Source organism: Enterobacter sp. kpr-6 (assembly GCF_900116015.1).
Classification (GTDB): Bacteria; Pseudomonadota; Gammaproteobacteria; order Enterobacterales; family Enterobacteriaceae; genus Enterobacter_D.
In genome coordinates this window covers 402170-517512 of sequence record NZ_FOYH01000003.1, presented here as the reverse complement: position 1 = coordinate 517512, position 115343 = coordinate 402170, and the positions used below count along the sequence as shown (strand labels likewise).

The 115343-nt window shown below is 54.7% G+C and carries 112 protein-coding genes, 2 pseudogenes and 2 riboswitches (2 of these 116 running past the window's edge); of the genes and pseudogenes, 67 read left to right on the top strand and 47 right to left on the bottom strand.

Translation table 11 applies throughout. The features are described from left to right. Nucleotides 1–553, bottom strand: partial view of a hydrolase gene (locus tag BM373_RS11415; RefSeq protein ID WP_090461551.1) — the 5' portion only. 14 nt of this gene lie to the left of the window's left edge; the window shows 553 of its 567 coding nt (coding positions 1–553); the start codon lies at nt 551–553; its stop codon lies beyond the left edge, outside the window. A 253-nt stretch (nt 554–806) separates the two neighbouring features. On the opposite strand from BM373_RS11415, the gene aspS reads away from it, so the two are divergent. The 4 genes from aspS to ruvC are packed head-to-tail and all read left to right on the top strand — an operon-like array spanning nt 807 to nt 4354. Then, nucleotides 807–2585 carry an aspartate--tRNA ligase gene (aspS, locus tag BM373_RS11410; protein WP_090461550.1) on the top strand — a complete coding sequence of 593 codons (1779 nt, stop codon included), beginning with the start codon at nt 807–809 and terminating at the stop codon, nt 2583–2585. Nucleotide 2586: 1 nt separating this feature from the next. Further along, the gene (nudB, locus tag BM373_RS11405; RefSeq protein WP_090461549.1) at nt 2587–3030 is read left to right on the top strand and encodes a dihydroneopterin triphosphate diphosphatase; all 444 of its coding nucleotides are present in this window, start codon (nt 2587–2589) and stop codon (nt 3028–3030) included. Between the two features lie 25 nt (nt 3031–3055). Next, nucleotides 3056–3799 (top strand): YebC/PmpR family DNA-binding transcriptional regulator, encoded by a 744-nt coding sequence (locus BM373_RS11400; protein ID WP_090461548.1) that lies wholly within the window; start codon nt 3056–3058, stop codon nt 3797–3799. Between the two features lie 33 nt (nt 3800–3832). Then, entirely contained in the window at nt 3833–4354 is a 522-nt protein-coding gene (ruvC, locus tag BM373_RS11395; protein ID WP_090461547.1) for a crossover junction endodeoxyribonuclease RuvC, read from the top strand. Nucleotides 4355–4356: 2 nt separating this feature from the next. Here the strand turns inward: ruvC and BM373_RS11390 are convergent, their stop codons facing one another. Further along, entirely contained in the window at nt 4357–4971 is a 615-nt protein-coding gene (locus BM373_RS11390; protein ID WP_090461620.1) for a YebB family permuted papain-like enzyme, read from the bottom strand. A 314-nt stretch (nt 4972–5285) separates the two neighbouring features. On the opposite strand from BM373_RS11390, the gene ruvA reads away from it, so the two are divergent. Both ruvA and ruvB read left to right on the top strand, forming a co-directional pair. Continuing rightward, nucleotides 5286–5897 carry a Holliday junction branch migration protein RuvA gene (ruvA, locus tag BM373_RS11385; protein WP_090461546.1) on the top strand — a complete coding sequence of 204 codons (612 nt, stop codon included), beginning with the start codon at nt 5286–5288 and terminating at the stop codon, nt 5895–5897. An 8-nt stretch (nt 5898–5905) separates the two neighbouring features. After that, nucleotides 5906–6916 (top strand): Holliday junction branch migration DNA helicase RuvB, encoded by a 1011-nt coding sequence (ruvB, locus tag BM373_RS11380; RefSeq protein WP_090461545.1) that lies wholly within the window; start codon nt 5906–5908, stop codon nt 6914–6916. A gap of 106 nt (nt 6917–7022) precedes the next feature. On the opposite strand, the gene znuB is transcribed toward ruvB, so the two are convergent. Together znuB and znuC are read right to left on the bottom strand one after the other, a co-directional pair. Further along, nucleotides 7023–7808 carry a zinc ABC transporter permease subunit ZnuB gene (znuB, locus tag BM373_RS11375; RefSeq protein ID WP_090461544.1) on the bottom strand — a complete coding sequence of 262 codons (786 nt, stop codon included), beginning with the start codon at nt 7806–7808 and terminating at the stop codon, nt 7023–7025. Beyond that, nucleotides 7805–8560 carry a zinc ABC transporter ATP-binding protein ZnuC gene (znuC, locus tag BM373_RS11370; protein WP_090461543.1) on the bottom strand — a complete coding sequence of 252 codons (756 nt, stop codon included), beginning with the start codon at nt 8558–8560 and terminating at the stop codon, nt 7805–7807. The genes znuB and znuC overlap by 4 nt, the downstream gene beginning before the upstream one ends. 78 nt (nt 8561–8638) lie before the next feature. Between znuC and znuA the strand changes: the two genes are divergently transcribed. The 3 genes from znuA (at nt 8639) to lpxM (ending at nt 12003) form a co-directional block, all read left to right on the top strand. Next, a complete protein-coding gene (gene znuA / locus BM373_RS11365) occupies nt 8639–9583 on the top strand; it encodes a zinc ABC transporter substrate-binding protein ZnuA (protein WP_143102649.1) in 945 nt (314 codons plus the stop codon). 15 nt (nt 9584–9598) lie between these two features. After that, on the top strand, nt 9599–10921 hold the full coding sequence (gene mepM, locus BM373_RS11360) for a murein DD-endopeptidase MepM (protein WP_090461542.1): 1323 nt from the start codon (nt 9599–9601) through the stop codon (nt 10919–10921). 110 nt (nt 10922–11031) lie between these two features. Beyond that, nucleotides 11032–12003: a lauroyl-Kdo(2)-lipid IV(A) myristoyltransferase gene (gene lpxM / locus BM373_RS11355; protein ID WP_090461541.1), complete on the top strand. Its 972-nt coding sequence runs from the start codon at nt 11032–11034 to the stop codon at nt 12001–12003. A 51-nt stretch (nt 12004–12054) separates the two neighbouring features. Here lpxM and pyk read toward each other — a convergent pair whose 3' ends face one another. Further along, nucleotides 12055–13497, bottom strand: a complete 1443-nt coding sequence (pyk, locus tag BM373_RS11350; protein WP_090461540.1) for a pyruvate kinase — start codon at nt 13495–13497, stop codon at nt 12055–12057. Between the two features lie 119 nt (nt 13498–13616). Continuing rightward, entirely contained in the window at nt 13617–14492 is an 876-nt protein-coding gene (locus tag BM373_RS11345) for a MurR/RpiR family transcriptional regulator (protein WP_090461618.1), read from the bottom strand. A gap of 342 nt (nt 14493–14834) precedes the next feature. On the opposite strand from BM373_RS11345, the gene zwf reads away from it, so the two are divergent. The 3 genes from zwf to kdgA all read left to right on the top strand — a co-directional run bounded on the left by zwf (nt 14835) and on the right by kdgA (nt 19026). Continuing rightward, nucleotides 14835–16310, top strand: a complete 1476-nt coding sequence (gene zwf, locus BM373_RS11340) for a glucose-6-phosphate dehydrogenase (RefSeq protein WP_090461539.1) — start codon at nt 14835–14837, stop codon at nt 16308–16310. A gap of 224 nt (nt 16311–16534) precedes the next feature. Further along, the gene (gene edd / locus BM373_RS11335; protein WP_090461538.1) at nt 16535–18346 is read left to right on the top strand and encodes a phosphogluconate dehydratase; all 1812 of its coding nucleotides are present in this window, start codon (nt 16535–16537) and stop codon (nt 18344–18346) included. Nucleotides 18347–18384: 38 nt separating this feature from the next. Beyond that, nucleotides 18385–19026 (top strand): bifunctional 4-hydroxy-2-oxoglutarate aldolase/2-dehydro-3-deoxy-phosphogluconate aldolase, encoded by a 642-nt coding sequence (gene kdgA, locus BM373_RS11330; protein ID WP_090461537.1) that lies wholly within the window; start codon nt 18385–18387, stop codon nt 19024–19026. A gap of 54 nt (nt 19027–19080) precedes the next feature. Here kdgA and purT read toward each other — a convergent pair whose 3' ends face one another. Continuing rightward, nucleotides 19081–20259, bottom strand: coding sequence for a formate-dependent phosphoribosylglycinamide formyltransferase (gene purT / locus BM373_RS11325; RefSeq protein WP_090461536.1), 1179 nt, complete (start codon nt 20257–20259; stop codon nt 19081–19083). A 131-nt stretch (nt 20260–20390) separates the two neighbouring features. Here purT and BM373_RS11320 point away from each other — a divergent pair, with 131 nt between their 5' ends. The 4 genes from BM373_RS11320 to ptrB all read left to right on the top strand — a co-directional run bounded on the left by BM373_RS11320 (nt 20391) and on the right by ptrB (nt 24005). Continuing rightward, nucleotides 20391–20693: a YebG family protein gene (locus tag BM373_RS11320; RefSeq protein WP_090461535.1), complete on the top strand. Its 303-nt coding sequence runs from the start codon at nt 20391–20393 to the stop codon at nt 20691–20693. 64 nt (nt 20694–20757) lie between these two features. Continuing rightward, nucleotides 20758–21105: a protein YebF gene (yebF, locus tag BM373_RS11315; protein ID WP_090461534.1), complete on the top strand. Its 348-nt coding sequence runs from the start codon at nt 20758–20760 to the stop codon at nt 21103–21105. 95 nt (nt 21106–21200) lie between these two features. Beyond that, nucleotides 21201–21860: a tellurite resistance TerB family protein gene (locus BM373_RS11310; RefSeq protein ID WP_090461533.1), complete on the top strand. Its 660-nt coding sequence runs from the start codon at nt 21201–21203 to the stop codon at nt 21858–21860. An 87-nt stretch (nt 21861–21947) separates the two neighbouring features. After that, on the top strand, nt 21948–24005 hold the full coding sequence (gene ptrB, locus BM373_RS11305; protein WP_090461532.1) for an oligopeptidase B: 2058 nt from the start codon (nt 21948–21950) through the stop codon (nt 24003–24005). Here ptrB and exoX read toward each other — a convergent pair. Continuing rightward, nucleotides 24002–24664, bottom strand: coding sequence for an exodeoxyribonuclease X (exoX, locus tag BM373_RS11300; RefSeq protein ID WP_090461531.1), 663 nt, complete (start codon nt 24662–24664; stop codon nt 24002–24004). The two genes, ptrB and exoX, sit on opposite strands and share 4 nt — an antisense overlap. Nucleotides 24665–24690: 26 nt before the next feature. Continuing rightward, nucleotides 24691–24921, bottom strand: coding sequence for a DNA polymerase III subunit theta (locus BM373_RS11295; protein WP_090461530.1), 231 nt, complete (start codon nt 24919–24921; stop codon nt 24691–24693). 136 nt (nt 24922–25057) lie between these two features. Between BM373_RS11295 and yobA the strand changes: the two genes are divergently transcribed. The 3 genes from yobA to BM373_RS11280 are packed head-to-tail and all read left to right on the top strand — an operon-like array spanning nt 25058 to nt 26660. Further along, complete coding sequence (gene yobA / locus BM373_RS11290) at nt 25058–25432, top strand: CopC domain-containing protein YobA (RefSeq protein ID WP_090461529.1); 375 nt, start codon at nt 25058–25060, stop codon at nt 25430–25432. 3 nt (nt 25433–25435) lie between these two features. After that, a complete protein-coding gene (copD, locus tag BM373_RS11285) occupies nt 25436–26305 on the top strand; it encodes a copper homeostasis membrane protein CopD (protein WP_090461528.1) in 870 nt (289 codons plus the stop codon). Between the two features lie 16 nt (nt 26306–26321). Further along, a complete protein-coding gene (locus BM373_RS11280; RefSeq protein ID WP_090461527.1) occupies nt 26322–26660 on the top strand; it encodes a YebY family protein in 339 nt (112 codons plus the stop codon). A 415-nt stretch (nt 26661–27075) separates the two neighbouring features. Here BM373_RS11280 and BM373_RS11275 read toward each other — a convergent pair whose 3' ends face one another. Together BM373_RS11275 and BM373_RS11270 are read right to left on the bottom strand one after the other, a co-directional pair. Then, nucleotides 27076–27516, bottom strand: coding sequence for an ECs1072 family phage-associated protein (locus tag BM373_RS11275; protein WP_090461526.1), 441 nt, complete (start codon nt 27514–27516; stop codon nt 27076–27078). 90 nt (nt 27517–27606) lie between these two features. Further along, nucleotides 27607–28590, bottom strand: a complete 984-nt coding sequence (locus BM373_RS11270; protein ID WP_090461525.1) for a VirK/YbjX family protein — start codon at nt 28588–28590, stop codon at nt 27607–27609. 105 nt (nt 28591–28695) lie between these two features. Between BM373_RS11270 and pphA the strand changes: the two genes are divergently transcribed. Continuing rightward, nucleotides 28696–29358: a protein-serine/threonine phosphatase gene (gene pphA / locus BM373_RS11265; RefSeq protein ID WP_305728279.1), complete on the top strand. Its 663-nt coding sequence runs from the start codon at nt 28696–28698 to the stop codon at nt 29356–29358. Here the strand turns inward: pphA and BM373_RS11260 are convergent, their stop codons facing one another. The 5 genes from BM373_RS11260 to yebS all read right to left on the bottom strand — a co-directional run bounded on the left by BM373_RS11260 (nt 29359) and on the right by yebS (nt 35413). Then, nucleotides 29359–29550, bottom strand: a complete 192-nt coding sequence (locus BM373_RS11260; protein ID WP_090461523.1) for a YdfD/YebW family protein — start codon at nt 29548–29550, stop codon at nt 29359–29361. A gap of 104 nt (nt 29551–29654) precedes the next feature. Beyond that, complete coding sequence (locus tag BM373_RS11255; RefSeq protein ID WP_090461522.1) at nt 29655–29894, bottom strand: DUF1480 family protein; 240 nt, start codon at nt 29892–29894, stop codon at nt 29655–29657. 113 nt (nt 29895–30007) lie between these two features. Then, nucleotides 30008–31447, bottom strand: a complete 1440-nt coding sequence (gene rsmF, locus BM373_RS11250) for a 16S rRNA (cytosine(1407)-C(5))-methyltransferase RsmF (RefSeq protein ID WP_177220145.1) — start codon at nt 31445–31447, stop codon at nt 30008–30010. Nucleotides 31448–31527: 80 nt separating this feature from the next. Continuing rightward, nucleotides 31528–34161: a PqiB family protein gene (locus BM373_RS11245; RefSeq protein ID WP_177220144.1), complete on the bottom strand. Its 2634-nt coding sequence runs from the start codon at nt 34159–34161 to the stop codon at nt 31528–31530. After that, the gene (yebS, locus tag BM373_RS11240) at nt 34130–35413 is read right to left on the bottom strand and encodes a membrane integrity lipid transport subunit YebS (RefSeq protein WP_090461519.1); all 1284 of its coding nucleotides are present in this window, start codon (nt 35411–35413) and stop codon (nt 34130–34132) included. The genes BM373_RS11245 and yebS overlap by 32 nt, the downstream gene beginning before the upstream one ends. Nucleotides 35414–35543: 130 nt before the next feature. On the opposite strand from yebS, the gene BM373_RS11235 reads away from it, so the two are divergent. From BM373_RS11235 to kdgR, 5 genes are all read left to right on the top strand, one after another. Further along, nucleotides 35544–36041, top strand: coding sequence for a GAF domain-containing protein (locus BM373_RS11235; RefSeq protein ID WP_090461518.1), 498 nt, complete (start codon nt 35544–35546; stop codon nt 36039–36041). A gap of 97 nt (nt 36042–36138) precedes the next feature. Next, nucleotides 36139–36831 carry an RNA chaperone ProQ gene (proQ, locus tag BM373_RS11230; protein WP_090461517.1) on the top strand — a complete coding sequence of 231 codons (693 nt, stop codon included), beginning with the start codon at nt 36139–36141 and terminating at the stop codon, nt 36829–36831. 19 nt (nt 36832–36850) lie between these two features. After that, nucleotides 36851–38899 carry a carboxy terminal-processing peptidase gene (gene prc, locus BM373_RS11225; RefSeq protein ID WP_090461516.1) on the top strand — a complete coding sequence of 683 codons (2049 nt, stop codon included), beginning with the start codon at nt 36851–36853 and terminating at the stop codon, nt 38897–38899. Nucleotides 38900–39090: 191 nt separating this feature from the next. Then, complete coding sequence (htpX, locus tag BM373_RS11220) at nt 39091–39972, top strand: protease HtpX (RefSeq protein ID WP_090461515.1); 882 nt, start codon at nt 39091–39093, stop codon at nt 39970–39972. Between the two features lie 173 nt (nt 39973–40145). Then, nucleotides 40146–40937, top strand: coding sequence for a DNA-binding transcriptional regulator KdgR (kdgR, locus tag BM373_RS11215; RefSeq protein WP_090461514.1), 792 nt, complete (start codon nt 40146–40148; stop codon nt 40935–40937). A gap of 51 nt (nt 40938–40988) precedes the next feature. On the opposite strand, the gene BM373_RS11210 is transcribed toward kdgR, so the two are convergent. Continuing rightward, nucleotides 40989–41228, bottom strand: a complete 240-nt coding sequence (locus BM373_RS11210) for a YobH family protein (RefSeq protein WP_090461513.1) — start codon at nt 41226–41228, stop codon at nt 40989–40991. A 161-nt stretch (nt 41229–41389) separates the two neighbouring features. On the opposite strand from BM373_RS11210, the gene mgrB reads away from it, so the two are divergent. From mgrB to rlmA, 6 genes and pseudogenes are all read left to right on the top strand, one after another. Continuing rightward, nucleotides 41390–41533, top strand: coding sequence for a PhoP/PhoQ regulatory lipoprotein MgrB (gene mgrB / locus BM373_RS11205; protein ID WP_090461512.1), 144 nt, complete (start codon nt 41390–41392; stop codon nt 41531–41533). 74 nt (nt 41534–41607) lie between these two features. Further along, nucleotides 41608–41892 (top strand): YebO family protein, encoded by a 285-nt coding sequence (locus BM373_RS11200; RefSeq protein WP_090461511.1) that lies wholly within the window; start codon nt 41608–41610, stop codon nt 41890–41892. Nucleotides 41893–41912: 20 nt separating this feature from the next. Continuing rightward, nucleotides 41913–42917, top strand: coding sequence for an MBL fold metallo-hydrolase (locus BM373_RS11195; RefSeq protein WP_090461510.1), 1005 nt, complete (start codon nt 41913–41915; stop codon nt 42915–42917). A 514-nt stretch (nt 42918–43431) separates the two neighbouring features. Further along, nucleotides 43432–43576, top strand: a pseudogene (locus tag BM373_RS11190) (DUF2627 domain-containing protein). A 12-nt stretch (nt 43577–43588) separates the two neighbouring features. Further along, on the top strand, nt 43589–43798 hold the full coding sequence (gene cspE / locus BM373_RS11185) for a transcription antiterminator/RNA stability regulator CspE (RefSeq protein WP_001062678.1): 210 nt from the start codon (nt 43589–43591) through the stop codon (nt 43796–43798). A gap of 179 nt (nt 43799–43977) precedes the next feature. Next, on the top strand, nt 43978–44793 hold the full coding sequence (rlmA, locus tag BM373_RS11180; RefSeq protein ID WP_090461508.1) for a 23S rRNA (guanine(745)-N(1))-methyltransferase: 816 nt from the start codon (nt 43978–43980) through the stop codon (nt 44791–44793). Here rlmA and mntP read toward each other — a convergent pair. The 5 genes from mntP to manX all read right to left on the bottom strand — a co-directional run bounded on the left by mntP (nt 44790) and on the right by manX (nt 48927). Further along, nucleotides 44790–45353 (bottom strand): manganese efflux pump MntP, encoded by a 564-nt coding sequence (gene mntP, locus BM373_RS11175; RefSeq protein WP_143102648.1) that lies wholly within the window; start codon nt 45351–45353, stop codon nt 44790–44792. The genes rlmA and mntP overlap by 4 nt on opposite strands. Before the next feature lies 1 nt (nt 45354). Continuing rightward, nucleotides 45355–45536: riboswitch (yybP-ykoY riboswitch) on the bottom strand. Nucleotides 45537–45721: 185 nt separating this feature from the next. Beyond that, complete coding sequence (locus BM373_RS11165) at nt 45722–46192, bottom strand: DUF986 family protein (protein WP_090461507.1); 471 nt, start codon at nt 46190–46192, stop codon at nt 45722–45724. A 56-nt stretch (nt 46193–46248) separates the two neighbouring features. After that, complete coding sequence (locus BM373_RS11160; RefSeq protein ID WP_177220143.1) at nt 46249–47100, bottom strand: PTS mannose transporter subunit IID; 852 nt, start codon at nt 47098–47100, stop codon at nt 46249–46251. 12 nt (nt 47101–47112) lie between these two features. Continuing rightward, nucleotides 47113–47913 (bottom strand): PTS mannose/fructose/sorbose transporter subunit IIC, encoded by an 801-nt coding sequence (locus BM373_RS11155; RefSeq protein WP_090461505.1) that lies wholly within the window; start codon nt 47911–47913, stop codon nt 47113–47115. 54 nt (nt 47914–47967) lie between these two features. After that, a complete protein-coding gene (gene manX, locus BM373_RS11150; RefSeq protein WP_090461504.1) occupies nt 47968–48927 on the bottom strand; it encodes a PTS mannose transporter subunit IIAB in 960 nt (319 codons plus the stop codon). Nucleotides 48928–49374: 447 nt separating this feature from the next. Between manX and yoaE the strand changes: the two genes are divergently transcribed. Next, nucleotides 49375–50934: a CNNM family cation transport protein YoaE gene (gene yoaE, locus BM373_RS11140; RefSeq protein WP_090461503.1), complete on the top strand. Its 1560-nt coding sequence runs from the start codon at nt 49375–49377 to the stop codon at nt 50932–50934. Between the two features lie 2 nt (nt 50935–50936). On the opposite strand, the gene BM373_RS11135 is transcribed toward yoaE, so the two are convergent. Next, nucleotides 50937–52538: an EAL domain-containing protein gene (locus BM373_RS11135; protein ID WP_090461502.1), complete on the bottom strand. Its 1602-nt coding sequence runs from the start codon at nt 52536–52538 to the stop codon at nt 50937–50939. 137 nt (nt 52539–52675) lie between these two features. Then, nucleotides 52676–54040, bottom strand: coding sequence for an L-serine ammonia-lyase (gene sdaA, locus BM373_RS11130; protein WP_090461501.1), 1365 nt, complete (start codon nt 54038–54040; stop codon nt 52676–52678). Nucleotides 54041–54285: 245 nt separating this feature from the next. Between sdaA and BM373_RS11125 the strand changes: the two genes are divergently transcribed. Further along, a complete protein-coding gene (locus tag BM373_RS11125; protein ID WP_090461500.1) occupies nt 54286–54855 on the top strand; it encodes a hypothetical protein in 570 nt (189 codons plus the stop codon). Nucleotides 54856–54857: 2 nt separating this feature from the next. Beyond that, nucleotides 54858–55520 (top strand): annotated as a pseudogene (locus BM373_RS11120) (efflux RND transporter permease subunit); the annotation flags it as partial. A gap of 117 nt (nt 55521–55637) precedes the next feature. On the opposite strand, the gene BM373_RS11115 reads toward BM373_RS11120, so the two are convergent. From BM373_RS11115 to BM373_RS11095, 5 genes are all read right to left on the bottom strand, one after another. Continuing rightward, nucleotides 55638–57734: a pyrroloquinoline quinone-dependent dehydrogenase gene (locus tag BM373_RS11115; RefSeq protein ID WP_090461499.1), complete on the bottom strand. Its 2097-nt coding sequence runs from the start codon at nt 57732–57734 to the stop codon at nt 55638–55640. A 10-nt stretch (nt 57735–57744) separates the two neighbouring features. Next, nucleotides 57745–58110, bottom strand: a complete 366-nt coding sequence (locus tag BM373_RS11110) for a hypothetical protein (protein WP_090461498.1) — start codon at nt 58108–58110, stop codon at nt 57745–57747. A gap of 265 nt (nt 58111–58375) precedes the next feature. Further along, nucleotides 58376–58852 carry a nuclear transport factor 2 family protein gene (locus BM373_RS11105; protein WP_090461497.1) on the bottom strand — a complete coding sequence of 159 codons (477 nt, stop codon included), beginning with the start codon at nt 58850–58852 and terminating at the stop codon, nt 58376–58378. Nucleotides 58853–58909: 57 nt separating this feature from the next. Continuing rightward, nucleotides 58910–59479 carry a TetR/AcrR family transcriptional regulator gene (locus tag BM373_RS11100; protein WP_090461496.1) on the bottom strand — a complete coding sequence of 190 codons (570 nt, stop codon included), beginning with the start codon at nt 59477–59479 and terminating at the stop codon, nt 58910–58912. 271 nt (nt 59480–59750) lie between these two features. Continuing rightward, a complete protein-coding gene (locus BM373_RS11095) occupies nt 59751–60326 on the bottom strand; it encodes a CGNR zinc finger domain-containing protein (protein ID WP_090461495.1) in 576 nt (191 codons plus the stop codon). A gap of 92 nt (nt 60327–60418) precedes the next feature. Here BM373_RS11095 and BM373_RS11090 point away from each other — a divergent pair, with 92 nt between their 5' ends. The 3 genes from BM373_RS11090 (at nt 60419) to BM373_RS11080 (ending at nt 62439) form a co-directional block, all read left to right on the top strand. Next, nucleotides 60419–61339, top strand: coding sequence for an alpha/beta fold hydrolase (locus BM373_RS11090; protein WP_090461494.1), 921 nt, complete (start codon nt 60419–60421; stop codon nt 61337–61339). Nucleotides 61340–61342: 3 nt separating this feature from the next. Next, complete coding sequence (locus BM373_RS11085) at nt 61343–61735, top strand: VOC family protein (protein ID WP_090461493.1); 393 nt, start codon at nt 61343–61345, stop codon at nt 61733–61735. Between the two features lie 197 nt (nt 61736–61932). After that, nucleotides 61933–62439 carry a P-loop nucleotide/nucleoside kinase family protein gene (locus tag BM373_RS11080; RefSeq protein WP_090461492.1) on the top strand — a complete coding sequence of 169 codons (507 nt, stop codon included), beginning with the start codon at nt 61933–61935 and terminating at the stop codon, nt 62437–62439. 346 nt (nt 62440–62785) lie between these two features. On the opposite strand, the gene BM373_RS11075 is transcribed toward BM373_RS11080, so the two are convergent. Both BM373_RS11075 and BM373_RS11070 read right to left on the bottom strand, forming a co-directional pair. Next, complete coding sequence (locus BM373_RS11075) at nt 62786–63400, bottom strand: helix-turn-helix domain-containing protein (protein WP_090461491.1); 615 nt, start codon at nt 63398–63400, stop codon at nt 62786–62788. 506 nt (nt 63401–63906) lie between these two features. After that, nucleotides 63907–64683, bottom strand: a complete 777-nt coding sequence (locus BM373_RS11070) for an alpha/beta fold hydrolase (protein ID WP_090461490.1) — start codon at nt 64681–64683, stop codon at nt 63907–63909. 311 nt (nt 64684–64994) lie between these two features. Here BM373_RS11070 and BM373_RS11065 point away from each other — a divergent pair, with 311 nt between their 5' ends. The 7 genes from BM373_RS11065 to BM373_RS11035 all read left to right on the top strand — a co-directional run bounded on the left by BM373_RS11065 (nt 64995) and on the right by BM373_RS11035 (nt 70484). Next, a complete protein-coding gene (locus BM373_RS11065; RefSeq protein WP_090461489.1) occupies nt 64995–65771 on the top strand; it encodes an MBL fold metallo-hydrolase in 777 nt (258 codons plus the stop codon). Nucleotides 65772–65870: 99 nt separating this feature from the next. After that, the gene (locus tag BM373_RS11060) at nt 65871–66830 is read left to right on the top strand and encodes a GlxA family transcriptional regulator (RefSeq protein ID WP_090461488.1); all 960 of its coding nucleotides are present in this window, start codon (nt 65871–65873) and stop codon (nt 66828–66830) included. A 201-nt stretch (nt 66831–67031) separates the two neighbouring features. Then, complete coding sequence (locus BM373_RS11055; RefSeq protein ID WP_090461487.1) at nt 67032–67646, top strand: hypothetical protein; 615 nt, start codon at nt 67032–67034, stop codon at nt 67644–67646. Between the two features lie 300 nt (nt 67647–67946). Next, on the top strand, nt 67947–68510 hold the full coding sequence (locus BM373_RS11050; RefSeq protein WP_143102647.1) for a histidine phosphatase family protein: 564 nt from the start codon (nt 67947–67949) through the stop codon (nt 68508–68510). Nucleotides 68511–68619: 109 nt separating this feature from the next. Further along, nucleotides 68620–69381 (top strand): class I SAM-dependent methyltransferase, encoded by a 762-nt coding sequence (locus BM373_RS11045; RefSeq protein WP_090461485.1) that lies wholly within the window; start codon nt 68620–68622, stop codon nt 69379–69381. A 69-nt stretch (nt 69382–69450) separates the two neighbouring features. Beyond that, complete coding sequence (locus BM373_RS11040; RefSeq protein ID WP_090461484.1) at nt 69451–69957, top strand: GNAT family N-acetyltransferase; 507 nt, start codon at nt 69451–69453, stop codon at nt 69955–69957. Between the two features lie 182 nt (nt 69958–70139). Then, nucleotides 70140–70484 carry a cupin domain-containing protein gene (locus tag BM373_RS11035; RefSeq protein ID WP_090461483.1) on the top strand — a complete coding sequence of 115 codons (345 nt, stop codon included), beginning with the start codon at nt 70140–70142 and terminating at the stop codon, nt 70482–70484. A 139-nt stretch (nt 70485–70623) separates the two neighbouring features. Here the strand turns inward: BM373_RS11035 and BM373_RS11030 are convergent, their stop codons facing one another. Both BM373_RS11030 and pabB read right to left on the bottom strand, forming a co-directional pair. Then, nucleotides 70624–71202 (bottom strand): CoA pyrophosphatase, encoded by a 579-nt coding sequence (locus BM373_RS11030; RefSeq protein WP_090461482.1) that lies wholly within the window; start codon nt 71200–71202, stop codon nt 70624–70626. Then, nucleotides 71189–72568: an aminodeoxychorismate synthase component 1 gene (gene pabB / locus BM373_RS11025; RefSeq protein WP_090461481.1), complete on the bottom strand. Its 1380-nt coding sequence runs from the start codon at nt 72566–72568 to the stop codon at nt 71189–71191. Before pabB ends, BM373_RS11030 begins: the two co-directional genes overlap by 14 nt. A gap of 79 nt (nt 72569–72647) precedes the next feature. Here pabB and BM373_RS11020 point away from each other — a divergent pair, with 79 nt between their 5' ends. Continuing rightward, nucleotides 72648–72830 (top strand): YoaH family protein, encoded by a 183-nt coding sequence (locus tag BM373_RS11020; protein WP_090461480.1) that lies wholly within the window; start codon nt 72648–72650, stop codon nt 72828–72830. A gap of 5 nt (nt 72831–72835) precedes the next feature. On the opposite strand, the gene BM373_RS11015 is transcribed toward BM373_RS11020, so the two are convergent. Further along, nucleotides 72836–73180: a RidA family protein gene (locus BM373_RS11015; protein ID WP_090461479.1), complete on the bottom strand. Its 345-nt coding sequence runs from the start codon at nt 73178–73180 to the stop codon at nt 72836–72838. A 123-nt stretch (nt 73181–73303) separates the two neighbouring features. Between BM373_RS11015 and BM373_RS11010 the strand changes: the two genes are divergently transcribed. From BM373_RS11010 to rnd, 5 genes are all read left to right on the top strand, one after another. Then, on the top strand, nt 73304–75229 hold the full coding sequence (locus tag BM373_RS11010) for a DNA repair helicase YoaA (protein ID WP_090461478.1): 1926 nt from the start codon (nt 73304–73306) through the stop codon (nt 75227–75229). A gap of 67 nt (nt 75230–75296) precedes the next feature. After that, nucleotides 75297–75992, top strand: a complete 696-nt coding sequence (gene tsaB / locus BM373_RS11005) for a tRNA (adenosine(37)-N6)-threonylcarbamoyltransferase complex dimerization subunit type 1 TsaB (RefSeq protein ID WP_090461477.1) — start codon at nt 75297–75299, stop codon at nt 75990–75992. Between the two features lie 36 nt (nt 75993–76028). Then, complete coding sequence (locus BM373_RS11000) at nt 76029–76619, top strand: Slp family lipoprotein (protein ID WP_090461476.1); 591 nt, start codon at nt 76029–76031, stop codon at nt 76617–76619. Nucleotides 76620–76824: 205 nt separating this feature from the next. Next, the gene (gene fadD, locus BM373_RS10990; RefSeq protein ID WP_143102654.1) at nt 76825–78510 is read left to right on the top strand and encodes a long-chain-fatty-acid--CoA ligase FadD; all 1686 of its coding nucleotides are present in this window, start codon (nt 76825–76827) and stop codon (nt 78508–78510) included. A 69-nt stretch (nt 78511–78579) separates the two neighbouring features. Then, complete coding sequence (gene rnd / locus BM373_RS10985) at nt 78580–79707, top strand: ribonuclease D (RefSeq protein ID WP_090461616.1); 1128 nt, start codon at nt 78580–78582, stop codon at nt 79705–79707. Nucleotides 79708–79818: 111 nt separating this feature from the next. Here rnd and minE read toward each other — a convergent pair whose 3' ends face one another. Genes minE through minC form a run of 3 tightly spaced genes read right to left on the bottom strand, consistent with a single transcriptional unit; the run spans nt 79819 to nt 81625 of the window. Beyond that, nucleotides 79819–80085: a cell division topological specificity factor MinE gene (gene minE / locus BM373_RS10980; RefSeq protein WP_090461474.1), complete on the bottom strand. Its 267-nt coding sequence runs from the start codon at nt 80083–80085 to the stop codon at nt 79819–79821. Between the two features lie 3 nt (nt 80086–80088). Next, nucleotides 80089–80901 (bottom strand): septum site-determining protein MinD, encoded by an 813-nt coding sequence (gene minD, locus BM373_RS10975; RefSeq protein WP_090461473.1) that lies wholly within the window; start codon nt 80899–80901, stop codon nt 80089–80091. Nucleotides 80902–80923: 22 nt separating this feature from the next. Then, a complete protein-coding gene (gene minC / locus BM373_RS10970) occupies nt 80924–81625 on the bottom strand; it encodes a septum site-determining protein MinC (RefSeq protein WP_090461472.1) in 702 nt (233 codons plus the stop codon). A 121-nt stretch (nt 81626–81746) separates the two neighbouring features. Here minC and BM373_RS10965 point away from each other — a divergent pair, with 121 nt between their 5' ends. The 4 genes from BM373_RS10965 (at nt 81747) to BM373_RS10950 (ending at nt 84012) form a co-directional block, all read left to right on the top strand. Further along, nucleotides 81747–82022, top strand: a complete 276-nt coding sequence (locus tag BM373_RS10965; RefSeq protein ID WP_143102653.1) for a YcgL domain-containing protein — start codon at nt 81747–81749, stop codon at nt 82020–82022. 120 nt (nt 82023–82142) lie between these two features. Beyond that, a complete protein-coding gene (locus tag BM373_RS10960) occupies nt 82143–82802 on the top strand; it encodes a fumarylacetoacetate hydrolase family protein (RefSeq protein WP_090461470.1) in 660 nt (219 codons plus the stop codon). A 94-nt stretch (nt 82803–82896) separates the two neighbouring features. Next, nucleotides 82897–83343, top strand: a complete 447-nt coding sequence (locus BM373_RS10955; RefSeq protein ID WP_090461469.1) for a YcgN family cysteine cluster protein — start codon at nt 82897–82899, stop codon at nt 83341–83343. A 222-nt stretch (nt 83344–83565) separates the two neighbouring features. Continuing rightward, on the top strand, nt 83566–84012 hold the full coding sequence (locus tag BM373_RS10950; protein WP_090461468.1) for a hypothetical protein: 447 nt from the start codon (nt 83566–83568) through the stop codon (nt 84010–84012). 77 nt (nt 84013–84089) lie between these two features. Here the strand turns inward: BM373_RS10950 and dsbB are convergent, their stop codons facing one another. Next, on the bottom strand, nt 84090–84620 hold the full coding sequence (gene dsbB / locus BM373_RS10945) for a disulfide bond formation protein DsbB (protein ID WP_090461467.1): 531 nt from the start codon (nt 84618–84620) through the stop codon (nt 84090–84092). A 399-nt stretch (nt 84621–85019) separates the two neighbouring features. On the opposite strand from dsbB, the gene fadR reads away from it, so the two are divergent. Further along, complete coding sequence (gene fadR, locus BM373_RS10940; protein WP_090461466.1) at nt 85020–85739, top strand: fatty acid metabolism transcriptional regulator FadR; 720 nt, start codon at nt 85020–85022, stop codon at nt 85737–85739. 186 nt (nt 85740–85925) lie between these two features. Here fadR and BM373_RS10935 read toward each other — a convergent pair whose 3' ends face one another. Beyond that, nucleotides 85926–87458, bottom strand: coding sequence for a SpoVR family protein (locus BM373_RS10935; protein WP_090461465.1), 1533 nt, complete (start codon nt 87456–87458; stop codon nt 85926–85928). A gap of 321 nt (nt 87459–87779) precedes the next feature. On the opposite strand from BM373_RS10935, the gene BM373_RS10930 reads away from it, so the two are divergent. Beyond that, nucleotides 87780–89078, top strand: coding sequence for a D-amino acid dehydrogenase (locus BM373_RS10930; protein ID WP_090461464.1), 1299 nt, complete (start codon nt 87780–87782; stop codon nt 89076–89078). Between the two features lie 12 nt (nt 89079–89090). After that, entirely contained in the window at nt 89091–90164 is a 1074-nt protein-coding gene (gene dadX, locus BM373_RS10925) for a catabolic alanine racemase DadX (RefSeq protein WP_090461463.1), read from the top strand. A 25-nt stretch (nt 90165–90189) separates the two neighbouring features. On the opposite strand, the gene BM373_RS10920 is transcribed toward dadX, so the two are convergent. Further along, nucleotides 90190–91923 carry a potassium/proton antiporter gene (locus tag BM373_RS10920; RefSeq protein ID WP_090461462.1) on the bottom strand — a complete coding sequence of 578 codons (1734 nt, stop codon included), beginning with the start codon at nt 91921–91923 and terminating at the stop codon, nt 90190–90192. Nucleotides 91924–92054: 131 nt separating this feature from the next. Next, a complete protein-coding gene (gene ldcA, locus BM373_RS10915) occupies nt 92055–92963 on the bottom strand; it encodes a muramoyltetrapeptide carboxypeptidase (protein WP_090461461.1) in 909 nt (302 codons plus the stop codon). Nucleotides 92964–93062: 99 nt separating this feature from the next. Here ldcA and emtA point away from each other — a divergent pair, with 99 nt between their 5' ends. Beyond that, nucleotides 93063–93677, top strand: coding sequence for a membrane-bound lytic murein transglycosylase EmtA (gene emtA, locus BM373_RS10910; protein ID WP_090461460.1), 615 nt, complete (start codon nt 93063–93065; stop codon nt 93675–93677). Between the two features lie 6 nt (nt 93678–93683). Here emtA and BM373_RS10905 read toward each other — a convergent pair whose 3' ends face one another. Beyond that, nucleotides 93684–94415 carry a flagellar brake protein YcgR gene (locus BM373_RS10905; RefSeq protein WP_090461459.1) on the bottom strand — a complete coding sequence of 244 codons (732 nt, stop codon included), beginning with the start codon at nt 94413–94415 and terminating at the stop codon, nt 93684–93686. A 210-nt stretch (nt 94416–94625) separates the two neighbouring features. On the opposite strand from BM373_RS10905, the gene BM373_RS10900 reads away from it, so the two are divergent. Beyond that, nucleotides 94626–94880 carry a GlsB/YeaQ/YmgE family stress response membrane protein gene (locus BM373_RS10900; protein ID WP_090461458.1) on the top strand — a complete coding sequence of 85 codons (255 nt, stop codon included), beginning with the start codon at nt 94626–94628 and terminating at the stop codon, nt 94878–94880. Nucleotides 94881–95015: 135 nt separating this feature from the next. On the opposite strand, the gene BM373_RS10895 is transcribed toward BM373_RS10900, so the two are convergent. From BM373_RS10895 to BM373_RS10875, 5 genes are all read right to left on the bottom strand, one after another. Next, nucleotides 95016–97124 (bottom strand): TonB-dependent siderophore receptor, encoded by a 2109-nt coding sequence (locus BM373_RS10895; RefSeq protein WP_090461457.1) that lies wholly within the window; start codon nt 97122–97124, stop codon nt 95016–95018. A 234-nt stretch (nt 97125–97358) separates the two neighbouring features. After that, nucleotides 97359–99056, bottom strand: a complete 1698-nt coding sequence (locus tag BM373_RS10890; protein WP_090461456.1) for an alpha,alpha-trehalase — start codon at nt 99054–99056, stop codon at nt 97359–97361. A gap of 193 nt (nt 99057–99249) precedes the next feature. Then, the gene (locus BM373_RS10885; RefSeq protein WP_090461455.1) at nt 99250–100623 is read right to left on the bottom strand and encodes a protein kinase domain-containing protein; all 1374 of its coding nucleotides are present in this window, start codon (nt 100621–100623) and stop codon (nt 99250–99252) included. A 40-nt stretch (nt 100624–100663) separates the two neighbouring features. After that, nucleotides 100664–101623 (bottom strand): hypothetical protein, encoded by a 960-nt coding sequence (locus BM373_RS10880; RefSeq protein ID WP_090461454.1) that lies wholly within the window; start codon nt 101621–101623, stop codon nt 100664–100666. Nucleotides 101624–101740: 117 nt separating this feature from the next. Then, nucleotides 101741–102235 (bottom strand): SH3 domain-containing protein, encoded by a 495-nt coding sequence (locus BM373_RS10875; protein WP_090461453.1) that lies wholly within the window; start codon nt 102233–102235, stop codon nt 101741–101743. Between the two features lie 444 nt (nt 102236–102679). After that, nucleotides 102680–102778, top strand: a riboswitch (guanidine-I (ykkC/yxkD leader). A gap of 56 nt (nt 102779–102834) precedes the next feature. On the opposite strand from BM373_RS10875, the gene BM373_RS10870 reads away from it, so the two are divergent. From BM373_RS10870 to pgaB, 8 genes are all read left to right on the top strand, one after another. Further along, nucleotides 102835–103893, top strand: a complete 1059-nt coding sequence (locus BM373_RS10870) for a putative urea ABC transporter substrate-binding protein (protein ID WP_090461452.1) — start codon at nt 102835–102837, stop codon at nt 103891–103893. A 24-nt stretch (nt 103894–103917) separates the two neighbouring features. Beyond that, entirely contained in the window at nt 103918–104733 is an 816-nt protein-coding gene (locus BM373_RS10865) for an ABC transporter permease (RefSeq protein ID WP_090461451.1), read from the top strand. Beyond that, complete coding sequence (locus BM373_RS10860; protein WP_090461450.1) at nt 104730–105512, top strand: ABC transporter ATP-binding protein; 783 nt, start codon at nt 104730–104732, stop codon at nt 105510–105512. The genes BM373_RS10865 and BM373_RS10860 overlap by 4 nt, the downstream gene beginning before the upstream one ends. Further along, nucleotides 105512–106240 (top strand): urea amidolyase associated protein UAAP1, encoded by a 729-nt coding sequence (locus BM373_RS10855; RefSeq protein ID WP_090461449.1) that lies wholly within the window; start codon nt 105512–105514, stop codon nt 106238–106240. Before BM373_RS10860 ends, BM373_RS10855 begins: the two co-directional genes overlap by 1 nt. Before the next feature lie 11 nt (nt 106241–106251). Further along, nucleotides 106252–106887 carry an urea amidolyase associated protein UAAP2 gene (locus tag BM373_RS10850; protein WP_090461448.1) on the top strand — a complete coding sequence of 212 codons (636 nt, stop codon included), beginning with the start codon at nt 106252–106254 and terminating at the stop codon, nt 106885–106887. A 158-nt stretch (nt 106888–107045) separates the two neighbouring features. Continuing rightward, nucleotides 107046–110645, top strand: coding sequence for an urea carboxylase (gene uca, locus BM373_RS10845; protein ID WP_090461447.1), 3600 nt, complete (start codon nt 107046–107048; stop codon nt 110643–110645). A gap of 503 nt (nt 110646–111148) precedes the next feature. Then, the gene (pgaA, locus tag BM373_RS10840; protein ID WP_090461446.1) at nt 111149–113614 is read left to right on the top strand and encodes a poly-beta-1,6 N-acetyl-D-glucosamine export porin PgaA; all 2466 of its coding nucleotides are present in this window, start codon (nt 111149–111151) and stop codon (nt 113612–113614) included. 9 nt (nt 113615–113623) lie between these two features. Next, nucleotides 113624–115343, top strand: the 5' portion of a protein-coding gene (gene pgaB, locus BM373_RS10835; protein WP_090461445.1) for a poly-beta-1,6-N-acetyl-D-glucosamine N-deacetylase PgaB. It continues 296 nt past the right edge of the window; only the first 1720 of its 2016 coding nucleotides appear in the window; the start codon lies at nt 113624–113626; its stop codon lies off the right edge, out of view.

Below are 115343 nucleotides of genomic sequence, written 5' to 3'. Positions count from 1 at the left end.
GCACCTCTTCAGTGCTGCGCACCCGGCCAATGCGCGGGAAGATATGCGTCATTGAACTCTGATGTTGTTCCACACTCGCCGCACTACAGGCGTCTTCCACAACCAGCAGGTTGAAGCCCAGTTCCCACGCGTTACGCGCGGTGGATTCCACGCCAATGTTGGTGGAGATCCCGCAGAGAACGATGGTTTCAATACCCCGGCGGCGAAGCTGCAACTCCAGATCCGTACCGTAAAATGCGCCCCATTGACGTTTGGTCACTTCCAGATCGCTGTCGCGCTTACCTAACGCCACCGGATAGTGCCACCAGTTTTGCGGCAAGGCCTGCGCCGGGACGGGGGCGTCTACTGGCTGTTTCAGCGCTTCAGCGAAGTCATTTGACCAGCCCACGCGCACCATCACCACCGGGGCGTGATGTGCGCGAAACTTTTCGGCAAGCCGTGCGGCGCGTGCGACCACGTCGGACGCCGTATGCGGTCCGCCCGCAAAGGGCAGGATACCTTCCTGCAAATCGATAATGACCAGCGCCGTTTTTGCAGCATTAAGTTCCAGCATACTAACTCCAGATAAATGAATGGCTTCGCGTCATACCATACCCGGTTAAAAGCCCACTTCGGCTCACAAAATTTGTTAATTTTTGTGAGATTAGCGGTTAACCGCTGCGCAATCACGCATCCATGCGGTCTGGCTCTTATCGCCAGGCAGAATTTCCATTATAATAGCCCCCTTTTTTCATCCAGTAGTGACATTCAGCTAAGGCTGCGACAGTTTCGCCAGACCGGCCTGCGGCTAAGTTAAGGGATATCTCATGCGTACAGAATATTGCGGACAGCTTCGTTCGTCTCACGAGGGGCAGCAGGTGACGCTGTGTGGTTGGGTTAACCGTCGTCGTGATCTTGGTAGCCTGATCTTTATCGATATGCGCGACCGCGAAGGTATCGTGCAGGTGTTTTTCGATCCGGATCGTGCGGACGTGTTAAAGCTGGCCTCCGAACTGCGTAATGAGTTCTGCATTCAAATTACCGGCACCGTGCGCCGTCGTGACGACAAAAATATCAACAGCGACATGGCGACCGGCGAAATCGAAGTGCTGGCCTCCGACCTTGTGATCATTAACCGCTCGGATTCTCTGCCGCTCGACTCCAATCACGTCAACACCGAAGAAGCGCGCCTCAAATATCGCTATCTGGATCTGCGTCGCCCGGAAATGGCAAACCGCCTGAAAACGCGCGCTAAAATTACCAGCTTCGTGCGCCGCTTTATGGACGATCACGGGTTCCTCGATATTGAAACCCCGATGCTGACCAAAGCCACGCCGGAAGGCGCGCGCGACTATTTAGTGCCTTCACGCGTTCACAAAGGCAAATTCTATGCTCTGCCGCAGTCACCTCAGTTGTTCAAACAATTGCTGATGATGTCCGGCTTTGACCGTTACTACCAGATTGTGAAGTGTTTCCGCGACGAAGATCTGCGCGCTGACCGTCAGCCTGAATTTACCCAGATCGACGTTGAGACGTCCTTCATGACCGCACCGCAAGTGCGTGAAGTGATGGAAGCGCTGATCCGCCAGCTGTGGCTGGAAATTAAAGGCGTGGATCTCGGCGACTTCCCGCAGATGACCTTTGCCGAAGCTGAACGCCGTTACGGTTCCGATAAACCGGATCTGCGTAACCCGATGGAACTGGTGGACGTTGCCGATCTGCTTAAATCGGTCGAGTTTGCGGTCTTCGCAGGCCCGGCGAACGATCCGAAAGGTCGCGTGGCTGCTCTGCGTGTACCGGGTGGTGCTGCTCTTAGCCGTAAACAGATCGATGATTACGGCAACTTTATTAAGATTTACGGCGCGAAAGGTCTGGCTTACATCAAAGTGACCGAGCGTGCGAAAGGCCTGGAAGGTATCACCAGCCCGGTGGCGAAATTCCTCAACGCTGAGATTGTTGAAGACGTGCTGGCCCGTACCGGTGCGCAAGATGGCGATATGATCTTCTTCGGCGCGGACAACAAGAAAGTGGTTGCCGACTCCATGGGCGCGCTGCGCCTCAAACTGGGTAAAGATCTGAATCTCACCGATGAGTCCAAATGGGCACCGCTGTGGGTTATCGACTTCCCGATGTTTGAAGAAGACGGTGAAGGCGGTCTGACCGCGATGCACCATCCGTTCACCGCGCCAAGCAATATGACGCCGGAAGAACTGAAAGCAGCCCCGGAAACGGCCATTGCTAACGCCTACGATATGGTCATCAACGGCTACGAAGTGGGTGGCGGTTCTGTGCGTATTCACCGTGGTGAAATGCAGCAGACCGTGTTTGGCATCCTCGGCATTAACGAGCAGGAACAGCGCGAGAAATTCGGCTTCCTGTTAGACGCCCTGAAGTACGGTACGCCGCCGCACGCGGGCCTGGCCTTTGGTCTGGATCGCCTGACCATGCTGTTAACCGGCACCGATAACATCCGTGACGTGATCGCTTTCCCGAAAACCACCGCTGCCGCCTGTCTGATGACCGAAGCCCCGAGCTTTGGTAACGACGCAGCCCTGGCGGAACTCGGTATTCAGGTGATCAAAAAAGAGTCCGCGGAGAATAAATAATATGCCCTTCAAGCGCCCGATTTCGGTACTGGTTGTGATTTATGCAGCAGACACGAAACGGGTGCTGATGTTGCAGCGACGCGACGATCCCGATTTCTGGCAGTCGGTTACCGGCAGCCTTGAAGAGGGGGAAACCGCGTTGCAGGCCGCCATGCGCGAAGTAAAGGAAGAGGTCGTGATTGACGTTGCTGCGGAGCAACTGACCTTAATCGACTGTCAGCGCACGGTGGATTTTGAAATCTTTACGCATTTACGTCATCGCTATGCGCCGGGTATTGAGCGCAATACGGAATCCTGGTTCTGTCTTGCGCTGCCCCATGAGCGGCAGATTGTGTTTACTGAACATCTGACCTACCGCTGGCTTGATGCACCCACTGCGGCTGCATTGACCAAATCGTGGAGTAACCGGCAGGCGATTGAAGAATTTGTAATTAACGCCGCCTGAAAGGCGATGCTTTGGAGATAAATTTATGGCAGGTCACAGTAAATGGGCCAACACCAAACACCGCAAAGCGGCACAGGATGCCAAACGCGGTAAAATCTTTACCAAAATTATTCGCGAGCTGGTCACCGCGGCCCGTCTGGGCGGCGGCGATGCAGGGTCAAACCCGCGTCTGCGTGCGGCAGTGGATAAAGCGTTGTCCAATAACATGACCCGCGACACCTTAAACCGCGCAATTGCGCGTGGTGTCGGTGGTGATGAAGACAACAACATGGAAACCATCATTTATGAAGGTTACGGTCCTGGCGGCACGGCGGTGATGGTGGAATGTCTTTCCGATAACCGTAACCGTACCGTGGCAGAAGTCCGTCACGCCTTCAACAAATGTGGCGGTAACCTGGGCACCGACGGTTCTGTGGCCTATCTGTTCAGCAAAAAAGGCGTGATTTCCTTTGAAGCGGGCGATGAAGACACCATTATGGAAGCGGCGCTGGAAGCTGGTGCTGAAGACGTGATGACCTTTGATGACGGTGCTATCGACGTGTACACCGCCTGGGAAGAAATGGGTGCGGTGAAAGATGCACTGGAAGCGGCAGGCCTGAAAGCAGACTCCGCTGAAGTTTCCATGATCCCGTCCACCAAAGCGGACATGGATGCAGAAACTGCACCGAAACTGCTGCGTCTCATCGACATGCTCGAAGACTGCGACGATGTGCAGGAAGTCTACCATAACGGCGAGATCTCTGATGAGGTTGCGGCTACCTTAGAATGATGTGGCCAGCATCCATAACCGCGGAGGCGCGTGATGTCGATTATCCTCGGGATTGACCCCGGCTCACGCATCACCGGTTATGGCGTTATTCGTCAGGTCGGCAGGCAATTGACCTACCTGGGCAGTGGCTGTATTCGCACGAAGGTTGACGATTTACCGTCGCGTCTGAAATTGATTTATGCAGGCGTAACGGAAATTATTACCCAGTTCCAGCCCGATTTTTTCGCCATTGAGCAGGTCTTTATGGCGAAAAATGCGGATTCCGCGCTCAAGCTCGGTCAGGCGCGTGGTGTGGCGATTGTGGCTGCTGTGAATCAGGACTTACCGGTCTTCGAATACGCGGCGCGTCAGGTCAAACAGACCGTCGTGGGCACTGGCAGTGCGGAAAAAAGCCAGGTGCAGCACATGGTGCGCACCTTGCTGAAATTGCCCGCTAACCCGCAGGCCGATGCCGCCGATGCGCTGGCGATTGCCATTACGCATTGCCACATCAGCCAGAACGCGATGCAAATGAGCGAATCGCGGCTCAATCTGGCGCGAGGCCGGTTGCGCTGAGATCAGACTCCTTCAGCCTGTGAGTTTTTCACAGGCTGCTTCCTCTCCTCAGAAACGTTGCTATAAATTAACGACAAATTCTCATCATGGAACAAGCTGGCGGGCGTCACGGTCGTTCTTGCCCAGGGAATAGAACCTAAAAACCAAAGTTTCCAGAAATTCAGTTTCGCATCAGGATTGCTTTTTAAAAGCTCATCAAAGGTTTCCAGTTTTCCAACGTTAATTAATAACGCATGCTTATAAATATCAAAAACAAACTTTGAACAAAACTGGCGTGCTGAGTCGTATTTAAATCCAGTGTGATAAATCTTATTAAGCCGGGCAGGGACTTCATCCAGTAACCGCTCTTTTTGTTCCACGGTCAGACCCGGCGTTAATCGTTTAACGGCATAGTGCTGATTTGTTGAACGCCTGATAAACCGGTCAAGCGTTGTCGTAGACGAAAGCGGCACCCGGCTTTCTGCAACAATGTAATCCATGCCGTCATGCCCGATGATCATCCCAACATGGTTGCTCCAGCATCGTGAGGCTTCGGATATCTGACCAAAAAGTCTTGCGCCAATCGAAGTAAAAACAATATCGCCAACTTCATAACTCACCGGATAATATTTACGCATTTTATCACTCCACTCCATGGGTTTGCGCCTGATGGCAGACTGAATATTGCGCAAAAGTGTAATGTAAAAAACGGCAAAAAAATAATACTCACGATGAATGCAAATAATCAGGATCATAAAAAAATAACATCAATTCATACTATGAATAATTTCCCCGCTTGCTGCAGACAGTGATTATCCGCAGCGTTATTATGATTTGCCTGCCCGCATAATCGCAGAGCATCGTCTTTTTTTGCATTCATGGCTGGATATTTATCCAGCCTTCTCGGTATCATACGGCATTAGATTTTTCGCCATTAACGCAGGAGCGCGATGTGATAGGCAGACTCAGAGGCATTATTCTTGAAAAACAGCCCCCGCTGGTACTGCTTGAAACGGGCGGTGTAGGCTATGAAGTTCATATGCCAATGACCTGTTTCTATGAACTGCCTGATGCAGGACAGGAAGCTATCGTCTTTACGCATTTTGTTGTGCGCGAAGATGCGCAGTTACTGTATGGCTTTAATAACAAACAGGAACGTACCCTGTTTAAAGAACTGATTAAAACCAATGGCGTGGGGCCGAAGCTGGCGCTGGCGATCCTCTCTGGCATGTCGGCGCAGCAGTTTGTGAATGCCGTTGAGCGTGAAGAGCTGGCGGCGCTGGTTAAACTTCCCGGCATTGGTAAAAAAACCGCTGAGCGTCTGATTGTCGAGATGAAAGACCGCTTTAAAGGTCTGCATGGCGATCTGTTTACGCCAGCCGCCGATCTGGTGTTGACCTCCCCGGCAAGTCAGGCGACCGACGATGCTGAGCAGGAAGCGGTTGCCGCGCTGGTGGCGCTGGGCTATAAACCTCAGGAAGCCAGCCGGATGATCAGCAAAATCGCCCGTCCGGATGCCAGCAGTGAAACCCTAATCCGTGAAGCGCTTCGCGCGGCGATGTGAGGTAAAGGATGATTGAAGCAGACCGTCTCGTCTCGGCTGAAAGCGTCATGCCCGATGATGTGGTGGATCGGGCTATCCGCCCGAAATTACTGGATGAGTACATCGGACAGCCGCAGGTGCGCTCTCAAATGGAAATCTTCATCCAGGCCGCCAAACTGCGTGGCGACGCGCTCGATCACCTGTTGATTTTCGGCCCGCCGGGTCTCGGTAAAACCACCCTGGCGAATATCGTTGCGAATGAAATGGGCGTTAATCTGCGTACCACTTCTGGTCCGGTACTCGAAAAAGCAGGCGATCTGGCCGCCATGCTCACCAACCTTGAACCGCACGACGTGCTGTTTATTGATGAGATCCACCGCCTGTCGCCCGTAGTGGAAGAAGTGCTCTATCCGGCAATGGAAGATTACCAGCTCGACATTATGATTGGTGAAGGGCCGGCGGCGCGTTCCATTAAAATCGATTTGCCGCCGTTTACGCTTATCGGCGCGACCACGCGCGCGGGGTCATTAACCTCACCACTTCGTGACCGCTTTGGCATAGTGCAGCGCCTGGAATTTTATCAGGTGGCGGATTTGCAGCATATCGTTGGCCGCAGCGCCCGTTTTATGGGCCTTGAGATGAGCGAAGAGGGCGCATATGAAGTCGCTAAACGCTCGCGCGGTACGCCGCGTATCGCTAATCGCCTGCTGCGCCGCGTGCGTGATTTTGCCGACGTGAAGCATGACGGCACTATCTCACTGGATATCGCGGCACAGGCACTGGATATGCTTAATGTGGATGCGCAAGGATTTGACTATATGGACCGCAAGCTGCTGCTGGCGGTCATTGATAAATTCTTTGGTGGCCCGGTCGGGCTGGATAACCTGGCGGCAGCTATCGGCGAAGAGCGTGAAACCATTGAGGATGTGCTGGAGCCTTATCTGATCCAACAGGGCTTTTTACAACGTACCCCGCGTGGACGCATGGCAACGATAAGGGCCTGGGATCACTTCGGGATCACGCCGCCCGCGATGCCTTAAGTGTTACCCCTCACCCTAACCCTCTCCCAATGGGAGAGGGGACAGATCGGGTACGGACTCGCCTTTCCCCCTCTCCCTTCGGGAGAGGGCGGGGTGAGGGGGAGAATTACGTCGCCGCCTTCTTCATCATACTCAGAATAAACAGCGCAGCCGCGCACAGCACTACTGACGGTCCGGCGGGCGTGTCATAAAATGCCGAAAACGTTAATCCGCCGGTCACGGCAATCGCACCAATACCGACTGCAATCCCCGCCATCTGTTCAGGTGTACGGGCGAAGCGGCGGGCAGTAGCGGCCGGGATAATCAGCAGTGACGTGATAATCAACGCGCCGACAAATTTCATCGCCACGCCAATGGTTAACGCCGTAACCAGCATCAGCAGCAGTTTAACGCGCTGCAACTTCACCCCATCCACAAACGCCAGGTCCGGGCTGATGGTCATAGAGAGCAAATTGCGCCACTGCCAGAGCAAAATCGAAATGACCAGCGCCACGCCAATAGCGATAGAAATTAAATCTTCCGGCGTCACCGCCAGCAGATCGCCAAACAGATAGGCCATCAGATCGACACGGATGTTAGACATCAGACTAACTACCACAAGGCCCAGCGACAGCGCGCTGTGCGCCATGATCCCAAGCAGTGTATCAATGGCGAGGTGAGGGCGTTTTTCCAGCCAGACAAGACCGGCGGCGAGAAGCAGCGTCACGACGATCACCGCATAAAACGGATTCACATCCAGCAGCAGACCAAATGCCACGCCTAACAGTGAAGCATGTGCCAGCGTATCGCCAAAATAGGACATCCGACGCCAAACAACGAACGAACCCAAAGGGCCAGCCGCGCAGGCCAGCATAATACCGGCCAGCCAGCCGGGCAGTAATAATTCAATCATGAGTGTCCATTTCTCCGGCGTAAAACGATACGGCCCTGTAAATCATGGCGATGGTTATGGTTGTGACGGTAAATCCCAAGTTGTTCCGCACCGCGTGGGCCAAACATCGAAATAAATTCCGGGTGCATGGACACCACTTCCGGCGTGCCGGAGCAGCAAATATGGTGATTCAGGCAAAGCACTTCATCGGTTTTTGCCATCACCAGGTGCAGATCGTGTGACACCATTAGCACCGCGCAGTCGAGTTCACGCCGCAACTGGTCGATCAGATCGTAAAGCGCAACCTGTCCGTTCACATCCACTCCCTGGGTTGGCTCATCAAGCACCAGCAGTTGCGGGCGATTGAGCAGGGCACGGGCCAGAAGAACGCGCTGCGTTTCGCCGCCGGAAAGTTTTTGCATGGGGGCATCAATAAGATGTCCTGCCTGAACGCGTTTGAGCGCAGGCAAAATATCCTCTTTACGCGTGCCCGGACGCAGACGCATAAAGCGGCTGACCGTCAAAGGCAGCGTGGCATCAAGATGAATTTTTTGCGGCACATAGCCAATACGCAACTGACGGTCACGCTTGATTGTGCCGGAATCCGCAGCTACCAGGCCTAATACCACGCGCACCAGCGTGGATTTTCCGGCACCGTTTGGCCCAAGCAGCGTTAAAATTTTTCCGGGCTTCAGTTCAAGCGAAATGTCAGACAGGACGCGGCGTTGACCAAAGGAGACCGATACTTTTTCCAGTGAAACTAAATTTGTCATAGCGTTTAAGGGCTTGCACAAGTGATGAAATGTTATATTATCACATTTCACCTATCCATTACGATGATAAGTTGCATTATGTTACATAAAAATACGCTTCTTTGCGCAGCACTTTCCGCTGCATTATGGGGTAGTGCCATGACCGGTGCTAACGCTGCTGTAGTCGCTTCTTTAAAGCCTGTCGGCTTCATTGCATCGGCCCTTACTGATGGTGTCACTACGACAGAAGTATTACTGCCCGATGGGGCTTCTGAGCATGATTACGCATTGCGCCCGTCCGATGTAAAACGCTTAAAAAGCGCGGACTTAGTGGTCTGGATTGGGCCGGATATGGAAGCGTTCATGCAAAAGGCCGTCTCCACGCTCCCGGAACAGAAACAGGTCATCATGGCTACGCTTCCTGGCGTGAAGCCGTTACTGATGAAAGGCGCGGAACACGACGAAGATGAGCACGACGATCACGATCACGATCATGAAAATGGTGACGCTCATCACCATCATGGCGACTACAACATGCACATTTGGCTTTCGCCAGAAGTGGCGCGCCTGACCGCGGTTGCAATCCATCAAAAATTAGTAGAAGTTATGCCCCAAAGTCGAGCCAAACTTGACGCCAACCTGAAAGATTTCGAGGCCAGTCTGGCCAAAACCGATGCTCAGGTAGGTAACGAGCTGGCACCGCTCAAGGGTAAAGGATATTTCGTTTTTCATGACGCCTATGGCTATTACGAAAAACACTACGGTCTGACTCCGCTCGGCCATTTCACCGTTAACCCTGAGATTCAACCTGGTGCGCAGCGTTTACATGAAATCAGAACACAGTTGGTTGAGCAAAAAGCAACCTGCGTTTTTGCTGAGCCACAATTCAGGCCGGCCGTCGTTGAAGCTGTTGCGAGAGGCACCCAGGTTCGCATGGGCACGCTGGATCCGCTAGGAACCAGTATCAAGTTGAGCAAAGAGAGCTATCCGCAGTTCCTTACTCAACTCGCAAACCAGTATTCGAGCTGCCTGAAAGGAGATTAACGAGGAAGTGAATACGTGCAACAGATAGCTCGTGCGGTTAGCCTGGCATTTAATAACCTGCCACGACCCCATCGCGTCATGCTGGGGTCGCTTACTGTTCTCACATTAGCGGTCGCCGTCTGGCGACCCTATGTTTACCACCCCGAAACAGCCCCCATTGTTAAAACGATCGAACTGGAAAAGAACGAAATTCGTTCTTTATTGCCCGAAGCCAGTGAACCTATCGATCAGGCTATGCCAGATGAAGTGGAAGACATTCCGCAGGATGAGCTGGATGACAAAACAGCCAATGAAACCGGCGTCCACGAATACGTGGTTTCCACCGGCGATACCTTAAGCAGCATTCTGAATCAGTACGGCATCGATATGGGCGATATCAGCCAGCTCGCTTCTGCCGATAAAGAGCTGCGTAATCTCAAAATCGGTCAGCAGATTTCCTGGACCTTAACCGATTCAGGCGAATTGCAGCGCATGACTTGGGAAATGTCGCGCCGCGAAACCCGTACCTATGACCGCGTTGATAACGGCTTCAAAATGAGCAGCGAAATCCAGAAAGGTGACTGGGTCAATGCCATGATGAAAGGCACCGTAGGCGGCAGTTTCGTTTCCAGCGCCAAAGAAGCCGGGTTAACCAGCGCCGAAGTCAGCGCGGTGATCAAGGCCATGCAGTGGCAGATGGATTTCCGCAAGCTGAAAAAAGGCGATGAATTCTCGGTGCTGATGTCCCGTGAAATGCTCGACGGCAAGCGCGAACAGAGCCAGTTGCTGGGCGTACGTTTACGTTCAGACGGCAAAGATTATTACGCTATCCGCGCGGAAGACGGCAAGTTTTACGATCGTAATGGCACCGGACTGGCGAAAGGCTTTATGCGTTTCCCGACCTCCAAACAGTTCCGCGTTTCATCAAACTTCAATCCGCGTCGCCTGAACCCGGTGACCGGACGCGTTGCGCCGCATAAAGGCGTCGATTTCGCGATGCCGCAGGGTACACCGGTACTGTCCGTCGGTGATGGTGAAGTGGTCATGGCGAAACGTAGCGGCGCTGCCGGTTACTACGTAGCGGTTCGTCATGGTCGTACTTATACCACCCGTTACATGCACCTGCGTAAGCTGTTAGTGAAGCCGGGTCAGAAAGTTAAACGTGGCGATCGTATTGCACTCTCCGGCAATACCGGGCGCTCCACGGGCCCGCATCTGCACTATGAAGTGTGGATCAACCAGCAGGCGGTTAACCCTCTGACGGCGAAGCTGCCAAGAACAGAAGGGCTGACCGGTTCGGATCGCCGCGATTACCTGGCGCAGGTGAAAGAAGTTCTGCCGCAGCTTCGGTTCGATTAAGAAGCATGCGATTAAAGCCGGTGCTGAATCAGCATCGGCTTTTTCTTTTGTGCACATACCCGTGCCTCGCTACACTAATCCATTATCTTTTTTGCAGCCCTGGACGATGCATGGAACCAAAAAAAAATAACAACGAATACCTCCCCGAATTCGAGACGGAGTTTCTTTATCCGCGCTACTGGGGCGCATGGCTCGGGGTGCTGGCATTTGCTGGCGTGGCGATGATCCCACCTTCCGTGCGCGATCCTCTGCTGGCGAAGCTCGGACGCTTTGGCGGACGGTTAGGTAAAAGCGCCCGACGTCGTGCACAAATTAACCTGCTTTACTGTTTTGCCGATAAGAGCGATGCAGAGCGTGAAGCGATCGTTGACGAAATGTTTGCTACTGCGCCACAGGCGATGGTGCTGATGGCTGAGCTGGCGATACGCGGTCCTGAGAAAGTCCTGCCGCGCATAGAGTGGCAGGGGCAGGAGATCATCGATGAAATGCGCGCCAACAATGAGAAAGTCATTTTCCTCGTGCCGCATGGCTGGGCGGTCGATATTCCGGCAATGCTGATGGCTTCTCAGGGACAGCCCATGGCGGCGATGTTCCACAATCAGGGCAACAAAGTTTTCGATTACGTCTGGAATACCGTCCGCCGCCGTTTTGGGGGACGTTTACACGCGCGTAATGATGGGATTAAACCTTTTATTCAGTCCGTGCGTCAGGGCTACTGGGGATACTATTTGCCCGACCAGGATCATGGCGCGGAACACAGTGAATTTGTCGATTTCTTTACGACTTACAAAGCCACCCTTCCGGCGATTGGCCGACTGATGAAAGTCTGCCGCGCGCGCGTGGTGCCGTTGTTTCCGGTGTATGACAGCCGTACGCATCGTCTGACCATTCAGGTGCGCCCGCCGATGGACGATCTGATGACCGCCGATGACAACACCATCGCTCGTCGCATGAATGAAGAAGTGGAGATTTTTGTCCGCCCGCGTCCCGAGCAGTACACCTGGATTTTAAAGCTGCTTAAAACCCGCAAACCAGGTGACAAAGAGCCGTACAAGCGTAAAGAGTTGTTCCCGAAGAAGTAAAACGCGTTGAATTTGCCCGGCAACCTTGCGCTGCCGGGCAAACGGAGGGGATTACTCGACGGTCAAAATACGCGTGGTATTGGTGGTGCCCACGGTACTCATCACATCGCCCTGAGTCACAATCACCAGATCGCCAGACACCAGATAACCTTTATCGCGCAGCAGGTTTACCGCTTCGTTAGCCGCCACAACACCATCGGAATGACTGTCGAAATGCACCGGCGTAACGCCACGATACAGCGCCGTCAGGTTCAGCGTGCGTTCATGACGGGACATGGCGAAAATCGGCAGGCCAGAGGAGATACGGGAGGTCATCAGCGCAGTACGACCCGATTCGGTCATGCTGATAATCGCCGTCACGCCTTTTAAGTGGTTCGCGGCATACATTGCAGACATCGCAATCGCTTCTTCCACGTTATCAAACTGAATGTCCAGACGGTGCTTGGACACGTTGATGCTTGGGATCTTTTCCGCACCCAGACAGACGCGCGCCATGGCCGCAACGGTTTCAGCCGGATACTGGCCTGCAGCCGTTTCCGCAGAGAGCATCACCGCATCGGTACCATCCAGCACGGCGTTTGCCACGTCCATGACTTCGGCGCGGGTCGGCATTGGGTTGGTGATCATCGATTCCATCATCTGGGTGGCGGTGATCACCGCACGGTTTAGCTGACGGGCGCGACGGATCAGTGCCTTCTGGATCCCAACCAGTTCCGGGTCACCGATTTCAACGCCCAGATCGCCACGCGCGACCATGACTACGTCGGACGCCAGAATTACGTCATCCATCGCATCCTGGCTGCAAACGGCTTCCGCACGCTCTACTTTGGCAACGATTTTGGCATCACAACCGGCATCGCGCGCCAGGCGGCGGGCGTAGTTCAGATCTTCGCCGCAGCGCGGGAAGGAGACGGCCAGGTAATCCACGCCGATTTGTGCGGCGGTCAGAATGTCGGCTTTGTCTTTATCGGTCAGCGCTTCGGCAGATAAGCCACCGCCCAGTTTGTTGATGCCTTTATTGTTCGACAGCGGCCCACCAACGGTCACTTCGGTGAACACTTTCATGCCCTGAACTTCGAGGACTTTAAGCTGCACGCGGCCATCATCGAGCAGCAGGATATCGCCCGGCACGACATCGGCAGGCAAACCTTTGTAGTCAATACCGACGCGCTCTTTATCGCCTTCACCTTTGCCCAGATTTGCGTCCAGCAGGAATTTATCGCCGATGTTGAGGAAAACTTTGCCTTCTTTGAAGGTAGAAACACGGATTTTAGGGCCCTGTAAGTCACCCAGAATCGCAACATGACGTCCCAGTTTTGCCGCAATTTCGCGCACTTTATCGGCACGTAATTTGTGATCTTCGGGTGTGCCGTGGGAGAAATTCATACGAACCACGTTAGCGCCAGCAGCAATAATTTTCTCAAGATTGTTATCGCGGTCGGTGGCCGGACCCAGGGTGGTTACGATTTTGGTTCTGCGAAGCCTTCTGGACATGTATTACTCCGTTAACTGATACAACCAGGTGTTGCGTGAACATGAATTCGGTCGTTCGCTGCGTCGGAACGGCAAATAAAGAACTTAACCGAATGAGGTAATAAGTTACAACTTTGTTATTAACTTTTAATATCTTCGCCCCGAATTTGGAGCTCCTTATCAAAGCGCGATTCTTTGAGTGCTTCTTTGACTCGCTTCAAGTTATCTCTGAATTTTGTGCCCCGGCGCAGGGTAAAACCCGTTGCCAGCACATCAATGACCGTCAACTGCGCCAGCCGCGAAACCATGGGCATATAAATGTCAGTATCTTCCGGTACGTCAAGCGTGATGGCAAGGGTGGCTTCCCGCGCCAGCGGCGTACCCGCTGAGGTAATGGCGATCACCAGTGCGTCGCTTTCACGCGCCAGTTGTGCCAGCTCAACCTGACTCTTGGTGCGACCGGTGTGAGAAATCAGAACGACCACGTCATCTTCGCTGCAATTCATACAGCTCATACGTTGCAAAACGATATCGTCGGTGTAAACCACCGGCACATTGAAGCGAAAGAATTTGTTCATCGCGTCGTGGGCAACTGCGGCGGACGAACCCAGCCCGAAAAAGGCAATTTTCTTTGCCTGGGTTAGTAAATCCACCGCGCGGTTGACCGCGGACATATCCAGCGACTGCCTGACGTGATCGAGCGTGGCCATCGCAGACTCAAAAATTTTGCCGGTATAGGCTTCAACGCTGTCATCTTCATCAACGTTGCGATTAACATAAGGTGTGCCATTCGCCAGACTTTGCGCCAGATGTAGCTTAAAATCAGGGAATCCTCGTGTATCGAGGCTGCGACAGAACCGGTTGACCGTGGGTTCACTGACGCCTGCGTCGAGGGCCAGCGTGGCAATGCTGCAATGGATTGCCCGATCGGGGGAGGCGAGGATAATCTCCGCGACTTTACGTTCTGATTTGCTAAGGTGTTCCAGTTGAGACTGGATTTTTTCCAGCATATTCATGTTTGATGGGGCGCTCATAGCTAAAATCGGTTTCAGCAACAGGAAACCGCGATGCGTTTTAGCCGATATTACCCCTGCGCTTTGCTGAAAGGGGAATAACAACAAGGAATTTTGTTGTTTTTTTTCATTACATGATCAGAGTCGGATTTTAGCGACAAACTTCCTGGGCAAAACCCCTGAGTTTTCAGGGCGATTATCCTTAAGTGCATCAGATTTAACGCAAGCGCACGCTCTGACAAAGGTAACGGTTTCGGTAATTCCGTAAAAGCAGTACAGTGCACCGTAATAAAATTACAATGACGCCTGGCATAAGCACCAGGATAGACAATTGAGGAGAATGACATGGCGGTAACGCAAACAGCCCAGGCCTGTGACCTGGTCATTTTCGGCGCGAAAGGCGACCTCGCACGTCGAAAATTGCTGCCTTCCCTGTATCAACTGGAAAAAGCAGGTCAGATCCACCCGGATACCCGTATCCTTGGCGTCGGACGTGCTGACTGGGATAAAGAGGCGTATACCAAAATTGTACGCGAAGCGCTCGAAACCTTCATGAAAGAGAAAATCGATGAAAGTCTCTGGGACACGCTGAGCGGACGCCTCGATTTCTGCAATCTTGACGTCAATGACACCAAAGCGTTTAAACGCCTGGGCGACATGCTGGATCAGAAAAACCGCGTCACGATTAACTATTTCGCCATGCCGCCAAGCACCTTCGGCGCAATTTGCAAGGGACTGGGCGAAGCGAAGCTTAACGCCAAACCAGCACGCGTGGTCATGGAAAAACCGCTCGGCACCTCTCTTGACACCTCGCGTGAAATCAACGACCAGGTCGGCCAGTATTTTGAAGAGTGCCAGGTTTACCGTATCGACCATTACCTCGGTAAAGAAACGGTGCTGAACCTGCTGGCGCTGCGTTTTGCCAACTCCCTGTTTGTGAATAACTGGGATAATCGCGCCATCGATCACGTGGAAATCACCGTGGCTGAAGAGGTGGGCATTGAAGGGCGCTGGGGTTACTTCGATCAGGCCGGGCAGATGCGCGACATGATCCAGAACCACCTGCTGCAAATCCTGTGCATGATTGCGATGTCGCCGCCGTCCGATCTCTCCGCTGACAGCATCCGCGATGCGAAAGTAAAAGTGCTGAAATCTCTGCGCCGCATCGACCGCTCAAACGTGCGCGAGAAAACCGTGCGCGGGCAATACACCGCCGGTTTTGCGCAGGGCAAAAAAGTGCCGGGCTACCTGGAAGAAGAGGGCGCGAATAAATCCAGCAGCACCGAAACATTCGTGGCGATCCGTGTGGACATCGACGACTGGCGCTGGGCGGGCGTTCCTTTCTATTTGCGCACCGGCAAACGTCTGCCGGCGAAATGCTCTGAAGTTGTGGTCTATTTCAAAACCCCGCAGCTCAACCTATTCAAAGAGTCCTGGCAGGATCTGCCGCAGAACAAGCTGACTATTCGTTTGCAGCCGGATGAGGGCGTGGATATTCAGATCCTCAATAAAGTGCCGGGGCTGGATCACAAGCACAACCTGCAAACCACCAAACTCGATCTGAGCTACTCCGAAACCTTTAACGAGACGCATCTGGCGGACGCTTATGAGCGCCTGCTGCTGGAAACCATGCGTGGTATCCAGGCCCTGTTCGTGCGCCGCGATGAAGTGGAAGAGGCCTGGAAATGGGTCGACTCCATCACCGAAGCCTGGGCGATGGACAACGATGCGCCGAAACCTTACCAGGCAGGCACCTGGGGACCGGTTGCATCCGTTGCGATGATCACCCGCGACGGTCGTTCCTGGAACGAATTTGAGTAACAGCGATGTAGCCGGAAATGCGTTATTTTACCGGTAACATGATCTAACGCAGAACCCCGTACATTTTTTCAGCTTTTAAGCCCTGACTGGATTCACCAGCGGGGCTTTTTTTATTACACTGGCTGAAGCGATTTTGCCCCAGGGCTGCGGCTTCAGTGTGTGTAAGACCAGTTACAAATTCACATGATGTTACCGGCCCGGACAGATAAACATCAGGAGCCTTTATGAACTCAGTAATGTTACGGGTAACAAAACGTATTAGTGAACGTTCGCGTGATACCCGCACCGCCTATCTGGCACGCATCGAACAGGCGAAGAGCGAAACGGTACATCGCTCATCTCTCGCCTGCGGCAACCTGGCGCACGGTTTTGCCGCCTGCCAGCCGGAAGATAAAGCCTCACTGAAAAGCATGCTGCGTAACAATATCGCGATTATCACCTCCTATAACGACATGCTCTCCGCCCACCAGCCCTACGAACATTACCCGGCAATCATTCGTAAAGCCCTGCATTCGGTAAGCGCAGTGGGGCAGGTTGCGGGCGGCGTTCCGGCAATGTGTGACGGCGTTACGCAGGGTCAGGATGGGATGGAACTGTCGCTGTTAAGTCGTGAAGTGATCGCTATGTCCGCAGCCGTCGGCCTCTCGCACAACATGTTTGATGGCGCACTCTATTTAGGCGTGTGCGATAAAATCGTCCCGGGTCTTGCGATGGCGGCCCTGTCGTTTGGTCATCTGCCCGCGATTTTTGTACCGTCCGGCCCGATGGCCAGCGGTCTTCCGAATAAAGAAAAAGTCCGCATTCGCCAGCTCTACGCTGAAGGCAAAGTGGATCGCCAGGCACTGCTGGAATCCGAAGCGGCATCCTATCATGCGCCGGGTACCTGTACCTTTTACGGTACCGCCAACACCAACCAGATGGTGGTGGAATTTATGGGGATGCAGTTGCCGGGCTCGTCTTTTGTGCATCCAGACGCACCGCTGCGTGAAGCATTGACTGTCGCTGCGGCGCGCCAGGTTACCCGACTGACCGGTAACGGCAATGAATGGATGCCGCTTGGCAAAATGGTCGATGAGAAAGTGGTGGTTAACGGGATTGTGGCGCTGCTGGCAACGGGCGGCTCCACCAACCACACCATGCATCTGGTGGCGATGGCGCGGGCGGCGGGCATCATCATTAACTGGGATGATTTCTCTGAGCTGTCGGAAGTCGTCCCCCTGATGGCACGCCTGTACCCGAATGGCCCGGCAGATATTAACCATTTCCAGGCGTCCGGCGGCGTGCCGGTGCTGATGCGCGAACTGCTGAAAGGCGGCCTGCTGCATGAAGACGTCAATACCGTGGCGGGTTTTGGGTTGTCGCGTTATACCCTGGAGCCATGGCTGAATAATGGCGAACTGGACTGGCGCGAAGGGGCCAGCGCGTCGCTTGACGCCGACGTGATCGCGTCTATCGACAAACCTTTCTCCCATCACGGCGGCACCAAAGTGCTGAGCGGCAACCTCGGTCGCGCAGTCATGAAAACGTCCGCCGTTCCGGTGGAAAATCAGATCATCGAAGCCCCCGCGATCGTTTTTGAGAGCCAGCATGACGTTCTGCCCGCTTTCGAAGCCGGTTTACTCGACCGTGATTGCGTGGTTGTTGTCCGTCATCAAGGGCCAAAAGCGAACGGCATGCCAGAATTACATAAACTGATGCCGCCGCTTGGTGTATTATTGGACCGCCGTTTCAAAATTGCGTTAGTTACTGATGGACGACTCTCTGGTGCATCAGGTAAAGTGCCGTCAGCGATTCATGTCACACCCGAAGCGTATGACGGCGGATTGCTGGCAAAAGTACGTGACGGCGACCTCATCCGGGTAAACGGGCAGACAGGGGAATTAACGCTGCTGGTGGATGAAAAAGAACTTGCCGAACGTCAGCCGCATATTCCTGACCTGAGCGCCACGCGCGTGGGTACGGGCCGTGAAATGTTCAGCGCACTGCGTGAAAAACTCTCCGGTGCCGAGCAGGGCGCAACCTGTATCACTTTTTAAGACAAAAGATTTGTAGATCTGGCGAGAGAAAAACTCTGATGAAAAACTGGAAAACGAGTGCAGAAACAATCCTGAAAACTGGCCCGGTTGTGCCGGTTATTGTGATTAACAAACTGGAACACGCAGTACCGATGGCGAAAGCGCTGGTGGCGGGCGGTGTTCGCGTTCTGGAAGTGACCCTGCGTACTGAATGCGCGATGGATGCGATCCGCGCCATTGCGAAAGAAGTTCCGGATGCCATCATTGGCGCGGGTACCGTGCTGAATCCTCAGCAACTGGCTGAAGTGACCGAAGCAGGCGCGCAATTTGCTATCAGCCCGGGCCTGACTGAGCCGCTGCTGAAAGCGGCAACTGAAGGTTCCATTCCGTTAATCCCAGGGATTAGCACCGTTTCTGAGCTGATGCTGGGTCTGGACTACGGCCTGAAAGAGTTCAAATTCTTCCCGGCTGAAGCCAACGGCGGCACCAAAGCGCTGCAGGCTATTGCAGGTCCGTTCTCTCAGGTACGTTTCTGCCCGACTGGCGGCATCTCCCCGGCCAACTACCGTGATTACCTGGCGCTGAAAAGCGTGCTGTGCATCGGCGGCTCCTGGCTGGTACCGGCAGATGCGCTGGAAGCGGGCGATTACGATCGCATCACTAAACTTGCACGCGAAGCCGTTGAAGGTGCTGCGCTGTAAGTTCTCTGCCCGTTAGAATAAGGCCCGGAAAGCATTTGCTTCCCGGGCTTTTTTTTATCCTTTTACTACCACGGCGGCAGCGGCTTTTTTTGCCCGTTCAATAGCATCATCAACGTTTTCTGCGGTGGCTAACACCACGCCCAGTCGACGGGAGCCCTCGATTTCGGGTTTACCGAACAGACGCACCTGCAAACCTGCGCCCGTCGCGGCTTCAACCCGATCAAACGTCACGTTCTGGCTGGTAAGCGATGGCAGGATCACCGCTGATGCTGCCGGACCATACTGGCGGATCCCGCCGATCGGCAGCCCCAGAAAGGCACGCACGTGCAGGGCAAACTCTGACAGATCCTGGGAAATCAACGTGACCATGCCGGTATCGTGCGGGCGCGGCGACACTTCGCTGAATATCACCTCGTCGCCGCAGACAAACAGTTCCACGCCAAACAGTCCATAGCCGCCGAGAGCCAGCACCACCTCGCGGGCGATAGCTTCCGCACGCTCACGGGCCAGTTCGCTCATCTGCTGCGGCTGCCAGGATTCACGGTAATCGCCGTCTTCCTGACGATGACCGACAGGCTGGCAAAAATGCACGCCGTCAACGGCACTGACGGTTAACAGCGTGATCTCGAAATCAAACTCCACCACGCCTTCGACAATCACCCGGCCCGCACCCGCGCGACCACCGAGTTGCGCATATTTCCAGGCATCGGCAAGTTGCTCTTCACGGCGAACAAAACTCTGCCCTTTGCCGGAAGAACTCATGACGGGTTTGATGATGCAGGGCAGGCCAATTTCCGCCACCGCCTCGCCAAACGCCGCTTCACTGTCGGCAAAGCGATAACGTGAAGTCGGCAAATGCAGCTCTTCCGCTGCCAGCCGACGGATACCTTCACGGTTCATGGTGAGCTGCGCGGCGCGAGCGCGGGGAACCACGTGCTGACCTTCCGCTTCCAGCGCGACCAGCATATCGGTGGCAATGGCTTCAATTTCCGGCACGATAAAATCGGATTTCTCCTGCAACACCAGTGCCTTTAACGCCTCGCCATCAAGCATATTAATGACATGCGAGCGGTGTGCCACATGCATGGCTGGCGCATCGGCATAGCGATCGACAGCGATCACTTCAATGCCCAGACGCTGGCACTCAATAGCCACTTCTTTACCCAGTTCTCCGGAACCCAGTAACATAACGCGAGTTGCTGCGGGTCGCAGCGCGGTACCTAACAAAGTCATAACAGCCTGCCCATTAAAAAGTTCGCGCCAGTATAAACGAAAACGTTTGCGTGTGTCTTGTGGGCTTGCGCTCAGAGGAATGATGGGATACAGTGATACTGTATAAATAACCAGTAATGTGAGGCTGCATCATGGCGGTTGAAGTTAAATACGTGGTCATTCGTGAGGGTGAAGAAAAAATGTCTTTTGCCAGCAAAAAGGAAGCCGATGCTTACGACAAAATGCTCGATTTGGCAGAAGTGTTTGAAAGCTGGCTGGCTCAGGGGCCGGTTGCGCTTGAGGACGCACAGCGTGAGCAGATGGGCATGTGGTTTGCCGAACAGAAAGATGCCCTCAGCGCTATTCTGAAGTCCGGTAAATTGCCGGGTGAAGAGACACCTGCTGAGGTTAACGTTACCGATTTGCCGGCAGGTAAACGCACTAAAGCGGCCTGAGGCCGCTTGCACTGCTGGCAATTTGTACCATGCTTTTAGTGGGTTATGCTCACAGGAGAAAAGCATGAAAACATCAGGAGCACTGCTCGGCATGGTACTGCTGGCAGCCAGCGTTGCGGCACAGGCCGCGAATGAAAAGTCGGTTAAATTTTTAGATTGTGAAGGACTCAAGGAAGACGGCATCGCCGCCAGCGTGAAGCGTGATTATCTCCAAAACCGTATCGCGCGCTGGGCAGACGATCAGGAGAAACTGGGTCAGGCCGATCCGGTGGCCTGGATAAACGTTAAAGAGATCACCGGTAAAGACGGAACGTGGAATGTGCCGCTCACCGTGCGCGGTAAAAACACCGACATTCATTACCGGGTCGTCGTGGATTGCAAAGCAGGGCGCGCAGAGTACCAGCAGCCCTGAGTTGTAGAATTTTCGCATCTTTAGCTGTTTTAGACATTTCCTGACACCCCCTCACTTACTCTGTGTCGAATGACATTTGAACAGGAGGGGGCATCATGGCTAACTGGATGAATCAACTGCAATCTTTGCTGGGTCAAAAAGGCGATTCGTCGTCGCAATCTGGCGAGCAGGGATTAAGTAAATTGCTTGTGCCCGGTGCGCTTGGCGGTCTGGCGGGTCTGCTTGTTTCCAACAAATCCTCGCGAAAGCTGTTAACTAAGTACGGCACCAGCGCGCTGTTGATGGGCGGCGGGGCTGTGGCGGGTACGGTGCTGTGGAACAAATACAAAGATCGCGTGCGCACCACTCATCAGGATGAACCTCAGTTTGGCGTGCAAAGCTCGCCGCTGGATGTTCGCACCGAACGTTTAATTCTGGCGCTGGTCTTTGCCGCCAAAAGCGACGGTCATATTGATGATAAAGAGCGTGCCGCTATCGAATTGCAGATGCGTGAAGCGGGCGTTGAGGAGCAGGGCAGAGCGCTGGTAGCGAAGGCTATCGACCAACCGCTCGATCCGCAGCGACTGGCACGCGACGTCAAAAATGAAGAAGAAGCGCTGGAACTCTATTTCTTAAGCTGCGCGGCTATCGATGCCGATCACTTTATGGAGCGTAGCTATCTGAATGCGCTGGGCGATGCGTTAAAAATTCCACAGGACGTTCGCGACGGCATTGAAAGCGATCTTAAGCAGCAAAAACAGGCGTTACCAGGCTAAGTAATTGTGCAGGATGGCGCGTTGCGCTTGCAACATGCGTGGGTTTTGCCACCCTTATAGGGTGTAGAACTAAAAAGAACTAACGCTATGCCACCAAAAGCACGAAAAATTCCCCACGCCATGTCTCTGCATGGCGATACGCGAACAGACAACTATTACTGGCTGCGGGACGATACGCGTTCGCAGCCGGACGTGCTGGATTACCTGCACGAAGAAAACGACTATGGCCGTGAGGTCATGGCGAGCCAGCAGGATTTACAGGATCGGCTGCTTAAAGAAATTGTCGATCGCATTCCTCAGCGTGAAGTATCCGCGCCATATGTTAAAAACGGCTACCGCTACCGGCACGTCTATGAACCAGGGTGCGAATATGCCATTTATCAGCGCCAGTCGGTGCTCAGTTCCGAGTGGGATGAATGGCAGGTCTTACTGGACTCCAATAAGCGGGCCGCGCACAGCGAGTTCTATACGCTCGCAGGACTCTCTGTTTCTCCCGATAACAAAATCATGGCCCTCGCGGAAGATTACCTCTCCCGCAGACAGTACGGTCTTCGTTTTCGTAATCTGGAAACGGGGAACTGGTATCCCGAAACGTTGCTGAACGTCTCGCCTGATTTTGTCTGGATCAACGATTCCGAAACGCTCTATTACGTGCGTAAACATGCCACTACGCTGCTGCCTTATCAGGTCTGGCGGCATACGGTAGGGTCGCCAGGCAGTCAGGATGAACTGGTTTATGAAGAGCAGGACGAGACGTTCTACGTCAGTCTGCACAAAACCACCTCGCAGCACTATGTGATTATCTCCCTTGCCAGCGCCACCACCAGTGAATCGCTGCTGCTGGATGCGGAGCTCCCGGATGCGCAGCCGCTGCGTTTCTTACCCCGCCGTAAAGATCACGAATATTCTCTCGATCACTACCAGCACACCTTTTATTTACGCTCGAACCGCGAGGGGAAAAACTTTGGTCTCTATCGCACCAAAGTGCGTAATGAAAAACAGTGGGAAGTGCTCATTCCTCCCCGCGAGAGCATCATGCTTGAAGGCTTCACGCTGTTTACCGACTGGCTGGTGGTTGAAGAGCGCCAGCGCGGATTGACCAGTCTGCGGCAGATTAACCGTAAAACGCGCGAAGTCACCGGGATCGCGTTTGACGATCCGGCGTATGTCACCTGGCTTGCCTATAACCCGGAATCAGAAACTTCCCGTCTGCGCTATGGCTACTCGTCGATGACCACGCCGGACACGCTGTTTGAGCTGGATATGGATACCGGTGAGCGGCGGGTGATCAAGCAGACGGAAGTTCATGGCTTTGATTCCACCCTCTATCGCAGCGAACACCTGTGGATCAAAGCCCGCGACGGTGTCGAAGTTCCCGTCTCGCTGGTCTATCACAAAAAGCATTTTCGCAAAGGCCAGAACCCGCTGCTGGTCTACGGCTACGGCTCCTATGGTTCGAGCATGGACGCCGATTTCAGCGGCAGTCGTTTAAGTCTGCTCGATCGCGGATTTGTCTTTGCCATCGCCCACGTTCGCGGCGGCGGGGAACTGGGGCAGCACTGGTATGAAGACGGTAAGTTTCTGAAGAAGAAAAATACCTTCAATGACTATATCGACGTCTGCGACTCGCTCATCTCTCAGGGCTACGGTTCACCGCTGTACTGTTATGGCATGGGCGGCAGCGCAGGGGGAATGTTAATGGGTGCGGTGATCAATCAACGCCCGGATCTGTTCCATGGCGTTATTGCCCAGGTGCCTTTTGTCGATGTGGTGACCACCATGCTCGATGAGTCGATTCCGTTAACGACGGGGGAATTTGAGGAGTGGGGCAATCCGCAGGATCCTGAATATTACGCCTATATGAAGAGTTACAGCCCCTATGACAATGTGGGGCGCAAGGCGTATCCGCACCTGCTGGTGACCACCGGCCTGCATGACTCCCAGGTGCAATACTGGGAGCCTGCCAAGTGGGTCGCAAAACTGCGGGAGATGAAAACAGACAACAACCTGTTGCTGTTGTGCACTGATATGGATTCCGGGCACGGCGGGAAATCGGGTCGCTTCAAATCCTATGAAGGCGTGGCAATGGAATATGCCTTCCTGATTGCGCTGGCGCAGGGCACCCTGCCGGGCAACAAAAATTAGTTCTCGTCGAGATAGTGCTTAAGCGTCAGTCGTAATTCCGGGCTCATACGATCCAGGTTGTTAAACAACCAGCGCAGATAGCCAGGATCGCGTTCAGCAACTTCAGACACGGGTTTACCGCGATACTTACCGAACGGGAACGTCGTCAGCAAGGCCGGACGCCCGGTGATGGTCGCCATCTGATCCGGCGTCCAGCCCGACGTATTCATGATGTCGATTAACAGCGCCGCGGTGATATAGCAGTCGTAAAGCGCGCGGTGATGGTGTAACCCCGGCGGCGTTTGTACATTGAGCTTGCGGGATTTATACAGCGCCAAATTGCTGTACTTAATCCCCGGCCACAGGCGGCGTGCCAGTTTCATGGTGCAGATCCACTCCCCCGGCATTTCCGGCAGTACCCGGCGATCAAAGCTGGCGTTATGCGCCACGTACCATTCGCTGCCGTGATAATGCGGAACGACGTCTTCAATCCAGGGTTTGTCGGCCACCATGGATTCAGTAATACGATGGATAGCCATCGCCTGAGGGCTGATAGGGCGATCCGGTCGCACCAGATGACTCATTGGATTGACGATTTGCCCGTTGACGACGTCAACAGAAGCGATTTCTACAATGCCGCCCTGCAAATCGCAGGTTTCGGTGTCAATCACGCGTAACATGGCTTTCTCCCGGCGCTAAACCGACGTTATTTAATTTTAGGTTCATAAGGTAATCGGGACAGGGAAACTGACGCCAGACGGTGCGCGATCAACCTTTCCCTAAACCAGTCGCGCAGGTGAGCGGGTTGTTCGCGCTCGACGGCCTCTGCAATCACCGGCATGTTGTAGCGCTCTTTAAAGGCCACACCCGCTGCCGCTAAATCAACATTCACCTTGTCCATCTCATCCTGGGGCAGTTTTGCGAGATTGGTGTTCATAGTCTTCTCCTGGTTATTCGGCGCAAAACTTACTAAGCCTGCCGCAGAAAGGCAAGTCTGCTAACTATCAGACTCGACTCAATCATTATGCGAGGTTATTCTCATCTACAACACATAACTAAAAGGAATGGATTAGATGACTCTCACGCTATCTCGCCTTCGTTGCGCACTCATTCTGATTGCGGGTATGACCACCGCGCAATTCGCTTTCGCCCATGCACATCTTAAGCATCAGTACCCGGCAGCGGATGCTCAGGTAGACGCCGCGCCGCAGGCGTTGACGCTTAACTTCTCAGAAGGCATTGAGCCGCAGTTCAGCGGCGTAAAGATCACCGGCGCAAAGCAGCAGGATATTAAAACGGGTGCGGTCAAGCGCAACGAAAACGACAAAACACAGCTCATTGTGCCGCTGGAACAGCCGCTGATACCGGGACACTATACCGTAGACTGGCACGTTGTGTCGGTGGACGGGCATAAAACACAAGGTAAATACCAGTTTAGCGTGAAATAAATCATGCTGGCTTCACTCTATATCGGGCTGAGGTTTATGCATTTCCTGAGCCTGATGCTGGTCTTTGGCAGTACCCTGTTTACGGCAAAACTCAGCCCGGCCCCCATTCAGCGGATACTGACTTGCCGCATGAACCGGTTTCTCCCGCTTCTTCTGACAGTAAATGCAGTCAGCGCGATAGCCATCTTTGCCGTGCAGGGTGGGATGATGGGCAACGGCTGGCCGGATACCCTCCGCCCGGCGATTTGGTTAGCCGTAGCACAAACCCAGTTCGGCCAAATCTGGCAGTGGCAAATTCTGCTGGCGATCGTTACCCTTACCGCCAGTTTGCTGAAACCGCGTGCGCAGGGGCTATTGCTGTTGCTTATTATTGCGCAGCTACTGCTCCAGGCAGCGGTTGGACATGCGGCGATGCGAGAAGGCATGCCGGGATGGTTACAACGGCTTAATCATGCGCTGCATCTGTTGTGCGCCGCCGCCTGGTTTGGCGGGCTGCTGCCAGTCATCGTCTGTACACGACTGGCGCAGGGGCGCTGGCGTGCAGAGGCGATTATCACCCTGATGCGGTTTTCCCGTTATGGGCACGTTGCGGTGGCAGGTGTTATCCTCACCGGCGCGATCAACACCTTCCTGATTCAGGGGGCGGTCTGGCCCTGGCAGAGTGAATACGGGCGTCTGCTCATCGCTAAAGTTGCGCTGGTGGGCGTGATGCTGATCGCAGCCGTAGTCAATCGCTACGTTCTGGTGCCGCGTTTTCGGACGCACGGGCATCAGGCTTACCCTTTATTTATCCGTCTGACTCAGGCGGAAGTTATATCGGGTGTGGCAGTGCTGGCGCTGGTCAGTCTGTTTGCCACCCTTGAACCTTACTGAACAACTGGCGAAAACCATGAAGAAACATATTTTATCGGCACTGTTACTCACTTTTTCCGCTTCCGCGCTGGCAGCGCCGCAGGTGATTACCGTCAGCCGCTTTGAAGTCGGTAAAGATAAATGGGCGTTCAATCGCGAAGAGGTGATGCTGACCTGTCGACCGGGACACGCACTGTTTGTGATTAACCCCAGCACGCTGGTGCAATATCCGTTAAACGATGTGGCAAAACAGCAGGTGGCTGAGGGTAAAGCGAGTGGGACGCCGCTGACGGTGATACAGAGTGATGATCCGGCGAAACCCGGCGAGAAAATGAGCCTGGCACCCTTTGTCGAGCGAGCCGAAAAGCTCTGTTAAATACCAAAAATGTTTTATTGATTCCCAATAAAAAACCGCAAACCTGGTCACAGATATTGCGGTTTTTTGCTTTAAGCGTGCAACGTTTGCTGCTTTTTTCAGGCCACTTTTGTCGCAGACTGGAAAAGCTGGCGGCGTCATCTATTCTTAAAGTGCCAGGCGTACTTAGCCTGCATTAATGCCAACTTTTAGCGCACGGCTCTCTCCCAAGAGCCATTTCCCTGGACCGAATACAGGAATCGTATTCGGTCTTTTTTTGCCTTTCTGAATACGAAGGCTTTTTAAACGCCTCTCAGAATATCCCAAATATGATGAGAATTTCCTGTAGCCAGCTTAAACCATATCATATCCCGCCCCACATTCGTCCAGCCATTTTTTAACCGATGTTAAATTTTTTCTGTGAGGCCTTTCGGGTTTATCGTTGCAGGAATACGGCGTTCTCACGTGGCGACCAGTCTTTTTCTGAGAAATCGAAATTGGGGTAAGTTGCGTCCCGCACGCCTTGCGCGCGCAGCATCTCGCGGACGTCGATCGGCAGGTTTTCATCACGAAACAGTTCAGCGATTACAAACATGGCATCGTTAAACGAAAGCTGTTTTATCTCGAAGGGTTTCCAGCCGGTGCGTTTAAAAATCAGATGGTAGAGCGCGTCTTCGCCCGGCAGAGGGACGAAAGCACTGGCATACTTTTCGCGATGCCGTGCCAGCAGCACTTCGAGGATAAAGATTTGCGCGATGCGCTGTCGGGTGGCATTGCCCAGTACGCTCTCTTCATTTTCCATATCAGCGAAAGGGATGTCGTTATTTTCACGCACGCGTGCGTCAATCGCTTGCCACAATTCATCATACTTCTGCATAACCTGACCTTGTCTTAAGTTTTCCCGGCGTTAAGACAATATCAGAGACGCAGAAGCCCCGCCAGATGTCGGACTGGCGGGGCATACAGATTACTCGAACAGCGCGGAGAGGCTCTCCTGAACGCCGTCCAGCAGGGCAAAGCGGCGGCGATATTCGGCGCGTTTTTTGCTGGCGATGCTTTCAATAGATTTGCGTTCAGGTTGCAGCGGTAACTGCCAGCGCCATGCGCCGTCCTGTTTGCCCTCGATGGAGGCCCAGAACTCATCGTAACTGGCGTGGAAATGGCGTCCTTTGCTGAAGCGATAACGTAAGGCACGGAACACATGCCCGTTATCACTGACGCCAGAAATGGCCTGAATATCCGTGAGTTTTGCCAGCTGCCAGATGGCTTCCATCAGCATGCGTTTTGGGAAAACCCCGTAGCAGGCGCGGGTGGCAATTTTAATGACCTCATGGGAAACGCTGCGGCGCGGTCCCTGCAAACCACCAATCACCAGCGTGCGCTGGCCTTTTTCCTGCGCCACGCTAAAGGTCGCGCTGGCCAGCAGGGTGTTATTGCCGTCATATAACCACAGGGTGCTTTCACCTTCGCGCTCGGCTTTTTGCGCACAGGAGGCATACAGCGAAAAGGTCGCCTCGTCTTTACCGGCAAAGGTCAGCAGCGGCATCGGTGTTGGCGCTGTCAGCGCCTCCGCGAGCACGGGCGATTGCAGGCTGTCGATATAATCGTAATGACTGATGATCGCATTGGCACGGCTTGCAGGGTTAAGCCCACGCGTCAGATATTGACGGTGCGATTTACTCGGCAGCGTCGTTTGCGCGCTGAGCAGACGATCAAAACCGGGGCGCTGCGACAGGCTGGTGAGCATTTTCACCGTTGACGGCCAGTACATGAGCGTACGCAGCAGGAATTTCAGGCGATAGTCACGCTTACGCCAGATTGGGCCGGGAACAAGTCGGCCATGAACTAAATCGGAAATAAGGTGCGGATGAGACGGCGATGGCGCGTCAATGTGCAGAGTGGAATTTGTCACAACGATAACCTCTATAATTTTGGCTATTTTAGAGGTCATAGCCCGATTACTTAACGCCCGGCAGGGGTTTATTTAGCTTTCGTTTAAGATTGATTGAGGTTGGACAGACTTTCGCCGCAGGATAACTCGCGCTGCCTATACTGAATAAAAAAGGGGGCGACTATGTACCAACGCATTGAGGGGCGCAACTGGCGACATATCTGGATCGCAGGCGATATTCATGGCACTTATCAGCAATTAATCAGCGCACTGCGCGCGCGAAAATTTAATCCGTATAAGGATTTACTTATCAGCGTCGGCGATCTGATCGATCGCGGGCCGCAAAGTCTGGAGTGCCTGGCATTGCTGCGCCGCGCCTGGTTTCGCGCTGTGCGAGGCAATCACGAGCAAATGGCCATTGACGGGTTAACGTCCGGGGATATTTCGCTGTGGTTAATGAATGGCGGACAATGGTATACCCGCCTGCCGGATGACAAAAAACAGGCTGCCCGCGAGGCAATAATGGCGTGTGAACAGTTGCCTTATATTATTGAAGTGAACTGCGGTGAAACCACGCATATTATCGCCCATGCAGATTACCCTTCGCCTGAATATGCCTGGCAAAAAAGCGTCGATAAGCAGGCCATATTATGGCACCGCGGGAGATTAAACGGTCATTTCTCGGGGAAAAGTGCGGTTATTAAAGGAGCCGATCATTTCTGGTTTGGCCATACGCCGTTAAAGCACCGTTATGACGCAGAAAATCAGCATTATATTGATACCGGCGCGGTAATGGGGGGCGAACTGACGCTGGTAAAAATCCAGTAATCAAAAATCGCTGTATTCCTGCGCCGGACGCCAGAAGCCATCAATAAAATCTTCAACCGGATAGCAGCCGCCATGACGCATACGCTGATCCTCCATCGCCACCAGGCATTGTTGCTCGGTGTTAAAAACATCGACAACGATGTCATCACACCCACCGTCCAGGTAACAAACAAATAATACCAGTGCGAACATTACATCCTCAGTTCAAAACATTAAGAGATAAGTGTAGGGGATGAATGTAATGAGGGGAAACCAGACGGGATAAATAACCCGCCCTGGCGGCGGGTTCTTTGCGATCAGGCAAGGCGCATGATCCAGGTATCAGATTGTTGATCGTAATGCTCGCGATAAAGGACAGAATGCTCTCCATCAAGGAGCGCCGGGATGCTGGTGTCCGCGTCCCATGCGTCAAGCTGCATGCATAAATCCGGATCGGAACTACAGGGAATGCGCAATGTCCGTTGACCCTGCTGATCGCCTTGCAGCTCAGCATCGTCGATTTCAAAAGCGCCAATTCGCACGCTGGTTTTCGTCATAATGCTCTCCGTTCAGTTGCCAAATGTGGTACGACCAGTAAAGTCACCCATTTTTTAGCCTGGTTCAATTACGCAGAAAGTGCCAGTCAGAATGTGCTTAATTTCGCGCCGGGCTACGCCTTGCCCGCGAACAAACGCCCGTCACGCACCAGCTCGCGTGGATAACTGTTTTTCAGGCGTGAGCCGACTTTTTTTGCCAGGCCCAGCGGCTGGCCCTGGAACGTCACGATCGCATCATCCTGCGCGGGTGAGTTTTCAGGGTAGACATCGCGCCCGCGGTACCACTCCTGCGCTTCCTCGTGGGTGAGGGCAAAAGCATGCGGGTTATCCGAACCGGCCAGTGCAATCACGGCTTCATGCTGCCAGCGAAAACCTTTGTTGTGTACATCAGCCAGTTTAATGCCGATACGCGAAAAACGAACTTTACCGATTAACGGTTCGATTTCAGCCGGAAACAGCCAGATCTCTTTATCACGCTGCCACAGGCGCTGGGTTTCGTCCCAGTGCAGACCGACGCTGGCAGCCGCCTGGATGACATTCTGACTTTCACGCGTTTTCATCGGCGTAAACGGGAAGTTGCCGACTTTATAGCCCGGTGCAGGCAGCGGCTCAACGGCGGCGGTTTTACGCAGGCGGGCAACAAAAAAGCCCTCGCAGTCGAAAATCTGCGGGAAGACGTGTAAGAAACCTTCCCCGGTTAACGCGCTGGCGGCACCCTCAAACAGATCCTCCAGAGAGTCAAATTCCACCGCATCCGGGTACTTTTCTTTCAGCCAGCCGCAGATCGCTTCGTTCTCATCGCGATTGAGCGTGCAGGTAGAGTACACCAGTGTGCCGCCAGGACGCAGCGCATGGAACGCGCTGTCAATCAGCTCGCGCTGGGTAGCGGCAATCTCCTGGTTACTGGCCACGGACCAGTTTTTTAAGGCATCGGGATCTTTTCGCACCACCCCTTCACCGGAACAGGGCGCATCCAGCAGGATGGCGTCAAACGCTTCCGGGAGGGCGGCACCAAATACCCGGCCATCGAAATGGGTCAGGGCCACATTGTGGATCCCACAGCGGCTGATATTCGCATGCAGGACTTTGACCCGGCTGGCGGAGTACTCGTTGGCGAGGATCGCCCCGCGATTGCCCATCCGCGCGGCGATTTGCGTGGTTTTAGAACCGGGTGCGGCGGCCACGTCCATTACCCGTACAGGCTGATTGTCAGCGGCAAACAGCGCTGAAACGGGCAGCATGGAGCTGGCTTCCTGAATATAAAAAAGTCCGCTCAGATGCTCGGCGGTACTGCCGAGCGGCAGCGCGTCTTCATCTTCCCGCTCGATCCAGAAGCCTTCTTCACACCAGGGGATCGGCGTGAGTTGCCAGCCATAAGGCGACACCAGCTCAAGAAAAGCAGCAACAGAAATTTTAAGCGTATTGACGCGAATACTGCGGCGCAGCGGGCGCTGACAGGCTGCAATGAAGGCGTCAAAAGAGAGGTGCGCGGGCATCGCTTCGCGCATTTGAGCTAAGAATTCGTCAGGAAAATAAACAGCGTTGTGTGCCACAGACCGTATCACCAGCAATAAAACAGGCGCGCAGTGTAGCACAAAGGCTCCGGCGCGGGCACGCCGGAGCCGGGATCACGCTAACGGGGAAGGGCGGTGCCCCACTCGCGCCACTCTTTAGGTTCACTCTCCAGCAACAGGAAGTGTTTATCCGCCTGCGCTTTCGGTGCCAGCGGCGTGCCTGGCGGTGTCGCAAAAGCAATGCCGCCGCGGATGAACTGGTTAAAGGTGCCGGTTTTCACCACCCCGCCGACCAGACCGAAATCAAGCGAGTAACCGGATGCCAGCCAGAAGACGGAGTTGTTGCGCACCAGATGCTGATAACGCTTACTGATACGCAGCCCAACCATCACGCGATCGGACAGCGAACCGAGCGACAGACCGGTCACCGTACCCACTTCCATGCCGCGGAATAAGACCGGCGTGCCGATATTCAGTCCGCCTGCATCCGGCACTTCCACCACAATGCTCAGACCGTCGAGATAGCGCGAGTCGGCGATAGTCGCTTCCTGCAATTCAAAATCACGCCGTGCATTGCCACGACCCGGTTCTACGTTGATGTAAGGCGATAAAATGGTGTCCAGGTGTTCAACGCCCGCAGCCGAAATTTGCGGGGTGATCACCGAGAAACGCGTGCCGGTACGGGCGAACGTGCGGACATATTCCGGGTAGAGCACCGCTTTTGCCTGCACTTCATTGCGCTCAGTAATGAGCTGCAACTCCTGCACCTGGCCGATATCGATACCCAGATATTTAATCGGCATTCCCTCGGAGAGTTTCCCGGCGTCAAACGCATGCAGCGTAATTTGCCCACCTACCGCGCGCGCGGCAGTTTCGGAAGGGAAGAGGGGGCGTTTGTCGCCTTTACGGGCGGACGCGCTGGCACCGGAAAGGTTATCAAAGCTGATCGCCCCTTTCAGCGCGCGCGACAGCGGGGAGGCCTGCACCGTCAGACCACTGCCGTTAAGCTGCACTTTCGCGCCGCCTTCTGCCCAGAACACGCTGTTGGAGGTCAGCAGCGAGCGATATTCCGGCTTGATGTGAAGCTGGATATCAAACGCGTTAGCGCGCGGCGTGACGGTAATGACTTCACCCACTTCAAATTTCCGGTACAGCACCACCGAACCGGCCTGCACGTCAGGCAGGGTTTCAGCGGTGAGCGTCAGCGTGGTGGTCGGCAGATCGCCTAAGCTGTTTTCCAGCGCTTTATCGAGATTAGCGAACAGCGGATAGCTGGTTTTCATCGCGCCTTTATCGCCTGGCAGGATACGGATCCCACCGCTCAGCCATTCATTGGCGCTGGCGGCAAGAAACTCCACGCCATCCAGCCCCACTTTGACATCGACGCGGCTGTTCACCACAAACTTGCTGTCGCCGTGGACCAGTTCACGGTATTGCGGATCGAGCGCGACGGCGAAGGAGACGCCTTTTTCGCTGAGATTACGCTCCAGCACCTGACCGACCTGCACGCCGTGCAGGATCACCGGCTGGCCGGCATCGATGCCGTAGCTTTCAGGCGCGGTTAATGTCAGGGTGATGACGCCGGGCTCCTGTAACAGCGTTTTATCGGCGGGTAGCACCACAAAGTGATCGCGCGGTTCACCTTCGCCCGGCACCAGTTCCAGCGTACTGCCCGTAAGGAGTGAGCTTACGCTGGCGTTATTTAACGACAGTTTGGGATTACGCATCTCAATGCGTGTGTTATCCCGCAGCAGATTCACCACACCCGGATCAACGGTCATTTCACCGGTGACCATTCCGCCTGGATTGAGATCCAGTTTGGTTAATTCGCCGACTTCCAGCCCCTGATACATCAGCGGCGTGGAGTTCGCCTTCAGGCCTTGTCCGCCGGGCAAATCAAGTTTGATCAATACACCACGCTGGCTGTGCGCTAAATCTTCGTACAGCCCAAATTCATCTTCCGGCTCCGCTGGTTTTGAGTTGTCCGGAGAATCGAACGCCACGGCACCGTTCACCAGCGAAGCGAGACTTTCCAGCTCCACTTTAGCGCCGCTAAGACCCACATCGGCTTTTACCCCGGAAACGTTCCAGAAGCGGCTGCCCTTTTTCACCAGATGAGTGAAGCGGCGCTCGATGAGCACATCAATGGTCACACCCTGTTTATTGCTGTTAATGGTGTAATCATAAACGCGCCCGACCGGGATTTTACGGAAATAGACCAGCGAACCGCTGCTGAGCGACCCGAGATCGGGCGCATGCAGGTGGATCATCAGCTCGCCGTTATTCAGCCGGTATTTGGGCTGCGTATCCAGCGCGGTGAAATGATCCTGCGGTTCGCCTTTGCCTGGCATCATGCCAATGTAGTTACCGCCCACCAGCGCATCCAGCCCGGAAATGCCCGCCAGTGACGCTTTTGGCGTGACCAGCCAGAACTGGGTATCGTTGCGCAGGGCATCTTTCATGTCCGATTTGATGCTGGCCCGCACTTCGATTTTATTGAGCTTTTCGCTCAGGCGAATGTCCTGAACGGTACCCACTTCTACCCCCTGGTAGCGTACCGGCGTGCGGCCCGCCACGATGCCGTCGGCAGAAATGAAATCAATGGTGATGGTATTTCCGCGATCTTCATAACTGCTCCAGATAAGCCAGCCTGCAATCATTAATGCAATGACAGGCAACAACCAGAAAGGTGAAATGCGGCGTTTTGTTTTAATGCGCGCTTCAGTCGGCGAAGCGGGGGTTTCCTGACTCATGTGCATCCCAAAGTAAGCGGCTGTCCAGCCATTCCACAGCAAGAATAGTCAAAATTACCGCTGCGCCGAAATAAAACGCAGCTGGCCCCATCGTAAAAGCGAGTAATTGATCGCGGTTAATCAATGACATTGTCAGCGAGATAACAAACAAATCCAGCATTGACCAGCGGCCAATCCAGGTCACGAGGCGCAACAATAACACGCGGGTTCGCAATCCCTGTTCACATTTAAAATGAATGCTGACCAGCAGTGTAAACATCACAATGACTTTGGTAAACGGCACGAGAATACTGGCGATAAAGACAATGCCGGCGATAGCGATATTGCTGTCGGCCAGCGAGAAGATCCCGGACATAATGGTATCGGCTTGCCGTTGCCCGTTAACGTAAATAATGGAAATGGGCAGCAGGTTAGCCGGGATTAAAAACACGATTGAGGCCAGCAGCGCCGCCCAGCATTTTTGAATGCTCTGACGCCGACGATGGCGCAGCGGAATATGACAGCGCGGGCAGCGTCCACGCGCATCCGGCAAGCCGGTAAAATGGCAGCCGAGGCAGACGCGGAGATTTTCATGGGGACGCGTGGCGGGGCGCTGGGGATAAAACCGTTCCCATAGCTGCTCAACGTTCAGATGGATGAGCGTCAGGATGCTTAACAGCACCAGCGCAATGAACGCGAAAAGGCCCATGCCCGCCTGCAGGTACGCATAATCCTGCACTTTGATCGACGCCACGCCAATGCCGACCAGATAGATGTCGAGCATCACCCACTCTTTAAGCCGTTCAAGCATCAGCAATACCGGGCGCAGATTCATGCCGAGAATATTGCCAAACCAGAGGTAGGCGATGGAGGCGACAAGGATCAGCGGCGCGCCCACGGTGCAGAACAGAACCATAGCGGCGGTCAATGGATCACCTTGCGCTGTCATTTGCCAGATACCCATCAGCAGATTGGCATCGATGCGCACCCCGAGCAGGTAAAAACGCAGCAGCGGTTCGCTCCAGGCAAATGGCATAAGCAACAGCATCGTGACAGCCATTGCCGCCAGACGAGTCAGTGACCAGTCGCGCCCGTCGCGAATTTTGGCGTCACAACACGGACACCATGCGCTTTGATGCGATTTCATCACAGGTAACGCAAAAAGCGTATCGCACTGCGGGCAACGCTGATAATGTGCACGTGGCAAAGGGTCGCCTACCGCATGGACGATGATTTTTTTATCAGGGGCTACCTGTGGAATTCTTAAAACCATGGATTATTCAGGCCAGTGTTCGGGTAGATCTATATTAACTCATGAATGGATTATCTTGAGCATGAACGCATTTAATGCTTATTTTAATAGGCAAAGCAGGTTTTTTGTAAGACAACCAAGTGATTAAATAATGACCAAAGAACAATTTTACGCGGATCTGAACCGCGACTTTCAGGCGCTAATGGCAGGTGAAACCAGTTTTTTAGCAACGCTTTCAAATACCAGTGCGCTGCTGTTTGAGCGTCTGGAAGGCGTAAACTGGGCCGGTTTTTATCTGCTGGAAGGCGATACGCTGGTGTTAGGCCCCTTCCAGGGCAAGATCGCCTGCGTGCGGATCCCGGTAGGACGTGGTGTGTGTGGCACAGCGGTGGCGCAAAATAGCGTCCAGCGAGTGGAAGACGTACATGCTTTTGATGGTCATATCGCCTGCGATGCGGCCAGTAATTCTGAAATCGTCCTGCCACTGGTGGTGGATGAGCAGGTTATTGGCGTTCTGGATATCGACAGCACGGTGTTTTCACGCTTCACCGTTGAGGATGAGCAGGGGTTGCGCACGCTGGTTTCACAGCTTGAAGGTGTTCTTGCAGCAACCGATTTTAAAAAATTCTTTGCGAGCGACGCAGGATAATCAACGGATAACGTAGCATTTACTGATGGCGTCATTATAATGACGCCTGTTCATGCCTGCGGCTTGTTGGCAACGTCCGTTGTAATCAGGAAATTTCATGGAAAATCAACCTAAGTTGAATAGCAGTAAAGAAGTTATCGCTTTTTTGGCCGAACGCTTTCCCCACTGTTTCAGTGCTGAAGGCGAAGCGCGTCCCCTGAAAATTGGTATTTTTCAGGATTTAGTCGAACGTGTTGAAGGCGAGATGAGTCTCAGCAAAACTCAACTGCGTTCTGCTTTGCGTCTTTATACTTCCAGTTGGCGCTATCTGTACGGCGTTAAAGCTGGCGCGATTCGTGTCGATCTCGATGGCAACCCATGCGGTGAGCTGGAAGAGCAACATGTTGAGCACGCCCGTAAGCAACTCGAAGAAGCCAAAGCGCGTGTTCAGGCCCAGCGCGCTGAACAACAAGCGAAAAAGCGTGAAGCTGCCGCTGCTTCTGGAAGTCAGGAAGAAGAATCACCGCGCCGCGAACGTAAACCCCGCCCGGCACCGCGCCGTAAAGAGGGTGGCGATCGCAAACCGCGTGCTGACAAACCTGTCGCTAAACCACCGCGTGCACCGCGTGAAGAGCCGCAACACACGCCAGTATCAGATATTTCTGTGCTGAATGTGGGGCAGAGCCTCAAGGTGAAAGCAGGCAATAATGCTATGGACGCCACAGTAGTGGAAATCACCAAAGATGGCGTTCGTGTACAGCTGACTTCTGGTATGTCAATGATTGTACGCGCAGAACACTTGCTGTTCTGAAACGGAGGCCAAGCCTGGCATGAACACTTTGTTTAAGCGCACCGCGTTGGCTGGCCTGTTCCTGATTGCAGGGCAGGCTTTCGCCGTTGAAGATATTACGCGTGTTGACCAGATTCCGGTTCTTAAGGAAGAAACGCAGCATGCAACGGTGAGTGAGCGTGTTACTTCACGCTTTACCCGTTCCCACTATCGCCAGTTCGACCTCGATCAGGCATTTTCTGCAAAAATTTTCGATCGCTACTTAAACCTGCTGGATTACAGCCACAACGTGCTGCTGGCAAGCGACGTCGAACAGTTTGCGAAAAAGAAAAGCGTTATCGGCGATGAACTGCGCTCCGGGAAACTCGACGTTTTCTACGATCTGTATAATCTGGCGCAAAAACGCCGTTTTGAACGCTACCAGTACGCCTTAAAAGTGCTGGAGCGACCAATGGATTTCAGCGGCAACGACACTTTCAATATTGATCGCAGCAAAGCGCCGTGGCCGAAAGACGAAGCTGAACTGAATGCGCTGTGGGATGCCAAGGTTAAGTTCGATGAACTGAGTCTTAAGCTTACCGACAAAAACGATAAAGAAATTCGCGAAACCCTGACGCGTCGTTATAAATTTGCGATCCGTCGTCTGGCGCAAACGAACAGCGAAGATGTGTTCTCGCTGGCGATGACCGCTTTCGCGCATGAGATCGATCCGCATACCAACTATTTATCACCGCGTAACACCGAGCAGTTCAACACCGAAATGAGCCTTTCACTGGAAGGGATTGGTGCGGTACTGCAAATGGATGATGATTACACGGTCATCAACTCCATGGTGGCGGGCGGTCCTGCGGCGAAAAGTAAAGCTATCAGCGTCGGCGATCGTATCGTCGGTGTTGGCCAGACCGGCCAGGGTATGGTTGATGTTATCGGCTGGCGTCTTGATGACGTAGTGGCACTGATTAAAGGGCCGAAAGGCAGTAAAGTGCGTCTTGAAATCCTTCCGGCTGGCAAGGGCACCAAAACGCGCATTGTCACCCTCACGCGTGAGCGCATTCGCCTTGAAGACCGAGCGGTGAAAATGTCGGTGAAAACTGTCGGCAAAGAAAAAGTCGGCGTGCTGGACATCCCTGGCTTCTACGTGGGCCTGACCGATGACGTTAAAGTGCAGCTTCAGAAGCTGGAAAAACAGAACGTCAGCAGCGTGATCATCGATCTGCGCACCAACGGCGGTGGCGCACTGACCGAAGCGGTTTCGCTGTCGGGTCTGTTTATTCCATCTGGCCCGGTTGTGCAGGTGCGGGATAATAACGGCAAAGTGCGTGAAGACAGCGACACCGACGGGGTGGTCTATTACAAAGGCCCGCTGGTGGTGATGGTTGACCGCTTCAGTGCCTCGGCATCGGAAATTTTTGCCGCCGCAATGCAGGATTATGGCCGTGCGCTGATCGTCGGTGAACCGACCTTCGGGAAAGGTACGGTGCAGCAGTACCGCTCACTGAACCGCATTTACGATCAGATGCTGCGCCCGGAATGGCCTGCGCTCGGCTCGGTTCAGTACACGATCCAGAAGTTCTATCGCGTTAACGGCGGCAGTACACAGCGTAAAGGCGTCACACCGGATATCATCATGCCGACAGGCAATGAAGAAACCGAAACCGGCGAGAAGTTTGAAGATAATGCGCTGCCGTGGGATAGCGTGAATGCGGCCACCTTCGCGAAGTATGGCGATTTAACGCCGTTTGGCGCGGAATTGATCAAAAACCACGATGAGCGCATCGCGAAGGATCCCGAGTTCCAGTACATCGTGAAGGACATTGCCCGTTTCAATGCCCTGAAGGAAAAACGCGATATCGTGTCGCTGAATCTGGCTCAACGTGAGAAAGAAAACGCGGACGAAGATGCGATTCGGCTGGCTCGCCTGAACGATCGTTTCAAACGTGAAGGGAAGCCGCTGCTGAAAAAACTCGACGATCTGCCAAAAGATTATCAGGAACCCGATCCGTATCTGGATGAGACGGTGCACATAGCACTGGACCTCTTCCACCTGGAAAAGGATAAGCCCGCAGCCCCTCCTGCTGCAGGCAAATAAATTAACAGGCACAAGAAATTGTGCCTGTTTTTTTTAACAAGCGTATCCTGGCGTAAGCATTACCCTTCAAAGTGTAAAGTTGTGTCTTTCTGGTGACTTACGAAGCACTGGTGCTTGAAAATAGCGGATATACCCATACGATGTGGGTAATCGCATAGTGCGTTTTGTTAAATTGAGGTTAAAAGAATATTATGATGCGAATCGCGCTTTTCCTGTTGACCAACCTGGCCGTCATGGTGGTGTTCGGGCTGGTGTTAAGCCTGACAGGTATACAGTCGAGCAGCATTTCAGGCTTGTTGATCATGGCGCTGCTTTTCGGTTTTGGTGGCTCCATCATTTCGCTTTTAATGTCGAAATGGATGGCGCTGAAATCGGTAGGGGGAGAGGTTATCGAGCAGCCGCGTAACGACATGGAACGCTGGCTGATGCAAACGGTTGAGCAGCAATCCCGTCAGGCGGGCATTGCGATGCCACAGGTGGCTATCTACCACGCACCGGACATCAACGCTTTTGCGACGGGTGCCCGCCGCGACGCCTCGCTGGTGGCGGTAAGTACCGGCCTGCTGCAAAACATGAGCCGTGATGAAGCGGAAGCGGTTATCGCGCATGAAATCAGCCATATTGCTAACGGCGACATGGTGACCATGACCCTCATTCAGGGGGTGGTTAACACCTTTGTGATCTTCATTTCACGTATTCTTGCGCAGATCGCGGCTGGTTTCCTCGGCGGCAACCGCGATGAAGGTGAAGAGAGCAACGGTAACCCGATGATTTATTTTGTGGTGGCGATGGTGCTTGAACTGGTCTTCGGCATCCTGGCGAGCATTATTACCATGTGGTTCTCGCGTCACCGTGAATTCCACGCCGATGCTGGCTCGGCCAGGCTGGTAGGGCGCGAGAAAATGATCGCCGCGCTGCAGCGTCTTAAAACCAGTTATGAACCGCAGGAAGCCAGCACCATGATGGCGTTTTGTATCAACGGTAAGTCTAAATCGCTCAGCGAGCTGTTTATGACTCACCCGCCGCTGGATAAACGTATTGAAGCACTGCGTAGCGGCGCTTACCTTAAGTAATCACCTCTGCATTTCAAAGCGCGCCCCGGGCGCGCTTTTTTTTTGAGAGTGTAATTGGCTTTATGTCGCAGAATTGTAAAGAAGAGGGCAAACTCGCATTGCGGGCGACCGGCGACGAATTTATAATAAAAACCTATTCTAATTTTTATAAAACACTGGCGATGAGGTGATTAATGGCAATCGCAGATTTGGACAAGCAGCCAGATTCTGTCTCTTCCGTTCTGAAGGTTTTTGGCATCCTACAGGCACTCGGCGAAGAGCGTGAAATCGGCATTACCGAACTGTCGCAACGGGTTATGATGTCAAAAAGCACCGTTTATCGCTTTTTGCAGACAATGAAATCGCTGGGATATGTAGCTCAGGAAGGGGAATCAGAAAAATACTCTCTCACCCTGAAGCTGTTTGAACTTGGCGCGCGTGCATTACAAAACGTGGATTTGATCCGCAGCGCCGATATTCAGATGCGCGAACTTTCTCGTTTAACCAAAGAAACCATCCACCTCGGTGCACTGGATGAAGACAGCATTGTTTACATCCACAAAATCGACTCCATGTATAACCTGCGTATGTATTCGCGCATTGGTCGCCGTAACCCGCTTTACAGCACCGCTATTGGTAAAGTGCTGCTGGCATGGCGCGATCGCGATGAAGTGAAGCAGATTCTGGAAGGCGTCGAGTACAAACAAAGTACCGACCGCACTATTACCAGCACCGAAAATCTTTTGCCAATGCTGGATATCGTGCGCGAGCAAGGGTATGGCGAAGATAATCAGGAACAGGAAGAAGGCCTGCGCTGCATCGGCGTACCGGTATTCGACCGTTTTGGCGTGGTGATTGCCGGGTTGAGCATCTCTTTCCCGACGCTGCGCTTCTCTGAAGAACGTTTGCACGAATATGTCGAAATGCTGCATACCGCGGCACGTAAAATTTCTGAGCAGATGGGCTATAACGACTACCCGTTCTGATTATTGTGAACATTCTAAAACGCCGCTTAGTTGCGGCGTTTTTTTTAGCAGTTAACCCAGACCCAGAAAGCCACTGTTTTTGCGGACCAGCGGGCAGTTTGTCAGGCTAATGATGCCCCGATCAGCGTTCAGATATTGTGCAGTACTCATTCCTTTTGAGGTGATGTACTGACACTGCACACCCAGCCCGGCAGCATTTTCGTGGCTGCCTACCAGAACGCCATGACCGCTGAGTAAAACCCCAATTCCTAAAAGAGCAACTACCATAATGGCACGAATTGTCAGGCGCATAGGAACTCCTTTTTTTGTTATAAATCACTTAAAATCCTGAAGCTTTTCATATGTCGAAACAAGTACAGCATTCTTAAAAAGTAAGTATAGCGATACAGTTAGGCCCGGTTTAACAATCGCATGTTAACCTGGTCGCAGTGAGTGTTTATGTGGAGAGTAGAGTGAGAAAAATTCGGTGGCTTATCCTCATCGCCGTGCTGGTCATTTGCCTGCTACTATGGACTCAAATGCTTAATGTCATGTGCGATCAGGATGTGCAATTTTTCAGCGGCATCTGCGTTATCAATAAATTTATCCCCTGGTAGCGGCAATTATTCAGTGAATGATTTCCTTCCTCAGCGCCAGTGGTAAGATAGCGCGTTAACTTTGAGGTGGTGAAATGAACGAAGTCCTTAATTCTGGCGCGCTTAATCTTGCGTCTTTAGTGGTTTCTCTGGTGGTGCTGGTTGCAGGTTTGCTGCTGTGGTTTTTTGTTAATCGTGCAAGTTCCCGGACCAATGAGCAGGTCGCGTTACTGGAAGCGCTGCTCGATCAGCAAAAACGGCAAACTGCGCTACTGCGCCGTCTGTGTGAAGCAAACGAACCGGAAAAACAAGAGCCTGAGCAAAAGCCTTCAGTTCAGGCTGATGGCGATGACTTTATTCGTCTGGTCGCTGAGCGGTAGGATCGAAGAAGGGAGGCGTCATGGCATGGCAAAACCCCTGGTATAATCCTGACCTGGCGCATCACACCCGTGAGGGATTCAAAAATCTCACAGACGTGAATCATCAGCCAGGAGATGTGGAGCGCTGGCGCAAAGAGCGCCGGGCCGCAGGCCTGCCTTACGCGCCACAAGGTGGCTATGACGCTTTCATGCAGCAGTGGTGGCAACGTGCTGAAATAACCGGGCATGATGACGGCGTGTGGTGGCTGGGCCATGCCAGTATGCTGTTGCGTGTTGATGGTATTTATCTGCTTACCGACCCGGTTTTTTCACACCGGGCCTCACCGGTGACGTTTACCGGGCCGACACGAAAAACGCCTCCTGCTTTACACATTGAGGATTTGCCTGCACTTGATGCCATCCTCATCTCCCATAATCACTACGATCATCTTGATACCCGCACGCTACGTGCGCTGCTTAAGCGTTTTCCTGACATCACGCTTTTTGTGCCGCTGGGCCTGGGCGACTGGTGCCGACGCCGGGGCGTGCGCCATGTTATTGAGCTGGACTGGTGGCAACAGAGCTGTTTTAAAGGTCTGACGTTAACGGCAGTGCCCGCGCAGCACTGGAGTATGCGCACTCTCTGGGATCGCAATCGCACATTGTGGTGTGGCTGGGTCGTTGAATCCACCCGCCAGCGTTTCTGGTTCGCAGGCGATACAGGCTATACACCCGATTTAATGGAAATCCCCCAACGTCTCGGGCCGGTAGATGTTGCTGCTTTGCCGGTAGGGGCTTATGCACCACGATGGTTCATGTCCATTCACCATATGGATCCGCAGCAAGCGGTAGCGCTATGGCAGCAACTTGGACAGCCTCTGGCTTTTCCGATCCACTGGGGCGTGTTTGAACTGGCTGATGAATCTCTGGATGAACCTGTTCATGAACTGCAAAAGGTATTAAGCGAGACGGCAGACGCAGGTGATAACTTCCGTATCCTTAAAATTGGTCAGTATTTATCCCTTTCATCCAGAAGTATGATTTAAGCAATTGCTTATTAATAATATGTCCAAAGACTACCAATATTAAATTTCTCAGCGAAACGTTTTTATTGCTTTAAGATGATGCAGTGTCATTAAACTTTCATTATTTTGGTGCAGAGGGGGCGACTAATTGAACAACAATTATTCAGCGCCCAATCTAAGATTAATCCTATCTGGCATTTGCAATTCATCCATTCTTCTTATAGCGTTAAAAAGCATAACGATATAGATAAATGTTTAAGGATATACGCTATATTATATCAATGACTTAGAGCGATTTTGGACTTGCAAACCCTTACGGCAACAGGCGAGCCCGCGTAGCGACTGAGTTCAGGTAATATACACAGCCTCCGAAACATTTAGCCTGTTTTGCGAGTTAATTCGCATAATTGTGCAGCGAGTGTTCTTTTAGCGTAAGAATTTGTGCGACTGATCCAGACACCTATAAAAATGGCTTGCCATATTTGTTGTTGTATGTGATAACACGTCGTGGGTCAAACGAGGTACACTTCTGTTTATGTGTGGCATTTTCAGTAAAGAAGTCCTGAGTAAACACGTTGTCGTTGAATACTGCTTCTCTGCCGAACCTTATATTAGTGCCTCATGCAGTAATGTCTCAGTTTTATCTAAGTTAATGCCTGCGGGCTAAGAAAACACTCTAAGGAATTTTGCAAATGGCAAAGATTAAAGGTCAAGTTAAGTGGTTCAACGAGTCTAAAGGTTTTGGTTTCATTACTCCGGCTGACGGCAGCAAAGATGTGTTCGTACACTTCTCTGCTATCCAGGGTAACGGCTTCAAAACTCTGGCTGAAGGCCAGAACGTTGAGTTTGAAATTCAGGACGGCCAGAAAGGCCCGGCAGCAGTTAACGTTACTGCTATCTGATTTCTGTCACTGACTTCGCATCAATGTCAGCATAAAGCCTCGCCTGGTGCGGGGCTTTTTAATGCCTGACTTTCGGGCTGACTAAATCCTGGTTCGCAACCATTTCCCACACGCTTAAGCATTCCCCGTACGATCGAATGGCGGTACACTTTCGCCCTTTATGATTGCCCGGAGTCACCATGTCTTTCACTTGCCCTCTTTGCCACGCGCCGTTGCGTCGTACTGAAGCCAGTTTTATTTGTCCGCAGCGCCATCAGTTCGATCTGGCAAAAGAAGGGTATGTCAATTTGCTGCCCGTTCAGCATAAACGTTCCCGTGAACCGGGAGACAGTGCGGAAATGATGCAGGCACGCCGGGCTTTTCTGGATGCGGGTCATTACCAGCCGCTGCGGGAAGCCATCAGTCAGCAACTGGAAATGCGTTTACCGGCCAGTGCGCAGGCACTTCTGGACATTGGCTGCGGGGAAGGGTACTACACTCACGCATTCGCGCAGACGGCCAGCCATCATGGTGCGCAAACTTTCGGGCTGGATGTCTCGAAGGCGGCGATACGCGCTGCCGCAAAACGTTATCCGCAGGTCACTTTCTGCGTCGCTTCCAGTCATCGTTTGCCTTTTGAAGACAGCAGTATGGATGCCGTGGTGCGTATTTATGCGCCCTGTAGCGCTCAGGAGCTGGCACGAGTGGTGAAACCCGGCGGTTGGGTCATCACCGCAGCACCGGGTCCTCAGCATTTAAAGGCCCTGAAGGGGCTGATTTATGATGAAGTGCAGCTACATGCGCTGCAAACCGAAGAGATTACCGGATTCACCCTGAGGGATCATATTGCGCTCGGCTATATCATGAACCTGAGCGGTAAAGAAGCCGTTGCGCTGCTACAGATGACACCGTTTGCCTGGCGCGCTAAACCGGCGGTATGGGAAGAGCTGGAAAAGATGACGCAATTTGCCTGCGAAACGGACTTTAGTATTCAGTGCTGGCAGCGGGACGCTTAAGGCGCGAAATGGCTCCAGAGGATCTGCGTACCGATACCGATCAGCACAACGCCTCCCAGTATTTCTGCCCGCTTGCCTAGCAGCGGGCCAATAAAGCGACCCACCATCATTCCAAGCGTGGACATAATAAACGTCGCGCAACCGATGGCCAGCGCCGTCGTGACGATATTGACCTGTAAAAAAGCCAGTCCAACACCCACGGCCATCGCATCAAGGCTGGTAGCTATGGCTGTGGTGACCAGTAGCCAGAAACCGTGACGCTGTAAAGGGGCGTCGTCTTCACTACAGCTACGACAACCTTCCAGCACCATTCTTCCGCCGAGGAAAACCAGCAGCGCGAAGGCAATCCAGTGGTTCCATTCGAGGACAAACTGGCTGGCCAGCATGCCCAGTCCCCAGCCGATGAGAGGCGTTAAGGTTTCAATGATGCCAAAGATCAGGCCGGTGCGCAGGGCTTCAGAGAATTTGGGTTTGTGCAGGGTGGCACCTTTGCTAATAGAAGCTGCGAAAGCGTCCATAGACATGCCAAAAGCGAGCAGGAGAGTGGCTGATAACATCATAAGAGCGTCCTGACCGGGGTATCCATATAACACATCACTGCCCCCAGTAAACAGCAGTTGATGTGTCAATGGTCTCGCCTGATCAAACCGCAATTCGATCCGTACGTGCCACGTTTTGCAACGAGTATGTTGACACGCACATTTCCTGTATCCGGAAATCGGCTACTCCCCAACGACGGGCGCAACCTTAACATATTTTTAGAATATAAAACAATAACGGAATTGTATTAATCCATTGACGAGATGATAACGATTTGCATTTGGCTTAATTAGTAACATTAAGGTTAAAAAATAGGAATAACATTGCGGTTATTATTATAGCTAAGGCTATATTGCAGCGCGTTTTTTATACCGCCTCATAGCCATGGCTATATTTTAACTTCCTGATTTTGCATGAAAAGCTGGGAGATCCTCTCCAGGTCATCAATATTCTTTACCCGAATGAGTAATCGACGCTGTTCCAGTTGCATTACCAGCACGCCGTCTTCCGATAAATTCATCTTTTGTATACGGCTATATTCAATCCACACATTGGCGAAGAAAAACCCGGTTGTTTTAAAGATGATTTTTGGGGCGCGTATCCAGAACAGATAAATGGCGAGTAATACCAGAGCACATAATAACCATGTGGTTAAAACAGAACCATTATTTGTCACGTTATTATAAATAAGGATGACCAGTAGCCCGGCAAAAATGAAGCCGTCGATACGACTGCGGCGCAGCAGGGGCAGGGCCAGCAGCGTTTCACCGTGACGCTTCGGCATAATCAATTCGTCATAAATCGCCCACGCCAGGAGCGCTACTACAAACAAAATCAGTACGATATCCGTGATCGTCATTCATCCTCCCGATAAAAAAAGCCGGGGCCACAGGGCCCCGGCGCACAGCTTACAACTTACAGGCCCAGCAGGCCAATGGCGTAACCGACAATACCAATCACGAAGAAGCCCACAATGATCCACAGCGGGTTGACCTTCTTACGCAGCAGCCACATACAGGCAAACGTGAGCAGCAGCGGAACCAGGCCCGGCATCAACTGGTCAAGGATTGTCTGTACAGTTGTGACGTTCGTTTTCCCGGTCTGATCGGTGATTGTGGATACCACCAGCGGAATATTCACGTGCGTCCATTTGTTTACCAGCGCGCCCATGACAAACAGGCCGAGAATTGACGCCCCCTCGGTCAGTTTTTGCAGGAAGCCGCCGCCCATATCTTTCACGATATCCACGCCTTTACGGTAACCGTAAGCCACGCCGTAATAGCGGGTTGCCAGACGCACCACGTTGAACAGAATAAAGAACAGTAACGGCCCCAGCAGGCTGCCGCTCATCGCAATCCCGGCACCCAGCGCTGCAAACACCGGACGCACGGTTCCCCAGAAAATCGGGTCGCCGACGCCTGCCAGCGGGCCCATCAGACCGACTTTGATACCGTTGATGGCACCGTCGTCGATCTCCGCGCCGTTAGCACGCTGCTCTTCCATCGCCAGCGTTACGCCGAGAACGGGAGCTGCCACATAAGGATGGGTATTGAAGAATTCCAGATGGCGCTTAATCGCCTGGCGACGCGCTTCGTTGTTTTCCGGGTACAGGCGTTTAATCGCCGGCACCATGGAGAAACAAAAACCCAGCGCCTGCATACGTTCGAAGTTCCACGAACCCTGGAAGAGGTTAGAACGAATGAACACGCCACGAATATCACCCGGAGTGAGTTTTTTCACCGCGGTAGTTTTAGTCATATCAACCATGTCATTCACCTGCTAGTCCAGTTCGTTATCAAGATCGTTAGCACCAGCCGCCTGTACCGGGCCACCCGCCACGCGGTTGTATTTCGGGCTGAGCTGGATATAAAGAATCGCCATGACTGCGCCAATCACGCCCAGTGCCACCAGGTTAAAGTTGGTGAAGGCAGCGGTGACGAAACCCAGATAGAAGAACGGCATCAGGTAACCGGCGCGCATCATGTTGATGACCATCGCATAACCCACAACCACGATCATGCCACCGGCGATGTTCAGACCGCTGGTCACCACTTCAGGAATGGCGTTAAGCATGTTCTGTACTTCACTGGTACCGACGGAAATGGCGACGATAACGGCCGGGATAGCGATACGCATAGCCTGCAGGAACAGGGAGGAAACGTGGATCCACGACAGGGCCGTGAGATTGCCGTTTTCCGCCGCTTTATCTGCCGCGTGCTGGAAAGCCACGGTGATGGTACGCACGATGATGGTTAATACCTGGCCTGCCGCAGCCAGTGGGATTGCCAGCGCGATACCGGCACCGATGCTCTGGCCACCGGCAATGACCAGCACGGTTGAGATGATGGACGCCAGTGCAGCATCAGGTGCAACCGCTGCCCCGATGTTCATCCAGCCCAGCGCGATCATTTCCAGCGTACCGCCGATGATAATGCCTTTTTGCATATCACCGAGCACGATACCGATTAACGTACAGGCCACCAGCGGACGGTGGAACTGAAACTCATCGAGTACCGATTCCATACCAGCGATACAGGCGACGATGAACACCAGCACAATCTGAAGAAAGGTAATCTCCATTGTACTTCTCCTATTAAGACTTAATTGTGAATACAGTGAAATCAGCGGTGCCGGTTATTTCGCCACTTTGCCGATCAAATCCATCATTTTCAGTTTCGGATCGTTAGAGACTTTACGCACTTCGAGTTCAATACCGCGGGCATCCAGTTTTTTGAAGGCCTCGATATCTGTCTCATCCACCGAAACAGCGTTATTCACCTGCGTTTTACCCTGACGATACGCCATGCCGCCGATGTTAACGGTGGTGATTTTCACACCCTCTTCAACAAGGCGCAGAACGTCGGTCGGATTGGTAAACAGCAGCATGATGCGCTCGCCGGCATATTTCGGGTTGTTATAGACGCGGATCATTTTGGCGACATCCACCACATGGGCCGTTACGCCCGGCGGGGCAACCTGGGTGAGCAGCGTTTTACGCACCGTATCGGCAGCCACTTCATCGCTGACCACGATGATGCGCTGAACGTTGGTTTCTTTCGTCCAGCGCGTCGCCACCTGACCATGGATTAAACGGTCGTCGATACGCGCGAGACCAATCACCATATAGTCATTCTCACCCATAGGTTTGACTGGCGCGGCCGCTTTCGGCGTGGCCACCGGAGCCGGGGTTTCAGGAGCTTTCGCTTTCAGAGCCTTCACACCTTCACGTCCGGTTTCCACCGCCAGCGCGACCAGTTCGTCAAAGCTGGGGTTATCGTCACGTGCCATCAGGGTTTCAACCAGCATCGGAATATTGACACCAGCCACCACTTCATAATGCTCTTTATCGACGACAATGCGGCTGGCAGCATTGAACGGGCTGCCACCCCATGTATCAACGAGAAACAGCACGCCTGTGCTGGTATCAAGCCCGGCTAACTGCGCGTTGTACTTTTCGATCAGGGTTTCCGCGTTTTCACCCGGAACAAAGTCGATCCAGCCGACGTTTTCCTGCTCGCCCAACAGCATTTCGGCTGTTTTGAGCAATTGCTCTGCAGCCCAGCCATGTGTGCCTATTACAATAGCAATGGTCACTTGCTACCTCCTTGATTATCGTTAACACATCTATAACAGTTGTGTCTTGAATCATTCACCTTGACCGAATCGATTCAGATAAGGGTTTGAGTGAAAAAATTATTACTTCCGCGAATTATTTTAGTCACCGAAAAAATAAATTATGTGATGCAGTTCCGTAATTTAGCTTTAGTGGTTTAGAAATTTCGAAACGCGAAATATCCCCAAAAATGCAAATTCTGGTAAATCTTTGCAACAAACCAGGCCTCTCTGTTATGTTTACCTTCCGTTTAACTTTCAGGAGTAAAGGGCAGTAGCCCAGTGTATGGACCGTCACCGACGTCAATGTTTATTATGGCCGCTTCGTGCCATGTCTTCCGGCGATCCCCGCCATGTTTCAATCTCATCCGCTGTCATCACGCCTGTGCTTAATGCACCGTTTTGTCATTCCGTAAGCAGGAGCTTCTCATGGAATTCTTAATGGACCCCTCGATTTGGGTGGGGTTGTTGACGCTTGTTGTCCTTGAAATCGTTCTCGGCATCGATAACCTCGTATTTATCGCCATTCTTGCCGACAAACTGCCACCAAAACAACGTGATAAAGCACGCCTGATCGGGCTGTCGCTGGCGCTGGTAATGCGCCTGGCCTTGCTGTCCGTTATTTCGTGGATGGTCACACTGACACAACCTCTATTCTCGGTTATGGATTTCACCTTCTCGGGCCGCGACTTAATCATGCTGCTCGGGGGGATATTCTTACTGTTTAAAGCGACAACAGAATTACACGAACGACTCGAAAACAAGGAACATGACACTGGACACGGAAAAGGCTATGCCAGCTTCTGGGTCGTGGTGGTGCAGATTGTGATCCTCGATGCGGTGTTCTCGCTGGATGCGGTGATCACGGCGGTCGGCATGGTTAACCACCTGCCGGTGATGATGGCGGCGGTCGTGATCGCGATGGCAGTCATGCTGCTGGCATCGAAGCCGTTGACCCGCTTCGTCAACCAGCACCCGACAGTCGTTGTACTCTGTCTGAGCTTCCTGCTGATGATCGGTCTGAGTCTGGTCGCGGAAGGCTTTGGCTTCCATATTCCGAAAGGCTACCTGTACGCGGCGATTGGTTTCTCGATCATCATCGAGTTCTTTAACCAGGTTGCACGACGTAACTTTATTCGTCATCAGTCCTCGCTGCCGCTGCGTGCGCGCACCGCCGACGCCATCCTGCGTCTGATGGGTGGCCGTCGTAAAGACAGCCAGCAGCACGAAGCCGATAACGCCACGCCGGTGACGGTACCGGAAGGCGCGTTTGCCGACGAAGAGCGTTACATGATCAACGGCGTCTTAACGCTGGCCTCCCGCTCCCTGCGCAGCATCATGACGCCGCGCGGTGATATTAGCTGGGTGGATGCGACGCTTAACGCGGATGAGATCCGCCAGCAGCTTCTGACCTCGCCGCACAGCCTGTTCCCGGTTTGCCGGGGCGAGCTGGATGAAGTGATTGGTATCGTTCGCGCCAAAGAGATGCTGGTGGCGCTGGAAGAGGGTGGCGATGTTACCGCTATCGCTTCCGCTAACCCGGCGATCGTGGTCCCTGAAACGCTGGATCCGATTAAACTGCTGGGCGTTCTGCGCCGGGCGCGGGGCAGCTTTGTTATCGTCACCAATGAGTTCGGGGTGGTTCAGGGGCTGGTTACGCCACTGGATGTGCTGGAAGCGATTGCCGGTGAATTCCCGGATGCCGACGAAACGCCGGAAATTATCGCCGACGGCGACGGCTGGCTGGTCAAAGGCACCACCGATCTGCACGCGCTGCAACATACGCTGGCGATGGATAACCTGGTTAACGATGAAGAAGATATCGCCACTGTGGCGGGTCTGGTCATCGCCATCAATGGTCAAATCCCGCGTGTGGGCGACGTACTGCAACTCGCGCCGCTGACCATTACGGTCATTGAAGCCAATGATTACCGGGTCGATCTGGTGCGGGTTGTTAAAGAGCGACCTGAACACGACGAAGAAGAGTAACGTTACGGCATTGGCACCAGCGGCACCATTGTGCCGTTGTGCCTGGCGGGTGGTTGCTGACGACTGCTCGCCAGCCATGTAGGGAAATCGTTAAGCGGCATTGGCTTCGCATACAGAAATCCCTGCAAAATATGCACCCCGCGCTGGCGCAGATATTTCGCCTGTAGCGGGGTTTCCACCCCCTCCGCCACCATTTCAATATGCAGCCGTTTGCCCAGGGCAATAATAATGTCCGTCACCGTCGAATTGACCGCATCCGTGCCTATGGCAGTGGTGTAGGACTTATCGATTTTCAGCATGTCCGGGCGCAGCTTTTCCAGCCACGAGAGCGACGTATTGCCGGTACCAAAATCATCAATCGCCAGCTTCACGCCCTTGCGGTGCAGCTCCCGCGCGATACGATAATCCGCCTCTACCAGCGCGTTGCGCTCGGTTAGCTCAATCACCAGTTGCTGAACCGGATGCGCGTTAAACCAGTAATGATTGAGATCCTGAATCAGTTTGCCGCGCCGGAAATGGCTCGCCGCCACATTAATGCCGATGTGAAACTCAGGCGTTGCAGGAAATAACGCCAGCTGGCGCTGCGTTTCGGTCAGCACATAGCGGGTGAGCGGCGCAATCAGATTGTGTTCTTCCGCAATGGGAATAAAGACATCCGGCGAGATCCACCCCTGGCGCGGATTGTTCCAGCGCAGCAGGATCTCCACGCCCTCGCACTGTTGCGTGCGGGCATTTAACAGCGGCTGGCAAAATAGCTCGAATTCATGTGCCGCCAGCCCCAGGTTGATCTCCCAGGAAAAACTCATCCGGTTAGCGGTCGCAAGCCAGGCAAAGTAACCCACCAGCAGACTTAACATGATGGCCAGCGGTAACTGCGACGGCAGGTGTTTTAACGCCAGTTCACTGGCACCGGGCCCTCTGACATTAATGGCAAACGGAAAGCGGGATGAGGCCTGCTTAAAGCGTTTCTCGCCATTTAAAGCAGGCAACGCCCCGACCACGCCTGCGCCATACACCAGATGACGATCGCCCACCGTCAGCGAAACGCTGGTGATCAGCGGCTTTTGCGGCTCAAGCATCAGGCTGGTCAATAAATTGATATTCACGACCTCCATAACGCCGCTTTCTCCCTCATCGCCCGTAGGAAACCACTGGATCAGAATCGGGCTGCCTTTGAGCAAAGAATTATCCGTGGAGAGTAAAAGCCGCGGGGCAGGAGAGGGCAGTGACGGCTGAAGTTCGCGGATCGGCACATCGCGAAAACCAAAGATGCTGGAGCAGTACAAAATACCTTTCTGAATAAGGCCAATGGATCGCACGGTCTGCAATGACGCCGCCTGCTTACGCAGCGCCAGGTGCGCCTCTTCGCAGGGCAACCCGACCAGCGGAATCAACCGCGTGCGTCCCTCGTTGAGCGGGATAAGCACTTTTTCCAGCGCTGAAACGGCATGAGAGGTAAACAGCAAAATACGCTCACGGTTGAGATTGCGTTCGGTGATATAGCGCGAGCCCAGCGTAAGGATCAGTGTGGAAACGGCCATCAATACACAGACAAACACGCGTTTTCGCCGGTAGCTTTTGATGATCCTTTGCGCTGTTTGCATGGGTTGACCGTCCGATGTGTTTTACCCCCTGGCCCCCAAGGCCAACGGCACCACAGCAAGTGTAGTGTGGAAAAAATAATCAGACGAGAAAAGGGGGAAATATAGCCCTTCCGTTGCAGAAGGGCTGAGAGGAAGTATTAGTCGCACTGCACCTTGATGGCCAGCCCGCCGCGGGAGGTTTCGCGGTACTTGGCGTTCATGTCTTTGCCGGTTTCGTACATGGTTTCAATCACTTTATCGAGTGAAACGCGCGGCTCGCTGGTGCGGCGCATCGCCATCCGCGAGGCGTTGATGGCCTTCACCGAGGCAATCGCATTACGCTCAATGCACGGCACCTGCACCTGGCCTGCCACCGGATCGCAGGTTAAACCGAGGTTATGCTCCATGCCGATTTCAGCGGCGACGCAGACCTGCTCCGGGCTTGCGCCCAACAGCTCGGCCAGGCCAGCAGCGGCCATAGAACAGGCTACGCCAACTTCACCCTGACAACCCACTTCCGCCCCGGAAATAGACGCGTTCATTTTATACAGCGCGCCAATGGCACCGCAGGCGAGGAAATAGCGGATATAAATATCCGGGGTTACCGGTTCAATAAAGTGATCGTAATAGGCCAGCACCGCCGGGACGATCCCGCATGCGCCGTTGGTCGGCGCGGTGACCACGCGGCCACCGGCGGCGTTTTCTTCGTTCACCGCCAGCGCAAACATATTCACCCAGTCGATGACATTCATCGGGTCGGTAGACATTTTATCGCTGGCGACCAGCAGGCGGCGCAGCGCGGAGGCGCGACGCGGCACGCGCAGAGGGCCTGGCAGCACGCCTTCGGTGTTCATCCCGCGATCGATACAGGCGCGCATGGTCTGCCACACATCAGCAAAATAGGCTTCAATTTCGCTTTTGCTGTGCAGCGCCAGTTCGTTCTGCATCACCATGCCGGAGAGCGACAGACCGGTTTCTTTGCAGTAATTCAGCATCTCTTGTGCCGATTTGAACGGGTAGGGGACGCTGACTTCGCTGCTGGCATCTTTACCAAAATGTTCTTCATCGACGATAAACCCGCCGCCGATTGAATAATAAGTTTTGCTGTAGATCTCTTTCTCACCGCTGTAAGCGTGGATCTGCATGGCGTTTTCATGCAGCGGCAGGTTATCACTCTGGAAACGCATGCCGTTATCCTGCGGGAAATCGACCTCATGACGACCGCCTGCGAGCAGCAGACGCCCGCGCGTTTCGACGTCACGCATAAATGCCGGAATAGCGTCGATATCAACCGTGGCTGGCGCGTTGCCCGCCAGTCCCATAATGATGGCGATATCGGTGTGGTGCCCTTTGCCGGTCAGCGACAGCGACCCGTAGACATCCACCGCCACGCGGGTAACGCTTTCCAGTAATCCCTTTTCGACCAGATCATCGACGAACTGTTTACCGGCCTTCATCGGGCCTACAGTGTGGGAAGATGAGGGGCCAATCCCCACCTTAAACATGTCGAATAGACTAATCACGATAACACTCCTGACAGGGTTACCGGAGTTTCCGGTAACGATGTAATAATTGCGCATAGTGTAAGAGGGAAAGGCGGGGTCAGTTGGACTATTCACATGAATTAAATTAATGGAAAACCATTAAAATTCTAATAGCGAGAGAAGGATCGCACCCGCGCCTGACAAGCATTCGCGCCAGGCTATACTCTCCTCTTTGATTCATTTTAGACCGTCCCCACAGGACATCGCGAACAGGAATGGTTGAGATGTGGAAATATTTATCGCTGTTGGCCGTCATGATGCTGACAGCATGCGAAAGTGCGCCAAATTTGCCGCCCACCGATACGATTGTCGCTATCAAACCCATTGAATCGGGCATTATCGCCAGCTCGGATAAATACAGTTATCGATTTTTCCGCGAGGGCGTCCCTCAGGAGTACCAGCGTTATAAGACATTTTATGAACGCTTTCATGAGCAGGCGTCCGGCGTGCGGGTGAACTTTGCAGTTAAAGAACATGAAGTGACGGCAGACTATCTGGTGGTTATTGATAAGCACAAACTGGATGCCGCGCAGCATAGCGCGCTGATTAATGAGTACAAGGCGGTTCCCATTGATAACGATCGCCTTGGGGTGATGTTTAAAGCGACGGGATTTTGGTCTTCATCCTATGCGCCGGAGCTTGCCGCGCCTTACAAACTTGAGCGGCCGGTGGTGGTATCCATCAATGATCAGACTCAAACCGTGAGCACCCTGGGAGCCATTGCCCTCATCCCACTGGTGCCCTTATTTCCACTGTTCATGATGTACGGATGCGCCACCGGGCCCTGCATATAAGGTATCCGGCCTTCAGGGTAACCGGCTGGCCTAACTGGGGATATTCGAGCGGGGACGCCATGGCAGAGATGGAGAAAATTGCTGCAGATTTACCGGCAGGTTTTGCCATCGAATGGACGGGCCAGTCTCTTCAGGAACAGCAGTCGGCTTCCGAAGCGCCAATGTTAATGCTGCTCTCCATGCTGGTCATTTTCCTCGTACTGGCGGCTCTCTATGAAAGCTGGTCCATACCGGTTTCGGTGATGCTGGTTGTCCCGTTGGGCCTTATCGGGGCGATGATTGCTGTTTACCTGAGAGGGATGCCGAACGATGCCTTCTTCAAGGTCGGAATGATCACCATCATCGGTCTGTCGGCTAAAAACGCCATCCTGATCGTTGAGTTTGCCCGCCAGTTACAACATGACGGCGAAAGCCTTCTGAATGCCACGGCGAAAGCCGCGCGGATGCGCTTAAGGCCGATTATGATGACCTCGCTGGCCTTCACTCTGGGCGTCGTGCCGCTCATGCTCGCGTCGGGGGCAAGTGCCACGACTCAGCAAGCGATTGGTACGGGGGTGTTCGGCGGCATGGTTACCGGGACGTTACTCGCTATCTTTTTCGTTCCCGTTTTCTTCGTGACGGTGTTAACGCTGGTGGATAAGCTCAAAAAACGCCGGGCATCTTAATCTGGCTCATCCCCTTTCAATTACGCGTTAAAAAGCTATCTTCTGTCCGACAAAAAAGAGGCGTTGATCTGAGAATCGATCACCGCCTCCACTGTTTTCATCAGTCAGTATGAAAGGTTATTCCGGCAGCGCGTAAACCACGACCTGGTCGCCTACCTGATCCTTCAGGATAGTATTCCCGCCCGCAACGAACGCGACATATTGACGGCCTTTATATTCATAAACCGACGGGTTAGCGACCGCAGGCGCTTCCACCTGATCGGACCACAGCTCTTCACCGCTGTCGACCGAGTAGGCGCGCACTTTTGCATCCATTGACGCACCGATGAAGACGATACCGCCCGCTGTCACCGCCGGGCCGCCGATGGTCGGAGAACCCCAGTTTTCCGGCATAAAGAAGCCGTACTGCTGGGATGCGCCAACCGGACGACGCCATTTCACATCACCCGTATGCATATCCAGCGCCACGATTTCACCAAACGGCGGCTGCCAGCACGGCATTCCCAGCCAGTTGTTTGCCACCAGCAGACGCATACCGTACGGGGCACCTTCCTGCGGTGCGAAGCCGCTTTCGTTGCCGGCGTTTTTATCCGCTTTATCGTAGTCTTCGCGGTTGTAGAGCTTCACGTATTGCACAATGTGTGAGGTATTCACGATGGCAATCTGTTTGTGTGGATCGAACGCCACACCGCCCCACTGAACGCCACCGGCGCTGTCCGGGTAGGTAAGCGCGCCTTCGCCTTTGGTGGTCGGCGGGGTGTACATCCCTTCATAGCTCAGATTGTCCCACAGACGAGAACACTGGCCGGCACCAACGATATCGGCCAGCTTCCAGATCTCCGGCTTTTTCGATTGATCGAGCAGCGGCGCGGGTTTCGTCGGGAACGGCTGCGTAGGTGAAAGCACTTCGCCTTTCACCGAGCCATCGCCCTGCGGGACAGGACGCTCCTCGATAGGCCACACATCCTCACCCGTCAGGCGGTTAACCACAAACAGGAAGCCCTGCTTGGTGGCCTGAACGAGGGCCGGGATCTGTTTACCATCGACGGTAATATCCATCAGCGTCGGCGCAGAGTTGATATCGTAATCCCACACATCGTGGTGCACCCACTGGCGGGACCAGACCACTTTACCGGTGTTGATATCCAGCGCGGTGGTGGAGGTGCCGAGCGGGATCGCATCGACGCGGTTGCCGCCCCAGTAGTTAGGAGAGGGAGATGAAACCGGGAGATAGACCAGACCGTTCGCCTCATCAGCGGACATGTGCGTCCAGACATTGGCCGTCCCGGTGCGTTTGCGGATCTCTTCCGGGATCGCCTCAAAGGTCCATTCACGCTCGCCGGTCTGCGCGTTGACTGAAAATACGCTGCCCGGAGGTGCTTCGGCATAGGCCCAGTCTTTACCGGCCCAGCCGATAAGCAGATGGTTGCCGACCACGGTTGGCGGTTGCAGGATGGACAGCGGGAATTTGGCGTTTACCGTGTTCCACTGATTCACATTCAGCACGCCATTGTCCGCAAAGTCGCTGCACGGCTTGCCTGAATCGGCATCCAGCGCGTACAGCTTGCCGTCAACGGTGCCCATATAGACGATCTTCTGACAGGCTTCTCCGGCGACCGGATTTTTTGCCTGCCAGTAGGAGACACCACGGTTTTTCAGCACGGGCTGAGTCAGCGCCTGGCGGGGTGATTTGGTGTCATAGTGCCACTTCTCTTTCCCGGTACCCGGATCCAGCGCAATCAGGCGATCAAACGGGGTGCCGATATAGAGCGTCTCGTTGGCAAAAATGGGCGTGGCTGACCAGACGGTCGCGGGCGTATCGCCTTTACCATCCGAGACGTCCCCGGTATGGAACTCCCAGATTTTGGTTAATTTGCCGACGTTCTCCGGGGTGATCTGGGTGAGAGGGCTGTATTTCTGCGCGTTAAGCTGGCCGTGAAAACTATCCCAAGTTGCGGCAGACGGCACCAGCGGCGTTGCCGGCTGGCTCGCCGAGGCGACTTTTTGCCCCTCTGATTTGCCGGTTGAGGCATCGTCAGTGGTCTTCGTGGTACCCGGCGCTTGCTGATCGGCTGCATCCACATTGAGTTTTTCCTGTGTTCCCTGAGAGGCTTCCGCAGCTTTTTCCTGCGCCTGTAGCGCGAACGGTGCGACCAGCAGGGCCAGCGCCGTCATGCTGACTTTTATGGATGGAAAGTGTTTATTGTTCTGCACGGGTGGCTCCTCAGGCTTTGATACGTTGATTGTGATGGGCGGAATTGCTGCTCAGCGCAATCAGACCAATCAGGCCGACCACCATTGCTGCCGTTATGATGTACTGGTGCAGCAGCGCGGCGGCAAACCCAATACCAAACAACACCACAAGGGTAACAATAATCAGGAAAATGCGCGGCCCGCGACGGGACGCGGCACGTAACAGAAAGGTCAGTATCGCCAGTACCACGCAGGCGATAACCACGCCCATTGCGCCAATGGTACCGGTGACGCCGGTAAGCGGCGTCAGCCAGGCGTATAACGCCACAGCGAAGCCGATCGCCGCGGCCAGCAACAACAACAGGCTGCCGACGCGGGAAGATTGAGAGTGCAACATACCAGGAAATCCCCTTATAAAAATGAACAATTAATACAAACAGCGTTTACGTGGTTCTCTGCGGCTGTCGTTCGCTCAGGCAATAGCAAAAAAATCAATGCAGTGTGAAAACAGCGGCAGCATTCACGAAACGTAACTGAGTATAGAAGAGGATTTTTTTAAGGGGGGATGAGTTGTCAGATGAGGGGATATGGCGTACGGCAGTACCCCCCGACCGGTTATGCGAAAGCGGCTGCCGGTGCAGCCGCAGATCGGGCGGGTAAAATTACAGGCCCAGTTCCGACAGGCCCGGATGATCATCAGGACGGCGTCCCAGTGGCCAGAAGAACTTACGCTCACTTTCTTTGATCGGCATGTCATTGATACAGGCAAAGCGACGCTGCATCAGGCCATCGGCTTCAAATTCCCAGTTTTCATTCCCGTATGACCGGAACCAGTTACCTGAGTCATCACGCCATTCATAAGCGTAACGGACAGCGATGCGGTTGCCGTCAAACGCCCACAACTCTTTAATGAGACGGTACTCCAGCTCTTTTTTCCACTTACGTGCGAGGAACGCCATTGCTTCTTCACGATTATGTGCAAACTCGGCGCGGTTACGCCATTGGGTATCTAGTGAATACGCCAGCGAGACTTTTTCTGCATCGCGACTGTTCCAGCCATCTTCAGCGAGCCGAACTTTTTCAATCGCCGTTTCGCGAGTGAAAGGAGGAAGTGGCGGGCGTGTTTGAGTATCGGACATGGTGGGGCCTCCCGTTAATATGGATATTTCAGTAAAAAAGGATTCGATATTCAGGCCTTAACGAATGGCCTGTTCCAGTAAAATTTTCGCAACGTCCCTTGCATTGTCGGCGGCGCTGCCATCGCCCATCACATAGGCCGTGGTGATAGCGCCCTCAATCAGAATCAGCAATTGCCTTGCCAGCGCTTCAGGGTGGTCGATGTTTAATTGCCGGGTGAGGTCGAGCGTGTAATCCAGCAATTTCTGTTTATGCTGCCGGGCTATTTCGCGAACGGGATTGTCAGGATCGCCCACTTCGCCAGCGGTATTAATAAATGCACAGCCACGAAAGCCTTCTGAATCAAACCAGCCTTTAAGCACGGTAAACATATTCAGAATGCGATTCGCAGGCGTATCGCCTTTATCTGACTCAGTGCTGAACCACTGCATCCAGCGTTCATCACGTCCATTCAACGCGGCCGCGGCCACGTCATCTTTGGTCGCGAAATAGCGATAAATACTTTTCCTTGCCACCCCTGAGGTTTTAACCAGAAGGTCCATGCCTGTGGCATGAATACCGTTCTGATAAATCAGTTGCTCAGCGGTAGTCAGGATCTTTTCTCGGGTGTCGCTTGTTTTCTTGTTCATGGGTCTAAAGGTAGAACGATCGTTCTACATGGTCAAGCGATCATTTTTGATTATTTCCTGCTGTCCAGGTCCATGCTGTAACAAATACTTTTAAATCAAAGAGTAAAGAGTGAAAAACTTTTTCGTGAAAAGGGCTTTCTGTAAAGAAAAACGATGGGGGTATCAGATCGGGGAGGGATATATAAATTCTAAAAACAGGGCAGCTTTAAGCGGCGCATTCTGTTGATGGCGCTAACGTCAAAGCCGCACTTTTATGGATGCGGCCTGATTGCTACGAACCTTTCCTGTTACGGAAAGCCGCGACTTTCATGCGATTACCGCAGGTCGCCATGCTACACCAGCGACGGCGATGGGATTTGCTCAAATCGTGAAAAAGTAAAATACAGTTATGGGCTTCACATTGGCGCACGTATTCGAATTTCTCATCCGTGACGAGTTTTACAAGCGCGTCAGCAACGGGCCAGAGAAGCCCTGCGGGGCTGTCAGCACCTGAACGCACATCCACACGATAACGCTGCGCATCCTGATCCCATGTCAGTCGTGTCTCAGGCCGTCCTCTTTCAAGAATTCTGTTAATCACCGTCAGGTCTGCCTCGCTGGACTTCATCGCGGCATGGACGACTGCCCGGGCGGCATCGCGGAACTGGCGCGCCTCCGCCAGTAATTCAGGCGGAGCCTCAACGCCTTCCGGCACCACGCCTGCCGTCTCCAGCCAGGCGATCACGCTTCGATCGTCATCAAAGCAATCATGCCGGTCGTCACCGACCCCGTACTCAGTGTTAATGAAGTCCAGCGCGAGGTTATCGGCCAGGAAGAGCGGCGGAGAAGAAAATTTTTTGATTTCCATAGGCACCTGTAACCCATTAAATAATTTTGACAGGTTACCAGAATTGTGTGTAACCTTCAATTGCGCACTTTAACGGTTACAAGAGGTTTGCTATGACGTCTTCTCATTTCGGATCATCACCTGCCACGGCCGCCGCACAGATTCACTACCGCTATCAACAGGCGGGCGACGTTAACGTTTTTTACCGTGAGGCCGGCGATCCGGCATCGCCAGTCCTGCTGATGCTGCACGGTTTCGCGGGCTCATCGTTTATGTTCCGTGACCTTATCGCCCAACTGGCAGATCGTTATCATCTGATAGCACCAGATTTGCCGGCCTTTGGTTTTACTGAGGCACCCGATCGGGGCGACTATGCGTATACCTTTGACCAGCTTGCGAAAACCATTGAGCAGTTCACTGAAGCGCTCGGCCTCGACGCCTATGCCCTGATGGTTCACGACTACGGGGCTCCCGTTGGATGGCGTCTTGCGCTGGCGCATCCGCAGCGGATCACCGCCATCATTTCCCAGAATGGCAATGCATACGAAGAGGGGCTGGGAGAGGCGTGGGCACCCATCCAGAAATACTGGGCCGACCCGACCCCCGAAAACCGGAGCGCGCTGAGTGATTTTCCGACCCCGGCGTCAATCAAGTGGCAGTATCTGGAAGGTGTCAGCGATCCGAGTCTGGTTTCCCCGGACGGCTATTCACTTGAAGGGATGCAGGTATTGCGACCGGGCAATGCAGAGATCCAGCTTGACCTGCTGTTGAATTACGCCTCGAACGTGAAGATGTACCCTCAGTTCCAGCAATATTTCAGGGAATATCAGCCACCGTTGCTGGCGGTATGGGGAAAACATGACCCGTTTTTCATGGCCGCAGGTGCCGAAGCCTGGAAGCGTGATATCCCGAAAGCTCAGATAAACTTCTACGACACCGGCCACTTCGCGCTTGAAACGCATGCGAAAGAGATAGGGGATGATGTTCGTGAATTTCTTGATCGTCATATCCGTGACGCGGAAAGGAGGGTTTAAACAATGTCAGTGACGCATGGTGTACAACATATTGGCCTGGCCGTATCACATCTTGAAGAGAGCGCAGCGTTCTTCACTGAATTACTGGGCTGGCAGGAAGTTAAACGACGCGAAGACTATCCGGCCATCTTTGTGAAAGACGGAGCGCTAACGCTCACGCTCTGGAAAACCCGGACAGAAGAGCCCGTTCAGTTCGATCGCAAAAATAATGTCGGACTCCATCACCTGGCTTTGCGGGTGGAAACCAAAGAGGGCCTGTATCAGCTTCTGGACGTGTTAAAGGCAAATCAGGTTGAAATTGAATTCGAACCCACCTTGATCCGCGAAGGGCCGTCGATGCACATGATGTGCTATGAGCCGAGTGGGATACGCATTGAATTCAATTACCCGGGTTGAGGAATGTTTGCCGCCTGAAAAGTAAAAAACAGCTGATTTTTCAGCCATCAGCTGTTAGCCTGGAAAAATGAAACCAACAGGCTCAGTGCAATTTCATCCATTCATTATCATCACCTCTGATTTTCAGGTGGGATAATGTTCGTCCTTTCCCGCCGGTAAGGCGGGCCTTACCGGTAATAAACCCGTGAGGTAAAAAAATGGACTTCGATACAGCAGCAACGCCAGCAAAACCTACTTTGCATCTTTTATGTGGAAAAATTGCCTCAGGTAAGTCCACGTTATCAGCGAAATTAGGTGCCTCACCGGGCTGCGTAATTGTTAGTGAGGACCACTGGCTGGCGTCGCTCTATGCAGATGAAATGCAATCAGTAGCGGATTATGTTCAGTATTCCTCAAGGCTCAGAAGCGCTATGAAGCCCCACCTGGTGGCACTACTCAACGCGGGTTTATCCGTTGTCCTGGACTTCCCGGCAAACACACGGAAACAGCGTGAATGGATGATGGGTATCATTAAGGAATCTGGTGCTGATAATCGTCTGCATTATTTGAAGGTGTCTGATGAAGTCTGTAGAGCCCGGCTGCACGCCCGTAACGCAGAGGGTACGCACGACTTTGCAGCTACAGATCAACAGTTCGATATCATAACGAGTTATTTCTCAGAACCCACGGTTGACGAAGGGTTTAATATTATTGAACACCTCTGAATGCATCATCTGCATATAAGCCGCCATTGAGCGGCTTTTTTCTTGCCCGAGAATTATGGCACTACAGACAACATCCGCTCCTGGCGCAGAGCGGACAAACTGACTGATCTGAAGGTCAGCTATGAGCGAATAGCTGACATCAAAATCATGATGATGGAGTACATCTGCACATTAAACACAATATCCAGTTGATGCACTCCAGAAGCCGCATGAAAACGAGAAATATCCTGCGCCACGCCTTCTGAGTTAACTTTGACTCTGTATAGATATTCCGTCGTGTCAAAGGCACGACGGTCTACCCAGTGACATAAAAGCGTTGCTGAAATTGAGGTACTTCTCGCTTAAATTATAAGGTGAACGGTTTATCTGAGCCGGGTACGTACGTTGTCACAAACTCTTCTAGCGAAGGGCTAACCGTAATGCCAGACAGTCCTGATCCAGGCTGCAAAGGCACCGGGCTCCAGCCTTCCGCACCATCATCAACCCATTGACGGAAGTCCGACTCACAGCAATAACGAATTATCGTTGGGGTTGATTGCGGATTGATCTCTGGAGTTGTGGCCAGAAACGCGTTCGTGATGCTAATTCTCGAAAAGATATTCTTTTTCAGCACCTCATAACCAGGGCTGGAAAAATACTTCAGTATCAAAGGTAGGAGAACGTCTTCCTCTTCTTCCAAAGGGGTTGTATGGAAGTAATAGCCCTGGGCGTTAAAAATTGAGGTGATTTTCTCGACGAGCGCCATAACATAAGATGGGGAAAGCTGCAGTGCCCAGCAAGCACCAATCATGGCCTCTGCTGACATTGGAGATTGCCCGTTTTCAATCTTGCTCCAGGCGCTGGGTGTTTTTCCAATGGCATTCGCCATATGTCCCTGATGCACGCCTCGTTCATTGCGAACATCTTTCAACACCATTATTATCAATGTGCTGATGCTTGCGTTTTTTGAGTTGTCGTTCATAAATCGCTCTCAGTTGTTAGTTTGGAAGTATCCTCCCGTGGGGCCGCAATCCCCATGGGAGTCATTAATATGAATACAGGAACAAAAATAGTCAATACAGGAATATCACCTCGTGTTGTCTTGTTTTAGTACAACTCAACCACTTTTTTGACAAACCCGCACCCAGTGCGGTTTAGCGCTATACCAATCCCATAAAAACACTATCAAAAATTTATTGTTTGCCCATTCAAACTGTTGTCAACTGTTGCACATAGCCTCTTTTTAGAGATTCAACGCTAACCGTCCAGTTATGTAAATCAAGCTGGCTAAATGTGCGAGCGTAAGAAAAATCATAAACGGACAGCCTGACAGTTCCGTTCATACCTTATGCAGTGCATGCATATGTCAGAAACGTCCGCTCTTGGCACACAGCGGACGTTGTAGAGTTTCACCTTAACCGCCACCTTTTTTATAAAAAAGCCACCTTATCAGGTGGCCTGGTCAGCGATCCTGCCGGTCAGAAACGGTTATTCAGCAAAACACTTCCTGGCATGCTCTTCCACGAACGCCGTGACGGTTTCCGGCGCTTCCAGCGGTGGGAAGTGGTTTACGCCCTTGAGGATTTTCATTTCTGCGCCGCCGCCCAGCGCCTGTTGCAGCGCAGTTGCAAACGAAAGCGGGTTCGGGACATCCTTTTCTCCCTGCAGAATAAGCGCAGGCGCGGTGATGGCATCATACTGGTCGGCCATTTCATGATTCAGGAACGCGGCGGCATTGGCCTGCATCGCGTGTGCCGGCCATTTGGCCGCCTCTGCGCCGACGCTTTCGGTCACGCCAAAGGGCTGATAAAACGCCACGGCTCCGGAAGGCGTTGCTACCGCCTTGCTAACCATGTCTACAGTCATGCCCGCGTCACGCATCTGCTTACCGTCCACGTAGCAGGCGGTATACACCAGTCCGGCAACCTGTTGCGGATATTTCACCGCAAACGTAGAGATAATATTGCAGCCGATGGAATGGGAAACGAGCACAACCGGGCCGTTAATACCGGCGGCATCTATCACGGCTTTTAAATCCTCAGCGTGGCGGGGAATACTGTAAGCCTCCGGTTGCAGCGGTTTAGCTGAGCGTCCGTAACCACGGCTGTCATAGGCTACCGTGCGGAAATGTTCAGACAGCGCGTCGGTCTGCGCCTGCCAGATATCGCTAATGCCAAAGTACCCGGCGACAAAAACAACCGGCAGGCCCTGGCCCTTTGCGTCATAGTAAATTTCAATGCCGTCGTCAGTGATCGCGTAAGACATTCTTCATTCCTCATGTGTTAACAGGCAGAAAAGTATAAAGAGCGTCAGGCGACCCTCGTGAGAGGCAAAAAAGTCAAAATGCGATGGTTTCGGGTCAAATCGCAATTCCTGAAGCGTGAAGTGAAAGGCCGGATGATGGCTTGTACGGTTTTTCATGCGGTTGAGCCAGAGATACCGCGCTGGCGTTAATCTTTGACCCAATTCCATCGAATAATGACCTGCGTGCAACTCACGCCCGTTCCACAGCCTTTTTTATACTGCGTGCTCAATGCACAGACCGCATGGCTGCGGTTCTTCTGACGGAGTAAAAAATGCAACTGACTCAAATTCGTAACGCCACGCTGAAGCTCGACTATGCCGGGGTTCGCTTCCTCATCGATCCGATGCTGTCTGAAAAGGACGCCTGGCCTGGCTTTTCCGGCACCGCGCGCGCTCATCTGCGCAATCCCATGGTCTCGCTGCCGGTTTCCGTTGACGCGTTGCTGGATGTGGACGTCATTATTGTGACACACACGCATCAGGATCACTGGGACGAAGCGGCGCAGCAGCTCATCCCGAAAGATCGGCTGATTTACACCCAGAATGAGAGCGATGCCTCGCTGCTCCGCTCGCAGGGCTTTACGGCGGTCAATGTCCTGGCTGACACCAACGTTATTGCGGGTATCAATGTCGCAAAAACCGACGGCCAGCACGGGAGCGACGAAGCCTACGCCATTCCTGAGGTTGCCGAACGCCTCGGCGACGCATGTGGCCTGGTCTTTTCGCGGGAAGGTGAAAAAACGCTGTACGTAGCCGGTGACACCATCTGGGTCGCGCCGTACGCGGAGAACCTTGAAAAATACGTCCCTGACGTTGTGGTACTGAACATGGGCCTGGCGACGGTAGACGGAATTGGTGCCATCATCATGGGTAAACAGGATGCGCTGCGCACGCTTGAAGTGCTGCCGTCTGCCACCGTGGTGGCATCGCATATGGAAGCGGTTAACCACTGTCTGCTGAGCCGGGATGAGTTGCGTGCCTTCACCGCAGAAAACGGCATTCAGGACAGGGTGCTGGTGCCGGAAGATGGTGAGACGCTGAATTTCTGACGTGAACATGCGGCCAGGTGGCAGGGATCTTTCTGCCGCCTGGCTGGATGCGAATATTCAGGTTAAACATAAAGTTTCAATCAGTAAGGGTACAGGATCATGTCCGCTCTGCACGTTGTCGTTATCGCCACGCCGGGTTTCAGCCCGTTTCACTTTTCCGTCCCGTCCATGGTCTTCGACAAGGCGATGCCGGAGCGGGGGCTGTTCAGCGTCGATATCTGTGCGGAGCAGCCCGGCACCGTGGAGTCCGATATCGGCGTTTCCATCAACGTGGAGCACGGTCTTGAGCGGCTTGATACGGCGGACATCATCATTGTGCCGTTCTGGGAGCATCCCGAAACGCAGCCCGCAACGGCGCTATTGGACGCATTGCGCAGCGCCTGGCAGCGCGGGGCGGAAGTGGTGGGGCTGTGCCTCGGGGCCTACGTGCTCGCCTACGCCGGACTGCTGAACAACCGCAGGGCCTCCACGCACTGGGAGTTTGAGCGGGATTTCGCCGCGCGCTTCCCGGCGGTACGGCTTGACAGTAACGCGCTGTATACCAGCGACGAGCGCCTTATTACCTCAGCGGGGACGGCGGCGGGCATCGACTGCTGCCTGAATATCGTTCGTGAACATTACGGAACCGCGCTTGCCAACCGTGTGGCCCGCCGGATGGTGATCCCCCCGTACCGTGAAGGAGGGCAGGCGCAGTTTATTGAGCACGCGGTGCCGGAGACGACGCGCGACGAGCAGATAAATGACCTGATCGACTACCTGCGTCGCAACCTGGATAAACGGCACGATATTGACTCCATCGCCAGCTTTTCCGGTATGAGCCGCCGCACGCTGACCCGACACTTCATCAAGGCAACCGGTATGACGGTGGGTGACTGGCTGAGTGCCCAGCGCCTGCAACGCAGCCAGGAGTTGCTGGAAACCACAGACCACAGCATTGAAACCGTGTCGTCGCTGGCGGGCTACCAGTCGCCGGTCTCGTTCCGGCAGAGCTTCAAGGCGCGTTTTAATGTCAGCCCCAGCGAGTGGCGCAAAACCTTTCGTGGCCCCGGCCTGATTTAGGCTGAACCGGGCAGGCATAAAACGTACGCCAGTGCAGGTGTCTGTCCCCTCGGGCTCTCAACAAAATCATATTCTTATGCGATCGTTTTCATACAAACACCCATATATGTTAACTTATTTAACATTGCATCAAATTGTGAACGGGTTCTCACGCGTTTGATGCAGTTGGTGAATGTTGAAATCAATCTCAAAGGAAAGAAGATGAAAAAAAATTTATTCGCACTGGCTCCCGCGATCTTAATGACACTGCCCTGTTTTGTTCCGTCTGCCTATTCAGCACCCGCCGTTCGTCCGGTTGATGTTAAACCTTTCGATGTCGGCGGCGTGAAGACAGGAATGAGTGTTGAAGAAGCCCGGACGGCAATGCAAAAAAATTTCGGTGTTTCAGCAGATAAAATCAGAGCTTCTGAGTCCATGGAAAATCAGTACGCTACGCTTATTTATGGTAGTCCGCAGATTCAGAACCTTGTATATGAAAACAATGGAACCCGTATGCAGGTGAGTTTTGAACCGCGTATTCCCCGTGACAACGCTAATCCCATGGCGGCATCCATAATCACCTATGAGATCCCATGGACGAAAGCAAATGAAACCTCGATGAAAGAAGCCGCAATCAAAAAATATGGACCGATCTCAAGCGGTGGAATGAATCCAGTATGGTGCAATAAACCGTTGCCTACGTCAGGTATGGGATGTGAATCCGATTCAGCCCAACTGACTGTTGGCGGTACAAAGGTGAGATTATTTGATCCTGCTTGGGGAAACGCTTCGCGCGAATATATGGATCAGCAAAAGGCGACTAAACCACAGTTTTAGCTTCGACAAACAATTTCATCTCCCGTGTCAGACAACTGGCGCGGGAGATGAAGTTGAAGTAAATGCATGCAACGTCCGCTTCTGGCACAGAGCGGACAAAATGATTAAGTAGAAGCCCGCTATGAGCGAGAAGCGGACGTTTTTGCTGTTTCGGTGATTTAATCGGTTTCTGTTAGCCTCATTTCTTTTCTGACAAGGTCTTTCAACCAGTTCGTGCAACCCTAAATATGGTTGTAGTGCTCTCTGTCTTTATCGCGTTAATCTGACCGTATCTAAAAGACCACAAACAACAAACTCTGTATGGAAATTATTTTAATGCGTCATGGAAAGCCTGCTTTAAAAGGCTATTCGAGAGTAACGAGCCGTGAAATGACCAACTGGATAGCAGAATATGATCTATCTGATACAGGAAGCGATATTCCACCTGATTCCAGTAAATTATTAGCATCCAGCGCATTACAAATCATCAGCAGTCCGCTTCCGAGAGCGCTTTCTTCTTTAAAAGCATTGGGTTGCGAGCCGGACGTCATTGATGAGGTCTTCAGAGAAGCTGGCCTGCCGATATTTCACATACCCGGTTTAAGGTTATCCTCAACCCTCTGGGCTGCTTTTTTCCGCGTCATGTGGCTATGCGGCTTATCCCATAATGTGGAGCGCCTGGGAATAGCAAAACAACGTGCTGTTCAGGCTGCGAATATACTCGTAACCTTTGCAAAAATATCAAACGGCCCCGTGCTGCTTATGGGGCATGGGGTGATGAATCGGCTAATTGCAAGGGAACTCAGGTCCCTAGGTTTGAAGGAGTATCGTTGTCAGGGGAATGGCTACTGGAACGCGAGGATCTACCGTCAAAATCTTGATTAGACGTCTAATGTCTCCAGACACCTGAGATGAGCAGGTCCGCTTCTGGTACAGAGCGGACAAACTGATATCGAAGAGGCGAAGGCCGACATATTAAAGGGGGAGCAGCGCAATGACGAACATTAAACATGATGAAGCAAACTGGTTCTCGCAGGGAGGGCAAAAGTATTCGCAATATCGTCCGGAATACCCGCCTGAGCTCGCCAGATTTCTTGCGGGAATTTCTCCGCGTACGCATAAAGCACTGGATGTTGGCTGCGGTACTGGACAGTTGACCCGTACTCTGTCGGCCTATTTCGCATCCGTAACCGGCGTCGACCCAAGCGAGGACCAGTTAAAAAACGCCTTCCCGGTGCCCGGAATTACTTACATCCACTCTGCTGCTGAGAGCCTGCCCGGTAACTTGTGTGATTATGATCTGATCACGGTTGCCCAGGCCGCACACTGGTTCCATCTGGAGGAATTCTATCGCGAAGTCCGACGGGTGGCCTCGTCTGACGCTGTCATCGCATTGATAAGTTACGGTGTACTGAATATTGAGGGAGAGGTGGGTGCACGCTTCGAAAAATTGTATTACGAGGAAATCGCTCATCTCTGGCCTCCTGAACGAAAGCTCGTTGATTCAGGTTACAGGGAGCTTTCCTTTCCATTTCAGGAGTTAGATGTTCCCGATTTAAAAATTGAAGCCGAATGGAATTTACAGGCTCTGCTGGGTTACATCTCGACATGGTCTGCTGTCCGGCAGGCTCAGCAGAAAGGACAGGAATATCTTTTCGCGCGCTTTGCTGATGAACTGGCCATGATGTGGGGCGACCCTGAAAGCTGTAGAAAAATGTCGTGGCCACTCAATATCCGTATCGGGAAAGTGAAGTAGCCGGTACGGCATAGATACTGACGAAGGGCGGATTACAGTGCCTTTATCAAGTTCAACGGGAAACTTGCCATGCAAAACTTTGCGGACGTTGTCTCTTTTCGCTATGCGAATGAAGCCGATCTGAGCACGCTAATAAGCCTGCTTTATGACGACGATTTGGGCTCTGCTCGCGAGTCTACAGATCCAAAAATGTACGACGCCTATAGGACTGCTTTTCAACGCATTCAGGCCAGCCCGGATAATTACATCATCCTTGCAGAAGCTGATGAAGAAATTATTGGCATGCTCCAGTTAACGCTGCTGCCGGGTCTGACCCACAGCGGGAGCCTCAGAGGGCAGATAGAAGGTGTGCGGGTCAAAAAAGGGTTTCGGGCAAAAGGCATTGGCCGAAAGCTGTTTCGTTTTGCTATTGAATCTGCTGAGCGCGCCGGCTGCAATATTATTCAGCTTACGACAGATCGCAAACGACCTGATGCCATCGCATTTTACACCTCCCTGGGATTCAGAGATTCACATCTCGGCATGAAGTTAATGCTCGAACGACCTGCACCAACGGGAGGCAAACCGCACAGATAGACCCGGTAACGGGAGAAGTTCTTACAGATGCAAATTGCGGCAACATATCCTCCTTCTCCTGGCAAGCTATTCTACCAATGCAGTCAACTCTAAATGTGGTGGTAGTGGCCCCTGCCTTATCACGTTAGTCTGCCTGTCTCTAAAGGGCCACAAACAAGAAACGCTTCCACAGGAGAAGGACGATGATTTCAAAAGAGAATGCCGAACATTATATCTGGGGTGATGATTGCGATGGTTGGTATCTGCTAAACCGGCAGGACATGCTAATTATTCATGAAAAAATGCCACCAGGTACGCACGAAAAGCGGCACTTCCACTCTATTTCCAGACAGTTTTTTTATGTTCTTGAGGGGAGCCTGACCATGGAACTGGAAGGGGTTAAGCATGAAATCAACGCCCGGCAGGGACTTGAAATCCCCCCTGAGGCAAAGCATCAAGCCAGGAATGACAGCGAATTACCCGTAGAATTTATTGTCATCTCTCATCCGACAACCCGGGGCGATCGCACAGATCCCTCATCCTGTTAATAACGCTTTTTCCGACAGCAGCTTTGACTATTGGCAAAAAGAAATTTGCTTCGTATACGGATGTCAGCAATGTCCGCTTCTGGCACTACCCAGTGATTGCACATAATAACTAAACGAAGCCAATACTATGCCGGGCCATTCAGGGCTTAAATCCAATCTGTAACGCCAGTTCGCGGATGATCCCCGCCGTCATACCCCAGACAAAATAGTGCTGATACCACGACAACCATACCCGGTGGTCGTTACCCCGGCGGTGGATATCTAAAGGATGATAGCGGCCCAGACGTAATGCTTCCGCCAGCGGCATTTCAAACACGGCGGCCACTTCGTCCTCGCTGGCGTGATAGGGCAAATCCGGCGGAATAATGCCAACCACGGGGGTGACCTGGAATCCGGTAACGCTGTCGACAGGCGGCAGAACACCAATGACCTCGACTTTTTCCGGTGGGATCGCCACCTCTTCTTCGGCTTCGCGCAGCGCGGCGGCAATCAGCGAAGCATCGGTGGCATCCACCGCGCCGCCCGGAAAGGCCACCTGGCCTGCATGTTTACGCAAACGGGCAGATCGCTGGGTGAGCAGCAGTCCGGGCTGTTCACGGCGCACCACCGGGATCAGAACGGCGGCCTGGCGGCTGTTGAGCGTGGTGGGGCTGACCTGCGGGCGCAGCAGTTGAAAACGTGACAGAAAATCGTCCAGCGTCAAATCATCGTGGTTCAAGGAAGTTCTCCAGTTGGTGCAGGATACGATTAACTTTATCAAAAGTTTCCTGATATTCCGCCTGCTCCTCGCTGTCCGCGACAATCCCGCCGCCTGCCGAACAGTAAAGCTGACCGCCGCAGGCACTCAGCGTGCGGATAGTAATGCTGGTGTCCATATTGCCGCACAGACTCAGATAGCCAATGCTTCCGCACCAGGCATTGCGTCGCTGTGGCTCCAGTTCATCGATGATTTCCATGGCGCGCACTTTGGGCGCACCGGTAATCGACCCGCCGGGAAATGCCGCGCGCAGCACATCGCAGGCGGTTAATGCGGGCGGCAACCGGGCCGTGATGGTGCTGACCAGATGATGTACCGCCGGGAACGGCTCAACGACAAACAGTTCCGGGACGCGCACCGAGCCCGGCACCGCCACGCGCCCCAGATCGTTGCGCATCAAATCAACAATCATCAGATTCTCCGCACGATCTTTTGGCGAGCTGGCAAGCTGTTGCGCCTGCTCCGCATCGGCCTGCGGATCGGCTAAGCGTGGGCGCGTGCCTTTGATCGGGCGCGTCTGGATCGTGCCGCGTTCGATGCGGATAAAGCGTTCCGGCGACAGGCTTAACACCGCGCCATGAGGCAGGCGCAAAAAGGCGCTGAAAGGCGCGCGGTTCATGCGGTTGAGCGCCATGAACGCCTGCCATTCATCACCCTGATAGCCCGCCTGAAAACGCTGAGCGAGGTTAACCTGATAGCAGTCGCCGCTTTGCAGATACGCCTGCACTGCACGGAATTTTTCGCCGTACGCTTCCCGCGTCATATTGGCCTGCCAGCGGGTGCGCAGCGCAAAAGGGGGCAGGGCAGCGGGCTGTTGCGCCAGCAGCCAGGCAAGACGCGCGTTCGCATCGCCATGGCTGACTAACGACACGCGTTCTTTTACGTGATCGACAATCAGCGCCCAGTCATACAGACCCACCGCCATGTCGGGCAGGGTAATATCGGCGCAGGCGACGGACGGTAATCTCTCGAAGCGGCGACCCAGATCGTAACCAAACAGACCCAGCGCACCGCCCTGAAAAGGGAGATCGTCATCGGTCGCCGGGGTGAGGGCGAGAGCGTCCAGTTCGCGCTGCAACAGCGTCAGCGGATCGTCGTCTGAACTGAACTGGCTCTCCGCCCGGCTGATCGTGGTGTGATCACCCTGCGTCACCAGCGTCACACAGGGGCTAGCGACCAGAATATCGAACCGGTTATGCGCGTGTTGCGCGTTGCCGGAATGCAGGAGCATCGCCCACGGCAGGTGGCTCACGGGCGAGAAATAGTGTTCGGCGGCATCACTGCGCCACGGCAGCGTGATTACAGCGGGTGATAACGTCTTCATCAATCCTGACTCTTTACTACCCGGCGCACGGCGAATGGGGTAGCATGATTAATTCGCGCGGACAATTTAGCAGGAGTTAACAATGTTTGCAGGTTTACCTTCGCTCACTCACGAGCAGCAACAACAGGCGGTCGAGCGCATCCAGACGTTAATGTCTGAAGGCATGAGCAGCGGTGAGGCCATCACCCTGGTCGCAGCTGAACTGCGCGCCAGCCATACCGGAGAGCGTATCGTGGCGCGCTTCGAGGATGAAGACGAGGAATAATCGCCTCACACGGCGGCGATAATTTTAATCTCGACTTTATATTGCGGGTTCATCAGTCGGGCCTGCACTGTGCAACGCACCGGCGCGTGACCCGCCACCACCCAGGCATCCCAGGCTTTATTCATCGCGGCGAAATCATCGCCATCCGCCAGAAACACGGTAGCATCAAGTATACGAGCCTTGCTGCTGCCCTGTTTTTCCAGCACCGCATCAATTTGCGCCAGCGTATCCACCGTTTGTTCAAACGCGTCTGCGTCGAGGTTTTCCGGCACGCCGGTGTAATACAGCGTGTGGTTGTGGATCACTACATCTGACCAGCGGTCTGCGGCATCAATTCGCACGATTGTCATCATTCACTCCTGATTTCCCTTTGGCTGGCAAGACTGCCACAGAGTTTTTGGCCTGTCACGTGTTCGGCTGGCTTATGACCGTCTGCCCTGACATAATTACTGGCGATAAAACCAGGGGGTAGTGTGGCGAAGACAAATGAAACGGACGATTTTGCACCCGACGGGCAGTTAGCAAAAGCGATCCCCGGATTTAAGCCGCGAGAGCCGCAGCGTCAGATGGCGCAGGCCGTGGCCGAGTCCATTGAAAAGACACAGCCGCTGGTGGTGGAAGCGGGCACCGGTACCGGGAAAACCTACGCGTACCTGGCACCCGCTTTGCGCGCGGGCAAAAAAGTCATTATCTCCACCGGTTCAAAAGCGCTTCAGGATCAGCTTTACAGCCGCGATCTGCCTACCGTTTCACGCGCCCTGGAATACACCGGCAAGCTGGCGCTGCTCAAGGGCCGCTCTAACTATCTGTGCATTGAGCGTCTGGAACAGCAGGCGCTGGCGGGGGGCGATTTGCCCGTGCAAACCCTGAGCGACGTCATTCTGCTGCGCTCCTGGTCTAACAACACCATTGATGGTGACATCAGCACCTGCGCCAGCGTCGCGGAAGACTCCCAGGCCTGGCCGCTGGTCACCAGCACCAACGATAACTGCCTTGGCAGCGACTGCCCGCAGTACAAAGATTGCTTTGTGGTGAAAGCGCGTAAAAAAGCGATGGATGCCGACGTGGTGGTGGTCAACCATCACCTGTTTCTTGCGGACATGGTGGTAAAAGACAGCGGCTTTGGCGAACTGATCCCGGAGGCAGAAGTGATGATTTTCGACGAAGCGCACCAGCTTCCCGACATCGCCAGCCAGTATTTCGGCCAGTCGCTCTCCAGCCGTCAGCTCGTTGACCTCGCAAAAGATTTCACCATCGCCTATCGCACCGAATTGCGCGACACCCTTCAGCTTCAGAAATGCGCTGACCGGCTGGCGCAAAGCGCGCAGGATTTTCGCCTGCAACTGGGCGAGCCGGGCTATCGCGGAAATCTGCGTGAGTTGCTGGCAGACAAGAACATTCAGCGCGCCTTTTTGCTGCTCGATGACACTCTTGAGCTGTGCTACGACGTGGCGAAGCTCTCCCTTGGCCGTTCAGCGCTCCTCGATGCCGCCTTCGAGCGCGCGACCCTTTACCGCGCTCGCTTAAAACGTTTAAAAGAGATCAACCAGCCGGGCTTCAGCTACTGGTATGAATGCACTTCGCGCAATTTCACCCTGGCGTTAACGCCGCTCAGCGTGGCCGATAAATTCAAAGAGGTGATGGCGCAAAAGCCAGGTAGCTGGGTGTTTACCTCCGCCACGCTGTCGGTTAATGACGATCTGCATCACTTCACCGAGCGTCTGGGTATCGCAGAAGCGCATTCGCTGCTGTTGCCGAGTCCGTTTGATTATGCGCGTCAGGCGCTGCTCTGCGTGCCGCGCAATCTGCCGCAGTCCAATCAACCGGGGGCGGCGCGTCAGCTTGCGGCGATGCTCCGGCCGATGATCGAGGCCAACAATGGTCGCTGTTTTATGCTCTGCACCTCGCACGCCATGATGCGCGAACTGGCAGAACAGTTCCGCGCCACCATGACTCTGCCCGTTCTTTTGCAGGGGGAAACCAGCAAAGGCCAGCTTTTGCAGCAGTTTGTCAGCGCCGGGAATGCGCTGCTGGTGGCGACCAGTAGTTTCTGGGAAGGGGTGGACGTGCGCGGCGATACGCTCTCGCTGGTGATTATCGACAAGCTGCCCTTTACCTCGCCGGAAGACCCGCTCCTGAAAGCGCGAATGGAAGACTGCCGTTTGCGCGGCGGCGATCCCTTTGACGATGTGCAACTGCCGGATGCCGTGATCACCCTGAAACAGGGTGTAGGGCGACTGATTCGTGATATCGACGATCGCGGGGTGCTGGTGATTTGCGATAATCGTCTGGTGATGCGGCCCTACGGCGCGACGTTTCTCGCCAGCCTGCCGCCGACGCCGCGCACAAGGGATATTTCGCGCGCCGTGCGCTTCCTCGCCACCCCGGATACGCAGTAATTCATTGCAGACTGTGGTAATATGCGCGCCATTTTATTGTTCTAAAACCGAGAGCGCGCGAAGACCCATGCGAATTCTGGCCATTGATACTGCAACAGAAGCCTGTTCCGTTGCCCTGCAAAACGAGGGCGCGACTTACGCCCATTTCGAACTGTGCCCCCGCGAACATACACAGCGGATTTTACCCCTCGTCCAACAGACGCTGAGCGAAGCGGGCATCAGCCTGACGGCGCTTGACGCGCTGGCGTACGGGCGCGGGCCCGGCAGTTTTACCGGCGTGCGCATCGGCATTGGTATTGCACAGGGACTGGCACTGGGCGCGGAACTGCCGATGATTGGTGTCTCCACCTTAGCGACTATGGCGCAGGGCGCATTTCGTAAAACCGGCGCGACCCGCGTGCTGGCCGCCATCGACGCCCGCATGGGCGAAGTTTACTGGGGGCAGTACGAGCGCGACGCGCAGGGCATCTGGCACGGCGAAGAGAGTGAAGCCGTGCTGAAGCCGGAAGCGGTGCGTGAGCGCATGGCACAGCTTGAAGGCGAATGGGCTACCGTCGGCACCGGCTGGCAGGCCTGGCCGGATCTGGCGCAAACCGCCAGCCTTACGCTCACCGATGCCGATGTATTACTGCCCGCGGCAGAAGATATGCTTCCGCTGGCCTGTCAAAAGCTGGCCGAAGGGAAAACCGTGGTGGTTGAACAGGCGGAGCCAGTTTATTTGCGTAACGAAGTGGCATGGAAGAAACTTCCGGGCCGCGAGTGAATCTCAGTAAGAGACGCATCTAAAAGGAGTCGCACAATGGCGGTTCAAAGCAAAGTGGTACGCTGGGCACTGGCAGGCATCGTTGCCAGCGCGTTAAGTGGCTGTGTTTCCGTTCCCGAGGCGATCCAGGGCAGCAGTCCGACACCGCAACAGGATCTGGTGCGCGTGATGAATGCGCCCCAGCTCTATATCGGTCAGGAAGCGCGTTTTGGCGGTAAAGTGATTAACGTGCAAAACACGCAGGGCAAAACGCGTCTTGAGATCGCTGCGGTTCCCCTCGACAGCGCGGCCCGTCCGGTTCTGGGCGAACCCTCGCGCGGGCGCATTTACGCTGACGTGAGCGGTTTCCTCGATCCTGTCGATTTCCGTAATCAACTGGTTACGGTTGTCGGGCCGATCACCGGCACGGCAGATGGCAAAGTCGGCGAAACACCGTACAAATACATGGTCATGCAGGTTAACGGCTATAAGCGCTGGCGCATTGCCCAGCAGGTCGTGATGCCACCGCAGCCTATCGATCCGTGGTTATGGGGTCCTGGGCCGCATCCGTGGCGCTATGGTGGTTACGGCGGCATGGGCTGGTATGACCCCGGCCCGGTGCGCGTTCAGACTGTCGTAACAGAGTAACACTCTGTTATTAAAGGAAAAGAAACAGCGGCTCGTCCGCTGTTTCTCTGTTTTCAGTATCATAAGAAAAATAAATAGTGACGCGCTTCGCAACCTGAAATCCGATTAATTAATAAACTGGTACGCTGAGTTAATATAATGTTAACAGCTTGTTTATATTACAGGGGTTGCGATGACGACAAATACTCATTTCAGAGGTGATGCATTGAAGAAGGTTTGGCTTAACCGTTATCCCGCCGATGTGCCAGCAGAGATCAATCCTGACCGCTACCAGTCCCTGGTGGAATTATTTGAACATGCGACGGCGCGCTACGCCGATCAGCCTGCGTTCGTGAACATGGGGGAGGTGATGACCTTCCGCAAACTGGAGGAACGCAGCCGGGCGTTTGCCGCGTATCTCCAGCAGGGGCTTGGCCTGAAAAAGGGCGACCGCGTGGCATTGATGATGCCGAACCTGTTGCAGTATCCGGTCGCGCTGTTCGGCATTTTGCGTGCGGGCATGGTGGTGGTGAACGTGAACCCGCTGTATACCCCGCGCGAACTGGAACACCAGCTTAACGACAGCGGCGCGGCGGCGATTGTTATTGTCTCCAACTTTGCGCACACCCTGGAAAAAGTGGTCGACAAAACCCAGGTCCAGCATGTGATCCTGACGCGGATGGGCGATCAGCTCTCCACCGCCAAAGGCACGCTGGTGAACTTTGTGGTGAAGTACATTAAACGGCTGGTGCCGAAGTATCATCTGCCGGATGCGATTTCATTCCGCCAGGCGCTGCAACACGGCTACCGGATGCAGTACATCAAGCCGGAAATCGTCACTGAGGATCTGGCTTTTCTGCAATATACCGGCGGCACCACCGGCGTGGCGAAAGGGGCCATGCTGACTCACCGCAATATGCTCGCCAATCTCGAACAGGTGAACGCCACCTACGGCCCGCTGCTGCATCGCGGCAAAGAACTGGTGATCACCGCGCTCCCGCTCTATCACATTTTTGCCCTGACCATGAACTGCCTGCTGTTTATTGAGCTTGGCGGGCAGAACGTGCTGATCACCAACCCGCGCGATATTCCGGGGCTGGTGAAAGAGCTGGCGAAATATCCGTTCACCGCCATGACCGGCGTGAACACGCTGTTTAACGCATTGTTAAATAACAAAGAATTCCAGCAGCTTGATTTCTCCACCCTGCACTTATCGGCGGGCGGCGGGATGCCGGTGCAACAGGCTGTGGCGGAGCGCTGGGTGAAACTCACCGGCCAGTATCTGCTTGAAGGTTACGGGCTGACCGAATGCTCACCGCTGGTCAGCGTCAATCCCCATGACATCGATTACCACAGCGGCAGCATTGGCCTGCCGGTGCCGTCTACCGAAGCCAAACTTATCGATGATGAAGGTAACGAAGTCGAGCACGGGCAGCCCGGCGAGCTGTGCGTGAAGGGCCCGCAGGTGATGCTCGGCTACTGGCAGCGTCCTGCTGACACCGATCAGATCATTAAAGATGGCTGGTTGCTGACCGGCGATATCGCGGTGATGGACGATGAAGGCTTCCTGCGCATTGTCGATCGCAAAAAAGACATGATTCTGGTGTCGGGTTTCAACGTCTATCCGAACGAAATCGAAGATGTGGTGATGCAGCATCCGGGCGTGCTCGAAGTCGCTGCCGTCGGCGTTCCGTCCGGCAGTAGCGGCGAAACGGTGAAGATTTTCGTGGTGAAAAAAGACGCCTCGCTCACCGATGAGTCGCTGATCGCCTTCTGCCGCCGCCAGTTGACCGGTTATAAAGTACCGAAACTGGTTGAATTCCGCGATGAACTACCGAAATCCAACGTCGGGAAGATTTTGCGACGAGAATTACGTGACGAAGCGCGCGCCAAAGTAGAGAATAAAGCCTGAGTTACTACTGAGTCGCCTAACGCCGGTTAACCGGCGTTTTTTATGCGCGCAAACCAAAGAGAACCTGATTTGAATTACCACATGATCACGACTAACGACGCGCTGGCTGCTCTCAGTGAAGCCGCGCGCGCTTATCCGGCTATCGCACTCGACACCGAGTTTGTCCGCACCCGTACCTATTACCCGCAACTGGGGCTGATCCAGGTTTTTGACGGCCACCAGGTTTCGCTAATCGATCCGCTGACAATCACCGACTGGACGCCGTTTCGTGAACTGTTGCAGGACACTGCCATCACTAAGTTTTTGCATGCCGGCAGTGAAGATCTGGAAGTGTTCCTCAATGTTTTTGGCGAACTGCCGCAGCCGCTCATCGACACGCAAATTCTGGCCGCGTTCAGCGGACATCCCCAGTCCTGGGGCTTTGCCGCCATGGTCAACGAATATACTGGCCTCACGATTGATAAAAGCGAATCGCGCACCGACTGGCTGGCCCGTCCCCTGACCGAGCGCCAGTGTGACTACGCGGCAGCCGATGTCTGGTACCTGCTGCCGATTGCTAACAAACTGATGGCTGAAACGGAAGCCACAGGCTGGCTGCCCGCCGCGCTGGATGAATGCCGCCTGATGCAACAGCGCCGTCAGGAGATCCTGGCCCCGGAAGAGGCGTGGCGTGATATCAGCAACGCCTGGCAACTGCGACCCCGGCAACTGGCGTGCCTGCAACTGCTGGCCGACTGGCGCTTGCGCAAAGCGCGCGAGCGCGATCTGGCGGTCAACTTTGTGGTACGTGAAGAGAATCTGTGGTCAGTCGCACGCTACATGCCGGGCAGTCTGGGCGAGCTGGACGGCCTGGGCGTCTCGGGCAGCGAGATCCGCTTCCATGGCAAAACTCTGCTGGCGCTGGTAGCGAAAGCACAGGAACTGCCGGAAGAGAGCCTGCCGGAACCGCTGCTTAACCTGATCGACATGCCGGGTTACCGCAAAGCGTTCAAGGCAATTAAGGCGAAAGTGCAGGAAGTCAGCGCCGAAAGCGGCGTTAGTGCAGAATTACTGGCATCACGTCGCCAGATTAATCAGTTGCTAAACTGGCACTGGGATTTAAAACCGCAAAGCACACTGCCGGAATTAATTTCAGGCTGGCGCGGCGAATTGATGGCGGAAAAATTGATGACGCTGTTGCTGGAATATCCACGCTAATTAACGTCAACCCCTGTAATTAATTACAGGGGTCAGGCAACGCAATATAAAAAAGGCAGAAAAAATTCTGCCTTTTTTTACGCTCACTTCATCGCAAAAAGCGGGAAGGGATTATTTGCTCTCTTCCGTTTCTGGTAACGTCACATTAAGTTCCAGAATGGAAATATCACCGTCGCGCTGTTCCAGTTGCACTGAAACCATTTCCGGGTCGATTTGAACATACTTACAAATCACTTCGAGAATGTCTTTTCTTAGCTGCGGTAAATAGTGTGGTTCAGCGTCACTACGGCGGCGCTCAGCCACAATAATCTGTAAGCGTTCTTTCGCAATGTTCGCGGTGCTCTTTTTTCGTGAGAGAAAAAAGTCTAATAAAGCCATAATTTATCCTCCGAACAGGCGCTTGAGGAAACCTTTCTTCTCTTCTTCAATGAAGCGGAAAGGACGATCTTCTCCTAACAGACGTTCCACGGTATCGGCATAGGCCTTGCCCGCATCCGCCGTTGCATCGAGGATCACAGGTTCACCCTGGTTAGACGCACGCAGCACTGACTGATCTTCCGGGATAACCCCCACCAGTTTGATACGCAGGATCTCCAGCACGTCTTCCATGCTCAGCATATCGCCCTTGCTCACGCGACCAGGGTTGTAACGGGTTAACAGCAGGTGCTCTTTAATCGGTTCTTCGCCATTTTCGGCGCGGCGCGATTTAGAGGCCAGAATACCAAGAATACGGTCGGAGTCACGTACTGATGAGACTTCCGGGTTGGTGGTGATAATGGCTTCATCGGCGAAGTACAGCGCCATCAGCGCGCCGGTTTCAATGCCTGCAGGGGAGTCGCAGACGATAAAATCGAAGTCCATTTTTTTCAGATCTTCGAGAACTTTATCCACGCCTTCGCGGGTTAACGCGTCTTTATCGCGCGTCTGGGAGGCGGGCAGAATGAAGAGATTCTCTGTGCGCTTATCTTTGATCAGCGCCTGATTTAATGTGGCATCGCCCTGAATAACGTTAACGAAATCATAAACAACACGGCGCTCGCAGCCCATGATCAAATCCAGGTTACGCAGGCCGATATCAAAATCGATAACAACAGTTTTCTTTCCTTTCTGGGCCAAACCTGTCGCGATGGCCGCGCTGGAGGTGGTCTTGCCCACACCCCCTTTACCCGAAGTAACAACAATAATGCGTGCCATAGGAGTTCCTTGTTATAAGGGCTTAATTCAACGGTTGAACAGCCAAAGCGTTATCTGCCAGGAGCAGACGTGCCGCTTTGCCATAATATTCGGCTGGGATTTGATCGCTCAGCCAGTACTCACCTGCGATAGAAACCAGTTCTGCGGTGAGATGGGTACAAAATATTTGTGATTCTCTGTCTCCGCTGGCACCTGCCAGCGCACGCCCTCGCATCATGCCATAGATGTGGATATTCCCATCGGCAATCAGCTCAGCGCCGGCGCTAACATGGCTTGTGACAATCAAATCACAATTTGGTGCATAAATTCGCTGCCCGGAACGAACCGGTACATCGATTAATCGCGTTTTTGTGACAGGGGCGGCAGTTGGCTCTTCAGCCACTTCTGCGGGAGCGGGAGTCGGACGCGCGGCTTTCTCTTTACCTTCCGTTAAAAGCGGCAGTCCGGCCTGGTCGATTTCAGCTTTTAGCGCCGCATCTTTACAGCCGCTGATACCGATAATGCGTAAGCCTGTGCTGGTGACAGCGTCCGAGAGTGACGCCCAGTCAACGCTGCCTTCGACGCCTGCAACGTTAATCACCACCGGAGCATGTTGTAAAAAAGCGGGAGCCTGAGCAATTTTGTCTCTCAACGCCTGACGAATAACCTCGGGTTTTGCATCATGCAAATGAACCACTGATAAGGTGAAGCTACTGCCTTTTAGCTCTATGGGCGCGTTTGACATCCTGACCTTACTCGATTTGCTATTATCATCCGTACATGGATGATATTCCGAAGACTGTATGGCATGTTATAGTCACTATTATATTGAGGCAAGTGACCTCCCGTTAAATCAGAGTAAAAGTATGCTTTGTGTGATCTATAAAAGTACTAAACGCGATCAGACTTATCTGTACGTTGAAAAAAAAGACGATTTTTCCCGTGTGCCGGAAGCGTTAATGAAGACCTTTGGTCAGCCACAACTGGCGATGATTTTACCGCTTGATGGACGTAAGAAACTGATTAATGCCGATTTGGAAAAAGTAAAAGAGGCACTGACTCAACAGGGTTATTATTTACAGATGCCTCCGCCGCAGGAAGATTTACTCAAAGAGCATCTCGCCACCAGAAATAAACAATAACACTTTCTTATTTCGCAGCGGACGTCTTCCGCTGCATCCCCCAACTTCTCCCCGGCCTTCACATTGACAAACCGCCATCCGGCGCTGATAGTCATTTTCTGCACGCATTGAGGGGGTAACATGTATCAACATCATAACTGGCAGGGCGCGCTGCTGGACTATCCGGTCAGCAAAGTGGTCTGTGTCGGCAGTAATTACGCAAAGCATATTCAGGAAATGGGCAGCGACACGCCGCAGGAGCCGGTCTTATTCATTAAACCGGAAACCGCGCTGTGCGATCTGCGCCAGCCGCTGGTTTTGCCGCAGGGGCTGGGATCGGTGCATCACGAAGTGGAACTGGCGGTACTGATTGGCGCAACGCTGCGCCAGGCCACCGAGGAGCACGTCCAGCGTGCCATTGCCGGCTACGGCGTGGCGCTGGATCTCACGCTGCGTGACGTGCAGGGGCAGTTAAAAAAAGCCGGGCAGCCGTGGGAAAAAGCAAAAGGCTTTGATAATTCCTGTCCGATCTCAGGGTTTATCCCGGTCACTGATTTCCATCACGATCCGCAAAACGTCACCCTCGGTCTGAAAGTTAACGGCGAGGTGCGACAGCAGGGAACGACGGCCGATATGATCCATAAAATTGTGCCCCTCATTGCCTATATGAGCCGTTTCTTTACGCTGCGTGCGGGCGATATCATCCTCACCGGCACGCCGGAGGGAGTAGGGCCGCTACAGAGTGGTGATGTACTGGATGTCGAATTTGACGGACAGGCGCTCAGCACCCGCGTGCTGTAAAGGCCGGTTGCCGTCAGAAATGGCGGCAAAACTTGCATCGCTGTGCAAGACTGGTTATAAGGTGCAGCTTAATTTTTAACTGGCGGAACCGCGCATGACTGACACTCCCTTTTGGAAAAGCAAAACTCTCGACCAAATGACCGACAGCGAGTGGGAGTCTCTCTGTGATGGTTGCGGCCAGTGCTGCCTGCATAAACTGATGGACGAAGACACCGACGAAATCTATTTCACCAACGTCGCCTGCGGTCAGTTGAATATTAAAACCTGCCAGTGTCGTAACTATGAGAACCGCTTCGATTACGAACCGGACTGCATCAAACTGACCCGCGAAAATCTGCCGACCTTCGAATGGCTGCCAGCGACGTGCGCATACCGACTGATAGCAGAAGGGAAGAATTTACCGGTCTGGCATCCGCTGCGTACCGGATCAAAAGCCGCCATGCATGCAGAGCGTATTTCCGTGCGTCATATTGCGGTCAAAGAATCAGAAGTTCGGGACTGGCAGGACCATATTTTAAATAAACCCGAATGGGCAGACTGACATATTCTCTGAATTGCGTTATTTTATCGCGTGCCTGACTTGTAAAAGCAGGCACGTTTTTTTTGAATACGGCAAATCATAACGCCCGTTTATTTACCCGCTTGCATTTCCTGCTTTTCAGACGAGGAATGCAGGGCATGGGGCTGAGCGCTGGACGCGTGCAGTAAACGAAATAACTTATGCTTTTCAGTGAGTTATATAAAACACAGAGGTATGTTTTAAATGGATTTAATCAGTCTTAATCTCAGTAAGTTGCATCCGGCGTTATTCCATGAACACGTAAAATTACTGCGTTCCTGTTCTGTATGGGCGCTTCTTCCCTTTATGGCGGCGGCCTGTGCTTACGGTTATTACTTATATATCGACATGGATTTTACGCGCAGCACGAAAGAAATACTGGTCTGCTCAGCCTGTTCATTATGTGCGGGAATAATGCTATCTATTATTGTTACTAATATATGGCTGACTATTTATAAAGTGGTTTTGCGATTTGGCGATGTTATCATTTACAGCGGTAAAATTATTTACGTGTTATATCAATCGCTGAAAAATCTCTTTCTGGGAGCCGTTATTTTAATAGTAGTGATAGCCATCAGTACTTTTTTTGGCTTTGGCGCGAGCAAAGTATTTAAAACATTAATGGCGGGTGCGCACGAAGCGATTAATTGAAGGGGTAATAGCGCAGGTGTTTTACCGTTTCAGGCAGACTACGCTTGCAGCAGTGTCGTGCAAGCGTAGCCAGAGGATTAGCGGCCAAACAGGTCGCGTTTTTTCGGTTTGAACGGCTGCGCGATCAGCACCAGCACTGCCACGGCGAAGTAGGCGATGAAAATGCCCAACAACCACTGGGGCATTTCAAGCGTCAGGAACGACCACTGGCGCTCGGCGCAATCACCGGAGGCAACAAACACCTGCGGCAGCCATTTATCCAGCGGCAGCCACGTCGGGAATCGGGCGGCAAAATCGCAGGTCATAAACGGGTTAGGGTGCAGCATAATGTTGGTATGCTCCCACGCCAGTTGAATGCCGCGCCAGGCGCTGTACAACCAGATGGCGATAGCCACAAAGCGAAGTGGTGTCTTCGGCGCAACAGCCCCCACAAGGCCCGCACCCATAATGCCGAACAGCGCACATCGCTCATAAATACATAAAACGCACGGCTTAAGTAGCATCACGTGCTGGAACCAAAGCGCTACCATTTCAAGCGCAAACGCCGTCAGTGCCATTAATAGCCAGGCACCACGCCCGTGCGAGCACTTATTTAAAAATCGCAACATAATCATTTCCCTGGGAGATGCGTGGACACCGCAGTGTAAACGAATTCATTTCTCGCGCCAGTATCATTAATGAAAATAATCAGTAAATGGATATTAATCAGGCAAAAAGGCAAATCACGCGTGACAGGCAACCGCATAAGCGCCTGATTTTAGCGTATTCATCACGCCTTTATTATTTCCACCGGCGGGAGATTTCCCAATAACAACGCCTTACAGGATGACGCAGATTTTTATTATGACTTAAGGTTATTTGATGGAGTAATTCACCAAAAAATAGCGTTCAGAAAAATGATAAAAATGAAGCGCCGATCCCTTTTTCTTCATGCTGCGCGCTATCTGGGGCGGTAACGCTCTGGTATGATGAGTGCCTTTGCTAAGCTGTGTAATGGATATCTCACTATGGTCATTAAGGCGCAGAGCCCGGCGGGTTTCGCGGAAGAGTACATCATTGAAAGTATCTGGAATAACCGTTTTGCCCCCGGAACGATTCTGCCAGCCGAACGTGAACTTTCCGAACTGATTGGCGTTACACGCACCACGTTACGCGAAGTGTTGCAACGCCTGGCGCGTGATGGCTGGCTGACCATTCAGCACGGCAAACCGACCAAAGTGAATAACTTCTGGGAAACGTCAGGTCTGAATATTCTTGAGACGCTGGCCCGGCTCGATCACGAAAGCGTACCGCAGTTGATCGACAACCTGCTCTCCGTGCGTACCAATATCGCGACCATTTTCATTCGCACCGCGTTCCGTCAGCATCCTGAAGACGCTCAGAAGGTGCTGGCAACGGCCAACGTCGTGGAAGATCATGCGGATGCCTTTGCCGACCTGGATTACAGCATTTTCCGCGGTCTGGCCTTTGCCTCCGGCAACCCGATTTACGGTCTGATCTTAAACGGCATGAAAGGGCTGTACACCCGCATCGGGCGTCACTATTTTGCCAACCCGGAAGCGCGCAGCCTGGCGCTGGGCTTCTACCACACGCTCTCTCAGCTTTGCGAGAAAGGCGAGCACGATAAAGTGTATGAGACAGTGCGTCGTTACGGGCACGACAGCGGTGAGATCTGGCACCGGATGCAGAAAACGCTGCCGGGCGATTTAGCGATTCACGGACGTTAAGGGTTTTCCCTAAGTTTAAGAGAGAAGGGATCGATCCACCCTCACCCTAACCCTCTCCCTGAGGGAGAGGGGACCGATCGAGCACCGACTGGCCTTTCTCCCTCTCCATGCGAGAGGGGACGGATCGAGCACGGACTGGCCTTTCTCCCTCTCCCTTAGGGAGAGGGCCGGGGTGAGGGTAATACCCTACAAACTATTCGGCCTTGGCGGGCAGCGGTCCAGTAACTCCACACTCCCATCTTCGTTTTGCTGCTCCAGCATCACATCAAACCCCCACAACCGGTGCACATGCTTTAACACTTCACGGCGGCCCTTATCCAGCGGTGCGCGATTATGCGGTATGTAACGCAGCGTCAGCGAGCGGTCGCCGCGCAAATCCACATTCCACACCTGAATATTTGGCTCCAGATTGCTGAGGTTGTACTGGGAGGACAATTTCGAGCGAATTTCCCGGTAGCCGTCTTCATTATGGATCGCGGAAATCTCCAGATAATTATTGCGATCGTCATCCAGCACCGTAAAGAAGCGGAAATCGCGCATCACTTTTGGCGACAGGAACTGGCTGATAAAACTCTCATCCTTAAAATCACGCATCGCAAAATGCAGCGTGTCCAGCCAGTCGGAACCGGCCACATCCGGGAACCAGTATTTATCTTCCTCGGTCGGCGACTGGCAGATGCGCTTGATGTCCTGGAACATCGCAAAGCCCAGCGCGTAGGGGTTGATCCCGCTGTACCACGGGCTGTTATACGGCGGCTGGAACACCACATTGGTATGGCTGTGCAAAAACTCCAGCATAAACCGCTCGGAGACTTTCCCTTCGTCATACAGGTGATTGAGGATGGTGTAATGCCAGAACGTCGCCCAGCCTTCGTTCATCACCTGGGTCTGTTTCTGCGGATAAAAATACTGGCTGACCTTACGCACAATGCGCAAAATCTCGCGCTGCCACGGCTCCAGCAGCGGGGCGTTTTTCTCCATAAAATAGAGCAGATTCTCCTGTGGCTCAGAAGGGTAACGACGCGCCTCGGCGACGGTTTTCTCCTCCTCGCGTTTCGGCAGCGTGCGCCACAGGGTATTCACCTGGCTTTGCAGATACTCTTCCCGGCTTTTCTGCCGCGCTTTCTCTTCCTGCAACGAAATTTTCTGCGGACGTTTATAGCGGTCAACGCCGTAATTCATCAGCGCATGGCAGGAATCGAGCAGTTTCTCCACCTCCACCACGCCGTAGCGCTCCTCGCAATCGGTAATATATTTCCGCGCGAAGATCAGGTAATCGACAATCGAGCTGGCATCGGTCCAGCTACGGAATAAATAGTTGTTTTTAAAGAAAGAGTTATGCCCGTAGCAGGCGTGTGCCATCACCAGCGCCTGCATGGTAATGGTATTTTCTTCCATCAGATAGGCGATGCAGGGGTTCGAGTTAATCACGATTTCATAGGCCAGCCCCTGCTGACCGTGCTTATAGAGCCGCTCGGTTTCAATAAACTTTTTACCAAACGACCAGTGAGGATAGTTAATCGGCATCCCGACGCTGGAGTAGGCGTCCATCATCTGCTCAGAGGTGATCACCTCAATCTGGTGCGGGTATGTGTCCAGCCGGTAGAGTTTCGCCACCCGGTCAATTTCGGCCAGATAGGTATCCAACAGCTCAAACGTCCAGTCAGGCCCATCGCACAGACGGGTTGCGTCCTTATTCACGGGGTCAATCATAGCCATTAGCGCGCCCTCATTGTTGGCGACCCTCTCTGTCTGGAGAGCCTTATGTCAAGCATAGATCACGGTGTCATAAACGGTCTGTCCGGCAGAAATTATTTCTTCGCCATAACGCCTTAGTGATGCGGGGAAAACCGGCCATTGCGCAGAGTTTTATACTGCTTAAAAAGAGGCCTTAGCAGGAGATCCTGAAAGCGTAACCTCAGGGCCGGTGGGCAAAGATGTGAGATCAGTCACCATAAAAAAGCCATATGTTGAATAACATTTTCATCTGGGTTATCAATTTGTAATCAGATGATTGTTCTTTACTCATAGGGAGTGGCTATGCGCGTTGTCGTTCTGGGTAGTGGGGTGGTGGGTGTAACCAGCGCCTGGTATCTGAATCAGGCCGGACATGAGGTCACCGTCATTGAACGCGAACCCGGTCCGGCGCTGCAAACCAGCGCCGCCAATGCCGGGCAAATTTCCCCCGGGTACGCTGCTCCCTGGGCGGCACCCGGCGTTCCGCTCAAAGCGGTGAAATGGATGTTTGAGCGCCACGCGCCGCTGGCGATAAGCCTCGACGGTACGCCGTTCCAGCTCAAATGGATGTGGCAGATGCTGCGCAATTGCGACACCCGGCACTACATGGAAAACAAAGGGCGCATGGTGCGTCTGGCGGAATACAGCCGCGACTGCCTGCGCACCCTGCGCGACACCACCGGCATCCATTACGAAGAGCGGCAGGGCGGCACGCTGCAACTGTTCCGCACCGAGCAGCAGTATGAAAACGCCACCCGCGACATCGCCGTGCTGAAAGATGCCGGGGTGCCGTATCAGCTGCTGGAAGCCGCGCGCCTTGCCGAAGTGGAACCGGCGCTGGCGGAAGTCTCACACAAACTTACCGGCGGCCTGCGCCTGCCGAATGACGAAACCGGCGACTGCCAGCTCTTTACTCAACGTCTGGCGGCGATGGCAGAGCAGGCGGGCGTGGTGTTCCGTTACAACACCCCGGTCGACCGGCTGTTATACGAAGGCGAAAAAATCTACGGCGTGAAGTGCGGAGACGAGATCGTCAAAGCCGACGCTTACGTCATGGCGTTCGGCTCTTATTCCACCGCCATGCTAAAAGGCATGGTCGATATCCCGGTCTACCCGCTAAAAGGCTACTCGCTCACAATCCCGGTTGCTGAGGATGACGGCGCGCCGGTTTCCACTATCCTTGATGAATCCTACAAAATTGCGATCACCCGTTTTGACCAGCGCATCCGCGTCGGCGGCATGGCGGAAATCGTCGGTTTCAACACCGAGCTACTGCGACCCCGGCGCGAAACGCTGGAGATGGTGGTGCGCGATCTCTTCCCGCGCGGCGGGCATGTGGAGCAGGCGACGTTCTGGACCGGGCTGCGCCCGATGACGCCGGACGGCACGCCGATTGTCGGGCGCACGCCGTATAAAAATCTGTGGCTAAACACCGGGCATGGCACCCTGGGCTGGACGATGGCCTGCGGCTCCGGGCAGTTAATCAGCGATCTGATTTCCGGCCATCCCCCGGCGATCGCTTACGACGATCTGGGCGTGGCGCGGTATCGCAGCGACTTTACCCCCGCGCGGGCACAGCATCTGCACGGGGCCCATAACTAACAAGGAGCGGTCATGTCTCGACCCATTCAGGCCAGTCTCGATTTACAGGCGCTGCGGCATAATCTTCAGGTTGTGCGCCAGGCAGCACCGGGTTCCAGAGTCTGGTCCGTGGTGAAGGCCAATGCATACGGGCACGGTATCGACAGGATCTGGCAGGCGCTCGGCACCACCGATGGCTTTGCGATGCTCAATCTGGAAGAGGCGATCCTCCTGCGCGAGCGCGGCTGGAAAGGACCGATCCTGATGCTGGAGGGCTTTTTCCACGCCGATGAGCTGGAGGTGTTTGATCAATACCGTCTCACCACCAGCGTGCACAGCAACTGGCAGCTTAAAGCGCTGCAAAATGCCCGCCTGCACGCGCCGCTCGATATCTACGTCAAAGTGAACAGCGGCATGAACCGGCTGGGCTTTTTGCCGGATCGCATCTCGTCGGTCTGGCAGCAGTTGCGGGCGATGCATAACGTCGGGGACATGACGCTGATGTCGCATTTCTCGGTGGCGGAAAAGCCTGATGGCATCGAGGAAGCGATGCTCCGCGTGGAGCAGGCGGCGGAAGGGCTGAACTGTCCCCGTTCGCTGTGTAACTCCGCCGCGACGCTCTGGCACCCGGAGGCGCATTTCGACTGGGTGCGGCCCGGCATCATTCTTTACGGTGCCTCGCCGTCCGGTCAGTGGCATGACGTGGCGACCAGCGGCCTGCGACCTGTGATGACGCTGAAAAGCCACATTATTGGCATCCAGCCGCTCAAAGCTGGAGAGCGCGTGGGTTACGGCGGGCGTTACCAGGCGCATCAGGAACAGCGCATCGGCATCGTGGCCTGCGGCTATGGCGACGGTTACCCGCGCGTGGCTCCCACCGGCACCCCGGTGATGGTGGAAGGCGTGCGTACGCAAACGCTGGGAACGGTGTCGATGGATATGCTGGCGGTGGATTTAACCCCCTGTCCGCAGGCGGGCATCGGCGCAGAAGTGGAACTGTGGGGCAGTGAGATCAAAATCGACGATGTGGCGGCCGCCGCAGGCACCGTCGGTTACGAGCTTATGTGCGCGCTCGCGCCGCGTGTGCCTGTGGTGACCCTCTCATAGTGACACTGTCACCTGAGCGAGGCGGTTACTCCGCCTCGTTTTCTACCGGGCGCACACCGACTTTGCGCACCGCGTTATCTTCCTTCTCCGCGACCGTCCAGATCATCCCGGCAAACTCCACCTGATCGCCCACGACCGGTGCCGCCCCCAGCAGTTTCTGCACGATTTCACCCAGCGTCTGCTGCGTATCGCGGTATTCCAGCCCTTCATCCAGGCCGTAAATCAGGGCAACGTCAGCAAAACGGGCGCTGGCTTCGAGAATAAAATCACCAAAGAAACGCTGATCCAGCGCTACCGGCGGCGACTGGCTGAACAGCTTGCCGAGCGCCGGGAGATCGCGCTCGCGGCCAATCACGCACAGCACATCGCCTTCACGCAGACGGGTACTGCCGGTCGGGTGTAACAGCGCATTATCGCGGAACAGCGCGGCAATGCGCGTCTCCGAAGGCATATGCAGATCGCGCAGCGCCGCCCCGACGCACCATTTATCGGCGCTAAGCTGGTAGATAAACTGCTCCCACGGATTCTCCGGGTGAATATCCAGCCCCACGCGCGACTCCGGCCAGCCGACCGGCGGCACCACCACTTTGGCCTTTTTCGCCGCCCAGGAGAGGGAGGTGCCCTGCAACAACAGCGACACCAGCACCACAAAGAAGGCGACGTTAAAGAACAGCCGCGAATTATCCAGCCCTGCCATCATCGGGAACACCGCCAGAATGATCGGCACCGCCCCGCGCAGGCCCACCCAGCTAATAAACACCCGCTCGCGCAGGTTAAACCCGCGAAACGGCAGCAGGGCGACGAATACGGACAGGGGACGGGCGAAGAAAATCATCCCCACGGACAGCACCAGCGCCGGAACCGCAATCGGCAGCAAATCGGACGGCGTCAGCAGCAAACCGAGCACCAGGAACATGCCGATTTGCGCCAGCCACGCCAGCCCGTCGAAGTTTTGTTGAATGCTGTAGCGGTTGCGGATCGGGCGATTACCGAGCACAAAACCGCACAGATAGACCGCCAGAATGCCGCTGCCTTCCAGCGCCGTGGTCAGGGCAAACACCAGAATACCGCCGCTCAGCGCCAGCAACGGATAGAGCCCACCGGGCAGGGCGATGCGGTTGATCATTTGTTGAAGCATATAGCCGCCCGCCAGACCGAGCACGATGCCGAGACCAAACTGCTGAACAATATGCACCACGAACATCCAGCTCAGGCCGCTCTCGTGCTGCTGGATCATCTCAATTAAGGTGATGGTCAAAAATACCGCCATCGGATCGTTGCTGCCGGATTCAATCTCCAGCGTCGAGCCGACACGTTCGTTAAGCCCCTTGCCGCCCAGCAGGGAAAACACGGCGGCGGCATCGGTCGAACCGACAATTGCGCCGATCAGAAGACCTTCGATCATGCTGAGATGAAACAGCCACGCCGCCAGCACCCCGGTCAGACCGGAGGTGATCAGCACGCCCACCGTTGAGAGCGACAGGGCCGGGCCGAGCGCCACGCGAAAGGAACTTGCCTGAGTGCGCATCCCGCCGTCGAGCAGGATCACCGCCAGCGCAAGGTTACTCACCATGTAGGCTAACGGGTAGTTATCGAAGGAAATACCGCCAACGCCGTCCACGCCCGCTAACATGCCGATGGCAAGGAAAATCACAAGAATGGGGATACCGAGACGAGAGGAGAAAGAACTTAATAAGATGCTGCAGGCTACAAGAACAGAACCCAGAATAAAAAGACCGATAATCGCCTGTGCTTCCAATGTCGTATGACTCCTTATTACGTCAAGATCACCCGTTACTCTGCTCCATCCGTATTGCGGGTGGAGCATGACAAAACTCTAACATATTAACGGCAGGAACCGGGGTTTAATAAGGGCTGTGAATGGATTTTTTATTCATTCAGCACAGAATGCCCGGTCAGGGTTAAGGTGGTGTGCGCACCGTTGTGGTTAAGCGTGGCCTGAGCACCCAGCGGCAGGGTCACGGTTTGCGGCTCATGACCAAACGCCAGCCCGGAAATCAGCGGCACGTCAATCTGCGTGCGCAGATAATCAATCATGCTGTGCAGCGAATAACCTGCGTCATACTCATTGGGCGCACTGTTACTGAAACTGCCGAGCACAATCGCCCGCTGGCGGTTTAAGATCCCGGCGTGATGCAGCGAGAGCAGCATCCGCTCGACGCGGAACGGATGTTCATTAATATCTTCGAGCACCAGAATGCCGCCGTCGATGGCGGGCAGATACGGCGTGCCGATCAGCGACACCAGCATCGCCAGATTGCCGCCCCACAGCGTGCCCTGTGCTTCGCAGGCAGGCCCCTCGCCGTGCCACGCCACGCTGTAGGTTTTATTGCGCAGCGCGCGCCAGAAGTGCTCCTGGGTAAACGCATCCAGAGTGTCCGCGCCAAAGTTGGCGGCAAGCATTGGCCCGCTGAATGTCACCACCCCACGGGCGAGCAGGCCCATCTGGATAGCGGTGAAATCGCTGTGCCCGCAAATCAACAGTGGAGAACGTTGCTGACGCAACGCCAGACCCTCCCAGTCAATCTGCGCGAGCAGGCGGCTTGCGCCGTAGCCGCCGCGCACCGGCAGCACAATGGTATTTTCCGGCAGATCCACCAGCGCATTCACGTCCCCCACGCGTTCGGCATCGCTGCCCGCAAAACGCTGCTCCCGGCGCGCAATCACCGCCTGGTTATGCACTTCATGACCGGCGGCCTCCAGACGCTCAACGCCACGGGCGGCGGCAGACTGATTAATGCAGTAGCCCGAAGGCGCGATTAAATGAAAGACTGACATGGCATTTCCTTGCTGACATACAGAGCGAAACGTTTATCATGCCGATTACTCACGTTGTTGTCATGCGCAGCAACTCACACCGGCATAAGGATCCCTTGCGTGAAATTAAGATGGTTTGCTTTTTTGATAATGTTACTGGCGGGATGCACCACGACCAAAAATGATTACAAAAATCCGCCGTGGAACCCGGACGTGCCGGTGAAACGTGCGATGCAATGGCTGCCGATAAGCGAAAAAGCAGGGGCCGCGTGGGGCGTCAGTCCGCGCCTGATCACGGCTATCATCGCGGTTGAATCGGGTGGTAACCCTGGGCTGGTCAGCAAATCCAACGCCGTGGGCTTAATGCAGTTAAAAGCCTCCACCGCAGGCCGGGAAGTTTACCGTCATATGGGCTGGAAGGGCGAGCCGACCACCGCCGAGCTGAAAAACCCGGAGCGCAACATCTCCATGGGGACCGCCTATCTGAGCATTCTGGAACACGGTGTGCTGGCAGGGATTGAAGATCCGGAAGTGATGCAGTACGCGCTGGTGGTGTCGTATGTGAATGGCGCGGGCGCATTGCTGCGTACCTTCTCGAAAGATCGCAAAAAAGCCATCAGTGAGATCAATGACCTGAGCGCGGATGAGTTTGTCGACCATGTTGCCGAAAACCACCCCGCGCCGCAGGCCCCGCGCTATATCTGGAAAGTGCAGAAGGCGATGGATGCCATGTAAATCCGCCTAGCGCACCTTATTGGCGCGCTCGTGCGCTTCACGCTCCAGCGAGAAGATGATTCGCTGGAGCTCACGCTCTACCGCCGGATTAACGTTTAAGAAGCGAAAGCTCAGGCGCGGCGTGGTCACCGTCTCATTTTTGCCATCCACCACCGTACGCTCGCTGATCGAAATCAACTGCGCATCGAAGTAAAACTGCCCCCAGGCCGCCATATCCAGCTCGATCTGGGTGAAACGCTGACCCTCTTTCAGACTCTCCGGCGCATTCCCTTCTAACAGCGCGCCCATCCCGCCTAGCGACAAATCGAACAGACGAAAACGCAGCAGGCTCTTGTCCGGCATTCTGGCCTTGCAGAAATAGGCCGGGTAGAGCGGGGCGCTGATGCGGAAATATTCCCGACGCTGAATAAACCATAATGAGGCGGGTAGCGGCGTCGTAAAGGCAGGGAGTGACTGATAATCGCCGCTGCTCAGTTGCGCGACGGTGAATTCAACTTTTGCCCCGTGAGTTTCAGCGGCAATGGTGACTTTCCCGGCGCGCTGAACAGCTTTGTTTTCGTATTCCTGGCTGCCGAAGTCAATGATCAGCGCATCCGTATTCACGTCCAGGATCTTGCTGATAAATTGCCCGCCCGGCCATGAAATCCGTACTGGCACCTGACCTTTTTGCAGGTCGCGCAAAACGCCCAGCACCGCCAGAGGGGTCTGCTTCAAGAACTGATCGCTGTAATTACTCACGCCTTATGGCTCCTTAAGAACGAATGCCCACCGGGGTTTTATCGGCACCGATGGCGGAAACTTCACATTAACGGACGATTTTTTTTTGCGATTAATCGGAATTAAGTCTGTGACATATAACCGCTTTTATTCACAGTGCCTATACTTAGGTGACCATGCAGGGATACTGGCCTGCGATATCAAGCAACAGCACAAAGAGGACATAGCAAAATGGGCATTATTGCGTGGATCATTTTTGGTCTTATTGCCGGTGTTATCGCCAAATTTATCATGCCGGGTCGTGACGGCGGTGGCTTCATTCTGACCTGTATCCTGGGTGTAGTGGGTGCCGTGGTCGGGGGTTGGCTGGCGACAATGTTTGGTATCGGTGGAGATGTGACGGGCTTTAATCTGCAAAGCTTCCTTGTCGCGGTTGTTGGTGCCATCGTGGTGCTGGCAATTTTCCGCTTAGTCAGCAGGCGTTAAGCTCAGTCTGACGTAAAAGGCAGCCATCTGGCTGCCTTTTTTATTTTTACCCTCACCCCAGCCCTCTCCCTGAGGGAGAGGGGGCAGATTTCTCCCTCTCCCTAAGGGAGAGGGTCGGGGTGAGGGTGTCCCTAATCAGAAATCATAGCCAACCGTTGCCAGCACACTACGCTCGGCACCGAAGTAGCAGTTATTAGTCCCGTAGCAGCCGGAAATATACTCCCGATCGCCCAGGTTATTCGCATTCACCTGCACAAACGCGCCCTTAAGCTGCGGCGACCATTCGCCCAGTTCCGCACGCACCGAGGCATCGAAAATCGTGGCCGACGGCAGGCGCGACGAGTTGGTGTCATCCGCCCACTGCTTGCCGACGTAACGCACGCCTGCGCCTGCGCTGATGCCGTAGTCAAACTTATAGTGCGCCCAGAACGACGCCATCTGATCCGGCGAAAGCTGCGGCGTGTTGCCGCTGTTGCCATCCAGCGAATCGCGGAAGCGCAGCGTGTTCCACGTATAGCCTGCAATAGTGCTCAGACGCGGCGTTAACTGATTACGCGCTTCAATCTCCACACCCTGCGAATGCACTTTCCCGGCTGGCAGATAGGTCGCCGTGCCGATGTTCGGATCGCGGGTGGCGACATCTTTCTGCGTCAGATCGTACATCGCAATGCTGTACATATCCGACGTGCCCGGCGGCTGGAACTTCAGACCGGCTTCATACTGCTCGGCGGTGGTCGGCTTTAACAGCGTGCCGTCAGCACCCGGCAGTGACGCAGGGGTAATCGCCTGGCTGTAGCTCATGTACGGCGACAGGCCATTTTCAAAGGCGTAAAGCAGCGACGCGCGCCCGCTGATATGGTCATCCTGGCGACGACTTGAGGTGGATTTCGTATCGCTGACCTGCTCCGACACAATGCGGTCGTAGCGGCCTGACACGTCCAGATGCCAGCGGTTCCACACCATCTCATCCTGGAGATAAACCCCGGCCTGATAATAACGACGATTGTTGTCATCATTGTAGGTCACCACATGCCCGGTCTGCGGCGTGTAGCCGGTGAACGGATTCAGTGCTGCCGCGCTGCCCGCGCCCGTCCACAGATCGTTGCGATAGCGATGATATTCGCCACCTAAGATCAGCGTGTGCGTCACCTCGCCGGTGGCGAAATCCGCCTGCACGCGGTTATCAGTAGACCATGCATCGAGAGAGCCGCGCGAACCGCTGTAGCCGCGCGCCAGCGTATTGGTGTTTTCGATCCAGCCGGTCTGGTAAACCTGATCCAGCGACACATTGGCATGGGTATAGCTGCCGCTGGAGTGCACCGACCAGACGTCATTGAACTGGTGATCAAACTCCAGGCTGTAAATCTGCTCCCGGCGCTGATAGCCGTCACCGCTATCGCCTTCGTTAGTGTTGTTGGTCAGCTTGCGGCCATTGTGCGCGAAGCGCGCGCCGTCCATCGGCAGTGAGCCGTGATAACCGCCGCTCGGATCTTTTTGCAGATAGGCGCGCACCAGCAGGCTGGTATCGGAATCCGGCTGCCAGAGCAGGGACGGCGACAGGGCGTAACGCTCCTCGCGGGTGTTGTCATACTGCGTATCGCTGCTGCGGGTCATGCCGATAATGCGAAACGCCAGCTGATCGTTAATCGCATCGGTGTAATCAAACGCGCCGCCTTTGGTGTTCTGCGTCCCGCCGCTCACCCGGAAATGGCCTTCCGATTTGAACTGCGGGCGTTTGGAGGTGAGATTCACCAGTCCGCCCGGCACGCTCTGGCCGTACAGCGCCGACGCCGGGCCTTTTACCACATCTACGCGCTCAATAAACCACGGATCAATCTGCAACACGCTGTGGCTGCCGCCGTCGCTCATCAGGCGCATCCCGTCGAGGAAGACGTTATCCACATCGCCGCCGTGGAAGCCGCGCAGGGAAATAGCGTCAAACCGGTTAGCGGCCCCGCCAAAACTGGAGTAAACCCCCGGCGTATAGGCCAGCGCCTGCGACACCGTCGCCACGCCCTGATCTTCCATTTGCTGACGCGTTACCACCGACACCGACTGCCCGGTGGTGATCAGCGGCTGATCGGTTTTGGTCGCGCCACGCGTGCTTTGCACGGTGTAACCTTCTGTTGGCGCGATGGCCGACTGCGGCGCAGTGGCGGTGACCACCACGGTATCTTCCGCAAAAACCGCATGGGGCAGCGCTAACGCCAGCGCGCAGAAAATCGACGAACGTTTTAACAGCATTATTTTTATCCTTCCCAGACAACCCGACCCCCGCCCGGCGGCAGAGGCAACAATACATCACTAACATTTATAGGAATGAGAATTATTATTGTTCTCATGAATAGATTCAACCGGGAAATTGTGTGGCTATCGGCGGGGGGAAGGGGGTAAACGCCGCGAAAGCGAAGCGCGAGAGGGGAAGTGGGGATCACAAAGGGAAAACCTGCTACCAGATTTGGTAGCAGGTGAGAGGACTTACTGAGCGACTTTTTGTGTAGCCGGTTCGCTGTTGGCCGCCGGTTGTGATTTTGGCACGCTGTCGCAGGGCTGCGTTTTCGGGCAGACCAGATCCAGCATCATCAGCGTCACGCCGTTCGACCAGCCAAAACCGTCCTGAAGCGGGTATTCGCCGCCACCGCCACCGGTACCGGTGGTACTGACGTCATACTTCTCAACCAGCTTCTGCTCGCGGTCATAGGTGTGCTGCACGTTGGTCAGAAAACGCCAGGTCACATCCATCGCCACTTTTTCATGATCGTAGTTTTTCAGCCCCGCCACGGCGACCCATTGCAGCGGTGCCCAGCCGTTAGGCGCATCCCACTGCTGACCACTGTTAACGGTGGTGGTGGTCAGGCCGCCCGCTTTAATCAGCCGTGCTTCGGTGGCGGCCGCGACTTTATCGGCACGATCTTTCGCCGCCGCGTTCACAAACAGCGGGAACAGCGCAGCAGCGGTAAGCTGATTACGCACTTTCTGCGTTTTCAGATCGTAATCGGCATACCAGCCCTCTTTGTCATTCCACAGATTGGCTTCCATCCCTTTTTGCCGCGCATCGGCCAGCGCTTCAAACTGGCTGGATTTGGCGCTGTCGCCACTCGCCTGGGCGGCACGGGCGATCATTTTTTCCATTTTGTACATCAGCGCATTGAGATCGACCGGCACAATGCTGGTGGTGCGGATGGTGCCTAACTTATTGGGATCGTCCATCCAGCGCGAGCTGAAGTCCCAGCCGGAGGCCGCTGCGGAACGCAAATCGCGGTAGATTTCCGTCGCCGGGCGGTCAGGGTTATTTTTCGCCGTGGTCACATCGTCAAGCCAGGATTCCGGGCGCGGCGTGTCGCGGTCATCCCAGTAACGGTTGAGTACCGACCCGTCCTGCAATTTCACCACCCGCTTGTTGGCGGACCCCGGTTGCAGCGACTGCGCGCCGTCCATCCAGTACTGGTACTCTTTTTCCATCTGCGGCAGGTATTTTTTCAGCGCATCATCGCCGTCGTGGGTGGCGAGCAGTTCCACCATGAAAGCGAAGAACGGCGGCTGGGAGCGGCTCAGGTAATAGCTGCGGTTGCCGTTAGGAATGTGTCCCCAGGTGTCAATTTCATAAGCGAAGTTGGTCACCATATCTTCGATCTTGTCCCAGTGATCGCTCTCCGCGAGGCCCAGCATGGTGAAATAGCTGTCCCAGTAGTAAACCTCACGGAAACGCCCGCCCGGCACCACGTAGGATTCCGGCAGCGACAGCAGGGAATCCCACTTCCCGGCGGTATTGGTGGTGCGCGTCAGTTCTGACCACAGGCCATCAATATGCGCGCGCAAAGTCTGGCCTGCGGGTGGCACATACTTTTTGCCCTCGGCGGGCATAATAAAGTTCATCTCAACAAAATGGCGCAGATCAAACCCGGACTGGTTGCGCTGCATCCGGTAATCCGCCAGCACCATCAGCGGATCGCTTTTGGGCACCGCATCGGCAAAGGTTTTTTGATCGGGGAAGAGTTGCGCGGTTTGCACATCGGCGAAGAGCGGGCCGAGCAGGATATCCGGCGGCTGCGGCTGGGCCTGTCGTGGGGCTTCTTCGGCGAGAATTTGCGGTGAAAAACTTAATAAAGCACCGCTTAAAGCCAGCTGGATGGCAAAAAGCAGCGTATGAGGGCGGCGGGTTAAAGATCTTGTCATCAATTATTCTCCTTTGCGGGCGAACAGCGAAACCGCTGCAATCAACCTTCAGAAAACAGTAGACGAATATCCGTTACGTCGCGTGGTGGATTTCCCGTTTTGCGCCCTTTTAGACAATTTACCGCTAAAAATGAGGGCCGGTTTTCACCCTCTCCCTTTGGGAGAGGGTCGGGGTGAGGGGACCGTCTGTGCGCTAGCCCTGAGGATTTAAAAGCCAGGTGCCGGGAGCGGAAACCGACAGCGACTGGGTGTGGGTCTGGCTGCCGCTTTGCAGGGTGATGTCATATTTCCCGGCAGGCAATTGCAGGAAGGCATAGCCGCTGGCGGCGGCGACCACTTTTTGCGGTTTGCCATTAACCAGCAACTGGTTTGCGCCGTTCATGCGGATATAAATCCGCGCGATAAGCCCGCCCGCAGGGGTGGTGGAAACCGGCGTCGCCGTTGGTGCGGCGGTGGCGGCAGGGGTGGCCTCAGGATTATCGGTTAACGCCGCAGGCTTCGAGCCAAAAATCAGCGCCCCGGCGATCACCCCGACGAGGATACCCGCCGCGATCTGCACCGGAGTTTGCACCCGTCGCCACAGCGTTTTACGGCGGTCGTCTTCGGCTTCTTCAACCGGGATGAGCATGGTGCCCGGCGCTTTGCTGGCGGCCATTTCACCCGGTTCGCCGGAGTAAATCTCCGCGAGGGCGGCAAATTCCGCTATCGACTGCGGGCGGTCTTCCGGCTTTAGCGCCAGCGCCTTATCGATAGCCCGCAGCAGCGCAGGCGAGTAACCCGCGGGCGGATTGTCACTAAGCGTCACGCAACTGTCCTGAATACTGCGCGTCACGCTGGCGGGCGGGCAGGTGCCGTGCACAAGTGTGTAGAGCACCGCACCCAGCGAATAGATATCGGTCCACGGGCCGATCTGACTTGCCAGATCGTTGGTGTAAAGCTCAAGCGGAGCAAACCCGGCCTGTAACTGCGCGTTGGCTCCGTCGCCCGGCGTGCCGCTGATGGGATGCGAAATGCCGAAGTTAAGCAGCAACGGCATACCGTTATCCTGAATCTGGATGCTATTCAGCGACAGGTTGCGATGCACAAAGCCGTCCCGGTGCAGGAGCGACAGCCCACTGCACAGCATCGGCAGCACCCGGCGGATCCACTCGTCATCGATCGCTTCCGGCTGGATTTTATGCAGTTCAGCCAGGGTAATACCGTTATAAAACAGGGTCGCGGCATAGGCGGTTTCGTTCTGCACCCAGAAGCGCAGCACCTGCACCAGATTTGGATGGTTAAAACGCGCCAGCTGGCGTGCGTCTTTAATAAAGGCGGTCAGCCCGGCGCTAAAAGCCTGGTGATCCTGCTTACCGCGCAGGATCAGGCGCATGTCATCGCTGCGCACGGTAAGGGCGCGGGGCATAAATTCACGAATGGCAATGGCGCGTTCAAGCTGGTGATCCCACGCCTGATAGACGATTTCCGTCTGCGTCGTCTGGATCACATCCTGAATTTCAAACTCGTCGAAGCGATAGCCTGGCGGCAGCGCATCGGCGATGGATTTCGTGTAGTCGTGTTCTGTCATTGTGCGGCTTCTCAGCTCAAAACGGACGAAAGGGTCAGGATCATTTCTGCGTGCGCCATGCGCCCGCCGCCGGATCGCGCAGTTGTGGATGTAAATTATCCACCAGCAGCAGCGTCAGTGACGTACCGGGTTCAAGCCAGCCCGACCACACTTTGCGGATCTCATTTAAGCGCGCCTGCAAGCGCGTTTCATCCAGCGCCAGATCGCGTGAAACCTCGACCGCCACAGACCCGCTGGCCTTCCAGCCGTTAATCTCCGGGCTGTAGGGGAGGATCATCCAGCTCTGCGGCGCTTTTTCGTTACTGACCACCATGCGCTCATTATTCACGCTGGTGATGAGCAACTGGTCAGGATTCACCGAGCTGTTCAGCCCGTTGACCGGGAAACCGTGAACAAAGGTCATGGTGATGCGCTTCTCGCCGCGATCGCCACTCTGCACGATCTCGCTGCGGCCATTCAGCCAGCCGCCTTTTTCGCACAAATCCGGAGATTTGGAAGGAATAAACAGCGCCGAGGCATCGGCATCGCCGCGCCAGAAGGTGCGCAGGTGGCAGCCGTCCTGCAGGGTAAATTCCAGCCAGGGCGTGCGGTCAGCCGGAGGAGAAATATCGGTGGTGGTTTCGCTGGGTTCGGTCGGCTCCAGCGTCTGCGGCGCAATCACCAGCGCCCAGTCGCTCTCTTTGCTGGCGCTGCCGTTAGCGAGCACATGATCCTGCGGGTCCACCAGTTGCCAGTTAATCAGCCCCAGGGCCTCACACTGGCTCGCAAGTAATGTGCCCAGGCGGGGCATAAAATTACTGAGGATGAACGGATTTTTATCACCATTGGTGACGATGCGGAGCGGGAGTTCAGCACCACACCAGCTTTGCGGGGAATTATCCTTAATGTCGTCAATCCAGACGTCCAGCTTCTGAGAGGGGGACTGTACAATGCGATAATTCCCGGCCAACACGGTAGAAGATGCCAGGAGCAACGCCAGACCCGAGAGCCAGAGTTTCATAAAAATCCTTGTTAGCCTGAGTGAATAAAAAATTAACGCCAGCGGGTACGCTTCTCTTTCAGATAGCATTTTAGTTCAGAATTGTCTTATTTGGGGAGTGCGTCTCCCCTGAACGTATTAATCGAGGATCCAGGTCCCGCTGTCGCCTTTCTGACAGGCTTTGCTGCTGTCGTCCACGGCCACACAGGTGGTTTTCTTCGCCGCGCGTTTCACACGGGGACGATCGCTTTTCAGCGCCTGGTCGTAACGCTCGCTCACCACCATCGCGCGCTGCGGCACGTAGCCCAGCAACTGCGGATTATCGGTGGCGCTGATGGCAAACCAGGACTGCTCAACCAGGCCGAGCACCGTATAGGTGTCGCCGGTTTTCAGTGCGCCCAACACTTTACCGCCAAAATCGGGTTTGCTCATGATGGAGCCCGGATAGAGCGCCCGGTATTCATCATTCACCGGGTTAAATTCCTTCGGCGGGGTGACCACGTAACGGTGAGTGAGCGTTACGCCATTAACCTGGCTGGTCACGATGGTATCGTCCGTCATTTTTGGCGGGGGTGCTTTACAACTGACAACGGTAGTGACCATTAAAAGGAGTAACAGACTGCGCAAATTCATCGTGACTTTCCCTGAAAAAGAGTTAAACCCTGCTCGCGTTGATAATGTTCATCGCCCGGAACCGTAACCACGCGAGGAATATGCCATGTTGACTCACCTGACAGCATCAGCAAATCGACTGACTCATAACTGTCAGGTTAAAAACATGGATTAGGATAAACATTATGATTTTACATTGCCCGAATAACAATTCAATGACGTTAAAAAACGCGAATATCGTTAAATTATTTATGCGGTTAATTGTTAAGCGCACCTGATGCATATTTTTCGACATAAGCTCTTTCTCAATGCACCCAATTGTGGCACTGCCCCATTTTGGGTCGCAATATCAAGGCGATCGCCAGATACAGGCGCTAAAACAGGGCGTCATCAGGGGGAAGTAAAACTGGCACAGCGCTTGCTTATCATTAATCAGAAGGCAGCGCATCAGACATCAGGCAGTAAAAAATAGCTGGCTAGGGTTCCGGTTCACCCCAGGTGAATGCTGGTCCGAGAGCGAGCGACCTCAGCGAGGTTACACGGCGGGACAAAAACCCGGGAGACAGCAGCACCAGACGGTGTCGCGCTGCTCCATTTTCGTGCCAACCAGAGGTCAAACAATGAAGAGATTTTCCTTATTCCGCTCTCTCGCGCTCAGCGTCGTGATGCTCACGAGCCTCCCCACCTTTGCTGCGGTCAAAAAAGAATTCAACGTTTGCTGGACGATCTACGCGGGCTGGATGCCGTGGGGCACGATTGCCGGTGAGAAAATCATTGATAAATGGGCTGACAAATACGGCATCAAAATTAACGTCGTGCAGCTTAACGACTATATCGAGTCGATCAACCAGTATACCGCCGGGCAGTTTGACGGCTGCACCATGACCAATATGGACGCGCTGACCATTCCGGCGGCGGGCGGTGTGGATACCACGGCGCTGATCCTCGGCAGCTACTCCGAAGGCAACGACGGCGTGGTGATGAAAGGCAAAGGTAAAACCCTCGCCGATCTGAAAGGGCAGAAAATCTACCTGCCGGAGCTCTCCGTTTCCCACTACCTGCTGGTGCGCGGCCTGGAAAAAGCGGGCTTACAGGAGCGCGATGTCACCGTGGTGAACACCTCGGATGCGGATATCGTCTCGGCCTTCTCCACCAAAGCGGTGCAGGCGGCGGTCGCCTGGAACCCGCAGCTTTCGGTGATCAAAGGCACGCCGGACACCACCGAAGTCTTCAGTTCCTCCTCCGTACCCGGCGAGCTTATCGACATGATGGTGGTCAACAGCGAAACGCTGAAAGACAACCCGGCGCTCGGCAAAGCGCTCACCGGTGCCTGGTATGAAATGATGGGCCAGATGAAAGCCCAGGATGCAAAAGCCCTCAACGCGATGGCGGCGGCGTCCGGCACCGATCTGGCGGGCTATCAGGCGCAGCTTAAAACCACCCACCTGTTCTACACCCCGGCGGATAACCTGGCCTTTACCACCTCCGGCGAGCTTGCCAAAACCATGCAGCGCGTCGCGCAGTTCTCCTTTGATAAGGGACTGCTCGGTGACGGTGCACAGAGCGCGGATTTCATCGGCATGGCGTTTCCGGGCAATGTCACCCAGGGCGATGCCAGCAACATCAAACTGCGCTTTGACGACACTTTCCTGAAGATGGCCGTTGCAGGCACGCTTTAACCCAGACGTAAACGGAGTTTCGCCATGCGACAAATCAACCGCCACCCCAAACCCGGTCTGCGCGTAATGCTCGTGCTGCTGCCGTTTGTCCTGATCCTCGCCGCCTATTTCTTTGGCTCGGCGATCCGGCTTGAGGCCAACCCGCACGACAAACTGCTGCCGGGTTTTGATCAGATGCTGGCGGCCCTCGACCGGATGGCGTTCACCGCCGATCGGCGCAGCGGCGATTATCTGTTCTGGACGGACACCCTGGTGAGCCTCGCGCGTCTGCTGACCGGGCTTGCGATCGCCTCGCTGATTGGGCTGTGCATCGGGGTGACCGCCGGGGTATTCCCGCTCTGGCGCGCCTCGCTCTCACCGCTGATGACCGTGCTGTCGATGATCCCGCCGCTGGCGATCTTGCCGGTGCTGTTTATCGTCTTCGGCCTGGATGAACTGTCAAAAATCATGCTGATTGTCATCGGCATCACGCCGATGCTGGCGCGCGATCTGGAGCACCGCGCCCGCGAGATCCCTGAGGAGATCATCATCAAAGCGCAGACGCTCGGCGCGAATAGCTGGAGTCTGGTGCTGCGGGTGGTACTGCCGCAACTGCTGGCCCGGCTGCTCACCTCGCTGCGTCTGCTGCTTGGTTCCGCATGGCTGTTTTTGATCTCCGCCGAAGCGATTTCCTCCACCGCCGGACTGGGCTACCGCATCTTCCTCGTTCGCCGCTACATGGCGATGGACGTGATCATCCCTTACGTGGTGTGGATCACCCTGCTGGCGTGGCTGATGGATCTGGGCCTGCGTCAGCTCCACAAAACCTGTTTCCCGTGGGCGCAGGGAGGCAAAGCATGAGTTTTATCGACATCAACAACATCTGGCAGGAGTACGGCGACCACGTGGTGCTGGAGCGCGTCAACCTGAAAATTCAGGAAGGGGAGTTCTGCTCGATGGTCGGGGCCTCCGGCTGCGGCAAATCGACCTTTCTGCGTCTGCTGCTGGGCCAGGAAGCGCCGACGCGGGGCAGCATCACCCTTGAGGGAAAACCGCTCGCCGCCGAACCGGATCGCAGCCGTGGCGTGGTTTTTCAGCGCTATTCGGTCTTCCCGCACCTTAACGTGCTCGACAACGTGGCCATCGGCCTTGAATTGCCGAACGCACCCTTCACCGGACGGCTGTTCGGTGCCCGCAAACGCGCCGCCCGCGAGCAGGCCGCACAGATGCTGCACAAAGTCGGGCTGGGGCACGCGCTGGAAAAATACCCGGCGCAGCTTTCCGGCGGGATGCAACAGCGTTTAGCCATCGCCCAGGCGTTCATTATGCAGCCGCGCGTGCTGCTGCTGGATGAGCCGTTCGGCGCGCTCGATCCCGGTATCCGCAAGGACATGCACGCGCTGCTGCTGCAACTGTGGAGCGAAACCCGCATGACGGTGTTTATGGTGACCCACGACCTCTCAGAAGGTTTTAACCTCGGCACCCGCCTGCTGGTGTTCGACAAAGTGCGCATCGATCCCCATGCGCCGAATGCTTACGGCGCGCGCATTACCTACGACATTCCGCTCAACGAAGCGCGGATGGCGGAAGTGATGGCGACCGCGCCCGCTAACGTTTTCTCAGTGAAGGAGTATATCTGATGACCCAACTACACCACGCTGCCACCCCGCTTCGCGAAGAGACGGTGCCGGGCGGCGGACACCTCTCGTTTGTGCTTAAACGCGGGCAGATCCTGCGCCTGACCGACACCGACGGCGGGGCGAACGTCAGCATGATGATGCTTAACGCCCATGAAAAGAGTGAACGCCTGAATCTGCCCGACACCTTAAAAGGCCAGCACACCGCGAAGCTCACCACCGGGCACTGTTTTTATTCCGATATGGGCCGCGTGCTGACGGGCATCGTGGCGGATACCTGCGGCTGGCACGACCCTTTTGGTGGCGTGCTCAACGCGGCAGAAACCGCCGAAAAATATGGCCAGGGGCGCTATCAGGAACTGCGCAACGGCTTTTACCGCAATGGCATGGATAACCTGCTGGTGGAGATGGGCAAGTGGGATCTGGGCCTGGAAGATTTGCTGATGGTGGTGAATTTCTTCAGCAAAGTGAGCGTGGACGCCGACGGCAGCTTCCGCTTTATCAGCGGTTTCTCACAGCCCGGCAGTTTTGTGGAGCTGTACGCACCGATGGACACCCTGATCGTGCTCACTACGTTACAACATCCTATGGATCCAAACCCGGAATACGCCCCGCGCCCGGTTCAGCTTAGCTGGTTCACGGCGGAAGATACGCAGGCCTGCGAAAACGCGCTGCATACGCGGGCGGAAAATGACCGCGCGCTGACCAACACCCACCTTTTTGCCCTGTAAGGAGACGCGATATGACGCTGACTGAAAGCAGCAAAAATCCTGAGCAGGCGGTATTCCGCCACGTGATCCCGGCGGGAGAGCACTACCTGTTTGAAGTGAAAAAAGGCCAGACGCTGCGCCTGCTGGATCTCGACGGCAACCAGGCCATCGATACCCTGTTTTACAACGCCGACAACCCCCGCGAGCGCTACGACGCCCAGCGCACGTTGCGCCGCCAGGGGAACGTCTACCTGACCACCGGCAGCGTGCTCTGGTCGGGACTGGGCAACCCGTTGCTGACCATCACCGCCGATACCTGCGGGCGTCACGACACCCTTGGCGGGGCCTGCGCGCAGGAGAGCAACACCGTGCGCTATGCGCTGGATAAACGTTACATGCACAGTTGCCGCGATAACTTTCTCTGCGCCTGCCTGCACGACGGACGCCTGCACAAGCGCGACATCGCCGCCAACATCAACTTCTTTATGAACGTGCCGGTGACCGAAGAGGGCGGGCTGACCTTTGAAGACGGCATCTCCGCGCCGGGTAAATACGTCGAACTGCGCGCCGAATGCAACGTCATCGTGCTGATTTCCAACTGCCCGCAGCTTAACAACCCCTGCAATGGCTGGAACCCGACCCCCGCCGAGGTGCTGGTATGGAACTGAGCCGCTTACACAAAGTGCGCCGCGCGATTTTCCGGCTGTTTGAAGTGCGCGCTAACCGCCTGACGCCGGGCAACGGGCGCTAAACCTTTTCCCCCTGGACGACCAGGCAGGGCAAACACTTTCCGGCGGGACGACCCGCCACGGTTTGGGGCTGGATCATGTTTACCAAATTACTTATTGCCAACCGGGGCGCGATTGCCTGTCGCATACTGCGCACACTGCGCGAAATCAACGTCGCGGGCGTGGCGGTCTGGTCCGAATCTGACGCCACCAGCCTGCATATCCGCGACGCCGACGAAGCGATAAGCCTGGGCAGCGGCCCGGCGGCGCAAACCTATTTGCAGGTGGATAAAATTCTCGCCGCCGCACGGGAAACCGGCGCACAGGCGATCCATCCGGGCTACGGTTTCCTCTCTGAAAACGCCGCATTCGCTGACGCCTGTGAAGCCGCAGGCATCGCCTTCGTCGGCCCGACGGCGGAACAGTTAGGCCTCTTTGGTTTAAAACACACCGCCCGCGCGATTGCGAAAGCGCAAAACGTCCCGCTGCTCGAAGGCACCGAACTGCTCGCCGACAGCAATGAAGCCCTGCGAGCTGCTGAACAGGTCGGTTACCCGGTGATGCTAAAAAGCACGGCGGGCGGCGGCGGGATCGGCATGCGGGTCTGCTACAACGCGGCGGAACTGGCTGACGCCTTCGATGCGGTCCAGCGCCTCGGCAAAAACAACTTCAGCGACGCGGGCGTGTTTATCGAAAAATACATCGAGCGCGCGCGTCACCTGGAAGTACAGATCTTCGGTGACGGCGCGGGCGAGGTGATTGCCCTCGGCGTGCGCGACTGTTCCGTCCAGCGCCGCAACCAGAAGGTGCTGGAAGAAACCCCCGCACCGAATCTGCCCGACGGCATGGCGCAGGCGCTGTGCGCGGCGGCGATCCGCCTCGGTCAGGCGGTCAGTTACCGCAGCGCCGGGACGGTGGAATTTGTCTACGACAGCGACGCCGGGCAGTTTTACTTCCTTGAAGTGAACACCCGTTTGCAGGTTGAACACGGCGTCACCGAGCAGGTGTGGGGCGTCGATCTGGTGCGCATGATGATTGAACTGGCCGCAGGCGATCTGCCGCCGCTCGCGGAGATCGCCGCCACGCTGCACCCGCAGGGCCACGCGATCCAGGCGCGCGTCTACGCCGAAGATCCGGGCCGCCAGTTCCAGCCGTCGCCGGGCCTGCTCACCGAAGTGGTGTTCCCGTCGTCCGACAGAAAAAGCCTGCGCATCGATACCTGGGTGGAGTCCGGCTGCGACGTGCCGCCGTTCTTCGATCCGTTGCTGGCGAAAATCATCACCCACGCGCCGACCCGTGAAGCCGCCACCGCCCAGCTTGACCAGGCGCTGGCCGCCACGCGTCTTTATGGCGTGGAAACCAACCGTCACTATTTACGCCAGATCCTCAGCGACGCGCCGTTTGCCAGCGGTGAACCCTGGACGCGCTGCCTGGAAAATCTGCGCTACCAGGCCGACACGGTAGAGGTGCTGAGTGCCGGCACCCAGACCACGGTGCAGGATTTTCCGGGGCGAACCGGCTACTGGGCGGTGGGCGTGCCCCCGTCCGGCCCGATGGATGACCGGGCGCTCAGGCTGGCAAACCGCCTGCTCGGTAACGACGACGGGGCCGCCGGGCTGGAGATCACCCTCAGCGGTCCGACGCTGAAATTTAATACCGACGCGGTCATCACCCTCGCCGGGGCCAGCATCGACGCCACCCTCGACGGACAGCCGGTACCGATGAACACCGTGTTCACTATCGCGGCGGGTTCCACCCTGCGTCTGGGCAACCCGACAGGCGCTGGTGTGCGCAGCTATCTCTGCGTGCGCGGGGGCATTCAGGTGCCGGATTATCTCGGCAGTAAAAGCACCTTTACCCTCGGGCAGTTTGGCGGCCATGGCGGGCGGGCGCTGCGCACCGGCGACGTGCTGCATCTTGCCCCGCTCACCGATACCACCACCGGCGCAACGCTGCCCGAAGCGCTGCACACCGCACTCGCGCCGGTGCGCGAACTGCGGGTGATTTACGGTCCACACGGCGCGCCGGAGTACTTCACTCCGGGCTACATCGACACCTTTTTTGCCACCGACTGGGAAGTGCATTTCAACTCCAGTCGTACCGGCGTGCGTCTGATCGGGCCGAAACCGGAGTGGGTGCGCGAGAGCGGCGGCGAAGCGGGCCTGCACCCGTCGAATATTCACGACAACCCTTACGCTATTGGCGCGGTGGATTTCACCGGGGATATGCCGGTGATTTTAGGCCCGGACGGTCCCAGCCTCGGCGGTTTTGTCTGCCCGGTGACCATTATCGAAGCGGATCTCTGGCAGCTTGGGCAGCTTAACGCGGGCGATCGCGTGCGCTTTATTCCGGTGGATATCCCGACCGCGCGTCTGCTGGCCCAGGGACGCGCGCAGGAACTGGCCTCGCTGCAGCCGGTCAACATCAACTGGCACCCGGCGCTGCCGGACACGCCGGTGGTCATGGAAACCGGGCACGGCGATAAACGGCTGGTGGCGCGGCTTTCCGGCGATACCCATCTGCTGCTGGAAATAGGCGATCCGGAACTGGATCTGGTGCTGCGTTTTCGCGCCCATGCATTGATGCAGGCGCTGGAAGGCATGGCGCTGGCCGGGGTGATCGACCTGACGCCCGGCATCCGCTCGCTGCAAATTCACTATCAGCCGGAAGCGATGCCGCTGGCAACGCTGCTTTCGACGCTGAAGCAGGTCTGGCACGATGTGTCAGGACGCGAGGATTTGCAGGTGCCGTCGCGTGTGGTGTGGCTGCCGCTGTCGTGGGACGATCCGGCCTGCCAGATGGCGATTGATAAATACATGACCACCGTGCGCCGCGACGCGCCATGGTGCCCGAGCAACCTGGAGTTTATCCGCCGCATCAACGATCTGGAAAATATTGATGAGGTGTATAAAACCGTCTTTGACGCCAGCTATCTGGTGATGGGCCTCGGCGATGTCTATCTCGGCGCACCGGTCGCCACGCCGCTCGATCCGCGGCACCGTCTGGTGACCACCAAATACAACCCGGCGCGTACCTGGACGGCGGAAAACTCGGTGGGTATTGGCGGGGCGTATATGTGCGTCTACGGCATGGAGGGACCGGGCGGGTACCAGTTCGTCGGGCGCACCTTGCAGATGTGGAATCGCTACCGCGAGGTGGCGGAATTTGGCGGTAAACCCTGGCTGCTGCGCTTTTTCGATCAGATCCGTTTTTACCCGGTATCGGCCGACGAGCTGCTCACCATCCGCCGCGATTTCCCGCTCGGTCGCTATCCGCTACACATTGAAGAGAGCACCCTGCGCCTCGCAGAGTATCAGCAGTTTCTCGCGGAGGAAGCTGACAGCATCGGGGCGTTTCGCACCCATCAGCAGGCGGCGTTTAACGCCGAACGCGAACGCTGGCAGGCCTCCGGGCAGGCGCATTTTGACAGTCAGGAGGTGCTGACGGAGGAGAGCGCAGACGCGCCGTTAACCGCCGGGCAGCGGGGCATTGACAGCCCGATCTCCGGCAACCTCTGGCAGGTCAATGTTGAACCGGGCGCGCGCGTTCGCGAAGGCGACGTGCTGGTTATTCTGGAGTCGATGAAAATGGAAATTCCGTTGCTGGCAAGCGCCGATGGCGTGGTGGAGCAAATACGCGTTAAACCTGGCTCCTCCGTTCGCGCCGGACAGTGCGTGGTGGTATTAAAAGAAGAATAACCCTTTGTCTTGCCCGGCGGTATTCTTCCGCCGGGCCCTTTTACACCCATGGAGATAAATAATAAGCAGGGAAATAATTATTTCGCTGCGACCCTTTCTGTCAGCACATATCCCCCGTAAAAACGCGTGTAATATATTTATTTCCCGTTGCGCTCATTTGTCTGGTAATCATGCTCTGGCGGATTTAATGACTTATATTAAATTTCTAAGCATTGCCGAAAATAAGGTAAGTGGCTAAGGCTCCGGCATAGCGGGATTTTGCTGCGGATATAAACTAAAGTCGTATAGCCAGTATTAATTCTCAATGTCAGACTCTCCCTGTCGCTAATCAATATTTTGACTGGCGATAGATGAATGTGGAATAAATTTATCTAAGTCTAAAGTATGAAATTTTTTTATTTTTGCGGGTAAATATCATTCTGGAACTGGCCCGTAAATTTAGTCATATTGCGGCAACAAATAAATGAAATGCTCAACTCTGGTATCAGGAAGTAAGGACATCTATGTTCAGTATTCGCCGACGTGCCAATTCAGTTAAACGCTTAAGTCGCGGAACCTGCTTATTTACAATAAGCGTTTTGTTTCCCGCTTTTGCCCATAGCGCCACGACTGCTTACGACGATCTGATTATTCAGGCGCGGGGAGGAGACAGTGCGCCGTTGATGAATTATCTCAAATATCAGGAAAGCCAGATGACCCTGACGCCGGGCCAGGTGGCTGACTGGTTGCAGGTCTCCGGCTGGGCTGACAGTGATAAAGATACCATTGCGATTTGGGAGCGTTATCGCGACCGCATGGCGATCCCGGCGCGCGGTCAGGTGGCGGCGGCGCGTGCGCTGCGTAATCAGAAGAAATGGGATGAGTCACTCTTCGTCTGGGAAAAGGTGCTGGAGGAAGAACCAACCAACAGCGATGCGCGCTCCGGCTGGATCATGACTCTCTCCGATGCCGGCCACAAAGAGCAGGCGATCACCGAGGCGACGGCGTGGGCGCAAAACGAGCCGGGGCCAGAGCGCGATGCGCTGGTGGCCTATGTCTATCATGCGCAGGGCAAAAACTGGGATGCGTTACTGGCGGCCAGTCGTGCCGCCGAGCAGGATCCGCAAAACCGCACCGCTCAGCCGACGCTGCTGGCGGCGATGGAGGCCAACCGCATTGCCGGACCGGCGCTGGAAATGAGCGAAAAAAGCACCCAGCCCGATGCGCTGGAGCGCCGTCTGCAACTGGATGCCGCCGCACAAACGGTGCGCGGGGCCTTTGCGCCGTCGCGTAACGAAGAGGAACGTTTTCTCAACGCCGACAAAGCCCTGGCCCGCTATGACCAGCTTATCGCCGCCTGGAAAGAGAAACCGGAAGCGCAAAACGATCTCCGCCGCGCCAGAATCGACCGCATTGGGGTGCTGGTGGTGCGTAAGCGCACGGCGGAGGCAATCAGCGAGTATGAATCCCTTGAAGCTGACGGGCAGCCGATCCCCACCTATGCCAAACGCTGGGTCGCCTCCGCCTGGCTTGCACAGCGCGAACCGGCGAAAGCGGAAGCGATGCTGGAAGAGATTTACTTCCCGCGCGGTTCGACACTGCCCGTCACGCCGCTGACCGACGACGATCAGCAGGAACTGTTCTACGCCCGCATTGATAACAACCATTTCGATGAGGCAAAAGAGCAGGTGGACAGGATGATCAAAGAAGCTCCCTACCTGAAAAAGGTCTACGGTTCGCCGACCCCGCAACCCAACGACAACTGGCTGCTCGGCCAGACGCTGCTCACCGACTATGAAGTGGCAACTAACGATCTGCCTACCGCAGAAAAGCACGCTGAACGACTGGCCCGCACCGGGTCCGGGAACCAGGCGCTGCGCATCGCCTACGCCTCGATTTTGCTGGCCCGCGGATTGCCGCGCCAGGCGGAAACCGAGCTGAAACTGGCGGAAGTGATCGAGCCGAGTAACCTCGAACTTGAGCGTCAACAGGCATGGACGGCGCTGGATTTACAGGAGTGGAAGCAGGCCAAAGAGTTAACCGACGACGTGGTCGCCCGCAGCCCCGACGATGAAGCCACGCTGCGCCTTCAGCGGATCATGGCCGTTCACAACAAAGCGGAACTGCGGATCAGCGGATCGCAGGGCATCTCCTCCGACAGCCCGGTAAGCGGTAAGCATGACTTCACCCTTAACTCAGCGATTTACAGCCCACCCATTGATGACAACTGGCGGCTGTTTGCCGGGTTCAACTTTAACCGGGGCGAGTTCGAAGAAGGAAAGGGGATTAACCGCGATCTGGCCGCCGGTGCCGAATGGACCTCGCGCAACAACTGGGCGGAGATGGAAGTCTCAGGCCGCAACTACGGCGACGGACAGAAAATCGGCGGGCGGCTTTCAGGCTGGCACGACTTCAGCGACCACTGGCGGCTGGGAGCCAACGCCGAACGGTTGTCCCGTAACACCCCGCTGCGCGCGCTGCGTAACGGCGTGCATGCCGACGGCGGCGACGCCTATCTGCGCTGGTATCAAAACGAACGCCGTGAATACCAGATTCAGGTTTCCGCGCTGCATTTCTCCGACGGCAACGACCGCGTTGAATACGGCTTAAGCGGCAAAGAGCGGCTCTATACCTCGGCGCGCTTCACTCTCGATTTACTGCCGGGCATCAGCGGCAGCACCAACACCAAAGAGGATGTGCCGTATTACAACCCGAAACGCGATTTCTCCCTCGCGCCCAATCTCAGCGCTGAGCATGTGATGTACCGCCATTACGACACCCAGTGGAAGCAGCAATTCACGGCGGGGGCCGGGCGTTACTGGCAGAAAAATCAGAGCAGCGGGGCGATCACCCAGCTCGGTTACGGTCAGCGAATTCAATGGAATAACGTAGTAGATGCGGGGGTGATGCTCACCTGGGATAAGCGCCCCTATGACGGTAAGCGAGAGCGGAACATTGCCCTCGCCTTTGATCTGAATGTCAGGTTCTGAGGATTGTCCATGTGTAATCGATGGCTACGCGCCGTATTATTCATCGCAGGATGGATGCTGGTCACCGCTCAGGCGTTTGCGGAAACGCCTCGCTATATCCCCCCGGCTCAACGGATCACACTGGCTGCGGATAACCCCTGGCCGAAAAACAGTTTTATGGTCCTGGGCTATCACGATGTGGAAGACGGGGCGGCGGATCAGCGCTATCTCTCCGTTCGTACCAGTGCGCTCAACGATCAGTTTGCCTGGCTGCGCGACAGCGGCTATCACCCGATCAGCGTCCAGCAGGTGCTGGATGCGCACGCGGGTAAAATCACCCTGCCGGAAAAAGCGGTGCTGTTAACCTTCGACGATGGTTACAGCAGCTTTTACACCCGCGTCTGGCCGCTGCTGAAAGCCTACAACTGGCCTGCACTCTGGGCTCCGGTCGGCAGTTGGGTCGATGCCCCGGCCGGGCAAAGCGTGGACTTTGGTGGCCTGAAAACCCCGCGTAATAAATTTGCCACCTGGCAGATGGTTAAAGAGTTAAGCCAGTCGCCGCTGGTGGAGATAGGCGCGCATACCTGGGCGTCGCACTACGGGATTGTGGCGAATCCGCAGGGCAGCAAGCTGCCTGCCGTGGCTAACCGGGCCTATGACAATAAAACCGGGCAGTATGAATCCGATGCGCAGTATGAAGCGCGGATCAACGCCGATCTGGATCGGGTGACGCAGAAAATCGCCCAGGTCACCGGCAAATCGCCCCGCGCCTGGGTCTGGCCTTACGGTGCGGCGAATGGCACCACGCTTCGGCTGGCGCGCAATCACGGCTATGAACTGGCGTTTACCCTAAACCCCGGCCTTGCCAACGCCGCCAACCTTGACGATGTGCCGCGCATTCTCATCACCGACAACCCGTCGCTGCGGAACTTTGCAAGTCAGATCGCGCAGGTTCGTGAACCGCAGACGATGCGGGTGATGCACATCGATCTCGACTACGTCTATGACAAAGATCCGGTGCAGCAGCGTAAGAATATTGATGCGCTGATCCAGCGGGTCTATGACATGCGCGTTTCCCACGTCTTTTTGCAGGCCTACGCCGATCCGAAAGGCGACGGCAACGTGCACGAGCTGTACTTCCCCAACCGCTGGCTACCGATGCGCGCTGACCTGTTCAACTTTGTCTCCTGGCAGTTGCAGACCCGCGGCGGGGTATACGTCTACGCCTGGATGCCGGTGCTGGCCTTTGACTTTGATAACTCGCTCACCCGCGTTACCGCCTGGTCGCCAGAAAACGGACGCGCGGCGGTTCAGCCGCAGCAATATAAACGTCTCTCGCCCTGGGACCCGGTTGCCCGGTCGCGCATCAATGACATCTATGAGGATCTGGCCCGCAGCGCCACCTTCCAGGGCATTCTCTATCACGATGACGCTTTCCTCTCTGATTTCGAAGATGCGTCACCGGGAGCGATGCGCGCGTACAAGGCAGCGGGCTTCCCGGACAGCATTGCGCAGATCCACAGCAATCCGCAGACCTTTGCGCAATGGACGCGGTTTAAGAGCCGGGCGCTGATTGCGTTCACTCAGCAACTGACCCAGACCGTGCGTGCCGTGCGCGGGCCGCAGGTGCTCACCGCCCGCAACATCTACGCCATGCCGGTGCTGGAGCCGCAGAGCGAAGCCTGGTTTGCGCAGAATCTGGATGATTTCCTGAATACCTACAACTGGACGGCACCGATGGCGATGCCGC

Bases quoted from the DNA above. Each gene is read 5' to 3' on its own strand.
- aspS (WP_090461550.1), top strand. From the start codon at position 807: ATGCGTACAGAATATTGCGGACAGCTTCGTTCGTCTCACGAGGGGCAG.
- nudB (WP_090461549.1), top strand. From the start codon at position 2,587: ATGCCCTTCAAGCGCCCGATTTCGGTACTGGTTGTGATTTATGCAGCA.
- BM373_RS11400 (WP_090461548.1), top strand. From the start codon at position 3,056: ATGGCAGGTCACAGTAAATGGGCCAACACCAAACACCGCAAAGCGGCA.
- ruvC (WP_090461547.1), top strand. From the start codon at position 3,833: ATGTCGATTATCCTCGGGATTGACCCCGGCTCACGCATCACCGGTTAT.
- BM373_RS11390 (WP_090461620.1), bottom strand. From the start codon at position 4,971: ATGCGTAAATATTATCCGGTGAGTTATGAAGTTGGCGATATTGTTTTT.
- ruvB (WP_090461545.1), top strand. From the start codon at position 5,906: ATGATTGAAGCAGACCGTCTCGTCTCGGCTGAAAGCGTCATGCCCGAT.
- znuB (WP_090461544.1), bottom strand. From the start codon at position 7,808: ATGATTGAATTATTACTGCCCGGCTGGCTGGCCGGTATTATGCTGGCC.
- znuC (WP_090461543.1), bottom strand. From the start codon at position 8,560: ATGACAAATTTAGTTTCACTGGAAAAAGTATCGGTCTCCTTTGGTCAA.
- znuA (WP_143102649.1), top strand. From the start codon at position 8,639: ATGTTACATAAAAATACGCTTCTTTGCGCAGCACTTTCCGCTGCATTA.
- lpxM (WP_090461541.1), top strand. From the start codon at position 11,032: ATGGAACCAAAAAAAAATAACAACGAATACCTCCCCGAATTCGAGACG.
- pyk (WP_090461540.1), bottom strand. From the start codon at position 13,497: ATGTCCAGAAGGCTTCGCAGAACCAAAATCGTAACCACCCTGGGTCCG.
- BM373_RS11345 (WP_090461618.1), bottom strand. From the start codon at position 14,492: ATGAATATGCTGGAAAAAATCCAGTCTCAACTGGAACACCTTAGCAAA.
- zwf (WP_090461539.1), top strand. From the start codon at position 14,835: ATGGCGGTAACGCAAACAGCCCAGGCCTGTGACCTGGTCATTTTCGGC.
- edd (WP_090461538.1), top strand. From the start codon at position 16,535: ATGAACTCAGTAATGTTACGGGTAACAAAACGTATTAGTGAACGTTCG.
- kdgA (WP_090461537.1), top strand. From the start codon at position 18,385: ATGAAAAACTGGAAAACGAGTGCAGAAACAATCCTGAAAACTGGCCCG.
- purT (WP_090461536.1), bottom strand. From the start codon at position 20,259: ATGACTTTGTTAGGTACCGCGCTGCGACCCGCAGCAACTCGCGTTATG.
- BM373_RS11320 (WP_090461535.1), top strand. From the start codon at position 20,391: ATGGCGGTTGAAGTTAAATACGTGGTCATTCGTGAGGGTGAAGAAAAA.
- yebF (WP_090461534.1), top strand. From the start codon at position 20,758: ATGAAAACATCAGGAGCACTGCTCGGCATGGTACTGCTGGCAGCCAGC.
- BM373_RS11310 (WP_090461533.1), top strand. From the start codon at position 21,201: ATGGCTAACTGGATGAATCAACTGCAATCTTTGCTGGGTCAAAAAGGC.
- ptrB (WP_090461532.1), top strand. From the start codon at position 21,948: ATGCCACCAAAAGCACGAAAAATTCCCCACGCCATGTCTCTGCATGGC.
- exoX (WP_090461531.1), bottom strand. From the start codon at position 24,664: ATGTTACGCGTGATTGACACCGAAACCTGCGATTTGCAGGGCGGCATT.
- BM373_RS11295 (WP_090461530.1), bottom strand. From the start codon at position 24,921: ATGAACACCAATCTCGCAAAACTGCCCCAGGATGAGATGGACAAGGTG.
- yobA (WP_090461529.1), top strand. From the start codon at position 25,058: ATGACTCTCACGCTATCTCGCCTTCGTTGCGCACTCATTCTGATTGCG.
- copD (WP_090461528.1), top strand. From the start codon at position 25,436: ATGCTGGCTTCACTCTATATCGGGCTGAGGTTTATGCATTTCCTGAGC.
- BM373_RS11280 (WP_090461527.1), top strand. From the start codon at position 26,322: ATGAAGAAACATATTTTATCGGCACTGTTACTCACTTTTTCCGCTTCC.
- BM373_RS11275 (WP_090461526.1), bottom strand. From the start codon at position 27,516: ATGCAGAAGTATGATGAATTGTGGCAAGCGATTGACGCACGCGTGCGT.
- BM373_RS11270 (WP_090461525.1), bottom strand. From the start codon at position 28,590: ATGACCTCTAAAATAGCCAAAATTATAGAGGTTATCGTTGTGACAAAT.
- BM373_RS11260 (WP_090461523.1), bottom strand. From the start codon at position 29,550: ATGTTCGCACTGGTATTATTTGTTTGTTACCTGGACGGTGGGTGTGAT.
- BM373_RS11255 (WP_090461522.1), bottom strand. From the start codon at position 29,894: ATGACGAAAACCAGCGTGCGAATTGGCGCTTTTGAAATCGACGATGCT.
- BM373_RS11245 (WP_177220144.1), bottom strand. From the start codon at position 34,161: ATGAGTCAGGAAACCCCCGCTTCGCCGACTGAAGCGCGCATTAAAACA.
- yebS (WP_090461519.1), bottom strand. From the start codon at position 35,413: ATGGTTTTAAGAATTCCACAGGTAGCCCCTGATAAAAAAATCATCGTC.
- BM373_RS11235 (WP_090461518.1), top strand. From the start codon at position 35,544: ATGACCAAAGAACAATTTTACGCGGATCTGAACCGCGACTTTCAGGCG.
- proQ (WP_090461517.1), top strand. From the start codon at position 36,139: ATGGAAAATCAACCTAAGTTGAATAGCAGTAAAGAAGTTATCGCTTTT.
- prc (WP_090461516.1), top strand. From the start codon at position 36,851: ATGAACACTTTGTTTAAGCGCACCGCGTTGGCTGGCCTGTTCCTGATT.
- htpX (WP_090461515.1), top strand. From the start codon at position 39,091: ATGATGCGAATCGCGCTTTTCCTGTTGACCAACCTGGCCGTCATGGTG.
- kdgR (WP_090461514.1), top strand. From the start codon at position 40,146: ATGGCAATCGCAGATTTGGACAAGCAGCCAGATTCTGTCTCTTCCGTT.
- BM373_RS11210 (WP_090461513.1), bottom strand. From the start codon at position 41,228: ATGCGCCTGACAATTCGTGCCATTATGGTAGTTGCTCTTTTAGGAATT.
- BM373_RS11200 (WP_090461511.1), top strand. From the start codon at position 41,608: ATGAACGAAGTCCTTAATTCTGGCGCGCTTAATCTTGCGTCTTTAGTG.
- BM373_RS11195 (WP_090461510.1), top strand. From the start codon at position 41,913: ATGGCATGGCAAAACCCCTGGTATAATCCTGACCTGGCGCATCACACC.
- cspE (WP_001062678.1), top strand. From the start codon at position 43,589: ATGGCAAAGATTAAAGGTCAAGTTAAGTGGTTCAACGAGTCTAAAGGT.
- rlmA (WP_090461508.1), top strand. From the start codon at position 43,978: ATGTCTTTCACTTGCCCTCTTTGCCACGCGCCGTTGCGTCGTACTGAA.
- mntP (WP_143102648.1), bottom strand. From the start codon at position 45,353: ATGATGTTATCAGCCACTCTCCTGCTCGCTTTTGGCATGTCTATGGAC.
- BM373_RS11165 (WP_090461507.1), bottom strand. From the start codon at position 46,192: ATGACGATCACGGATATCGTACTGATTTTGTTTGTAGTAGCGCTCCTG.
- BM373_RS11160 (WP_177220143.1), bottom strand. From the start codon at position 47,100: ATGGTTGATATGACTAAAACTACCGCGGTGAAAAAACTCACTCCGGGT.
- BM373_RS11155 (WP_090461505.1), bottom strand. From the start codon at position 47,913: ATGGAGATTACCTTTCTTCAGATTGTGCTGGTGTTCATCGTCGCCTGT.
- yoaE (WP_090461503.1), top strand. From the start codon at position 49,375: ATGGAATTCTTAATGGACCCCTCGATTTGGGTGGGGTTGTTGACGCTT.
- BM373_RS11135 (WP_090461502.1), bottom strand. From the start codon at position 52,538: ATGCAAACAGCGCAAAGGATCATCAAAAGCTACCGGCGAAAACGCGTG.
- BM373_RS11125 (WP_090461500.1), top strand. From the start codon at position 54,286: ATGTGGAAATATTTATCGCTGTTGGCCGTCATGATGCTGACAGCATGC.
- BM373_RS11110 (WP_090461498.1), bottom strand. From the start codon at position 58,110: ATGTTGCACTCTCAATCTTCCCGCGTCGGCAGCCTGTTGTTGTTGCTG.
- BM373_RS11105 (WP_090461497.1), bottom strand. From the start codon at position 58,852: ATGTCCGATACTCAAACACGCCCGCCACTTCCTCCTTTCACTCGCGAA.
- BM373_RS11100 (WP_090461496.1), bottom strand. From the start codon at position 59,479: ATGAACAAGAAAACAAGCGACACCCGAGAAAAGATCCTGACTACCGCT.
- BM373_RS11095 (WP_090461495.1), bottom strand. From the start codon at position 60,326: ATGGAAATCAAAAAATTTTCTTCTCCGCCGCTCTTCCTGGCCGATAAC.
- BM373_RS11090 (WP_090461494.1), top strand. From the start codon at position 60,419: ATGACGTCTTCTCATTTCGGATCATCACCTGCCACGGCCGCCGCACAG.
- BM373_RS11085 (WP_090461493.1), top strand. From the start codon at position 61,343: ATGTCAGTGACGCATGGTGTACAACATATTGGCCTGGCCGTATCACAT.
- BM373_RS11080 (WP_090461492.1), top strand. From the start codon at position 61,933: ATGGACTTCGATACAGCAGCAACGCCAGCAAAACCTACTTTGCATCTT.
- BM373_RS11075 (WP_090461491.1), bottom strand. From the start codon at position 63,400: ATGAACGACAACTCAAAAAACGCAAGCATCAGCACATTGATAATAATG.
- BM373_RS11070 (WP_090461490.1), bottom strand. From the start codon at position 64,683: ATGTCTTACGCGATCACTGACGACGGCATTGAAATTTACTATGACGCA.
- BM373_RS11065 (WP_090461489.1), top strand. From the start codon at position 64,995: ATGCAACTGACTCAAATTCGTAACGCCACGCTGAAGCTCGACTATGCC.
- BM373_RS11060 (WP_090461488.1), top strand. From the start codon at position 65,871: ATGTCCGCTCTGCACGTTGTCGTTATCGCCACGCCGGGTTTCAGCCCG.
- BM373_RS11055 (WP_090461487.1), top strand. From the start codon at position 67,032: ATGAAAAAAAATTTATTCGCACTGGCTCCCGCGATCTTAATGACACTG.
- BM373_RS11050 (WP_143102647.1), top strand. From the start codon at position 67,947: ATGGAAATTATTTTAATGCGTCATGGAAAGCCTGCTTTAAAAGGCTAT.
- BM373_RS11045 (WP_090461485.1), top strand. From the start codon at position 68,620: ATGACGAACATTAAACATGATGAAGCAAACTGGTTCTCGCAGGGAGGG.
- BM373_RS11040 (WP_090461484.1), top strand. From the start codon at position 69,451: ATGCAAAACTTTGCGGACGTTGTCTCTTTTCGCTATGCGAATGAAGCC.
- BM373_RS11035 (WP_090461483.1), top strand. From the start codon at position 70,140: ATGATTTCAAAAGAGAATGCCGAACATTATATCTGGGGTGATGATTGC.
- BM373_RS11020 (WP_090461480.1), top strand. From the start codon at position 72,648: ATGTTTGCAGGTTTACCTTCGCTCACTCACGAGCAGCAACAACAGGCG.
- BM373_RS11015 (WP_090461479.1), bottom strand. From the start codon at position 73,180: ATGACAATCGTGCGAATTGATGCCGCAGACCGCTGGTCAGATGTAGTG.
- tsaB (WP_090461477.1), top strand. From the start codon at position 75,297: ATGCGAATTCTGGCCATTGATACTGCAACAGAAGCCTGTTCCGTTGCC.
- BM373_RS11000 (WP_090461476.1), top strand. From the start codon at position 76,029: ATGGCGGTTCAAAGCAAAGTGGTACGCTGGGCACTGGCAGGCATCGTT.
- minE (WP_090461474.1), bottom strand. From the start codon at position 80,085: ATGGCTTTATTAGACTTTTTTCTCTCACGAAAAAAGAGCACCGCGAAC.
- minD (WP_090461473.1), bottom strand. From the start codon at position 80,901: ATGGCACGCATTATTGTTGTTACTTCGGGTAAAGGGGGTGTGGGCAAG.
- minC (WP_090461472.1), bottom strand. From the start codon at position 81,625: ATGTCAAACGCGCCCATAGAGCTAAAAGGCAGTAGCTTCACCTTATCA.
- BM373_RS10965 (WP_143102653.1), top strand. From the start codon at position 81,747: ATGCTTTGTGTGATCTATAAAAGTACTAAACGCGATCAGACTTATCTG.
- BM373_RS10960 (WP_090461470.1), top strand. From the start codon at position 82,143: ATGTATCAACATCATAACTGGCAGGGCGCGCTGCTGGACTATCCGGTC.
- BM373_RS10955 (WP_090461469.1), top strand. From the start codon at position 82,897: ATGACTGACACTCCCTTTTGGAAAAGCAAAACTCTCGACCAAATGACC.
- BM373_RS10950 (WP_090461468.1), top strand. From the start codon at position 83,566: ATGGATTTAATCAGTCTTAATCTCAGTAAGTTGCATCCGGCGTTATTC.
- dsbB (WP_090461467.1), bottom strand. From the start codon at position 84,620: ATGTTGCGATTTTTAAATAAGTGCTCGCACGGGCGTGGTGCCTGGCTA.
- fadR (WP_090461466.1), top strand. From the start codon at position 85,020: ATGGTCATTAAGGCGCAGAGCCCGGCGGGTTTCGCGGAAGAGTACATC.
- BM373_RS10935 (WP_090461465.1), bottom strand. From the start codon at position 87,458: ATGGCTATGATTGACCCCGTGAATAAGGACGCAACCCGTCTGTGCGAT.
- BM373_RS10930 (WP_090461464.1), top strand. From the start codon at position 87,780: ATGCGCGTTGTCGTTCTGGGTAGTGGGGTGGTGGGTGTAACCAGCGCC.
- dadX (WP_090461463.1), top strand. From the start codon at position 89,091: ATGTCTCGACCCATTCAGGCCAGTCTCGATTTACAGGCGCTGCGGCAT.
- ldcA (WP_090461461.1), bottom strand. From the start codon at position 92,963: ATGTCAGTCTTTCATTTAATCGCGCCTTCGGGCTACTGCATTAATCAG.
- BM373_RS10900 (WP_090461458.1), top strand. From the start codon at position 94,626: ATGGGCATTATTGCGTGGATCATTTTTGGTCTTATTGCCGGTGTTATC.
- BM373_RS10895 (WP_090461457.1), bottom strand. From the start codon at position 97,124: ATGCTGTTAAAACGTTCGTCGATTTTCTGCGCGCTGGCGTTAGCGCTG.
- BM373_RS10890 (WP_090461456.1), bottom strand. From the start codon at position 99,056: ATGACAAGATCTTTAACCCGCCGCCCTCATACGCTGCTTTTTGCCATC.
- BM373_RS10885 (WP_090461455.1), bottom strand. From the start codon at position 100,623: ATGACAGAACACGACTACACGAAATCCATCGCCGATGCGCTGCCGCCA.
- BM373_RS10880 (WP_090461454.1), bottom strand. From the start codon at position 101,623: ATGAAACTCTGGCTCTCGGGTCTGGCGTTGCTCCTGGCATCTTCTACC.
- BM373_RS10875 (WP_090461453.1), bottom strand. From the start codon at position 102,235: ATGAATTTGCGCAGTCTGTTACTCCTTTTAATGGTCACTACCGTTGTC.
- BM373_RS10870 (WP_090461452.1), top strand. From the start codon at position 102,835: ATGAAGAGATTTTCCTTATTCCGCTCTCTCGCGCTCAGCGTCGTGATG.
- BM373_RS10865 (WP_090461451.1), top strand. From the start codon at position 103,918: ATGCGACAAATCAACCGCCACCCCAAACCCGGTCTGCGCGTAATGCTC.
- BM373_RS10860 (WP_090461450.1), top strand. From the start codon at position 104,730: ATGAGTTTTATCGACATCAACAACATCTGGCAGGAGTACGGCGACCAC.
- BM373_RS10855 (WP_090461449.1), top strand. From the start codon at position 105,512: ATGACCCAACTACACCACGCTGCCACCCCGCTTCGCGAAGAGACGGTG.
- BM373_RS10850 (WP_090461448.1), top strand. From the start codon at position 106,252: ATGACGCTGACTGAAAGCAGCAAAAATCCTGAGCAGGCGGTATTCCGC.
- uca (WP_090461447.1), top strand. From the start codon at position 107,046: ATGTTTACCAAATTACTTATTGCCAACCGGGGCGCGATTGCCTGTCGC.
- pgaA (WP_090461446.1), top strand. From the start codon at position 111,149: ATGTTCAGTATTCGCCGACGTGCCAATTCAGTTAAACGCTTAAGTCGC.